Source organism: Pseudomonas sp. GYB4201 (genome assembly GCF_056312595.1).
Window position 1 is genome coordinate 1 of the sequence record NZ_JBWGIG010000027.1, and the last position, 92,449, is coordinate 92,449.

The window sequence follows — 92,449 nt, forward strand, 5'->3', positions numbered from 1 at the left end:
CCCCCCCCCCGCGACCGAAGCCCCCGCTTAACGACCGGGCACCCTGGAAGCCTGGGACGCCGCCTCCGGCAGCTGCTACGGGGCATTGTTGTGGCGAGGTTCGAAATCGCATGCAAATCCGCGTCAGGCAACCTACCCTGTAGCGTAATTTGCCACCCGACCTCAAGGAGCCGCTCGGAACGCCGATGCGCCAGATCTGGAAACCTTTTCGAGCGTTGTATTTCGCCGCGTTGATGATGTTGATCGGCTCGGGCCTGCTAAGCACCTACCTGGCCCTGCGCCTGGCTGCCGAGCAAGTGGATGGCCTATGGGTGGGGGCCTTGATGGCCGCCAACTATTTCGGCCTGGTGCTGGGTGGCAAGATCGGCCACCGGCTGATCGGGAGGGTAGGGCACATCCGTGCCTATGCCACCTGCGCCGGCATTGTCTGTGCGGCGGTGCTGGGCCATGGCCTGGTGGACTACCTGCCGGCCTGGCTGTTCCTGCGGATGATCGTGGGCCTGGGCATGATGTGCCAGTACATGGTCATCGAGAGCTGGCTCAACGAGCAGGCCGACGCCAAGCAGCGTGGCGCGGTGTTCAGCGGCTACATGATCGCCTCGTACCTGGGCCTGGTGCTGGGGCAGCTGATCCTGGTGGTGCACCCGCAGCTGGGCCCTGAGCTGCTGATGCTGGTGGCCCTGTGCTTCGCCCTGTGCCTGGTGCCGGTGGCCATGACCCAGCGCATCCACCCGGCGCCGCTGAAGCCGGCGCCCATGGAGCCACGCTTCTTCCTCAAGCGCGTACCGCAGTCCCTGAGCACCGTACTGGGCTCGGGGCTGATCGTGGGTTCGTTCTACGGCCTGGCACCGCTGTACGCCTCCCAGCAGGGCCTGAGCACCGAGCAGGTCGGCCTGTTCATGGGGTGTTGCATCTTCGCCGGGCTGCTGGTGCAGTGGCCGCTGGGCTGGCTGTCCGACCGCTACGACCGCGCCGTGCTGATCCGCACCTTCGCCTTCTGCCTGGCCATTGCCGCGTTGCCGCTGGCCATAATGCCCAGCGTGCCCCTGGAGGTGCTGTTCGGCGTCGGCTTCCTGGTGTCGCTGCTGCAGTTCTGCCTGTACCCGCTGGCCAACGCCTTCTCCAACGACCACGTCGAGCCTGACCGCCGTGTCTCGCTCACGGCCATGCTGCTGGTGACCTACGGTGTGGGCGCCAGTGTCGGCCCGTTGGCGGCCGGCGTGCTGATGAAGTCGTTCGGCAGCCACATGCTCTATGCGTTCTTCAGCTTCTTCGCCTTCGTGCTGGTGTGGCGTATCCGGCCCAAGGCCGTCACCAACCTGCACCAGGTGGACGACGCGCCGCTGCATCACGTGGCCATGCCGGACAGCATGACCAGTTCGCCGCTGGTGGCCGCCCTGGACCCACGGGTGGACGAGCAGTCGGTGCACGACCAGATGCACGTCAGCAACGAGCACACGCCCGAAGCGCCGGTGGACGTCCAGGTCGAGCCCATGGCCGACGAGCTGGACGAGGCCGCGGAGATGGGCGATGGCAAGAAGGTGGTAGGCCGCAGCCTGAGCGAAGAAGAGCAATAAGGCAGCGCAATAAAAAAGGCCCGGTATTCAATACCGGGCCTTTTTTCATCGGGCGATCAACTCAGTAATCGTCCTTGTCGAACCGCCGCGCCTCGCGCTGCAGGTCGAACACGAAGCGCTCTACCTGGCGCTGCACCAGCCCGGTCATGTTATGGAAGCGCATGCCGGCGAACGTGGTGTTGATGCGCTCCTCGAAGTGCAGGTGGCGCAGTTCGACCGGCGCGGTCATCTTGCCGAACGGCAGGTTGGCCACGAAGCGGTCATACACCTGGCCCAGCTGCAGGCGCTCGGAGATGTCGCCCTCAAAACGCAGCTTGCAGCCGGTGGCGGAGATGTCCAGCAGCTTGCCGGTGAACTCACCCTTGAGCTTCTCGCCGGCAATCTCGACGTCCACCAGGTGGGCCAGCTTGAGCGCGGCACGGAAGGCGTTGCGGCGCTGGTGATAGACCACCTCGGTCGGCAGCGGGCCGTGGTACACGCGGCCGCCTTCGTTCTCGTCGATGGTCAGGACGTCGTTGACGTCCCAGGCAATGCGCACGCCATCATGGAAGCCTTCCACCTTGAAAGGCTCGCCGGCGGCGAGGAATTTCTCGCCGTCGCGCGGGATCATCTCGTCGAACGCCAGGACATTGCTGTCCTTGTCCAGTTCGACCAGGTAGGTCTGGAAGCGCTGGCTGCGCTCATGAAAGGTGATGATCAAAGGATCATGGCTCTGCAGCAGCGCACGCAGGTTGGCGGCGATTTCCAGGGGCGTTGTCAGCACCTTGGGGGGCTGCGGAGCGTCTTCCGCGTTTGTGGCATTGAACACGGTTTATCAATCTCCAGGCAAAAAACGACACACGCAGGTGCTGGCTTTATGGCAGCATGTTCCACGCCTTGGTAAGGAAGGTCAAGCCTGACTAAGCGGACGAGGCTTGGCCAGTTTTGACGTGGAGCCTCGGGCATCATAAAGCGAGGGGGTTTCACCGCCCATGAGAATGCGCATCTGGTTGGCGGTGGTGAGTTGTTGCAGGCGAATCAGCTTGCCGTTCTGCTCATTCACTGCCTGGCAGTCGGCCAGCAGCCCCGTGAGCAGATCGCCCCGAGCCAGGAGGTCGGCTCCAAGGTGCGTGTGTTGGGCCAGGATTTCCAGGCCATTACGGTCAGCGGTCAACTTGAGATTGAGCAGTATCTCGGTGCGTTTACGGCCATGCTGTTCGAGCAGAACGATCAACGACTGTTTTTGCGCCAGGATATTTTCCAGCAGCGGCATGTCGCGGCCGTGCAGGGCCAGCGACTCTTGCTGGAGCAGGGCGAGCAGTTGCTGCGCCGGAGCAATATCTTCTTCAATCAACAGCAGTAGGTTTCTGTCGTGCATGGCTGGCTCTGGTATTCAAGCGTCCAGAAGCCTCGGCGCAGGGCGGGGGCCCTAGCGCTGGGCTTCGAAATTTAGCAGTTTGCTGGCTACGCGGCTGCTATCCACTTTATAGCTGCCATCGGCAACAGCGGCTTTCAACTGCGCCACGCGGGCACTGTCGACAGTCGGCTGGTCGCGCAGCTTGTCAGTGACTTTCTGCAACTGCTGAGCCTCGGAACTCAGGTGTACGGATTCCCCGCCGCTGGCGCTGCCAGTGGACGCAGTGGTGGCCGCGGACGTGTCGGTGCTCACCGATGTATCGGTGGCGGTGTCCTTGGTGCCGCTCGTACGTGTCGAGGTCGACACCTGCGAGGAACTGTTCAAACGACTGAAGTCGATAACCATAATGAAAAACCTCTGGGTATTTGGACGCTTGCCTTGTTTTCGGCCAAACCCCGAATAACTTTAGGCACTTTGATACAAAGCGCCGATGCGCCAGAACTGGGGGCTGCGATGCACCCAGTCTAGGAAAATACGCCGCGAACCGCCAGCGTTTACATAGCCACTTCCACCTGGCCTGGGCCGGTGACGCGGGCCTTGATCACGCGGTTGGAGTTCAGGTTGCGCACCCGGATCTGCTCGCTCATGGCTCCTTTGGACAGGGCCTCGCCGGGCATTTTCACCGCCAGGGTGCCGGTGGTGGCGGTGATCACCACGTTGTCGCCTTTTTTGATGGTGTCGGGCGCTTCCACGTGGGCCGGGCTCAATACCTGGTCGTTTACCGTTGGTCGGAGAAGCTTCTGGCCCACCGCCTGGTCCAGTGCCGTCAGGTAGCCCTGGGGCAGCAGCCCGACGTCGCGTTCGCGCATGGCCACGTCGCCGTCCTCGATGACGCTGTCGCGCTTGAGTGGGCGGGTGGTGATCACCACGTCGCGGAACAGCTTCACCTGGGCGGGCACGAACACCGTCCAGGGCGAGCTGCCGTCACAACGCACGCGCACCGACACGCGGCCGATGGGCGTGGCGGGGCTTTGCAGCGCCGCTGTCAATTCCTTGTCGCATAGCCCCATGCGCAGGCGCGGGTCAAGCGGGTTGACCTGTATCTCGTAGCGACCTTCGGTCTGGCTGGTTGCCAGATAATCTTCTACGGTGAACTCAAGAAAACCCTGGGTGGTACCGATAAGCTGCTCAGGAGTTGTGAACTCTTCGGCCTGGGAGGCACCGCCGAATCCAAAAATGCACAACACGGCGAATCCGCAGAGTAGTTTCTGTGCCATGCGTCGGGAAAATGTCGTTTTTGCGTTCATACATTACAAAAAGCAAGGGTCGTGCCGACTCAATGTTCAGGTACGATCCACGCGAAGGTTTAAGGAGTCACGGGCATGGCTGGTGTAATGGATTCGGTGAACCAGCGCACTCAACTGGTAGGGCAGAACCGCCTGGAACTGTTGTTGTTCCGGCTCAACGGTTCGCAGCTGTATGGCATCAACGTGTTCAAGGTGCGGGAGGTGCTGCAATGCCCGAACCTGACCGTGATGCCCAAGTCCAGCCCGGTAGTGCGCGGTGTGGCGAATATTCGTGGGGCGACCATCCCGATCCTCGATCTGGCAATGGCAACCGGTGCGCCCGGTCTGCAGGACATCAAGAACACCTTCGTGATCATCACGGAGTACAACACCAAGATCCAGGGCTTCCTGGTGCACTCGGTAGAGCGCATCGTCAACATGAACTGGGAAGAGATTCATCCGCCACCCAAGGGCACGGGTCGTGATCATTACCTCACGGCCGTGACTCGGGTGGACAACAAGCTCGTCGAAATCATCGATGTGGAGAAAATCCTCGCGGAAGTGGCGCCCACCTCCGAATCGATTTCCGTCGGCGTGGTGGATGAGGAAACCCAGCACAAGGCGGTGTCGCTGCGGGTGTTGACCGTGGATGACTCGTCGGTGGCGCGCAAGCAGGTGACCCGTTGCCTGCAGACCGTGGGCGTGGAAGTGGTGGCATTGAACGACGGGCGGCAGGCGCTGGATTACCTGCGCAAGCTGGTGGATGAAGGCAAGCATCCCGAGGAAGAATTCCTCATGATGATCTCCGACATCGAAATGCCCGAGATGGACGGCTATACCTTGACTGCGGAGATTCGCAGCGACCCACGCATGAAGAACCTGCACATCACCCTGCATACTTCCCTGTCGGGGGTGTTCAACCAGGCGATGGTGAAGAAGGTGGGGGCAGACGACTTCCTGGCCAAGTTCCGGCCGGATGACCTGGCCCAGCGCGTGGTTGACCGGATCAAGGCAGCAGGCTAACGCCCGGGGCATAATGCCCCAGGCACGAACGACGATTTGAGAGGCGGCACCATTGTCTACGGGTAATTTGGATTTCGAACAGTTCCGGGTCTTCCTGGAAAAAGCCTGTGGCATTCTGTTGGGCGAGAATAAGCAATATCTTGTTTCCAGCCGTCTCAACAAGCTGATGGAACAGCAGGGCATCAAGTCCCTGGGCGAGTTGGTGCAGCGCATCCAGACCCAGCCGCGCAGTGGCCTGCGCGAGCAGGTGGTGGACGCCATGACCACCAACGAGACCCTGTGGTTTCGCGATACCTACCCCTTCGAGGTGATGAAGAACAAGGTCATCCCCGAGTTCGTCAAGAACGCGCCGGGCCAGCGCCTGCGCATCTGGTCGGCGGCCTGCTCGTCGGGCCAGGAGCCCTATTCGCTGTCCATGACCATCGACGAGTTCGAGCGTACCAACCTGGGTCAGCTCAAGGCCGGTGCGCAGATCGTCGCCACCGACCTGTCCGGTTCCATGCTCACCAACTGCAAGAGCGGCGAGTACGACAGCCTGGCCATCGGCCGCGGCCTGTCGGCGGACCGCCTGCAGCGCTACTTCGACACCAAGGGCCCCGGCCGTTGGGCGGTGAAGGCGCCGATTCGCAGCCGCGTGGAGTTCCGCTCGTTCAACCTGCTGGACAGCTACGCGGCGCTGGGCAAGTTCGACGTGGTGTTCTGCCGCAACGTGCTGATCTACTTCTCCGCCCAGGTGAAGAAAGACATCCTGATGCGCATCCATGGCACCCTCAAGCCAGGTGGCTACCTGTTCCTTGGCGCGTCCGAGGCGCTGAACGGCTTGCCGGACCATTACCAGATGGTCCAGTGCAGCCCGGGCATCATCTACCAGGCGAAATAACGCAAAGGCCCTTCGGGGCCTTTGTTGTTTTCTGCGTTTGGGGTGGGGACGCAGCCTGCGGCAGCTTGTGTCTAGAGAAGGGAATAGAATCTGAGGTGAGAGCGGTGAATGGCTGGTTGTTCGGCAGCAGTGTTGATAAGCACGTGTAGCAGCAGAACCGCCATTCACCTCTCCGCTCTGGCTACAAGCCCGAACAACTCAACAGGTTATGCTCTCCTGATCGAAAAGCTGAGCGGTTACGACGTGCAAGGCGCGTTACGAGGGGCTGCGCGATAAAGGCAAGAGTGCAAAAGTGGCGCTGGTAGCGTCTATGCGCGTGCTGCTGGTCCGGCTTAACGCCATGCTGCGCGACGGCACAGCATGGCGGACGTCATTAACTGGGCAAGACAGTTGCTAGGCGAATCTGTAGCCGCTGCCGCAGGCTGCGCAGGCCTTCACTCTCGCTGGAGATCTTCAGTGCACTCAGGGGCCAGCGCAGCCTGGCGGCAGCGGCTACGCGAAGTCCTGCGCACATCGCACCGGTAGCAGCGGCCAAAGGCCGCGTCCTGGAGCAACGCAGGACCGCCGCCGGACGCAGCCTTCGGCAGCTGCTACGCGAATGCGGATACCCCATCGCGGCCAAGGCCGGCTCCTACCACGAATAGTGTAGGAGCCGACTTTAGTCGCGATGCAGACGACGCCATTTCAAGGCAGTTGCTGCTACAGACTGTGGGAGCTGCTACGGGGTGGTGTTCCGGGCCATGCAAAGCGGCAATCGGGTATTGCCGCTTTGTTGGCGCCCAGCGGAACCCGCTTGCCGCTTTTCTGGCATTGCCGCTTGCCACTTTTCCCAAACCCCAGCAAAACCGGGCCTCGCGCAGTTTGGCACGGGGCTTGCTATCTCTCTGTCACCAACATCCGGTCCGCCGTTTAAAGGTTTCCACCATGAGCATCAGTTTCGACAAAGCGCTGGGCATCCACGAGCAGGCACTGGCGTTCCGCGCCCAGCGCGCCGAAGTGCTGGCCAACAACCTGGCCAACGCCGACACGCCCAACTACAAGGCGCGTGACCTGGACTTTGCCGCCGTGCTGCAGGCCGAAGGCGACAAGCGCCAGAACGGCACGTTCGAGCTGGAGCGGACCAACGACAAGCACATCGAGGCCGAAGGCCTGAGCATGGGTGACCAGCAATTGCTGTACCGCACCCCCAGCTCGCCCTCGCTGGACCAGAACACCGTGGACGCGCAGGTGGAACAAGCCAACTACGCGCAGAACTCGGTGAACTTCCAGGCCAGCTTCACCCTGCTCAACGCCAAATTCAAAGGGCTGGTGTCAGCCATCCGTGGGGAGTGATTCATGTCTCTAGCCAGCGTTTTCAACATTGCCGGTACCGGCATGAGTGCCCAGACCACTCGCCTGAACACCGTCGCCAGTAACATCGCCAACGCCGAGACCGTCTCGTCGAGCATCGACCAGACCTACCGCGCGCGCCACCCGGTGTTCGCCACCGTGTTCGACCAGACCCAGTCCACCGGTGACAGCGGCTCGCTGTTCCAGGACCAGGACGCCGCCGGCAGCGGCGTGCAGGTGTCGGGCGTGGTCGAGGACCAGAGCAACCTGGAGGCTCGCTACGAGCCCAAGAACCCGGCGGCCAACAAAGACGGCTACGTGTACTACCCGAACGTCAATGTGGTGGAGGAGATGGCCGACATGATCTCCGCCAGCCGTTCGTTCCAGACCAACGCGGACATCATGAATACCGCGAAAACCATGATGCAGAAAGTCCTGACCCTGGGTCAGTGATAGGGGCGCAAGAACATGACCACAACAACTGACAGCACCTCGGCTTCGTCCGTCCTGACGTCACTGCAGAAAACCACCAGTACCACCGACAGCTCCACCGGTACCGCGGGCAGTGCGCTGGGCAAGGACGCGTTCCTGCAACTGCTGGTTACCCAGATGCAGAACCAGAACCCCCTGGACCCACAGGACAACAGCGAATTCGTTTCGCAGCTGGCCCAGTTCAGCAGCCTGGAAAGCATGCAGAGCCTCAACGACTCGGTGAGCACCATCCTCACCTCGTACCAGTCGTCCCAGGCCCTGCAGGCGTCCTCGCTGGTCGGCCACTCGGTCATCGTCACCGGCACCACCGCCGACGTCGACACCAGCAAGGGCCTGACCGGCTCGGTGAACCTGACCGGTTCTAGCACCAGCAACACCATTGGCGTCTACAACAGTGACGGCACCCTGGTGCGTACCCTCGACGAGGGCACCCAGTCGGCCGGCACCTACAGCTTCACCTGGGATGGCAAGGACGGCGACGGCAACACCGCGGCCTCCGGCAACTACACCTTCAAGGCGGTTGCCACCATCGACGGTACCTCGACAGTCATGACCACCAACCTGCCGACCACGGTCAACAGCGTGACCATGGCCACCACCAGCGGCGGTGAAATGACGCTGAACCTGGCAACGGGCTCCAGTGTTGCCCTGTCTGCTGTCCAAACCATCGGAATTTAATGCCGGCTACGGCGCAGGAGTGAAAACATGTCTTTCAACGTCGGCCTCAGTGGCCTGGCAGCAGCCAACAAAGCCCTGGACGTCACCGGCAACAACATTGCCAACGTCGCCACCACCGGTTTCAAATCGTCGCGCGCCGAATTCGCCGACCAGTACGCCCAGTCCATCCGTGGCACCTCGGGCAAGACCACTGTCGGTAGCGGCGTGACCACTGCTGCCGTGTCGCAGCAGTTCACCCAGGGCAACATCGAGTCCACCGGCAACAGCCTGGACATGGCCATCAACGGCAACGGTTTCTTCGTGCTCAGCGACAACGGCTCGAAGCTGTACACCCGTGCCGGTGCCTTCTACAGCGACAAGTCCGGCAACATCGTCGATGCCAGCGGCAACAACCTGCAGGGCTACACCACCGACTCCACCGGCAAGCTGACCTCGGGCGTGCTGTCGAACCTGGCCATCGACACGTCCAACCTGGCGCCCAAGGCGACCAGCAGCATCTCGGAAACCGTCAACCTGAACTCCAGCTCGACCACCCCGACCGTCACCCCGTTCAGCGCCTCGAACACCAGCAGCTACAACTACACCTTCAACACCGACGTATACGACAGCCAGGGCAACGCCCACCAGCTGAACCAGTATTTCGTGAAGGACTCCACTTCCAATACCTGGACCATGTACACCACCATCGACGGCCGTAACCCGGTATCGCCTGCGACCAACATCGATACCACCACCAACGTCGATGCCGGCGCCACGCCGATGGCCAACACCATCACCTTCAACTCCGATGGTTCCTACAGCTACACCGCGGCCTCCGGTACTTCCACTTCGTTGGGCGTGAATGCCGACGGCACCTTCAGTCTCGCCAACTGGACCCCTGCGGCTGAAGCCAGCGATGGCACTTGGGCCTCCAACGGCTCCACTGCTTCTACCAACATCACCCTGGACATGTCCAACCTGACCCAGTACAACGCCACCTCGGCCACGACTGCCAAGGACCAGGACGGCTACGCCACCGGTGAACTGTCGGCCCTGTCGGTGAGCGACACCGGTCAGCTGACCGCTACCTTCACCAACGGCAAGACCAACATCATCGGCCAGGTGGCCCTGGCCAACTTCGCCAACGTGCAGGGCCTGAGCCCGGCCGGCGGCACCGACTGGCGCGAGACCTACGCGTCGGGCGTGCCGGTGATCGGCACCCCGAGCAGCGGCACCATGGGCTCGCTGACCGCCTCGTCGCTGGAAGACTCCAACGTCGACCTGACCGCTGAGCTGGTGAACCTGATCAAGGCACAGTCCAACTACCAGGCCAACGCCAAGACCATCTCCACCGAAAGCACCATCATGCAGACCACTATCCAGATGACTTGATAGTTGTCGGCAGCACTACAAAGCCCGGGCCCAAAGCCCGGGTTTTTTTGTGCCCGCTCCCCCGTAGCAGCTGCCGAAGGCGGCGTCGCATACGCCTCGGTGTCGCAGGCGAAGTTGCGGGGGCAATGACGCGGCCTGTGGCCGCTGCTACAGGGGGAGCGGCTCCGGTTTTCTGGCGCCCCTTGCCGCCAACCGGCAGCCACGCGCCGTTTTTCCGACTCGGCCAGGGGCAGGGCAGGGCGCCAACCCCGGCAATTACCCTGTAACACCGGGCACACAAAGGCTTTTCCAACCTTGGCCCGCTTGTTGCTATATCCCATTCAGAACAGTGGTCGGCGGCATTCGCCCGTCATGGGAGACATACCTTGGACAAAATGCTTTACGTGGCTACGAGCGGGGCCAATCAGAACTCATTGGCCATGAAGGCTCACGCCAACAACCTGGCCAACGTTTCCACCAACGGCTTCCAGCGCGACCTCGAGCAGGCCCGCTCCATGCCGGTGTTTGGCGACGTATACGCCTCGCGCGCCTACGCCATGACCGAAAACCCCGGCACCGATTTCACCCCCGGTGCCATGGTGGCAACCGGTCGTGACCTGGACGTGGCCGCCGACGGCGACAGCTACATCGCCGTGCAATCGCCTGACGGCAGCGAGGGCTATGTGCGCATGGCCAGCATGAACGTCGACGCCCTGGGTGTGCTGCGCGACGGCAACGGTTTGCCGGTCATGGGCAACGGCGGTCCGATTGCCGTGCCGCCCCAGCAGCAGATCGAGGTGGGCGCCGACGGCACCATCAGCGTTCGCTCCATGGGCCAGGGCCCGGAAGTGATGGCCCAGGTGGACCGCATCAAGCTGGTCAAGCCCGACCCGCGCAACCTGGTCAAGGGCACCGACGGCTTGCTGCACACCAAGGACGGCCAACCGGCTGCGGCCGATGCTACCTCCAGCGTGACCTCCGGCTTCCTGCAGGCCAGCAACGTCAACGCCGTGGAAGAGATGACCTCGGTGCTGGCCCTGTCCAAGCAATTCGAACTGCACATCAAGATGATGACCACCGCCAAGGAGGACGATGAGTCCATGGCGCGGGTCTTGCAGAACACCTGATAAATGACTGGGCGCGGCGAAAAACAGGCGCGCACTTAGGAGAACAGAATGCTTCCGGCACTATACGTCAGCAAGACCGGTCTGGCCGCTCAGGACATGAACCTGACGACCATTTCCAACAACCTGGCCAACGTCTCGACCACCGGCTTCAAGGCCGACCGCGCCGAGTTCCAGGACCTGCTGTACCAGACCAAGCGCCAGCCAGGTGCCAACTCCACCACCGACACCGAGCTGCCGTCGGGCCTGCAGCTGGGTACCGGCGTGCGCATCGTCGGCACCCAGAAGAACTTCACCGCCGGCAGCCTGGCCACCACTGACCAGCCGCTGGACATGGCCATCAACGGCCGTGGTTTCTTCCAGATCACCCAGCCGGACGGCACCACCGCGTACACCCGCGACGGCACCTTCCACCTGGACTCCAACGGCCAGATCGTGACCGCCAGCGGCAACGCCCTGAACCCGGCCATCGTGGTACCGACCAACGCCCAGACCTTCACCGTGGGCACCGACGGCACCGTGTCGATCACCACCGCCACCAGCGCCACCTCGACGGTGATCGGCAACCTGCAGACCGCTGACTTCATCAACCCGGCCGGCCTGCAGGCCATCGGCAGCAACCTGTACCTGGAAACCGCTTCCAGCGGCGCGCCGCAAGTGGGTACCCCGGGCCTCAACGGTTTCGGCACCACCCTGCAGAACACCCTGGAAAACTCCAACGTCAGCACCGTTGAAGAGCTGGTGAACATGATCACCACCCAGCGCGCCTACGAGATGAACTCCAAAGTGATCTCGACCGCCGACCAGATGCTCCAGTACGTAACGCAGAATCTGTAATCCAGCCACACGGCGCCGCCGGCGCCAGCTTCATCGTGAGGTCAGTGTCATGAGTCGTTTGTCCAGTGTTCTTGCCTTGAGTGGGATCGCTTTGTTGTCGGGTTGCATGTCGCCGCCGCCCAAGCCCAATGACCCGTACTACGCGCCGGTGCTGCCACGCACCCCGCTGCCTGCGGCGTCCAACAACGGCTCGATTTACCAGTCCGGCTTCGACCAGAACCTGTACACCGACCGCAAGGCGTTCCGGGTAGGGGACATCATCACCGTGACCCTGGCCGAGAAGACTGCGGCCAGCAAGAGCGCCGACTCCAAGCTGACCAAGGACTCCAGCACCTCCCTGGGCCTGACCTCGCTGTTTGGCGGTGGCGCGTCCACCACCAACCCGCTGACCGGCGGCAAGCTGAGCCTGGACGCCGGCTACACCGGCACCCGCGCCACCGACGGCACCGCCAAGGCCGACCAGGCCAACAGCCTGACCGGTTCGATCACCGTGACCGTGGCCGACGTGCTGCCCAACGGCATCCTGTCCGTGCGCGGCGAGAAATGGCTGACGCTCAACACCGGCGAAGAGCTGGTGCGCATCGCCGGCCTGATCCGTGCCGACGACATCGCCACCGACAACACCGTGTCGTCGACCCGTGTCGCCGACGCGCGCATTACCTATTCGGGCACCGGCGCGTTCGCCGAGTCCAACCAGACCGGTTGGCTTGACCGTTTCTTCATGAGCCCCTACTGGCCTTTCTAGGTGTCCACGACCATGCGTAAATTCAAGCACCTGATGGCCGTGACCCTGCTGGCTGCCGCGGCACTGGGAGCGGCCAGCGCCGCCCAGGCCGAGCGCCTCAAGGACATCGCGAGCATTTCCGGCGTGCGCTCCAACCAGTTGATCGGCTACGGCCTGGTGGTGGGCCTGGACGGCACGGGTGACCAGACCACCCAGACCCCGTTCACCCTGCAGACCTTCAACAACATGCTGGCGCAATTCGGCATCAAGGTGCCCACCGGTACCGGCACCACGCAGCTGAAAAACGTCGCGGCGGTGTCGATCCATGCCGACCTGCCACCGTTCTCCAAGCCTGGCCAGACCATCGACGTCACCGTGTCATCCATCGGTAACTCCAAGAGCCTGCGCGGTGGCAGCCTGCTGATGACCCCGCTGAAGGGTATCGACGGCAACGTCTACGCCATCGCCCAGGGCAACCTGGTGGTGGGCGGCTTCGACGCCGAGGGCAAGGACGGTTCCAAGATCACCGTCAACGTGCCGTCGGCCGGCCGCATTCCCGGCGGTGCCTCGGTGGAACGCTCGGTGCCGAGCGGCTTCAACCAGGGCAACAGCCTGACCCTGAACCTCAACCGTTCGGACTTCACCACCGCCAAGCACATTGTCGACAAGATCAACAACATGCTCGGCCCAGGCGTGGCCCAGGCCATCGACGGCGGCTCGGTGCGCGTCACCGCGCCGATCGACCCGAGCCAGCGCGTGGACTACATCTCGGTGCTGGAAAACCTGGAAGTGGACCCAGGCGCGGCCCCGGCCAAGGTCATCATCAACTCGCGTACCGGCACCATCGTCATCGGTCAGAACGTGAAGGTCTCGCCAGCCGCCGTGACCCACGGCAGCCTCACCGTGACCATCACCGAAGACCCGATCGTCAGCCAGCCGGGCCCGCTGTCCAACGGCCAGACCGCCGTGGTACCGCGCTCCAAGATCAACGCCCAGCAGGAAGCCAAGCCGATGTTCAAGTTCGGCCCCGGCACCACGCTTGACGAGATCGTGCGTGCGGTCAACCAGGTGGGCGCGGCGCCCAGCGACCTGATGGCCATCCTCGAAGCACTGAAACAGGCCGGCGCCCTGCAAGCCGACCTGATCGTGATTTGAGGTAGCAGCCCATGGACATGCCAAAAGGTGGCGTCAGCGCCCCCGCCGATTCCGGGGCCTACACGGACCTCAATCGCCTGAACGCGCTGAAGACCGGTGACAAGGACAGCGACGCCAACCTGAAGAAGGTGGCCCAGGAGTTCGAGTCGCTGTTCGTCGGTGAAATGCTCAAGTCGATGCGTTCGGCCAACGACGTGTTGGGCAAGGACAACCCGATGAACACCGAGACCACCAAGCAGTATCAGTCGATGTACGACCAGCAGCTGGCCGTGACCCTGTCCAAGCAGGGCAACGGCATCGGCCTGCAGGACGTGCTGATGCGGCAGTTGTCCAAGAACAAGGGCGTGGAGCACACCGGCGCCAACCCGTTCGACCACAACGCCCCGGCGCTGTCCACGCTCAACGGCGGGCGCAACACCGCGGCCGACCTCAAGCACGCGCTCAACGGCACGGCCAGCAACGCCCACAGCAACGACGTGGCCATGCTCAACCAGCGCCGCCTGTCGCTGCCCAGCAAGCTGGCCGACCGCATCATGGCTGGCATCGTGCCGTCCACCTCGGCGGCCACCGACGGCACCGCCGCGGCCACCCAGGCGCTGGCGCGCAACGGCATCAAGGTCAACGTCGCCAGCAGCATGGCGCAGACCGCTGCCACCAGCACCAGCACCGATGCCGACGGCAGTAGCGACGCCGGTGAATGGCAATCGGCCCAGGCGGCCATTGCCAGCGGCGACATTCGCATCATCGGCCGCAGCGTGGCCCAGCCACCGCTGGCGCCGGCCAAGAAAGCCTTCAGCACCGCCGACGAATTCGTCGCCACCATGATGCCCCTGGCCAAGGACGCCGCCGCGCGCATTGGCGTCGACCCCAGCGTGCTGGTGGCCCAGGCGGCACTGGAAACCGGTTGGGGCCGCTCGGTCATGCGCGACGAAAGCGGCAAGAGCAGCCACAACCTGTTCGGCATCAAGGCCAGCGGCAATTGGCAGGGCGACCAGGCGCGGGCCATCACCAGCGAGTTTCGCAACGGCAAGATGGTCAAGGAGACGGCGCAGTTCCGTTCCTACGATTCCTACGCCGACAGCTTCCATGACCTGGTGACCCTGCTGCAAAGCAACGATCGCTATCAAGGTGTTGTGAAGTCGGCCGATAACCCAGAACAGTTTGTTAAAGAGTTGCAGAAGGCCGGGTACGCCACCGATCCGGACTACGCCAGCAAGATTTCGCAGATAGCCAGGCAGATGAAGGGCTACCAGAACTACGCGCTGGGCAGTGCCTCCACCCATTTATAAGGTTTTGAACCATGTCACTGATTTCAATCGGGCTTTCCGGGCTTAACGCCAGCCAGACGGCTTTGACGGTCACCAGTAACAACATCACCAACGTGTCCACCGCGGGCTATTCGCGAGAGTCGACCACGTCCGTCGCGGCTGCCATGCAGAACGTGGGCGTGGGCTTTGTTGGCACCGGCACCACCATTTCCGACGTGCGTCGCATCTACAACAGCTACATGGATTCGCAGCTGCAGACCACCACGGCGCTGAGCGCCGACGCGGCCACCTACAGCGACAACGTCAGCACCATGGACAGCCTGCTGTCGGACAGTGCCACGGGTATCAGCGCGACCCTGACCAGCTTCTTCTCGGCCCTGCAGACCTCGTCCGCCAACCCCACCGACACCTCGTCGCGCCAGTTGCTGCTGACCGCTGCCCAGAGCCTGACCAACCGTTTCAACTCGATTTCGTCGCAGATCACCTCGCAGAACGCGGGCATCAACTCGCAGCTCTCGACCCTCAGCGGCCAGGTCAACGACATCACCAAGCAGATCGCCTCGCTGAACCAGCAGATCACCACTGCGTCTGCCTCGGGCAACACCCCCAACAGCCTGCTCGACGCCCGCAACGAAGCGGTGCGCTCGCTCAATGAACTGGTCGGCGTGACCGTTCAGACCAACAGCAGCGGCGCCTACGACGTGTACCTGGGCACCGGCCAGGCGCTGGTTAGCGGCAACACCGCCAACACCCTGACGGCGGCGCCCAGCACCACCGACAAGTCGCAGTACGCGCTGTCGGTCAACTATGGCAACTACAGCACCGACGTCACCTCGGTGGTCAGCGGTGGCTCCATCGGCGGCCTGCTGCGCTACCGCAGCGACGTGCTCAACCCTGCGCAGAACAGCCTGGGCCAGATTGCCCTGACGGTCTCCGACAGCATCAACAGCCAGTTGGGCCAGGGCGTGGACAGCAACGGCAACCTGGGGGCGAACCTGTTCTCCAGCATCAACAGCGCCACCGCCATCAGCCAGCGCAGCCTGGCCTCGTCGAACAACAGCGCAGGTTCGGGCAACCTCAACGTGACCATCGCCGACACCGGCGCGTTGACCACCAACGACTACCAGGTGACCTTCACCAGCGCCACGGCCTACAGCGTCACGCGCTCCGACGGCACCAACATGGGCAGCTACGACCTGAGCACCACGCCGGCGCCGGAGATCGACGGCTTCACCCTGTCGTTGAACGGCAGCGCCGTGGCCGCGGGTGACAGCTTCAAGATCGTGCCGACGCGCAACGCCGCCAGCGAAATCAGCACCACCATGACCGATACCAGCACCCTGGCGCTGGCCGGCCCGCTGACCGGCACGGCTAGCTCCAGCAACTCGGGCACCGCCACTTTCACCCAGCCGTCGCTGACCACCTCGGTGGACGTCTACGACAGCACCGCGAAAGCGGCGCTGCAGAGCGGCCTGGACAACTCCACCCCGGTCAAGCTGGTGTTCGGCACCGCCTCGGGTGGCACCCAGGCCTACACCGTCTACGACGCCAAGGGCAACAACATCGGCACCGGCACCATCGTGCCTGGCTCGGACAACAACCTGAGCATCAGCGTGCCGATCGTCGACAGCAGCGGCAACCCGGTCAACGACGCGTCCGGCAACCCGACCAGCTTCACCTTCGCCACCACCGTCAGCGGCACGCCGGCGGCCAACGACAGCTACAGCGTGGCCCTCAACACCAGCGGCAGCTCCGACAACCGCAACGCCACCGCGCTGCTGGGGCTGCAGACCTCGGCCACCGTCGGCACCGGCGCGGCCACCGGCGGCATCAGCTTCACCGCCGCCTACGCGGCGCTGGTCTCCGGCGTGGGCGCGCAATCGGCCCAGGCCACCACCGATGCCAGCGCCACCTCCACGGTGCTGACCACGGCCAAGGCCAACCGCGACTCGGTCTCGGGCGTGAACCTGGATGACGAAGCCGCCGCCCTGGTGAAATACCAGCAGTACTACACGGCCGCCTCGCAGATCATCAAGACGGCGCAAGACACCTTTTCCACTCTGCTCAACGCACTCTGAGGGCTAGTCGACCATGCGTATTTCCACCTCTCAATACTTCGAGACCAGCGCGGCCAACTACTCCTCGGCCTTCTCGGCAACCGCCAAGACCCAGGAGCAGATCAGCTCCGGCGTGCGCATCAAGACCGCCGGCGATGACCCGGTGGGCGCGGCCAAGCTGCTGCAGCTGCAACAGCAGAGCTCGATGCTGACCCAGTACAGCACCAACATGACCACGGCCACCAACTCGCTGAACAACCAGGAAAGCGTGTTGAACTCCATCAACAACGCCCTGCAGCGCGCCCAGGAGCTGTCGGTACGTGCCGGTGACGGCTCGCTGACCGATGCCGACCGCCAGTCCATCGGCGCCGAGATCAGCCAGGTGCAGCAGACCGTGCTGGGCCTGCTCAACACCAAGGACGCCTCGGGGTACTACATGTTCTCCGGCTCCAAGAGCACCACGCCGCCGTACGTGCAGAACGCCGACGGGACCTACACCTACCAGGGCGACCAGAACGCACTGAGCCTGCAGGTGTCCGACACCCTCAGCCTGCCCACCGGCGTCACCGGCTACGAAGCCTTCGAGCAGGCCACCAACACCAGCCGCACTTCGTCGACCGTCACCTCGCCGGCCGTGAACGACAACAAGGTGTCCATCTCCCCGGGCCAGATGGACTCGGAGGCCACCTACAACAAATCGTTCACCACGGGTGAGCCGTACACCGTCAATTTCACCAGTGACACCACCTTCAGCATCACCGATGGCTCGGGCAACGACATTACCTCCGAAGTGGCGGGCAACGGCACGTTCGACCCCACCGACGACGCCGGCACTACCCTGAGCCTGCGCGGGGTCGATTTCACCCTCAAGGTGGACACCGCCAACACCGGCACTACCGCCGGCCACAGCATCACCCTGCAGAGCACCCCCGACACCCTGAGCCCGTCGCGCAGCGCCGGCAACACTTCGACCGCACAGTTGACCAGTGGCACCATCACTGACCAGGCGGCGTACAACAGCACGTTCCCAAGCTCGGGTGCGGTGGTCAAGTTCACCAGCGCCACCGACTACGCGGTGTATGCCCAGCCCTACACCAGCAGCAGCAAGGCCATCGCCACCGGCACCATGAGCGGCACCACCGTGTCCGCGGCGGGCGCCAGCTTCGACGTCAGCGGCACGCCGGCGGCCGGCGACACCTTCCAGGTCTCGGTGGACTCCCACAAGACCCAGAACGTGCTCAACACCCTGTCCAAGCTGGCCACTGCGCTGAACACCCCGATCAACGGTGACAACACCAAGCTGCTGGCCCTGCAGAACTCGATCAGCTCGGCCATCGCCAACCTGTCGTCGGCCAGCACCCAAGTGGGTACGGCGCGCGGCGTGATTGGCGCCACCGACAACGCCATCACCCTGCAGACCGACGAGAACACCTCGATCAGCCTGGCCAACAAGACCACCCAGTCGAGCATCGGCGACACTGACATGGCCACCGCCTCGATCACCCTGACCCTGCAGCAGACCATGCTGGAAGCATCCCAGGCCGCCTTCGCGAAGATCGCCCAGTTGAGCCTGTTCAACAAGATCTGAGCCCTGTGCCATTTTTTCGCGGCGCCATTCGCGACCCTTCACCGGGTCGAGCCTGGCGCCGTATTTTTATCCGTATCCGGTTGTCGTCCGATGACCGTCGAGTGAGTCCCGCGGCATGAAATCCACTCCGCTTGTCAGCATCGCCATTCCCGCGCTTGATCCCGAGAACTTCCCGCGTGCCCTGCGCAGCGCGGTGAGCCAGAACTACCCCAACCTCGAAGTGCTGGTCTGTGATGACACCCAGGGCCAGGAAGTGCGCGATGCCGTGCAGGCGCTGCGCGCCGAGCTGCCGGCGCACGTGGCCTTGCGCTATGTGCGCAACGCCCGGCGCCTGGGGCGCAACCTCACCATCAACGAGTGCGTGCGCCAGGCCAAGGGCGAGTTCATCAAGGTGCTCTACGACGAAGACTGGCTGATGCCCGAGCACACCCCGCGGGTGGTGGACCTGCTGGTGCGCTTCCCCGGCGTCAGCCTTGCCGCCAGCCAGCGCTACTTCTCCGACGCCGACAACCGCATCATGCCCAACCGCATGGAAAACTTCGGCTACGTGGCCGGTGATGCGCGGTTCAACGGCTTCGACCTGGTGTCGATGTTCGAGGTGTGGCCAACCAACTTCATCGGCGGCCTGAGCAACGTGATCATGCGCCGCGCCGAAGTGGCGCGGCTGATGCCGGCGCTCACCGACAAGAAAGCGCCGTTCGAGGTGCTGCTCGACCTCACCCTTTACACCTGCCTGCTGCGCAAGGGCGACCTGGCGCTGGTGGACCAGTACCTGTCGGTGGAGCGCCTGACGCCGCTGCGCCTCGCCGACATCAGCGACCTGGAAGCCGCCCGCCAGGCCGAACTGCACGCCCTGTTGCAGCTGCTGGCCGGCCGCAAGGAAGAGCGCGCGGAGAAGGTCGGTGGCGTGCGCCACCTGCTGCTCAACAGCACTGAACCGGCGCCGGAATGGAAAGAGGTGGCCCTGGGGCGCATGTTCGGCGTGCAGGCGGAAACCATGCGCGAGTTCGTCGGCGTGGATTGCGACCACTACGACGCCGTGTACGAACAGTGGCTGCAGTGCCGCGATTTCTCCGCCGACCAGCGCCAGCATTTGCCCGCCCGGGTCGACACCTGGCCGCGCCAGGCGAAGATCATCGCGGTGATCATCGACAACCAGGGCGAAGAGGCGCTGCACGCCACCCTGGAAAGCCTGGGCCAGCAGACCTGGTCGGCCGAGGCCATCCTGGTGCTGTCCAGCACGGCGCAAGAGCCGACCATCATCGGCAACACCCTGAACATGCCGCTGCAGGCGGACTGGCCGCTGCAACTGAACAGCATGCTGCAGGAGCTGGACGGCTACGACTGGTTCTGCCTGCTGCGCGCCGGCGACCGCCTGAGCGAACACGCGTTGCTGCTGTTGGCCGAGCGCATTGCCGTGCGCGACGCCATGCAGGCCTGCTACTGGGACGAAGACGCCCTGGAAGACGTCGGCCATCGTGCGCCGGTGTTCCGCCCCGACTTCAACCTGGACCTGCTGCGCAGCTACCCCTACGTGGGCCGCGGCCTGGCGTTCAGCCGGGCCGGGCTGATTGCCCAGGGCGGGTTTGCCGCCGGCCTGGTCGAGCTGAGCCCCCACGACCTGATCTTCCGCCTGGTGGAAAGCCACGGCCCCCATTGCGTGGAGCACATCGGCGAGGTGCTGCTGCACGCCCGGCCGCACTTTGCCGCCTGGCTGGGCGAGGCCAGCGTGCGTGAAGGCAACGCGCAGATGGTCGGCCGGCACCTGCAGCGCCTGGGGCTTGCCCACGACATCCAGTCGTCCGATATCCGCCTGATCAACCGTATTCGCTACCAGCACGCCGGCCAGCCGCTGGTCTCGGTGGTCATCGCCAGCCAGGGCCGGTTGGGCGCCTTGCAGGCGTGCCTGGAAAGCCTGTTGACGCACACCGCCTACGGTCACTTCGAGGTGCTGATCGTCAGCGCCGCCGATGAGCCGGCCGACGCCCGCGACTGGCTGCAGGCGATGGCCGAGGTCGGTGGCGCCAAGCTGCGCGTCGTCGACGCGCCAGCGGCCACGGCGTTGCCGGCCATGCTCAACCTGGGCGCGGCCCAGGCGCGCGGCCAGTACCTGCTGACCCTCAGCCAGGACTGCATGGTGATCGACGGCGCCTGGCTGGACGAGATGCTGCAGCACGCCCGTCGCCATGAGGTTGGCGTGGTGGGCGCGCGCCTGCAGGCGCCGAACGGCACCGTCGAGCACGCCGGCCTGGTGCTGGGCCTGCGCGGCGCCGTGGGTGCGGTGTTTGTCGGTGACCCGGTGAACGCCCCTGGCTACATGCACCGTTTGCAAGTGGTGCAGAACTACAGCGCGGTCAGCCTGCAGTGCCTGCTGATCGACAAGGCCCTGTTCGATGAACTGGGCGGGCTGGCCGAGGGCGACCTGGGCCATGCCTTCGCCGATGTCGACCTGTGCCTGCGCGCCGGCCAGAGCGGCTACCTGGTGGTGTGGACGCCGTTCGCGCGCCTGCAACTGCGCCGTCACGAGCAGGCTGCCGACCCGCAAGCCCTGCAGGACTGGCGCCAGGCCCAGCGCGCGGCGTTCCACGCCTGGCTGCCGAAGCTGGCCCGCGACCCGGCCTACAACAAGAACCTGAGCCTGGTGGGCGCCAGCTTCACCATGCACGTGGGCCTGCGCAGCGGCTGGCAGCCGTTCGCCCGCCAGGCGCTGCCGCACATCCTCGGCCTGCCGATCAACAAGGGCGCCGTGGGCCATTACCGGCTGATCCAGCCGTTGTTCGAGCTGGAACGGGCAGGGCTGGCGACCCGGGTGCTCAACTTCGGTACGCCGTCGATCCTCGAGATCGAGCGCATCGACCCCGACACCATCATCTTCCAGGGCCGCTACAGCGCGGGCCCGGTGGAAGGCATCCGCCAGGTCAAGGAATTCTCCCGGGCGTTCCGGGTGTTCGAGATCGACGACTACCTGCTGGACGTGCCCAAGCTCAACGAGCACCGGCGCTACCTGTCCAGCGACATCCGCCAGACCCTGGCGCGCGGCGTGGGCCTGTGCGACCGCCTGGTGGTGTCCACCCAGTCGCTGGCGGACGCCATGTCCAGCATGCACACCGACATCCGCGTGGTGCCGAACATGCTCGCCCCCGACCGCTGGAGCGGCCTGGCCAGCCAGCGCCGCGTGGGGCGCAAGCCGCGCGTGGGCTGGGGCGGCGGCACCAGCCACACCGGCGACCTGTTGCTGATCAAGGACGTGGTCAAGGCCTTGGCCGACGAAGTGGAGTGGGTGTTCCTGGGCATGTGCCCGCCGGAACTGATGCCGTATGTGCACGAGTACCACCCCTCGGTGCCACTGGACCTGTACCCGCAGAAAATGGCCAGCCTGAACCTGGACCTGGCGCTGGCGCCGTTGGAGCAGCACATCTTCAACGACTGCAAGAGCAACCTGCGGCTGCTGGAGTACGGCGCCTGCGGCTACCCGGTGGTGTGCACCGCCACCCGCAGCTATGCCAGCGACTTCCCCGTGACCCGGGTCATGACCAACAGCACCCACGAGTGGCTGGAGGCGATCCGCATGCACCTGGCGGACCTGGACGCCAGCGCGAAAATGGGCGACGCCTTGCGCCAGACCGTGATGGACAACTTCGTGCTGCACGGCGACGCCCTGCAGCAATGGTTGCGCGCCTGGCAGCCGTGACCCGATAGCCGCTGGACGGCAGGCCGCGCGGGCCTGTCGTCCATTGTGGCCGGCTTCTTGCTTCACCCCTCTGCATTCGCGCCACCGTCATTTTCATGGCGAGCGCACCCGTAAGAAGTGCTCAGAGCGGTGAACACCCCATGTCCAGCCAGACCCCCGTTACCAGCCCGCTGTTGCCGCCCCTGGAAGAGTTCATTCCCTACCTGGAGGCCATCTGGGAAAGCAAGCGCTTGACCAATGCCGGTCCGTTCCACGAGCAGTTGGAGCAGGCCCTGGCGGACTACCTGGGGGTGGAGCACCTGTGCCTGTTTGCCAATGGCACCCTGGCGCTGGTCACGGCGTTGCAGGCGCTGCGCATCACTGGCGAAGTGATCACCACGCCGTACTCGTTCGTGGCCACCGCGCACTCGCTGCTGTGGAACAGCGTCAAGCCGGTGTTCGTCGATATCTGCCCGCACACCTACAACCTTGACCCGGCGCGGCTGGAAGAGGCCATCACGCCGGCGACCACGGCCATCCTGCCGGTGCATTGCTACGGCGTGCCGTGCAACGTCGACGCCATTCAGCGCATCGCCGACACCTATGGCCTGAAGGTCATCTACGACGCCGCCCACGCCTTTGCCGTGCGCCAGGAAGGCACCAGCATTTTGCGCCACGGCGACCTGTCGATCCTCAGCTTCCACGCCACCAAGGTGTTCAACACCTTCGAAGGCGGCGCCATTGTCTGCCCCGACGCCAAGATCAAGCAGCGCATCAACTACCTGAAGAACTTCGGGTTCGCCGATGAAGTGACGGTGATGGCGCCGGGCATCAACGGCAAGATGAGCGAGATCAATGCTGCGTTCGGCCTGCTGCAACTCAAGCACATCGACGGCGCCCTGGCGCGCCGCCAGCGCATCGACGGCCTGTACCGCAAGGGCCTGGCGGGCTTGAAGGGCATCCGTTGCGCCTGGGACGACCGCCCCGGCCACAACTACGCCTATTTCCCGATCCTGGTGGGCGATGACTTCCCCTTGAGCCGCGATGCCCTGTACGAGCGTTTCCGCGAGCACGACATCCTGGTGCGCCGCTACTTCTACCCGCTGATTTCCGATTTCCCCATGTACCGCGGCCTTGAATCAGCGCGTGAAGAACGCCTGCCGGTGGCCCGGGATGTTTCCAGCCGTATCCTCTGCCTGCCCATTTTCGACAGCCTTGGCGATGAGGTGCTGCAACGCATCATCGACCTGCTTCGTGCTGCTGCCGACGAGACCCATTGACCATGCGCTCCTGCCCCCTGTGCCGTGCCCGCTTCGCCAATTTCATGCCCTTGCCGGCGAGTTTCTTCGAGGTGTTCCAGCGCCTGCGGGTGTTCTACTCGCTGGAGGATTTCGAGACCCTCAACGTCGGCCAGTACAGCTGCCCCCACTGCCAGTCCTCGGACCGCGACCGCCTCTACGCGCTGTTTGTCGAGCAGCACCTGAAGCGCACCGGCCAGGGTCCCTTGCGCATCCTCGATATCGCGCCGGCACCGGTGCTGTCGGCGTTCCTCAAGCAGATTCCCGACAGCGTCTACCGCTCTGCGGACCTGTTCTCGCCGCTGGCCGATGACAAGGTCGACCTGCAGGACATGAGCCTGTACCCGGACGCCACGTTCGACTTCATCGTCTGCTCCCACGTGCTCGAACACGTGCCGGACGACCGTCGCGCCATGGCCGAGCTGCACCGGGTGCTGGCGCCGGGTGGCGTGGCGATCCTCATGGTGCCGATCCTGACCACCGCCACCGAGACCGACGAAGACCCCAACGAGGCCAGCGTCGACGAGCGTTGGGCGCGCTTTGGCCAGGACGACCACGTGCGCATGTACTGCCGCGCGGACTTCCTCGCACGCCTGGGCGACGCCGGCTTCCACATGCAGGCGCTGAGCCACGCGGACTTCAGCGCCGCCAGCTTCACCCGCCACGGTATCACCGAGCGTTCGGTGCTCTATGTGGGGCGCAAATGACCAGGGAGTATCGTCGTGTCTAGACTCGAAGAAAAAAATCTCGGCTTCCGCGCCCTCGGTGAAAACGTGCGGATCTTCCCTGGGGCCAAGCTCTATGGGCGCGAGTTCATCAGCATCGGCAGCAACGTGATCATCGATGACTACGTGTTCATCTATGCCACGGCGCCGATCTTCATCGGCAGCTACGTGCACATCGCCTCGTTCACCTCGATCTCGGGTGGCGGCGTGGTGGTGCTGGAAGACTTCAGTGGCCTGTCCTCGGGCGTGCGCATCCTGTGCGGCAGTGAGGACTTCCTCGGCGGTGGCCTGACCAACCCTTGCGTGCCGCCCGAGTACCGCTGCGTGGAACGCGCCTCGGTGCACATTGGCCGCCACGCGATCATCGGCGCCAACGCCGTGGTCATGCCTGGCGTCAGCATCGGCGAAGGCTGCGCCGTGGGCGCGGGGGCCGTGGTGGGCAAGAACCTGGAGCCCTGGGGCGTGTGTGTCGGTGCCCCGGCGCGGCGCATCAAGACCCGCGACTCCAGCCTGATCCTGGCCAAGGAAACCCAGCTGATCATCGAGCGCCCGTTCGCGCCCTTGCTCCCCTCGCAGTTCAACGACTATCTGCTCGACCCAAGCCTGGCCGACAGTGATCCCACGTATTCCAAGGTGTCCCGATGACGTCCTCCCGGCTGGTCAGCATTCTTATCCCTGCCTACAAGGCGACCTACTTCGAAGAGGCGCTCACCAGCGCCATGCGCCAGAACCACGATGAGGTCGAAATCATCGTGTGCGACGATTGCCCGGACGACGCCATTGGCGAGATCGTCCGCCGTCTCGCGCCCCTCAGCCGCTGGCCCGTGCACTACTGGCGCAACCCGCAACCGCTGGGTGAGATCGCCAACGTCACCCAGTGCCTGCACAAGGCGCAGGGCGAGTACATCAAGTTCCTGTTCGACGATGACCTGATCGTGCCCGATTGCGCGCGCATCATGGTCGACGTGTTCGAGACCACCCCCGGCCTCTCGATCGTCTCGTCGCGCCGCCGTCGCATCGACGAGGCGGGCCGCTGGATGAGCGATATCCAGGCGACCTTGCTGCCGTTCAACCGCGACGTGGTGCTGGATGGCCGCGAGGTGGTGGCGTTCCAGGGCTTGTACACGCTGAACTTCATCGGCGAGCCGAGCTCGGTGATGTGCCGGCGCGCGGACCTGATGGCCCTGGTGCCCGAAGGCCTCTACAACGTCAACGGCCACGAGATCCATTGGGTGGGCGACCTGGCCATCTACGTGAAGCTGCTGCAGCACGGCCATGTGGCGATCCTGGAACGCACCTTGTCGTATTTCCGCGTCTCCGAGACCCAGTACAGCCGTGCCGGCCGCGACACCCCGGCCATCGCCGAGCGCTACCACGACCTGTTCCGTGAGCAGATCGCCGCCAGCGGCTGGCTGCGCCCCGCCGCGCAGACGCCGTTCGTGCAGGTGGCCGACCTGAGCCGCCCCACGCAGTTCAAGGAAATGGACCTGCTGGGCAGCTTCATCGGCCGCCACACGCCACGTTCCAACGACCCGGTGGAGCGCTGGTTGCAGGCCCGCGAGCTGTCGGCGCTGCGCCGCCAGCAGATCACCCGGCAGTTGCACGACCACCAGGGCGGCCCACGCCTGCTGGTGGTGGTCAGCGACCTGAAGGACGAGCAGCCGGCGCTGATGCAGACGCTGATGAGCCTGGGGCAGGACAGCCTGGCGCAACTGCGCCTGCAAGTGGTGGTGCTCAGCGCGGCGGCCAGCCTGCCTGCGGATGACGCCGCCCAAGGGCTGTTCTGGTTACCGGCTGACGCGGCCAACCAGGGCCAGGTGCTCAACGGCGTGCTCGAGCGCTTCGAGTTCGACTGGCTGCTGCGCGTGGAGGCCGGCGTCGAAATGACCGCTGACGGCCTGTGGCGCGTGGCCCATGAACTGCTGGGCGCCCAGGGTTGCCGGGCGGTGTTCGCCGATGGCCTGCAGCGCCTGGCCAATGGCGCGCTGCAACTGGCGCCGCGCCCCGACTTTGACCTGGACCTGCTGCTGAGCCTGCCGCAAGTGATGGCGCGGCATTGGCTGTTTGCCCGCGAGGCCGTGCAGGCAGTGGGTGGCTTTGCCCCGGAATGTGCCGACGCGCTGGACCTGGACCTGATCCTGCGGCTGGTGGAACACGGCGGCATGCAGGGCATCGGCCACGTCGACGAGGCGCTGCTGGTCAGTGCGGCCCAGGCGCCGCGCAGCAACGCCCAGGAGCGCGAGGTGCTGACCCGCCACCTGCGCAATCGTGGCTATGCCCAGTGCAACCTCGGCGAGCCGGTGCCGGGCCACTACCACGTCACCTACGGCCATCCGGCGCAGCCCTCGGTGTCGATCCTGATCCCGGCCGGCGGCCCGTTGCCACAACTGCAACGCTGCGTCACCAGCCTGATCAAGCACAGCAGCTATGCCAACCTTGAGCTGCTGCTGCTCGATACCGCGCCGGGTGCCAACGACTGGCTGGCGCAGGTGCAGGCGCTGGCCGACCCCAAGATCCAGGTGCTGCGCCACGCCCAGCAACGGGAGGCGGCGGTGATCAACCAGGTGGCGCGTACCCAGGCGCGCGGCGATTACCTCCTGCTGATGGACCCCCACTGCGCGGTGGTCGGCGACCAGTGGCTGCAAGCCCTGCTCAACCACGGGCAGCGCCCGGAAGTGGGCGTGGTGGCGGCGGCGCAGGTGGACGGCCGCGGCCACTGGCTGGACGAAGGCGACGTGCCGGTGACCGGCGTGTTGCGCGGCATTGCGCTGGACCAGGAGCGCGCGGTGCTGGCGCCGGGCGCCATGCTGCTGCCGCGGGCGTTGTTCGAGGCGTTCGACGGCCTGGCCCAGGACGTCGGCCTGCGTGAGGCCCAGCAGGACCTGTGCGCCCGCATCACGGCCTCGGGCCGCCTGGCGGTGCGGGCGGTGCAAGCGACGCTCATGCGCGACACAGAGTAAGGAAAACACTTATGTTCAACGGCAAATCAATCTTCATCACCGGCGGCACCGGCTCCTTCGGTCGCAATTTCATCCGTCGCCTGCTGGAGCAGTACCAGCCCAAGCGCGTGGTGGTGTTCTCCCGCGACGAGCTCAAGCAGTACGAAATGCAGCAGAGCTTCAACGCCCCCTGCATGCGCTACTTCATCGGTGACGTGCGTGACGCCGAGCGCTTGCGCGTGGCCATGCGCGGCATCGACTACGTGGTCCACGCCGCGGCGCTCAAGCAGGTGCCGGCGGCGGAGTACAACCCCACCGAATGCATCCGCACCAACGTCAACGGCGCCGAGAATGTGATTGCCGCCGCCATCGACAATGGCGTGAAAAAGGTCGTTGCGCTGTCCACCGACAAGGCCGCCAGCCCGATCAACCTGTACGGCGCCACCAAGCTGCTGTCGGACAAACTGTTCGTGGCCGCCAACAACATCGCCGGCGACCAGCAGACCCGTTTTGCCGTGGTGCGCTACGGCAACGTCGCCGGCTCCCGTGGCTCGGTGGTGCCGTTCTTCAGCAAGCTGATCAGTGAAAAGGCGCGCGAGCTGCCCATCACCGACCCGCGCATGACGCGCTTCTGGATCACCCTGGACCACGGCGTGCAGTTCGTGCTGGACAGCTTCGCGCGCATGCACGGTGGCGAAATCTTCGTGCCCAAGATCCCCTCCATCCGCATCGTCGACCTGGCCAGCGCCATGGCCCCCGAACTGCCGCAGACCCTGGTGGGCATCCGCCCGGGCGAGAAGCTGCATGAGCTGATGGTGCCCCTGGACGACGCGCGCGCCACCCTCGAATTCGACGATCACTACACCATCCAGCCGTCGATCCGCTTCACCCACACCGACATCGATTTTGCCGTGGATGGCCTGGGCGAGCAGGGCAGGGCGGTGAGCGAGGACTTCGAGTACCGTTCCGACATCAACCCGCAATTCCTCGACGTGGCGCAGATCGCCCGCCTGCACGCGGAACTGCTGCCGTGATCCCCTACGGCCGCCAGAGCATCGATGACGCCGACGTGGCCGCGGTGGTGCAGGTGCTGCAATCGGACTGGCTCACCCAGGGGCCCACGCTGGAGCGCTTCGAGCAGGCCATGGCCGCCTACTGCCAGGCCGGCCACGGCGTGGCCGTGTGCAACGCCACTGCCGCCCTGCACCTGGCGTGCCTGGCGGCTGGCCTGGGCGAGGGCGACTGGCTGTGGACCTCGCCGAACACCTTCCTGGCGTCGGCCAATTGCGGCCGTTACTGTGGCGCCCAGGTGGACTTCGTCGACATCGACCCGCGCACCCTGAACCTGGATGCCGGCAAATTGGCGGCCAAGCTGGCGCTGGCCGAGCAGCAGGGGCGCCTGCCCAAGGTGGTGGTGGCGGTGGCCTTCGCCGGCCAGAGCTGCGACCTGCGGGCCATCGCCGAGCTGGCCCGGCGCTACGGTTTCTGCCTGATCGAGGACGCCGCCCATGCCGTGGGCGCGCGTTATGCCGGGCGGCCAACCGGCTGCGGCGAGTTCGCGGCCATGACCGTGTTCAGCTTCCACCCGGTGAAAATCATCACCACCGGCGAGGGCGGCATGGTCATGACCAACAGCCCGGAGCTGGCCGCGCGCCTTAAGCGCCTGCGCAGCCATGGCATGACCCGCGACGCGGTGGACATGGATGAGCCCAGCCACGGCCCCTGGTATTACCAGCAGGTGGAGCTGGGCTTCAATTACCGCATGACCGACATCCAGGCGGCGCTGGGGCTGTCGCAGCTGCACAAACTCGACGCCTTCGTGGCGCGCCGCCGGCAATTGGCGGCGCGCTACGACCAGCTGCTGCGCGAGCTGCCGCTGGTGCTGCCCGCTGCCCAGGCCGACGCCGAGTCGGCCTGGCACTTGTACGTGGTGCGCCTGAACCTGCCGCACATTGCCCTGGGCCACCGCGAGGTGTTCGAAGCCCTGCGCGCGGCGGGCATTGGCGTGCAACTGCATTACATCCCCGTGCACCTGCAGCCCTATTACCGCAGCCTGGGCTTTGCCCTCGGTGATTTCCCCGAGGCCGAGCGGTACTACGGCGAGGCGATCAGCCTGCCGCTGTTCGCGGTCATGAGCGACGCCGAGCAAGACCAGGTGGTGGCCACCCTGCAGCGGATCATCCGTCCGTGAGCCGGGTCGCGATCATTCCCGCCCGCGGCGGCAGCCAGCGCATACCGCGCAAGAACCTCAAGCTGTTCGGCGGCCAGCCGATCATGGCCTGGTCGATCCGCGCGGCGCTGGCCAGCGGCCTGTTCGACGAGGTGGTGGTCAGCACCGATGACGACGAGATCGCCGAGGTGGCCCGCGCCCATGGCGCCCAGGTGCCGTTCCGGCGCCCGGCGGCGCTGGCCGACCACCACACCGGCACCACCGCCGTGGTGCAGCACGCGTTGCAGGCACTGGGCAACGCCCATGAGTTGGCCTGTTGTATCTATGCCACCGCGCCCATGCTGTTGCCCGCTGACCTGCAGCAGGGCTTGGCGGCCTTGCAGGCCGCCCCTGAAAAACGCTTTGCCTTCTCGGTGTGCAGCTTCGCCTTCCCGGTGCAGCGTGCCTTGCAGCTGGATGGGCAGGGCGGCGTTGCCGCGCTGTACCCGCAGTTCAACCAGACCCGCTCCCAGGACCTGGTGCCGGCCTGGCACGACGCCGGCCAGTTCTACTGGGGGCACCGCGACGCCTGGTTGCAAGGCCTGCCGATGTTCGCCGGGCACAGCCTGCCGATCATGCTGCCGCGCCACCGGGTGCAGGACATCGACACGCCGGAAGACTGGCGCCGTGCTGAATATCTATTTGCCGCGCTCGAGGCGGCTGGGGAGTTGAAGCTGTGAAGGTGTTGATTCGTGCCGATGCGTCCCGGGTCATCGGCAGCGGCCATGTGGCCCGCTGCCTGACTCTGGCGCGGTACCTGCACAAGCAGGGCGCCCAGGTGACCTTCGCCAGCCTGACCTTGCCGGGCCACCGCCTGGTCGACCTGGCGGCGCAAGGCTGGGGCACCTATGCCATGAAGCCGGGCCCCGGCAGCGACGACATCGAAGTGCTGCTGCCCTGGCAGGCGGACATCGATGCGCTGAAGCACGTCGGCCGCTTCGACTGGGTGATCGTCGATCACTATGGCCTGGACGCGCGCTGGGAAACCGCGGCGCGGGCGTTCGCGCCGCGGGTCATGGCCATTGATGACCTGGCGAACCGCAAGCACAGCGCCGACCTGTTGCTGGACCAGAACCTCACCGCCAGCGCCGAGGCCTACCAGGGCCTGCTGGCGCCCGGTTGCACCACCTATTTCGGCCCGCGCCATGCGTTGCTGGGCCCGGCCTTCGAGGCCCTGCGCGTGTCGATACGCCCGCGGGTGCAGCGCGTGCTGGTCAACTTCGGTGGCTTCGACGCCAGCGGCAACACGCTCAAGGCCATGGCCGCCCTGGACGGCCTGACCGACCTTGAAGTGGACTTCGTCACCGGCCACGGCACCCCCGACTGGGAGCATTTGCAGGCCTACGTGGCCACGCGGCCGAACTGGGTGCTGCACGGTTTCGTCGAGGATTTCGCCGCGCTGATGGCCACCGCCGACCTGTTCATCGGCGCCGGCGGCGGTACCAGCTGGGAGCGCGCGGCCATGGGCCTGCCGACCCTGTGCATGGCCGTGGCCCACAACCAGCAGGCCAACGCCGAACTGATGGCCCACGCCAGGGCGCACGTCTACCTGGGCGATGCCGCCGAGGTCAGCAGCCAGGCCTTGCGCCAGGCCGTGCTGGGCCTGCTCGATGACGCCGGGCGCCGCCGCGCGCTGGCCGAAAATTCCCGCGCGCTGGTGGATGGCCTGGGCGCCCTGCGCCTGGCCTGGGCCCTGTTCGCCGCCGCCCCGTCCCAAGGATAAGACCATGCCACGTTTCTCCATCGGCCACCGCGCCATCGGTACCGACGCGCCACCCTTTGTCATCGCTGAGATGAGCGGCAACCACAACCAGTCCCTGGAGCGCGCCCTGGCCATCGTCGACGCTGCTGCCCAGGCGGGCGCCCATGCGTTGAAGCTGCAGACCTACACCGCCGACACCATGACCCTGGACATCGACCAGGGCGAGTTCCGCATCAGCGACCCGGACAGCCTGTGGGCCGACACCTCGCTGTATGCGCTGTACCAGCAGGCGCACACGCCGTGGGAATGGCATGCGCCGATTTTCGAGCGGGCGAAAAGCCACGGCATGCTGGCATTCTCCTCGCCGTTCGATGAGACCGCCGTCGACTTCCTCGAAAGCCTCGACGTGCCGGCCTACAAGATCGCCAGTTTCGAAAACACCGACCTGCCGCTGATTCGCAAGGCCGCCGCTACCGGCAAGCCGCTGATCATCTCCACCGGCATGGCCACGGTGGCCGAGCTTGACGAAAGCGTGCGCGCGGCCCGTGCCGCCGGCTGCCGCGACCTGATCCTGCTCAAGTGCACCAGCACCTACCCGGCGTCGCCGCTCAACACCCACCTGCGCACTATCGCCCACATGCGCGAGCTGTTTGGCTGCGAAGTCGGCCTCTCGGACCACACCATGGGCGTGGGCGCCGCCGTGGCGGCGGTGGCCCTGGGCGCCAGCGTGGTGGAAAAGCACTTCACCCTGGACCGCAGCGCCGGTGGGGTGGACGCCAGCTTCTCGCTGGAGCCGGCCGAGCTGGCCAGCCTGGTCACCGAGACCGAGCGTGCCTGGCAGGCGCTGGGGCAGGTGCAGTACGGCGCCACCCGCGCCGAACAGAAGTCGCTGGTGTACCGCCGCTCGCTGTACGTGGTGCGTGACGTGGCGGCGGGCGAGGCGCTGACCCGCGACAACGTGCGTGCCATTCGTCCGGGCCTGGGCCTGGCGCCCCGGCACCTGGACGCCGTGCTGGGCCGCGCGGCACGGCGCCCTCTGGCCCGGGGCATGGCGCTGGATTGGTCAATGATCGACTGAACCGCGCCTTAAGCATGGCCAAAAAACTCGAAATCATGTTGAATCAACGTGACCTATGAGTCATAACGCGCATCTCCACTGTAACCTGTTGTTGGGTGACAAGGGCGCAGTGACCCTGGTCGGCCGAGTTTTTCGGCCCCGGCGTCGCCTGTTTTCGCCCCCGCGCGGGTGATGCACATCCCGGTTTTGTTGGCGCCCCTCGATCATGCGAGCGGTGATATTTAGCTCTTTATTATTGGGAAGCCATGATGATTGGCATAAAAAGCATAGCGAGTTACGTGCCTTCCGAAGGCCTTGATAACTACGCCCAGGGTGCCAAGTTTGCCAAGGACGAAGAGTTCATCCTGGGCAAGATCGGCTCCGCTTTCCTGCCGCGCAAAGACGCCGGCCAGGAGACCTCCGACCTGTGTGTCGAAGCGGTCAACGCTCTGTTTGCGAATAACCCCGAGCTGTCGCGCGAGTCCATCGATGCGCTGATCGTCGTCACCCAGAACGGTGACGAGGAAGGCCTGCCGCACACCGCGGCCATCGTCCAGGACAAGCTGGGCCTGCCGACCCACGTGGCCGCGTTCGATATTTCCCTGGGCTGCTCCGGCTACGTCTACGGAATCTACGCGATGAAGGGCTTCATGGAAGCCGCGGGCCTGAAGAACGGCCTGCTGATCACCGCCGACCCGTATTCGAAGATCGTCGACCCCGAAGACCGCAACACCACCATGCTCTTCGGCGACGCGGCCACGGCTACCTGGATGGGCGAAGACGCCGTCTGGCAGCTGGGCAAGGCCAAGTTCGGCACCGACGGTTCGGGTGCACCGCACCTGAAGGTCACCGACGGCGTGTTCTTCATGAACGGCCGCCAGGTGTTCAACTTCGCGCTGCTGAAAGTGCCAGCTCACCTGCACGAGCTGCTGGATGAGTCGGGCCTCAAGTCCGCCGACATCGACGCGTTCTGCATCCACCAGGGCAGCGCGGCCATCGTCGACGCCGTGGCGCGGCGCTTCGAGGAAGAGCCGGAGAAATTCATCAAGGACATGGTCGAGACCGGCAACACCGTCTCCTCCAGCGTGCCGCTGCTGCTGGAAAAGCACGTGATGGACGCCAAGTGGAAACGCGTGGCCATCAGTGGCTTCGGCGTAGGCCTGTCCTGGGGTTCGGCGATTCTCTATCGCTGAGTGCCTGGGGGAGCTGGCAAGCCAGCTCCCCCCGTTGTTTGCGGCTTCTGGTACGCTTTACGGCTGAACGTACCATCAGGGCCGCCCCACCATGACCGATATCCCCCAGCGCAACGCACAGCTGCTGCAAACGCGCTGGCCTTCGCTGTTCACCCGCCTGCAACTGGAAAATCCCGAGACCGTCCCCGCGCAACTGGTGGAAGGGCTGGGGTCGACCCTGAGCGTCAATGGCGTGCAGCTCACCAGCCGCCACGACCGGGTGGCCGAGGCGCAGCTGCAAGCGGCCACCGTGCCGGCCGATGCCGCCCATGTGCACGTCTATGGCACCGGCCTGGGTGACCTGCAGCTGGCCTTGCTGCAGCGCCCCGTGTTGCAGCGCCTGACCGTGCACATCCTCAACAGCGCGATTTTCGCCCTGGTGGTGCAAATCCTCGACCAGGGCGACTGGCTCAAGGACCCCCGGGTCGAGCTGGTGATGGCCGGTGACCACGCCGAGATCTGCCTGCCGTTCTTCGCCTTGCCCGCCGAGCTGGTGCTGGCCGACGACTACAACGCGAAGATCCGCGACCGCCTGATCAGCGAGGTGCACCTGGCGTTCAACAACCGTGATTTCACCGTGCAAGACCCGGAAATCGCCGAGCGCCTGCAACACGCCGTACCCTTGCTGCAGCGCGACCCCGACGTGGCTGAGCTATTCGCCAGCCAGCCGGGCCGCGAGTTCTTCGTGATTGCCACCGGGCCGAGCCTGGAGCAGCACTTCGCCGCGTTGAAGCGCGTGCGTGAACGCGCCCAGCGGCCGTTCTTCATCTGCGTCGACACCGCCTACCGGCCTTTGCTGGCCCAGGGTATCGTCCCAGACCTGGTGGTCAGCATCGACCAGCGCATCAGCAGCCGCCACCTGCCGGCCGAAGGCTCTGCGGCCGTGGGGCTGGTGTACCTGCCGCTGCTGGAACGCGCGCTGCTGGAAAGCTGGCAGGGGCCGCGGCATGTCGGCTATTCCAGCAGCCCGGTGTATGCGCAATTGCGCGAGCAGCTGCCCAAGGCCAGCCTCTACGTGGGCGGCAGCGTCATCCACCCGGCGGTGGACCTGGCGGTGAAGATGGGGGCAGGGCGGGTGGCCCTGTTCGGCGCCGACTTCGCCTTCCCGGGCGACAAGACCCACGCCGGCTGGGGCGACGGCGACCTGGGGCCGCAATTGCAGGCGGCCCGCCACTGGGTGCTCGACGGCCACGGCCAGCGCGTGCGCACCCAGCTCAACTTCCGCAGCTACCTGGTGGAGCTTGAGCGCTTCATCGCCGGCCACCCGCAGGTGCCGTTCTTCAACACCAGCCGTGCCGGGGCGATGATCGCCGGCACGCGTTTCGATCCGGAGTGGTGCCAATGAGTGGTTTCGAGCAACACCGGGCGGCGGCGGTCCACTGCGCGCACCTGTTCCGCCTGGGGCGGGATGTCGAGGCGGCGTTGGTGATGGTGGAGGTGTTTGGTGCGGTGATGCCGTTGTTCGAGGGGGCGTCGGTGCCGTTGCAACAGCAGTGGCAGGCGGTGTTGGGGCAGATTCTGGTGTGTCAGGAAGGGCAGGATTGGTTGGGGTTGGCGGATTATCTGGAGTATGAGTTGGTGCAACTTTTGCGCTAAAAACAGCACTCAAGCGAGGCACCGGCTGCTCTTGATCTTGATCTTGATCTTGATCTTGATCTTGATCTTGATCCCGTGAGGCCTTTGATCTTGATTGTGTGCCCCGTAAAGCGCCAGGGCCGACTGGAGGCGTTGGCCGAGCGGTCCACGGCGTAGCCGGGGAAGACGGAACCGGAGGCGCTTCTATTCCGGGCCGTCGGCCGCTTGGGCGACGCCGGAGGGAGGGGACCCGCAGCGAAGCGGAGGGACCAAGCAGGGGCAAGCCTTTTTTGGTTACTTTTTGAGGCGTCTGTCAAAAAGTGACTCGGCGTAAGGCCGAAAAGGTGATTGTGCATCACCCGTAGTAATGGATATGTTCGCGAATTCTGTATCCCGCTTCGGCGATTTCGAACATATCCATTTTCGTGGTGCGGCCACCGACCGTTTCGGCCTTACGCCGACTCACTTTTTGGCAGTCGCCCGGTGTGCCGGCCCAGCCAAAAAGGAAGCAAAAAGGGCTTGCCCCTGCTTGGGCCCTCCGCTGCGCTACGGGTCCCCTCCTTCCGGCGCCGCTCAACGGGCAGACGGCACCCGCTATAGAAGCCTGCGGGTTACCGTCTCTTCGGCCTGCGGCCTCGGCCCTTCGGGCAGCCCGTTGATCGACGCCTCCAGTCGGCCCGGGCGCTTTACGGGGCATACAATCAAGATCAAGAGCCAGATCAACAGCAGATCAAAAGCCAGATCAAGATCAAAAGCCTGATCAAGATCAAAAGCCTGATCAAGATCAAAAGCCAGATCAAGGTCTACAGCAGATCAAAAGCGCAGCCCAGCCTCCGAATCGTGATCGGCGTCACGAAAGTGGCACTGCAGCCTTGGTGGGCTGGTCTATCGTCAAACCTCTGCCGCCGGGATCACTCGGCGCAAAAAATGTGATCTGTGTCACAGTCGATACCTGGAAAGGTGCAGCCAAATGAATCGTCGGCCGGGCTGGAAGCCCCGGTTTACAGGGGTTTGCCCACTGATGGCATTTTTTTTCAGAAAAGACCCTCAAGCAACTTCCCATCACGACGATAACTATTACGAAGGTTCTCTAGGCCACACCCGGCGGTTGCCAGGGCCGGAAGCCGCTGCACCCACCCATCGAGGAATTCGTCATGGCTTTGACTGTAAACACTAACATCGCTTCGCTGACCGTTCAGAACAACCTGAACAACGCCGCCAGCTCCCTGTCCACCGCTATGACTCGTCTGTCTTCCGGCCTGAAAATCAACAGCGCCAAAGACGACGCTGCCGGTCTGCAAATTGCCAGCCGTCTGACCACTCAGATCAACGGTCTGACCACTGCTACCAAGAACGCCAACGACGGTATCTCGATCGCCCAGACCGCTGAAGGCGCTCTGCAAGAATCGACCAACATCCTGCAACGTATGCGTGAACTGGCCGTTCAGTCCCGAAACGACTCCAACAGCACCGCTGACCGTACTTCGCTGAACGCCGAATACGACCAGATGAGCCAGGAACTGACTCGTATCTCGACTTCGACCACTTTCGGTACCGGCATGAAACTGCTGGACGGTTCGGCTTCGACCCTGGAGTTCCAGGTTGGCGCGATGACTGGTTCCGACCAGCACATCACCCTGTCCCTGACCGGCGACTTCTCGGCCAGCGGCCTGGGCCTGTCGTCCACCTCGATCTCGGGTTCGGACAACACCACCGCTCACACCAACGTCGACGCCTCGATCTCCGCGATCGACGCCGCACTGTCCACCATCAACAGTGCACGTGCTGACCTGGGTGCCAAGCAAAACCGTTTCGCCAGCACCATCTCCAACCTGAACAACATCGTTTCGAACGCTACCGCTTCGCGTTCGACCATTCAGGATGCTGACTTCGCTGCTGAAACCGCTGAACTGACCAAGCAACAAACTCTGCAGTCGGCTTCCACCGCGATCCTGTCGCAAGCCAACCAACTGCCATCCGCTGTACTGAAGCTGCTTCAGTAATAGCAACGGCTAGTTGAACGGAAGGGTGCTCACGAGTGCCCTTTCGTTTTTTCACATTTTCGAGGTGACGGACATGGACATGAGCGTCAAATTGAACGCGTCTTACCCCCAGGTTGTGACCCAGGCGGCGGCAACTCCCGCTGCGCCAGTGGCGACCGCCGCCACCGCGACCGACGGCAAGACCAGCACCGCCACCGGCAAACAGCCAGAGCGGGCAGAATTGGATAAAGCAGTGAAGGACATGCAGGCCTTCGTCGACTCGACGCAGCGCAACCTGCAGTTCTCCATTGATGACACTACCCACCAGGTGGTGGTCAAGGTCATCGCCACCGAGAGTGGCGAGGTTGTCCGGCAGATTCCGTCGGAAACCGCCTTGAAATTGGCGCAGAGCCTGAAAGAAGGCAACAGTGTGCTGTTTGATACGCAAGTCTGAGCGTGTTGGCACGAGACTTGTTTGATTCTGTAGAAATCAGCTTACGATAGGCGTTTTGTCAAAAAGTCGACAGCCGCCGGAACGGGAGTTCAACCATGACCACTACTTCCAGCACCACGAGTTCGACCAGTACCACGGGCACGACATCCGTCAGCAGTTCGGGCGGCATCACCGTCAGTGGCGTGGGTTCGGGTATCGATACCTCGAGTATTGTCGAAGCGTTGGTGAACGCCCAGAAGGCGCCCAAGCAGACGCAGATCACCGCGCAGCTTTCCACTACCTCCGCCCTCAGTGCGGCGGTGGATACCGTGAACACGGCGTTGAAGACGTTCACCACCGCGATGGCGGCGTTGAACGATGTCAACTCGTTCACCGGGCTGGCGGCGACGTCGTCCAATACTTCGGTGGCAACGGCAACCTCCAGCAACTCGGCTGCCGCAGGTACCTATGACCTGACGGTCACGCAGTTGGCGACCGCCTCGAAGGTGACCACCGCGGCGGTCAGCGGTGGTTCGAGCACGGTGATGAACACTGCGGCGACGACGCTGAGCATCACCCAGGCCAACGGCACCTCCTACAGCGTTTCGCTGGCGGCCAACACGTCGTTGTCTGGTGTGCGGGATGCTATCAACACCCAGCTGCAGTCCGACGGCGTCACCGCCAACCTGGTGACCGACTCCACCGGTGCTTCGCGCCTGGTGCTGTCGTCGACCACCACGGGCGCCAACACCGGCCTGTCGATGAGTGGCATCGATGCCCTGGCAATCGATGGTACCCAGGCGGGCTCCAGCACGGGTGCCGGCTACCTGGGCAAGCTGCCTCAGGACGCGATCTATTCGATCGACGGCCTGGACAACATGACCAGCTCCAGCAACACCCTGACGACGGCCATCAGCGGCGTGACCATCAACCTCACCGGTGGCAGTGACTCGTCGGGTAACCCGGGCACCAGCACCATCACGGTGGGTTCCAGCACTGACGACATGAAAACCTCGGTGACCACCTTTGTCAGTGCCTACAACGCGCTGATGCTGGCGGTCTCGGCGCAGACCGCGGTGACCTCGACCGGTGCCACCTCCAGTACCAGCACCTCGGCCACCACCACGGCCGGCGCGCTGACCGGTGACTCGGGTATCCGTTCGCTGCTGGCTTCCATCCAGGGGCAGTTGACCAAGTCGAGCACCACCAGTGGCAACCTCAGCGTGCTGTCGCAACTGGGTATCAGCACCCAGGAAGACGGCACGCTGCTGATGAACTCGACCACCTGGGACACGGCCATGACCACCAACGCTGGCAACGTCGCCAGCCTGTTCGTGGGCACCGACGGGTTGCTGACCCGCCTGACCTCGGTAATTACGCCGTACACCCAGACCGGTGGCATTCTCGAGACCCGGATCAAGGCCTATGCTGCCACCACGACTGATCTGCAAAACCAGCAGACCGACCTCGATTCGCGGATGGACGCCCTGACCACCACGCTGACCGCCAAGTACACCCAGATGGACACCCTGGTGGCCCAGCTCAACGCCACCAGCACCAGCGTCATGACCACCTTGAACGCCCTGAACACCAAGTCGTCGAGCTGATCACGCCGCACCGCCATGGGCCCGGAACCGCTGTCAAAGGCGGCCCGGGCTTTTGTCGTTTGAGGCCGTGGCGCAGGCAGGCTAAAGTTTTTTGCGGGCCAGTCGACACAATAGTCATGCAAGCACACATCACCGTTGACGTGTAACGAGGAAGCAACATGAATCCCATGAAAGCCCTTCGCCAATATCAGAAGGTCAGCTCCGTGGCGCAGACCTCCGAGGCGAGCCCGCACCGCCTGGTGCAGATGCTCATGGAAGGTGGGCTCGACCGCCTGGCGCAAGCCAAGGGCGCACTGAGCCGTGGCCAGATTGCGCAGAAGGGCCTCATGCTGAGCAAGGCCATCGAGATCATCGGTGGCCTGCGCACTGGCCTGGACCCCGAGAAAAGCGGCGGCGACCCGGCCTCGCTGCAAGACCTGGATGCACTGTATGCTTATATGATGCAGCGCCTGGGCGAAGCCAACCGCAAGAACGATCCGGAGATGATCGATGAAGTGGCGCGTTTGCTGATTACCGTGAAGAGTGGCTGGGACGCCATTGCCAACGTCGAGTAAGGCCAATGTCTGAGGAAGTCGACATGAGTGCGCTGCAACGTATTGAACACACCAGCCATGCCCTGACCGATGCATTGGCGGCGCGTGATTGGGAAGCCATTCGCGAGCTGGATCGCCAGTGCCGGGCTTGCGTCGATGCGCTGATGACCGAGGACCAGGCGGACGAGGAGCAGTTGCGCAGCAAACTCGAGGGTTTGCTGGCCGTGTATCGCCAGTTGCTGGAGGCTAGCCAGGGCGAGCGCAAGGCAATAGTCGACGAGATGTCACAACTGAAACATGCGCACAACGCTGCAAAGGTTTACCATCTGTTCCGTTAATTTGCTCGGTTGATCAGAAGTAATGCGCCATAAATTTGACTGTATTCGCTTTTTTGACTTAACTAGTAGCTGTTTACTTTCTTCAGGCGTCTAAAGGCCAAACCAGGCCGATTTTCGTCTAGCTTGCCCATAGCGGGCATCGAGTTGACTAGGGAAGTTGCTATTGCATGTGGCGTGAAACCAAAATTCTGCTAATCGATGACGATAGCGTTCGCCGCCGGGACCTGGCGGTGATACTCAATTTTCTTGGCGAAGAAAATTTGCCCTGCACCAGTGGCGACTGGCAGCAGGTGGTCGATTCGTTGTCGTCGAACCGGGAAGTGCTGTGCGTCCTCGTGGGGACTGTAAACGCGCCCGGTAACCTTCAGGGCTTGCTTAAGACCATCGCTGGGTGGGATGAGTTCCTTCCGGTGCTGCTTTTAGGTGATACGGCCACCGGCGACCTGCCGGAAGACTTGCGCCGGCGCGTGCTTTCCAGCCTGGAAATGCCGCCCAGCTACAGCAAGCTCCTCGACAGCCTGCACCGCGCCCAGGTCTACCGCGAGATGTATGACCAGGCCCGCGAGCGCGGCCGGCAGCGCGAGCCCAACCTGTTCCGCAGCCTGGTCGGTACCAGCCGTGCCATCCAGCACGTGCGCCAGATGATGCAGCAGGTGGCCGACACCGACGCCAGCGTGCTGATCCTCGGCGAGTCGGGTACCGGCAAGGAAGTGGTGGCGCGCAACCTGCACTACCATTCCAAGCGTCGCGACGCGCCGTTCGTGCCGGTCAACTGCGGGGCCATTCCCGCCGAGCTGCTGGAAAGCGAACTGTTCGGCCACGAGAAGGGCGCCTTCACCGGTGCCATCACCAGCCGCGCCGGGCGCTTCGAGCTGGCCAACGGCGGTACGCTGTTCCTCGACGAGATCGGCGACATGCCGCTGCCGATGCAGGTCAAGTTGCTGCGCGTGCTGCAGGAGCGCACCTTCGAGCGCGTGGGCAGCAACAAGACCCAGAGCATCGACGTGCGCATCATCGCTGCCACGCACAAGAACCTGGAAAGCATGATCGAGGTGGGTACTTTCCGCGAGGACCTGTACTACCGCCTGAACGTGTTCCCGATCGAAATGGCGCCGCTGCGCGAGCGTGTCGAAGACATTCCGTTGCTGATGAACGAACTGATCTCGCGCATGGAACATGAAAAGCGCGGCTCCATTCGCTTCAACTCCGCGGCCATCATGTCGCTGTGCCGTCACGGCTGGCCGGGCAACGTGCGCGAACTGGCCAACCTGGTGGAACGCATGGCCATCATGCATCCGTACGGGGTGATCGGCGTCGCCGAGCTGCCGAAGAAATTCCGCTACGTCGACGACGAAGACGAGCAGATGGTCGACAGCCTGCGCAGCGACCTCGAAGAACGCGTGGCCATCAACGGCCATACCCCGGACTTCACCACTGGCGCCATGCTGCCGCCCGAAGGCCTGGACCTCAAGGACTACCTCGGTGGCCTGGAGCAGGGCCTGATCCAGCAGGCGCTGGATGACGCCAACGGTATTGTCGCCCGTGCCGCCGAACGCCTGCGTATCCGCCGTACTACCCTGGTGGAAAAAATGCGCAAGTACGGCATGAGTCGCCGCGAGGGCGATGATCAGACAGATGATTGACGCCTGAGTTCCCGCAAGCGGCGCACGGATGCGCCGCCGGACTGGCTTTGTAGCTTTTTTCTCGCCTTTACCTTCCCCGCAAGCCCCTGTCCTTATTGGCTTTCCTTGATTTGTATCAAGGATGATTCCAATCTTTGCCGCTGTAATGCCCTGTACAAAATGATCCGGCACGACGATTGCTACATGTCAGTCACGATACCCGTTTATGACGGTATGCCACGCGAGAGATCACGATGCCACAGGCCGCCCCCATGACCACCGCCCCTGAACTCGAGGGTCAACCCTCCGTCGAGCAAACCAGCCGGCTTGGCCTTGAGCAGGCGTTTGCGCTGTTCAACCAGATGTCCACGCAGCTCAGCGACTCCTACAGCATGCTCGAGGCCCGCGTGGCCGAGCTCAAGGGCGAGCTGGCGGTGGTAAGCGCCCAGCGCATGGCCGAGCTGGCCGAGAAAGAGCGCCTGGCCAACCGCCTGCAGCACCTGCTGGACCTGCTGCCCGGGGGTGTCATTGTCATCGACGGCCATGGCGTGGTGCGCGAGGCCAACCCGGCCGCCACCCTGCTGCTGGGCGAACCGCTGGAAGGCATGCTGTGGCGGCAGGTAATTGCCCGCTGCTTCTCGCCCCGCGAGGACGACGGCCACGAAGTGTCCTTGAAGGACGGCCGCCGGCTGTCCATCGCCACCCGTTCCCTGGACGCCGAGCCGGGCCAGCTGGTGCTGCTCACCGACCTGACGGAAACCCGGCGGTTGCAGGACCAGCTGGCGCGCCATGAACGCCTGTCGTCCCTGGGCCGCATGGTCGCTTCGCTGGCCCACCAGATCCGCACGCCGCTGTCGGCCGCGCTGCTCTACGCCAGCCATTTGACGGAGCAGGCGTTGCCGGTGGAAACCCAGCAGCGCTTTGCCGGCCGCCTGAAAGAACGGCTGCACGAGCTGGAACACCAGGTGCGCGACATGCTGGTGTTCGCCCGTGGCGAGCTGCCGCTTAGCGACCGCCTGACGCCGCAAGCGTTGTTCGAGGCCCTGCAGGCGGCGGCCCATACTCACGTGCAGGACCTGTCGGTGCGCTGGCAGTTCGACTGCCCCCGCGGCGAGCTGCTGTGCAACCGTGACACCCTGGTGGGCGCGCTGCTGAACCTGGTGGAGAACTCGATCCAGTCCAGCCCCGGCCAGGTCCACCTGAAGATTCATTTGTACGCCCGTGATCATCAATTGCGGCTGGCCATCAGCGACAACGGCAGCGGCATCGAGCCGGCGGTGCTGGCGCGCCTGGGCGAGCCGTTCTTCACCACCAAGACCACCGGCACCGGCCTGGGCCTTGCCGTGGTCAAGGCCGTGTCCCGCGCCCACCAGGGCGAGCTGGCGATTCGTTCGCGGCTGGGCCGCGGCACCTGTGCGCTGGTGACGCTGCCACTGATCCATACCCGTGCGGTGCAGGAGTAACGCTGATGGCTATCAAGGTCCTGCTGGTCGAAGATGATCGGGCCCTGCGCGAGGCGCTGGGCGATACCCTGGAGCTGGGCGGCTACGACTACCGCGCGGTGGGCAGCGCCGAGGACGCCTTGCTGGCGGTGGGCGGCGAGGTGTTCGGCATGGTCATCAGCGACGTCAACATGCCAGGCATGGACGGCCACCAGCTGCTGTGCCAGCTGCGGGCGCGCCAGCCGCAATTGCCGGTGCTGTTGATGACGGCCCATGCGGCGGTGGATCGCGCAGTGGAAGCCATGCGTGCCGGCGCCGCCGATTACCTGGTCAAGCCGTTCCTGCCCAAGGCCCTGCTGGACCTGGTGGCCCGGCATGCCCTGGGTTGCCTGGGCGCTACCGAAAGCGAGGGGCCGGTGGCCGTGGAGCCTGCCAGTGCCAAGCTGCTGGAGCTGGCCGCACGGGTGGCGCGCAGCGACTCCACGGTGCTGATCTCGGGTGAGTCCGGCACCGGCAAGGAGGTGCTGGCGCGCTACATTCACCAGCAGTCCAACCGCGCCAACCGGCCGTTCATTGCCATCAACTGCGCGGCGATCCCCGACAACATGCTGGAAGCCACGCTGTTCGGCCACGAGAAAGGCTCGTTCACCGGCGCCATTGCCGCGCAGGCGGGCAAGTTCGAGCAGGCCGACGGCGGCACGCTGCTGCTCGACGAGATTTCCGAGATGCCCCTGGGCCTGCAGGCCAAGCTGCTGCGGGTGTTGCAGGAGCGCGAAGTGGAGCGGGTAGGGGCGCGCAAGCCGATTGCCCTGGACATTCGCGTGGTGGCTACCACCAACCGCGACCTGGCCGGCGAAGTGGCGGCGGGGCGCTTCCGTGAAGACCTGTTCTATCGCCTGTCGGTGTTCCCGTTGGCCTGGCAACCGCTGCGCGAGCGTACCGCCGACATTCTGCCACTGGCCGAGCGCCTGCTGGCCAAGCACGTCAATAAAATGAAGCACGCTGCCGTGCGCCTGGCGCCGGGCGCCCAGGCCTGCCTGGTGAGCTACCCCTGGCCGGGCAACGTCCGCGAATTGGACAATGCCATCCAGCGCGCGTTGATCCTGCAGCAGGGCGGGCTGATCCAGGCCGAGGACTTCTGCCTGGCCGGGCCGGTGGGCGTGGCGCCGTCGCCGGCGCTGTCCATCGTGCGCAGCGCGCCCGCCGCCGTCGAGTCCTTGACGGCGCTGCCGGCGGAAACCGCCGGAGCCCTGGGTGATGACCTGCGCCGCCGGGAATTCCAGCTGATCATCGACACCCTGCGCACCGAGCGCGGCCGCCGCAAGGAAGCCGCCGAGCGCCTGGGCATCAGCCCCCGCACCCTGCGCTACAAGCTGGCGCAGATGCGTGACGCGGGCATGGACGTGGAAGCCAGCCTGTACGCCAGTTGAATATTTAACCCCTGACACGAACCCTTGTAGCCGCTGCCGCCAGGCTGCGCTGGCCCGCAATTACACCCTGGATTTCTTGGGTGCGCACACGGGCCAGCGCAGCCTTCGGCAGCGGCTACGGCGTATGGGCGACGTGTGGGAGATTGTTTTGTAACGAATTCGTGATGGAGCTCAGGAGCTGGCACCCTTGTTGCTACCTCCTTTGTATCCGTTGTAACAGTGTCAAAAAATTGCGGGCCGTCGGAGAGAGTGATCCATGAGCCAAGGTATTGAATTCAACCGTCTGATTATGGACATGCGCACCATGCAGGCCGATGCCATGGGTGCCAGCAAAACTGCTGCCGCGCCAGAAGTGGCCGGCACCAGCAGTTTTGCTGATTTGCTGGGCAATGCGGTCAACAAGGTCAGCGACACCCAGCAGGCGTCCGACCAGTTGGCCAACGCCTTCGAGATCGGCAAGAGCGGCGTCGACATCACCGACGTGATGGTGGCGTCGCAGAAAGCCAGCGTGTCGTTCCAGGCGCTGACCCAGGTACGCAACAAGCTGGTCCAGGCGTATCAAGACATTATGCAGATGCCGGTATAAGGGCGAGATTGAGACATGGCAGACGCAGTCGTGGATAACGTACCAGCCAAGAACGGCGCAGCCGGCGGCAAGCCGCCGCTGTTTGGCCTGTCCTTCCTGGAAAATATTTCCAAGATGACCATGTTGCGTCAGGTGGGCCTGTTGGTCGGCCTGGCTGCCAGCGTGGCGATTGGTTTTGCCGTGGTGCTGTGGTCGCAGCAGCCCGATTACCGTCCGTTGTACGGCAGCCTGGCCGGCATGGACACCAAGCAGGTGATGGAAACCCTCAACGCGGCGGACATTCCCTACACCGTGGAGCCCAACTCCGGCGCGCTGCTGGTCAAGGCCGACGACGTCGGCCGTGCGCGCATGAAGCTGGCTGCCGCGGGCGTGGCGCCGAGCGACGGCAACGTCGGCTACGAGATCATGGACAAGGAACAGGCGCTGGGCACCAGCCAGTTCATGGAGACCGCCCGTTACCGCCAGGGCCTGGAAGGCGAGCTGGCCCGCACCATCTCGAGCCTGAACAACGTCAAGGGTGCCCGCGTGCACCTGGCCATTCCGAAAAGCTCGGTGTTCGTGCGTGACGACCGCAAGCCTACCGCCTCGGTGCTGGTGGAACTGTACCCGGGCCGCACCCTGGACGCAGGCCAGGTGCTGGCCATCGTCAACCTGGTAGCCACCAGCGTGCCTGAAATGGACAAGTCCGGCGTTGCCGTGGTCGACCAGAAGGGCAACCTGCTGTCCGAACAGCTGCAGGACTCCGAGCTGACCATGGCCGGCAAGCAGTTCGACTACAGCCGCAAAATGGAAAGCATGCTCACCCAGCGTGTGCACAACATCCTGGAACCGGTGCTGGGCAACGACCGCTACAAGGCCGAGGTGTCGGCCAATGTCGACTTCAGCGCCGTCGAGTCCACCAGCGAGCAGTTCAACCCCGACCAGCCGGCCCTGCGCAGCGAGCAGTCGGTGACCGAGCAGCGCTCCAGCGGCAGCGGCCCGTCCGGCGTGCCCGGCGCCCTGAGCAACCAGCCGCCGACCCCGGCCAGCGCCCCGCAGAAAACCGGTGGTGCCGCCGCACCGGCCGCGCCGGCGGCGATCCCGCCAGGCCAGCCGCTGCTGGACGCCAACGGCCAGCAGATCATGGACCCGGCCACCGGCCAGCCGATGCTGGCGCCGTACCCGGCCGACAAGCGCAACCAGTCGACCAAGAACTTCGAGCTGGACCGTTCCATCAGCCACACGAAGCAGCAGCAGGGTCGCCTGACGCGCCTGTCGGTGGCGGTGGTGGTCGACGACCAGGTCAAGACTGACGCCAAGGGCGAAGTCACCCACACCCCGTGGAGTGCCGACGACCTGGGCCGCTTCACCCGCCTGGTGCAGGACGCCGTGGGCTTCGACGCCAGCCGTGGTGACAGCGTGACCGTGATCAACGCACCGTTCTCCGCCGACCGTGGCGAAGTGGTGCCGGAAGTGTCCTTCTACCAGCAGCCCTGGTTCTGGGAAGTGGTCAAGCAGGTACTGGGCGTGCTGTTTATCCTGGTGCTGGTGTTTGGCGTGCTGCGCCCGGTGCTCAACAACATCACCGGTGGTGGCAAGGGCAAAGGTCTGGTCGGCGCCGGCGGCGACGTGGAACTGGGTGGCATGGGCGGTCTGGATGGCGAGCTGGCCAACGACCGCGTCACCCTGGGCGGGCCGCAGAGTATTCTGCTGCCAAGCCCGAGCGAGGGATATGACGCTCAGTTGAACGCAATCAAGAGTCTGGTGGCCGAAGACCCGGGCCGCGTCGCCCAGGTCGTGAAAGAGTGGATTAACGCCGATGAGTAACAATCAAGCGCTTGCCGCCAAACTGACCAAAGTCGACAAGGCGGCCATCCTCCTGCTGTCCCTGGGCGAGACCGATGCTGCCCAGGTGCTGCGGCACATGGGCCCCAAGGAAGTCCAGAAAGTTGGCGTGGCCATGGCGCAGATGCGCAACGTGCACCGCGAGCAGGTCGAGCAGGTGATGAGCGAGTTCGTCGACATCGTCGGCGACCAGACCAGCCTGGGCGTGGGTTCGGACACCTACATCCGCAAGATGCTGACCTCGGCCCTGGGCGAGGACAAGGCCAACGGCCTGATCGACCGCATCCTGCTGGGTGGCAACACCAGCGGCCTGGACAGCCTGAAGTGGATGGAGCCGCGCGCCGTGGCCGACGTGATCCGCTACGAGCACCCGCAGATCCAGGCCATTGTGGTGGCGTACCTGGACGCTGATCAGGCGGGCGAGGTGCTGGGCCATTTCGACCACAAGGTACGCCTGGACATCATCCTGCGCGTCTCGTCGTTGAACACCGTGCAACCGGCGGCGCTGAAAGAGCTGAACCTGATCCTGGAGAAGCAGTTCTCGGGCAACTCCAACGCGGCGCGTACTACCTTGGGTGGTATCAAGCGGGCGGCGGACATCATGAACTTCCTCGACAGTTCGGTGGAAGGCGCGTTGATGGACTCGATCCGCGAAGTCGACGAAGACCTGTCCAGCCAGATCGAAGACCTCATGTTCGTGTTCAACAACCTGGCCGACGTGGACGACCGCGGCATCCAGGCGCTGCTGCGCGAAGTGTCCTCCGACGTGCTGGTGCTGGCCCTCAAGGGCTCGGACGAGAACGTCAAGGAGAAGATCTTCAAGAACATGTCCAAGCGTGCCGCCGAACTGCTGCGCGACGACCTGGAAGCCAAGGGGCCGGTACGGGTCAGCGACGTGGAAACGGCGCAGAAGGAAATCCTCACCATTGCCCGCCGCATGGCCGAAGCCGGCGAGATCGTGCTGGGTGGCAAGGGCGGCGAGGAAATGATCTAACCCCCTGTAGCCGCTGCCGCCAGGCTGCGCTGGCCCTGATTTGCACTGCAGATTTACAGTGTACGTGAGGGCCGGCGCAGCCTGGCGGCAGCGGCTACAAGGCGGCTCTTTTTTGTGCATTGCATTCTGGCGCCATCAGGAATAATTCATGTCCCGCCCCTCTGAACAACACCCCAGTGACCTGATCCGCGCCGAAGACCTGCAAGGCGTCGACCTGTGGGCCATTCCCAGCTTCGACCCCGAAGTGCCCGAGCCTGAACCCGAACCCGAGCCGATCGTCGAGGAAATCGAGGAAGTGCCGCTGGAAGAAGTCCAGCCGCTGACCCTGGAAGAGCTCGAGAGCATCCGCCAGGAGGCCTACAACGAAGGCTTCGCCACGGGCGAGAAAGAAGGTTTCCACAGCACCACCCTCAAGGTGCGCCAGGAGGCCGAAGTGGCCCTGGCCGCCAAGCTGCAAAGCCTGGAACAGCTGATGGGCCACCTGATGGCGCCCATCGCCGAGCAGGACAGCCAGATCGAAAAGTCCCTGGTGGAACTGGTGGCGCACATCACCCGCCAGGTGATCCAGCGCGAACTCAAGACCGACTCCAGCCAGATCGAGCACGTGCTGCGCGAATCGCTGAAGTTGCTGCCCATGGGCGCCGGCAACGTGCGTATCTTCGTCAACCCGCAGGACTTCGAGCAGGTCAAGGCCCTGCGTGAGCGCCATGAGGAAAGCTGGCGCATCCTCGAGGACGAGGCACTGCTGCCCGGCGGTTGCCGGGTAGAGTCCGAGCACAGCCGCATCGACGCCAGCATGGAAACCCGCATTACCCAGGCCATCGCGCAGCTGTTCGACCAGTTGCACGAACAGGCCCTGCACCCCGCCGAAGCCGACGTCAGCGTCGACCTGGAAGGCCCCGATGCGCCTTGACCGCACCAGCTTCGCCAAGCGCCTGGGCGGCTACGCGCCCACCATCAGCCTGCCGGCCCAGCCGGTGCTGGAAGGGCGCCTGCTGCGCATGGTCGGCCTGACGCTGGAAGCCGAAGGCCTGCGCGCTGCCATGGGCAGCCGCTGCGTGGTGATCAACGACGACAGCCACCACCCGGTGCAGGTGGAAGCCGAGGTCATGGGCTTCTCCGGCACCAAGGTGTTCCTGATGCCGGTGGGCAGTGTCGCCGGCATCGCCCCCGGTGCCCGCGTGGTGCCGCTGGCCGACACCGGCCGCCTGCCCATGGGCATGAGCATGCTGGGACGGATTCTTGACGGTGCCGGCCGCGCGCTGGACGGCAAGGGCGGTATGAAGGCCGAGGACTGGGTGCCCATGGACGGCCCGACCATCAACCCGCTCAAGCGTGACCCCATCAGCCAGCCGCTGGACGTGGGCATTCGCAGCATCAACGGTTTGCTGACGGTAGGCCGCGGCCAGCGCCTGGGCCTGTTCGCCGGTACCGGCGTGGGCAAGAGCGTGCTGCTGGGCATGATGACCCGCTTCACCGAGGCCGACATCATCGTGGTAGGGCTGATTGGTGAGCGGGGCCGCGAGGTGAAGGAATTCATCGAGCACATCCTCGGCGAAGAAGGGCTCAAGCGCTCGGTGGTGGTGGCTTCACCCGCCGACGAAGCGCCGCTGATGCGCCTGCGCGCCGCGATGTACTGCACGCGCATCGCCGAATATTTCCGCGACAAGGGCAAGAACGTCCTGTTGCTGATGGACTCCCTGACCCGTTTCGCCCAGGCCCAGCGGGAAATTGCCTTGGCCATCGGCGAGCCGCCGGCCACCAAGGGCTACCCGCCATCGGTGTTCGCCAAGCTGCCCAAGCTGGTGGAGCGCGCCGGCAACGCCGAGGCCGGGGGCGGCTCCATCACCGCCTTCTACACCGTGCTGTCCGAGGGTGACGACCAGCAGGACCCCATCGCCGACTCGGCGCGGGGCGTGCTCGACGGCCACATCGTGCTGTCCCGGCGCCTGGCGGAGGAGGGGCACTACCCGGCCATCGACATCGAGGCGTCCATCAGCCGGGTCATGCCCAGCGTGGTCAGCCCCCAGCACATGGGCCAGGCCCAACACTTCAAGCAGCTGTGGTCGCGCTACCAGCAGAGCCGCGACCTGATCAGCGTGGGCGCCTACGTGCCCGGCGGCGACCGCGAGACTGACCTGGCCATCAACCTGCACCCCACGTTGGTGCGCTACCTGCGCCAGGGCCTGGACGACAACGAGAGCCTGGAAGCCAGCAGCGAGCGCCTGGCGGCCGTGTTCAAGCCCGTCGCGCCGAGCTGATAAGCCATGGCCATCAGTCGCGCAGCACGCCTGGCCCCGGTGGTCGACATGGCCGAGAAGGCCGAGCGCACGGCTGCCCAGCGCCTGGGCCACTTCCAGGGCCAGGTACGCCTGTCGGAAACCAAGCTGGCCGAGCTTGACCGCTACCGCGAGGACTACCAGGCGCAGTGGCATACCTACGGCAGCAAGGGCGTGTCGGGCCAGTGGCTGATGAACTACCAGCGGTTTTTGAACCAATTGGAAACCGCCGTTGCCCAACAGAAGCAGAGCCTGGCCTGGCACCAGAAGAACCTGGAGAACGCCCGGGGCACCTGGCAACAGGCCTACGCCCGGGTCGAGGGCCTGCGCAAGCTGGTACAACGTTATATTGACGAGGCACGCCAGCTGGAAGACCGCCGCGAGCAGAAGCTGCTGGACGAGTTGTCCCAGCGTTTGCCGCGTCAGGGCAGCTTCTAGCCAATTATTTGTCAAGGGGCAGGTTGCCGGGGTCCGTGCGTGGTGCTAAACCTTGTACGGAGCTGGCTAATTTAAAGGAATTTTGTACATGGCCGTAGAAGCTAATCAATCTGGTGATGGCAAAGAGCTGACCATCAGCATCAAGGGACGCTTTGACTTCGGCTCCCACCAGGACTTCCGCAACGCCTACGAGCGGGTCAACACCAAGCCAACCGCCTACCGCATCGATCTCAAGGACACCACGTACCTGGATAGCTCGGCGCTGGGCATGTTGCTGCTGCTGCGCGACCACGCCGGCGGCGACCACGCCAAGGTACGGCTGATCAACAGCCAGCCGGACGTGAAGAAAATCCTCGCGATTTCCAACTTCGACAAACTGTTCGAGATCGAATGAGCATGCTCGCGGCCAGTGAACCACTGACCGTACTGATTGCCGACGACAACATGACTGATCGCATGTTGCTCTCCAGCATCGTACGGCGTCAGGGCCATCGCGTGTTGACCGCCAGCGATGGCCAGGAAGCGGTCGAAGTGTTCGCCCAGCGCCGCCCGCAGCTGGTGCTGCTGGACGCGATGATGCCGGTGGTGGATGGCTTCGAGGCCGCCCGGCAGATCAAGGAGCTGGCCGGCGAGGCGCTGGTGCCGATTATCTTCCTCACCTCCCTGACCGAAGAGGAAGCGCTGGTGCGCTGCCTGGAGGCGGGCGGTGACGATTTTCTGGCGAAGCCCTACAACCAGGTGATCCTGGCCGCCAAGATCAAGGCCATGGACCGCATGCGCCGCCTGCAGGCCACGGTGCTGGAGCAGCGCGACCAGATCACCCGCCACCACGGCTACCTGCTCAACGAGCAGCGCGTGGCCAAGGCGGTGTTCGACCAGGTGGCCCACTCCGGCTGCCTCAGCTCGCCCAATATCCGCTACATGCAGTCCCCTTACGCGCTGTTCAACGGCGACCTGCTGCTGGCCTCGTTCACGCCGTCGGGCGGCATGCACCTGCTGCTGGGCGACTTCACCGGCCACGGCTTGCCGGCGGCGGTGGGCGCCATGCCCCTGGCGGAAGTCTTCTATGGCATGACCGCCAAGGGCTACGGGTTGCCGGAAATCCTCCGGGAGATGAACGCCAAGCTCAAGCGCATCCTGCCGGTGGACATGTTCTGCTGCGCGACCCTGCTCAACCTGAATTTCCAGCGGCGCATTGTCGAGGTGTGGAACGGCGGCATGCCCGACGGTTACCTGCACCGCCTGGACACCGGCGAGCACGTGCCGCTGCGCTCGCGCCACCTGCCGCTGGGGGTGCTGTCGCGGGCGACCTTCCAGGAGAAGACCGAGACCTTCGCCCTGCAGCCCGGTGACCGGCTGTTCCTGATGTCCGACGGTGTCATCGACACCGCCAACAGCGATGACCAGCTGTTCGGCCTGGAGCGCCTGCAGCGGGTGTTCGAGCTGAACAAGGACCCCGACCTGCTGTTCGAGGATATCCAGGCCGCGCTCAAGGCGTTCCGCGGTGAGTCGCGCGATGACGTGAGCATGGTCCAGGTCACCATGGTGGAACCCGACACCCTGGTGCCGCCGGCCACCGTGTACTCCGACAGCGGCGCGTCCAGCCCGCTGAACTGGTCCATGAGCCTGGAACTGCGCGCCGACACCCTCAAGCGCTTCAACCCCTTGCCCTACCTGCTGCAACTGCTGCAGGAAATCCACGGCCTGCGGGCCCAGAGCGGTGCGCTGTACAGCGTGCTCTCGGAGCTCTACTCCAATGCCCTGGAGCATGGCGTGCTGGGGCTCGATTCCAGCCTCAAGCGCGATGCCGAAGGATTTGCGCAATATTACGAGCAGCGCAATACTCGTCTCAGCCAACTCAAGGACGGTTACGTGCGCCTGCACTTCCTGGTCACCCCGGAAGGCAACGGCGGCCGCCTGATCATCGATGTCGAGGACAGCGGCCATGGCTTCGACCCGCGCCAGGTCATGGCGCGCCCCGCCGAGGAAAAAGGCCTTTCCGGACGGGGCCTGAAACTGATCCGGCAACTGAGCCACAGTGCCCAATGGTCGGAAGACGGTCGAAGTGCCTGCGTGGAATTTTCCTGGGGGGCTCTGGCATAATCCCGGCTTGATCAAGGAGCGAACAAGTGTCACATCAACATCTGGACTACGACGTGCTCAGTGCGTTGCAGGAAGTCATGGAGGAGGAGTACCCGCTGCTGCTGGACACCTTCCTCACCGACTCCGAAGTGCGCCTCAGCGAGCTGCACAAGGCCACCGACCCCGCCCAACTGGGGCAGGCCGCCCACAGCTTCAAGGGCAGCAGCAGCAACATGGGCGCCACTGCCCTGGCGGATCTTTGCCGCCAGTTGGAGGAGCGCGTCAAGCATCCGCCACTCAACGGCATCGAAGACCTGGTCAACCGCATCGACCATGAATTTGCCACCGTGCGCCGCCTGTACAGCGACGAGCGCCAGCGTTTCGCCTGCTGAACCACCCCTTGTAGCCGCTGCCGTCAGGCTGCGCTGGCCCTGTGCCACGCTGGAGATTTCCAGTGTTCACGCAGGCCAGCGCAGCCTGGCGGCAGCGGCGTCAAGGGGGGGGTGTCAACGGGTGGCCCGACTCTTGCTAACATCCCTGCACCTGTACCCCCCGATTTCAGTGCAGCGGAGACCTGTAAATGTCAGTCGCGTCAAACCCCCTCTTGCAGATCGGCAGTTCCGCCAGCACCCAGGCCAGCACCCTGGCGAGCCTGAGCAAGGCCGCGGAGCCCGCCAAGGACACCTCCGCCGACTTCGCCAAGGTGTACGCCAAGCAGTCGCAGAACCCGCCTGCGAAGGCGGCGAGCGCCACTGCCACCCAGGCCAGTGCCCAGCAGAACCAGGCGAAGAACAGCGCTGCCCATGACCAGGACGCTGCCGCTGCGAAGCCGGCCGTTGCCGATAGCGGCAAGAATTTGCCTGCCCACAAAACCGCCAAGGCGGACCAGCCGGGCAAGGCCGACAAGTCGGATAAAAGCGCCAGCACCACCAAGGCCGACAAGACCGACAAGAGCGACGCCACGGACAAGAGCAAGGCCAAGGACGACGACCAGGACGACGATGCCACCGTCACCGACGCCGCCAGCACCGACACCGCTACCCCGGTAGCCACCGTCGCCACCCCGGAGCCAGCCGCGCCCGTGGCCCCCGTGGTCGACCCGGCCCTGGCCCAGGCGCAGCAACCCACGCCGGTACCGGACCCGACCCAGGCGGCGGCCGTGGTGCAGGTGGCGCCGCCGGTGGTGGACACGCCCGCCACCACGGACAGCGACACCTTCGATCCGTCCAAGGACGACCCGCTGGCCAACATGCCCACCCTGCGCCTGGCGCTGGAGCAGAACGCCAAGGCCCAGGGCACCACCTCGGCCCACGCGCAGCCGGACACCACGGCCGCACAGGCCACCAACGGTTCCGACACCGACCAGAGCTTCGCCAGTGGCCTGGCGGCCATGGTGGTGCAGCAGAAGGGCAGCGGTGAGAGCGACGTCAGCGACAAGGCGTTCAGCGCGCAGATCGACGATGGCCTGAAAGACGTCAAGGGCGCCACCGCCGACACCCGCATCGACGACTTCGCCAATCGCCTGGCGGCCATGACCGACACCTCCGCCACCAAGACCGCCGCAGCCACCCCGGCTGCCGTGCAGGCGCCCACCACCCAACTGGCCATGAACCAGAACGGCTGGACCGAGGGCGTGGTCAACCGGGTCATGTACCTGTCCAGCCAGAACCTCAAGTCGGCGGACATCCAGCTGACCCCGGCCGAGCTGGGCCGCCTGAGCATTCGCGTGGACATGACCCCCGACCAGCAGACCGCGGTGACCTTCACCAGCGCCCACCTGCACGTGCGCGAGGCGCTGGAAAGCCAGCAGGGCAAGCTCAAGGACATGTTCGCCGAGCAGGGCATGGGCCAGCTTGACGTCAACGTCTCCGACCAGTCGCGCCAGTCCTCCCAGGACCAGGCCCAGCAGAACCAGCGCAGCAGCCGCAGCAGTGCCGGCAGCGACAGCCTGGACGGCGTCGCCGCCGCATCGCCGTTGGCCTCGGAGCCTACGGTGCAGCAGGTGATCGTCGGCACCAGCGCGATCGATTATTACGCCTGACCTGCGTGGCGCCCTGACGCGGCCTTCGGCCGCTGCTACGGACCGTAATTATCTCCGGACGCGGCCTTTGGCCGCTGCTACGGACCGCGTTGATATCCGGACGCGGGGTTCGTGTAGCAGCGGCCGCAGGCCGCGTCCCCACTCTCCCGCGAACGCTTTGTCAGCATCCCGACAAATCTGGCATAACACTTGCTCCACCCTCTCCAGGTGAGTGTTAACCCCCCGATTAGTGACGGATTATTGGCATGGCGAAGAGCGAAGCAGCAGAGAAAGAACCGGCAGGCAAAGGCAAGCTGAAGATGATCATTCTTCTTGTCGTGGTCCTGCTGCTGGTGATCGGTGGCTCCGTGGGCGCTACCTGGTTCTTCCTGCACAAGGGCGCCGAGGCCAAGCCGGCCGAGGCTGCCGCCGCAGCCCCCGCGGGCAAGCAGCCCGCCCTGTACGAACCACTGACCCCGGCGTTCGTGGTCAACTTCAAGCAAGACGGCCGTGACCGCTACATGCAGGTCAGCCTGACCATGCAGGCGCGCGACAAGGCCGACCTGGATGCCCTGCTGGTGCACATGCCGGTGATCCGCAACAACCTGGTGATGATGTTCTCCGGCGAAAACTTCGCCACCCTGGCCACGCCCGTGGGCGAGGAAATGCTGCGCCAGAAAGCCACGGCGGCGGTGCAGGCCGTAGCCCAGAAAGAAGTCGGCAAGCCGGTCATCGACCAGCTGCTTTTCACTAACTTCGTATTGCAGTAGGAACACGACATGGCCGTGCAAGACCTGCTGTCCCAGGATGAGATCGACGCCCTGTTGCACGGCGTCGACGATGGGCTGGTGCAGACCGAGAGCCTGGGTGAGCCAGGCAGCGTCAAAAGTTATGACCTGACCAGCCAGGACCGTATCGTCCGGGGGCGCATGCCGACCCTGGAAATGATCAACGAGCGCTTCGCGCGCTACACCCGCATCAGCATGTTCAACCTGCTGCGCCGCTCGGCGGACGTGGCGGTGGGCGGCGTGCAGGTGATGAAGTTTGGCGAATACGTGCACTCGCTGTACGTGCCCACCAGCCTCAACCTGGTGAAGGTCAAGCCGTTGCGCGGCACCGGCCTGTTCATCCTTGACGCCAAGCTGGTGTTCAAGCTGGTGGACAACTTCTTCGGCGGCGACGGCCGTCACGCCAAGATCGAAGGCCGTGAATTCACGCCGACCGAGCTGCGCGTGGTGCGCATGGTGCTGGACCAGGCCTTCATCGACATGAAGGAAGCCTGGCAGGCCATCATGGAAGTCAACTTCGAGTACATCAACTCCGAAGTGAACCCGGCCATGGCCAACATCGTCGGCCCCAGCGAGGCGGTGGTGGTGTCCACCTTCCACATCGAACTGGACGGCGGTGGCGGCGACCTGCACGTGACCATGCCGTATTCCATGGTGGAGCCGATCCGCGAGATGCTCGACGCCGGCTTCCAGTCCGACCTGGACGACCAGGACGAGCGCTGGAGCAAGGCCCTGCGCGAGGACGTGCTGGACGTCAGCGTGCCGCTGAGTGCCACCGTTGCCCGTCGCCAGCTGCGCCTGCGCGACATCCTGCACATGGCGCCGGGGGACGTGATCCCCGTGGAGCTGCCGGAAGAACTGGTACTGCGCGCCAACGGCGTGCCGTCCTTCAAAGCCAAGCTGGGTTCCCACAAGGGCAACCTGGCGCTGCAAGTGATCGAGCCGATCGAACGTCGCTGACTGGCGCTGTCGATAAGCTGTTATCCCTGAATTTATTGCCCGTCGAGGACCCCTGATGGCTGACGAACACGAAATGACTTCCCCGGAAGACCAGGCCCTGGCCGACGAATGGGCTGCGGCCCTGGGTGAGTCCGGCGACGCCGGGCAAAGCGACATCGACGCACTGCTGGCGGCCGATGCCGGCAACGGCAGCGCCGGCTCGCGCATGGCCATGGAGGAGTTCGGTACTTCGCCCAAGCACAACGGCCCGGTCAGCCTGGACGGTCCGAACCTGGACGTGATCCTGGACATCCCGGTGACCATCTCCATGGAAGTGGGCTCCACCGACATCAACATCCGCAACCTGCTGCAGCTCAACCAGGGCTCGGTGATCGAGCTGGACCGCCTGGCCGGCGAGCCGCTGGACGTGCTGGTCAACGGCACGCTGATCGCCCATGGCGAGGTGGTGGTGGTCAACGAGAAGTTCGGCATCCGCCTGACCGACGTGATCAGCCCCAGCGAACGCATCAAGAAGCTGCGCTGAATGGGCCGCCTGCTGACCCTGCTGCTGGCGCTGCCGCTGCCGGCGTTCGCCGCCACGGTGGGCGCGCCCGCTGCGCCTGCCACCCCGACCGGTGCCCCTGCGGTGCCCGCCGTGGGTTCGGCGCTGGGCAACGGCATGGCCGGCCAGCTGACCCAGCTGATGCTCGGCCTGCTGCTGGTGATCGGCCTGATCTTCGCCCTGGCGTGGGTGCTGCGCCGCGTGCAGCAGGCCACCCCCAACGGCGGCCAGGTGATCGAGCTGCTGGGCTCGCGCGCCCTGGGCCCGCGGGACCGGCTGGTGCTGGTGCAGGTGGGGGGCGAGCAGATCCTGCTGGGCCTGAGCCCGGGCCGCATCGCCCCGCTGCATGTGCTGGAACACCCGATTGCGGTGCCAGCCAAGACCAAGACGGCCTCGCCGGAGTTCGCCCAGCGCCTCATGGAGCTGATGGGCAAGGACCACAAGGATAAGCACTGATGGGCGCGCTGCGCTTTTTGTTGACCCTGGCACTGTTGGTGGCCGCGCCCATGGCGCTGGCCGCCGACCCGTTGTCGATCCCGGCGATTACCCTGGGCACTGGCGCCAACGGCCAGCAGGAATACTCGGTCAGCCTGCAGATTCTGCTGATCATGACGGCGCTGAGCTTCATTCCGGCGTTCGTCATGCTGATGACCAGCTTCACCCGCATCATCATCGTCTTCTCCATCCTGCGCCAGGCCCTGGGCCTGCAGCAGACGCCGTCGAACCAGTTGCTCACGGGCATGGCGCTGTTCCTGACCATGTTCATCATGGCGCCGGTGTTCGACAAGGTGAACCAGCAGGCGCTGCAGCCCTACCTGGCCGAGAAGATGAGCGCCCAGGACGCCGTGCTCAAGGCCGAGGGGCCGGTGCGCGACTTCATGCTGGCGCAAACCCGCCAGAGTGACCTGGACCTGTTCATGCGCCTGTCGCGCCGCACCGACATCGCCAGCCCCGACCAGGCGCCGCTGACCATCGTGGTGCCGGCGTTCGTCACCTCGGAGCTGAAGACCGCGTTCCAGATCGGCTTCATGATTTTCATTCCGTTCCTGATCATCGACCTGGTGGTGGCCAGCGTGCTCATGGCCATGGGTATGATGATGCTGTCGCCGTTGATCATCTCGCTGCCGTTCAAGATCATGCTGTTCGTGCTGGTGGATGGCTGGGCACTGATCATCGGCACCCTGGCCAGCAGTTTTGGCGGCGTCTGAGACCCCGCACGGAGATCCGTCATGACCCCTGAAGTGGCTGTCGACCTGTTTCGCAATGCGCTGTGGCTGACCACCATGATGGTCGGCATCCTGGTGGTGCCCAGTTTGGTGGTGGGCCTGATCGTGGCCATGTTCCAGGCGGCCACGCAGATCAACGAACAGACCCTGAGCTTCCTGCCGCGCCTGCTGGTGATGCTGATCACCCTGATCATCGTCGGGCCGTGGCTGGTGCGTACCTTCATGGAGTACATCACCAACCTGTACACCAGCATCCCGCAAGTGATTGGATGAACCCGCTCCTGCACCTGACCGACGCCCAGATCGGCGCCTGGGTTTCCAGCTTCATGCTGCCGCTGTTTCGCGTCGGCTCGATGCTGATGGCCATGCCGGTGTTCGGTACCACCATGGTGCCCAAGCGCATACGCCTGTACCTGGCCATGGCCATCACCGTGGTCATCGCGCCGTCGCTGCCGGCCATGCCGGTGGTGGATTCCCTGAGCCTGCAGGGGCTGATGCTGGCGGGCGAGCAGATCATCATCGGCTCCTTGCTGGGCTTTTCCCTGCAGATGCTGTTCCAGGCCTTCCTGATTGCCGGGCAGATCCTGGCCATCCAGATGGGCATGGGCTTCGCGTCCATGAACGACCCGGTCAACGGCGTGCAGACGGCGGTGGTGGGGCAGTTCTTCACCATGCTGGTGACGCTGCTGTTCCTGGCCATGAACGGCCACCTGGTGGTGTTCGAGGTGCTGGTGGAAAGCTTCACCACGCTGCCGGTGGGCGGCGGGGTGCTGGTGAGCCAGTTCTGGGAGCTGATCATGCACATGAGCTGGGTGCTGGCTGCGGCGGTGATCCTGGTGCTGCCGGCCATCACCGCGCTGCTGGTGGTCAACGTCGCGTTCGGGGTGATGACCCGCGCGGCGCCGCAGCTGAACATCTTCTCCATCGGCTTCCCGCTGACGCTGGTCATGGGCATGGTGATCCTGTGGCTGAGCCTGGCGGACATTCTCAACCAATACCAGCCCATGGCCACCGAGGCCTTGCAGTGGCTGCGCGAACTGGCACGGGCACGCTGACATGGCAGAGAGCGAGAGCGGTCAGGACAAGACAGAAGACCCCACGGACAAAAAGCTGCGCGAGGCGCGCGAACGTGGGGAAGTGGCACGCTCCAAGGAACTCAACACCCTGGCGGTGATGATCGGCGGCTGCGGCGCCTTGCTGGCCTACGGCGGGCATCTGGCGCAGACGCTGATGGAGCTGATGCGCATGAACTTCACCATCAGCCGCGAGACCCTGCTGGACCAGAGCCAGATGGGCGTGGTGCTGCTGGCCTCGGGCAAGATGGCCATCGACGCGGTGCAGCCGATTTTGCTGGTGCTGCTGATCGTCTCGTTCGTTGCCCCCATTTCCCTGGGCGGCTGGTTGTTCTCGCCGGGCAGCATGGCGCCGAAATTCAGTCGCATGAACCCCCTCAACGGCATCAAGCGCATGTTCTCCATGCATGCGTTGACCGAGCTGCTCAAAGCCCTGGCGAAATTCTTCGTGGTGCTGCTGGTGGCCCTGTTCGTGCTCAACAAAGACCGCAACGACCTGCTCAGCATTGCCCACGAGCCGCTGGAAATGGCCATCATCCACTCGGTGCAGCTGGTGGGGTGGAACGCGCTGTGGATGTCCATGGGGCTGCTGATCATTGCCGCCGTGGACGTGCCGATCCAGATGTACCAGGCGCGCCAGAAACTGCTGATGACCAAGCAGGAAGTCCGCGACGAGCACAAGGACAGCGAGGGCCGCCCCGAGGTCAAGCAGCGCATTCGCCAGCTGCAGCGCGAGATGTCCCAGCGCCGCATGATGTCGGCCATTCCCACCGCCGACGTGATCATCACCAACCCGACCCACTACGCCGTGGCGCTCAAGTACGACCCGGAGAAGGGCAGTGCGCCGATGCTGTTGGCCAAGGGCACCGATTTCATCGCCCTGAAGATCCGCGAGATCGGCAACGAGCACAACATCCAGATCCTCGAATCGCCGGCGCTGGCGCGGTCCATCTACTACTCCACCGAGCTTGAGCAGCAGATTCCCGCCGGCCTGTACCTGGCCGTGGCCCAGGTGCTGGCGTACGTCTACCAGATCCGCCAATACCGCGCCGGCCGCGGCAAGCGCCCGACGCCACTCAAGGACCTGCCGATCCCGCCGGACCTACGCCGCGACAATTGATCTGCATCGTGCCCATCGCGACCAAGGTCGGCTCCTACGCTGTAGGAGCCGACCTTGGTCGCGATGGGGTGTTCACCGATTTTCCCGCTCTGCACAAAAGTTGGAAAGGTTCTTGCAAAGGCATACCCACAACGCCATCAGGCGTCAAAAGTTTGCTTGAGCTCACGGGGACTATCGGTGGATCGCACTCAGTTAATCAACAACGCGCGCAGCAACCTGGTCGGCCTCGGCCGGGGCAGCCTGGGTGTGCCGCTGTTGCTGTTGATCATGCTGGCAATGATGATGTTGCCGGTCCCGCCGTTCCTGCTCGACGTGTTCTTCACCTTCAACATCGCCTTGTCGATCGTGGTCCTGCTGGTGTGCGTGTACGCCCTGCGGCCGCTGGACTTCGCCGTGTTCCCGACCATCCTGCTGGTGGCGACGCTGCTGCGCCTGGCGCTGAACGTGGCGTCCACCCGCGTGGTCATGCTGCACGGCCACGACGGCCACCAGGCCGCGGGCAAGGTGATCCAGGCCTTCGGCGAAGTGGTGATCGGCGGCAACTACGTGGTCGGTGCGGTGGTGTTCGCCATCCTCATGATCATCAACTTCGTGGTGGTGACCAAGGGCGCCGGGCGTATCTCCGAGGTGAGCGCGCGTTTCACCCTGGACGCCATGCCCGGCAAACAGATGGCCATCGACGCCGACCTCAACGCCGGCCTCATCGACCAGGCCCAGGCCAAGCTGCGCCGCCTTGAAGTGGCCCAGGAGGCCGAGTTCTACGGTTCCATGGACGGTGCCAGCAAGTTCGTCCGCGGTGACGCCATCGCCGGCCTGCTGATTCTGTTCATCAACCTGCTGGGCGGCATGGCCATCGGTATCTTCCAGCACGGCCTGAGCTTCGCCGAAGCCGGCAAGGTGTACGCCCTGCTGACCATCGGTGACGGTTTAGTGGCACAGTTGCCATCACTGCTGCTGTCCACGGCTGCCGCCATCATGGTGACCCGTGCCTCGGGCTCCGAGGACATGGGCAAGCAGATCAGCCGCCAGATGTTCGCCTCGCCCAAGGCGCTGGCCGTGTCGGCGGGCCTGATGACCATCATGGGCGCGGTGCCGGGCATGCCCCACGTGTCGTTCCTGTTCCTGGCCATGCTGGCCGGTGGCGCCGCTTACCTTGTGTGGAAGAAACAGAACGAGGCCAAGGTCGCCGCTGCCGCCGAAGTACAGCGCCAGCAGGACCTGCTGCCATCGCCAACCCGCTCCCAGGACACCAAGGAACTGGGCTGGGACGACGTCACCCCCATCGACATGATCGGCCTGGAAGTGGGCTACCGCCTGATTCCACTGGTGGACCGCAACCAGGGCGGCCAGTTGCTGGCGCGGATCAAGGGGGTGCGCAAGAAGCTGTCCCAGGACCTGGGCTTCCTGATGCCCACCGTACACATTCGCGACAACCTCGACCTGGCGCCCAGCGCCTATCGCCTGACGTTGATGGGCGTGATCCTGGCCGAGGCCGAGATCTACCCCGACCGCGAGCTGGCGATCAACCCGGGCCAGGTGTTTGGCACCCTCAACGGCATCACTGCCAAGGATCCGGCTTTCGGCCTGGACGCGGTGTGGATCGAGCTGAGCAACCGGCCCCAGGCGCAGTCGCTGGGTTACACGGTGGTCGACGCCAGCACGGTGGTGGCCACGCACTTGAACCAGATCCTGTCCAAGCACGCCCACGAGCTGATTGGCCACGAGGAAGTGCAGCAATTGCTGTCGGTGCTGGCCAAGGGCTCGCCGAAGCTGGCCGAGGAGCTGGTGCCGGGTGTGCTGTCGCTGTCCAACCTGCTCAAGGTGCTGCAGGCGCTGCTGGCCGAGCAGGTGCCGGTGCGCGACATCCGCAGCATCGCCGAAGCCATCGCCAACAACGCGGTCAAGAGTCAAGATACCGCCGCTTTGGTCCAGGCAGTACGGGTTGGCTTGAGCCGCGCTATCGTCCAAAGCATTGTAGGGCTTGACTCCGAGCTACCTGTTATCACCCTGGAGCCAAGGTTGGAACAGATATTGCTCAATAGTTTGCAGAAGGCCGGTCAGGGTCAGGAAGAAGGCGTTCTGTTGGAGCCAAGCATGGCCGAGAAGCTGCAGCGGTCGTTGATCGATGCGGCGCAACGCCAGGAAATGGCCGGGCAACCGGTGATCCTCCTGGTGGCGGGCCCGATCCGCGCGATGCTCTCGCGCTTCGGCCGCCTGGCAGTACCTAATTTACATGTCTTGGCGTATCAGGAAATTCCTGACAACAAGCAAGTGACCATCGTTGCGACAGTAGGGCCCAACGGCTGAGGTAGTGGGTTATGCAAGTTAAGCGTTTTTTCGCCGCCGATATGCGTCAGGCCATGAAACTGGTCCGTGACGAGCTGGGCGCCGATGCCGCTATCATCGGCAACCGTCGGATTGCCGGCGGCGTCGAGCTCACGGCCGCGCTGGACTACAAGCTGTCCGCGCTGGCACCGCGTGTGCCAAACATGGAGCTTGAAGACGAGCTGCGCAAGACGCAGTCGCGGATCGTCAACGCCCAGGCTGAACTGGACACCCGTGGCGACAGCGACGCGGTCACCAACCGGCAACTGTTTGCCGGCCTGCCGCTGACCGCGCCCGAGCCGCTGGTGGAGCCGACCTTCGTCGAGCCGCCGCGCCCGCAGGCCCCGCCTGCCGCGCCGGTGGACCAGCGCCTGTTCGAGTCCATGCGTTCGGAACTCAACGGCCTGCGCGAGTTGCTGGAAGTGCAGCTCGGCTCCCTGGCCTGGACCCAACTGCAAGGCAGCAAGCCTGCGCAGGCCAACCTGTGGCGCCGCCTGCAGCGCATCGGCCTGTCGGGCCCGCTGTCGCGCGAGCTGCTGGACATGGTTGGCGAGATCAATGAACCGCGCCAGGCGTGGCGCATGCTGCTGGCCCACCTGGCCCGCATGATCGTGACGCCGGACGTGGAGCCGCTGGAAGAGGGTGGTGTCATCGCCATGGTCGGCCCCGCCGGCATGGGCAAGACCACCACCCTGGCCAAGCTGGCGGCCCGTTACGTGCTCAAGTACGGCGCGCAGAACATCGCGCTGGTGAGCATGGACAGCTTCCGCATTGGCGCCCAGGAGCAGCTCAAGACCCTGGGCCGTATTCTCAACGTGCCAGTGACCCACGTCGACCCGGGCCAGTCCTTGGCCCAGGCGCTGGAGCCGCTGCTGCGCAAGCGCGTGGTGCTGATCGATACCGCCGGCCTGCAGGCCAGCGACCCGGCCCTGCGCCTGCAACTGGAAAGCCTGGCAGGGCGCGGCATCAAGGCGCGCAACTACCTGGTGCTGGCAACCACCAGCCAGAAGCAGGTTTTGACTGCTGCCTACCACAGTTACAAGCGTTGTGGGCTCGCAGGTTGTATCCTGACGAAATTGGACGAATCGGCAAGCCTGGGCGAAGTGCTCAGCCTGGCGATTGGTCATGAACTACCAGTGGCTTATCTCACCGACGGGCCACGCATTCCGGACGATTTGCACCTGCCAAGACGGCACCAGTTGGTGAGCCGCGCGGTTAACGTGCAAATGCAGGATGAGCCCAGCGAAGAGGCCATGGCCGATATGTTCGCTGATCTCTACCACAGCCCGAGTAAACGAGTTGGCTGAGGTGAATGTTTTGAAGTCGTTGCAATCTACCTACATTGTTGGTCTGCCGGGCATTTTTCATGTGTTTGAAAGCGCAGCCAGTCATGTGGCCTCGGTCTAAGTAAGACAAGGTAAAGAACGAACATGGGCAGCATGCATCCCGTACAGGTGATCGCCGTGACAGGCGGCAAAGGCGGCGTCGGCAAGACCAACGTGTCAGTGAACTTGTCTTTGGCGCTGGCCGAGCTTGGCCGTCGCGTGATGTTGTTGGACGCCGACCTGGGCCTGGCGAACGTCGACGTCCTGCTGGGGCTGACACCGAAACGAACCCTTGCCGATGTCATCGAGGGGCGCTGTGAGCTGCGCGACGTGCTGCTCCAGGGGCCTGGTGGCATCCGCATCGTGCCGGCCGCGTCCGGCACCCAGAGCATGGTGCACCTGACACCAGCTCAACACGCGGGCCTGATCCAGGCCTTCAGCGACATCGGCGACAACCTCGATGTGCTGGTGATCGACACCGCGGCCGGCATCGGCGACTCGGTGGTCAGCTTCGTGCGCGCCGCGCAGGAAGTGCTGCTGGTGGTGTGCGACGAGCCCACCTCGATCACCGACGCCTACGCGCTGATCAAGCTGTTGAACCGCGACTACGGCATGAACCGCTTCCGCGTGCTGGCCAACATGGCCCAGAGCCCGCAGGAAGGACGCAACCTGTTCGCCAAGCTGACCAAGGTGACCGACCGTTTCCTCGACGTGGCCCTGCAGTACGTGGGCGCCGTGCCGTACGACGAATGCGTGCGCAAGGCCGTGCAGAAACAGCGCGCGGTGTATGAGGCGTTCCCGCGTTCCAAGTGTGCGCTGGCGTTCAAGGCCATCGCCCAGAAGGTCGACACCTGGCCGTTGCCAGCCAACCCACGCGGGCACCTGGAGTTCTTCGTCGAACGCCTGGTGCAGCAGACCAGTGCAGGTCCCGTATCATGAGCGCCAGCGGCTACCGGATGTACAGCAAGGCTTCCCGCGAGTCGCAGCAGTACGAGCTGATCGAGCGCTATGCGCCGCTGGTCAAGCGCATCGCCTATCACCTGCTGGCGCGACTGCCGGCCAGCGTGCAGGTGGAAGACCTGATCCAGGCCGGCATGATCGGCCTGCTCGAGGTGTCCACCAAGTACGACTCCACCAAGGGCGCCAGCTTCGAGACCTACGCCGGCATCCGCATTCGCGGCGCCATGCTCGACGAGGTGCGCAAGGGCGATTGGGCCCCGCGTTCGGTGCATCGCAACACGCGCATGGTCAGTGACGCGATTCGCGCTATCGAAGCGAAAACCGGTCGCGACGCTAAAGATCATGAGGTTGCGGCCGAACTCCAGTTGAGCCTGGACGATTACTACGCGATTTTGAACGATACCCTGGGCAGCCGCCTGTTCAGCTTCGACGACCTGTTGCAGGACGGCGAGCACGAAGGCCTGCACGAGGATGGCGCCAGCGCCGGGCTCGAGCCCTCGCGGGACCTGGAGGACGAGCGTTTCCAGGCGGCCCTGGCCGAGGCCATCAGCAACCTGCCGGAGCGTGAACGCCTGGTGTTGGCCCTCTACTACGACGAGGAGCTGAACCTGAAGGAGATCGGCGAGGTGCTGGGGGTCAGCGAGTCGCGGGTCAGCCAGCTGCACAGCCAATGCGCGGCGCGCCTGCGCAGCCGGTTGGGCGAGTGGCGCGCACGGGCATAAGGGTTTTCAAGGTTCGGGTAACACCGCAATTGCGTAGCCGCTGCCGCCAGGCTGCGCTGGCCCTGAAGTTCGCTGGAAAGCTCCAGCGTGGGACAGGGCCAGCGCAGCCTTCGGCAGCGGCTACGGTGCGATTGCAGTGCTGCCGGGCTGGATTTGGGGATGCAGCATGGGTATTTTCCTTGCCGCACGTCATGTAGTGCACTAGCCAGATTTGATTGAATGCGCGTTCGGGGACCGGACGCGTTTAAGACTGCTTGGAGGTCTAATTGGACAAGAACATGAAAATCCTCATCGTTGACGACTTCTCGACGATGCGGCGGATCATCAAGAACCTGTTGCGCGACCTGGGCTTCACCAATACCCAGGAAGCCGATGATGGCACCACCGCGCTGCCGATGCTGCACAGCGGCAGCTTCGACTTCCTGGTGACCGACTGGAACATGCCTGGCATGTCCGGCATCGACCTGCTGCGCCAGGTGCGTGCGGACGAGCGCCTCAAGCACCTGCCGGTGCTGATGGTGACCGCCGAAGCCAAGCGCGAGCAGATCATCGAAGCGGCCCAGGCTGGCGTCAACGGCTACGTGGTCAAGCCATTCACGGCACAAGTGCTGAAAGAGAAAATCGAAAAGATTTTCGAGCGCGTCAATAGCTGATGTCCGCCACGGGGGTGCTATGGAGCATAAGAACTCATCTTTGGGCGACTTCGAGTCGACCCTGAAGAAACATGCGCAGGAGTTGGTCGAAAGCCTGGAGCGGGGCAAGTTCGGCGACGCTGTGCAATTGATCCATGAGCTGAACCAGACCCGTGATCGTGGCCTGTACCAGGAAGTTGGCAAGCTCACCCGCGAGTTGCACAGTGCGATCGTCAGTTTCCAGATTGACCCGCACATGCCGCAAGCCGAGGAAGTTTCACAGATCACGGATGCCACCGAGCGCCTTTCCTATGTGGTCAGGCTGACCGAGGGTGCGGCCAACCGCACCATGGACCTGGTGGAGCAGAGCACGCCGGTGCTCAACGACCTCAGCGGCGAGGCCAAGGCCTTGAGCGCCGACTGGCAGCGTTTCATGCGCAAGGAAGTCGGCGCCGCCGAGTTCCGCGACCTGGTGAAGCGTGTCGACGGTTTTCTGACGCAAAGCGAGCAGGGCACCCGCAAGGTGTCCGGCGCGCTGAACGACATTCTGCTGGCGCAGGATTACCAGGACCTTACCGGCCAGGTGATCAAGCGCGTGACGCAACTGGTCACGGAAGTTGAAAGCAACCTGCTCAAGCTGGTGCTCATGGCCAGCCAGGTAGACCGCTTCGCGGGCATCGAACACGACCGTGAACAGCTTCGTGCTGAAAAAGATCAAGAAAAACATCCCACTCGGGGTGAAGGTCCGCAGATTCATGCCGATAAACGTGAAGACGTTGTGTCCGGTCAGGACGATGTCGACGATCTGCTATCCAGTCTTGGTTTTTAAGGGGCACGTTAAATGAGCTTCGGCGCCGACGAAGAAATCCTCCAGGATTTCCTGGTAGAAGCCGGTGAAATTCTTGAGTTACTTTCCGAACAACTGGTCGAGCTGGAAAGCCGACCTGATGACGGTGATTTGCTCAATGCAATTTTTCGCGGTTTTCACACTGTAAAAGGGGGCGCCGGCTTCCTCCAGCTCAACGAGCTGGTGGAGTGCTGTCACATCGCCGAGAACGTCTTCGACATCCTGCGCAAGGGTGAGCGTCGCGTTGACTCGGAACTGATGGACGTGGTGCTCGAAGCGCTGGATGCGGTGAACGGCATGTTCAGCGAAGTTCGCGAGCGCACCGACATCACCCCGGCCACGCCTGAACTGCTGGCGGCGCTGTCGCGCCTGGCCGAGCCTGCCAGCGCCGACGAGGCGCCGGTAGCGGTTGCCGAACCTGAGCCTGTGGTCGAAGAGCCTGCCGAGTCGGGTGACATCACCGACAGCGAGTTCGAACAGCTGCTGGACTCGCTGAGCGCGGTCAAGGCCCAGGCCGAGGCCCCGGCCAGCCAGCCACCGGCAGCCCAGGCCCCGGCCGCCGACAGCGACGAAATCACCGACGACGAGTTCGAGTCCCTGCTCGACCAGCTGCATGGCAAGGGCCAGTTCGCGCCTGACGCTGTGGCGCCGGCCAGCACTGCCGGCAGCGCGCCGGCCAGCGACGAAATCACCGACGACGAATTCGAGGCCCTGCTGGACCAGTTGCACGGCAAGGGCACCTTCGCCCCTGACGCGCTGGACAGCGGTGCCCAGCCACCGGCCGCCGAACAACCGGCGGCCGCGGCCAGCGACCTGATCACCGACGACGAATTCGAGTCGTTGCTGGACCAGTTGCATGGCAAGGGCAAGTTCAGCGAGGCGCCCGCCGCCGCCGAAGCGGCCGTGGCCGCCCCGGTGGCTGCCAAGCCTGCGCCCAAGCCCGCTGCCGCCGCCGCGCCGGCCAAGGCTGCCGCCCCGGCGCCAGCCCGTGCCGCCGCGCCTGCGCCAGAGAAACACGCCGCCAGCGAGGCGGAAACCACCGTGCGGGTCGACACCGCGCGTCTGGACGAAATCATGAACATGGTCGGCGAACTGGTGCTGGTGCGTAACCGCCTGGTGCGCCTGGGCGCCAACAGTGGCGACGAGTCCATGCAGAAGGCCGTGTCCAACCTCGACGTGGTCACCGCCGACCTGCAGACCGCGGTCATGAAGACGCGCATGCAGCCGATCAAGAAGGTCTTCGGGCGCTTCCCCCGGCAGGTTCGCGACCTGGCACGCCAGCTCAAGAAAGAGATCAACCTGGAGCTGATCGGCGAAGAGACCGACCTGGACAAGAACCTGGTCGAGGCCCTGGCCGACCCGCTGGTGCACTTGGTGCGCAACGCGGTGGACCATGGCGTCGAGACCCCGGAAGAGCGCGAGGCCGCCGGCAAGTCGCGCAACGGCAAGGTGGTGCTGTCCGCCGAGCAGGAAGGCGACCACATCCTCTTGTCCATCAGCGATGACGGCAAGGGCATGGACCCGCAGGTGCTGCGTGCCAAGGCCGTGGAAAAGGGCCTGATGGACAAGGACGCGGCCGACCGCCTGAGCGAATCGGACTGCTACAACCTGATCTTCGCCCCCGGCTTCTCGACCAAGACCGAGATCTCCGACGTGTCCGGCCGCGGCGTGGGCATGGACGTGGTGAAGACCAAGATCTCCCAGCTCAACGGTTCGATCAACATCTACTCGGCCAAGGGCCAGGGTTCGAAGATCGTCATCAAGGTGCCGTTGACCCTGGCGATCATGCCGACGCTGATGGTGATGCTGGGCAACCAGGCCTTCGCCTTCCCGCTGGTCAACGTCAACGAGATCTTCCACCTGGACCTGTCGCGCACCAACGTGGTCGACGGCCAGGAGGTGGTGATCGTACGCGACAAGGCCCTGCCGCTGTTCTACCTCAAGCGCTGGCTGGTCAGTTCGGCCGCCCACGAGGAGCAGCGTGAAGGCCACGTGGTGATCCTGTCGGTCGGCACCCAGCGCATCGGCTTCGTCGTCGACCAGCTGGTAGGCCAGGAAGAGGTTGTCATCAAGCCACTGGGCAAGATGCTCCAGGGTACGCCGGGCATGTCGGGCGCCACCATTACCGGTGACGGCCGCATTGCCCTGATTCTCGATGTTCCGAGCATGCTCAAGCGCTACGCAGCGCGGCGTATTTGATTCTGTGGGCGGGCGCACCCGGTGCGCCCGGCCGCTAATGGAGTGTTTATGGCAGTCAAGGTCCTGGTGGTGGATGATTCCGGTTTCTTCCGCCGCCGCGTCTCGGAAATTCTCTCGTCGGACCCCGCTATCCAGGTAGTGGGTACCGCGACCAATGGCAAGGAAGCGATCGAGCTGGCCCAGTCGCTCAAGCCCGATGTCATCACCATGGACTACGAGATGCCCATGATGGATGGCATCACCGCCGTGCGGCATATCATGCAGCGCTGCCCCACGCCGGTGTTGATGTTCTCCTCGCTGACCCACGAAGGCGCCCGGGTGACCCTGGATGCGCTGGACGCGGGTGCGGTGGATTACCTGCCGAAGAATTTCGAAGACATCTCGCGCAACCCCGAGAAGGTCAAGCAGATGCTGTGCGAGAAGGTGCATACCATCTCGCGCAGCAACCGTCGTTTCAGCGCCTACAGCGCCCCGGCGGCGGCCCCTGCGCCTACGCCGGCCGCTGCGGTTGCCAGCAGCCCGGCCCCTGCGCCACGGCCAGCGCCCGTGCGCACCCCGGTGGCCAGCCATGCCCCGGCTGCGGCGGCCCACGCGCCATCGTCGCCGGCGCCCAAGCGCAAGAACTACAAGCTGGTGGCCATCGGTACGTCCACCGGCGGCCCCGTGGCCCTGCAGCGCGTGTTGACCCAGCTGCCGGCCAGCTTCCCGGCGCCCATCGTGCTGATCCAGCACATGCCGGCGGCCTTCACCAAGGCTTTCGCCGAGCGCCTGGACAAGCTGTGCCGCATCACCGTCAAGGAAGCCGAGGACGGCGACGTGCTGCGCCCCGGCCTGGCGCTGCTGGCCCCCGGTGGCAAGCAGATGATGGTGGACGGCCGCGGCACGGTGAAAATCCTGCCGGGCGACGAGCGCCTCAACTACAAGCCGTGCGTGGACATCACCTTCGGCTCCGCCGCCAAGTCCTACGGTGACAAGGTGCTGGCCGTGGTGCTGACCGGCATGGGCGCCGACGGCCGCGAGGGCGCACGCCTGCTCAAGCAGGGCGGCAGCCACATCTGGGCCCAGGATGAAGCCAGCTGTGTCATCTACGGCATGCCCATGGCGATCGTCAAAGCCAACCTCGCCGATGCCGTGTACGGCCTCGACGACATCGGTCGCCACCTGGTCGAGGCCTGTGTCTGATGGACGTCCTGAGCTTACTGGGGCTGCTGCTGGCCTTCATTGCCATCATCGGCGGCAATTTCCTCGAAGGTGGTCACCTGTCGGCGCTGCTCAACGGCCCGGCGGCGCTGATCGTCATTGGCGGCACCCTGGCTGCCTGCCTGTTGCAGTCGCCCATGAGCGCGTTCAAGCGCGCCATGCAGAACGTCATCTGGATCCTGTTCCCGCCGCGCATCGATTTGGCCGGTGGCATCGACCGGGTGGTGAACTGGAGCCTCACCGCACGCAAGGAAGGCCTGCTGGGCCTGGAGTCGATCGCCGACAGCGAACCCGACAGTTACTCGCGCAAAGGCTTGCAACTGCTGGTGGACGGCGCTGAGCCGGCGGCCATCCGCAGCATCCTGGAAGTGGATTTCCTCACCCAGGAAGCCCGCGATATCCAGGCCGCCAAGGTGTTCGAGAGCATGGGCGGCTACGCGCCGACCATCGGCATCATCGGCGCGGTGATGGGCCTGATCCACGTGATGGGCAACCTCGCCGATCCGTCGCAGCTGGGCAACGGCATTGCCGTGGCCTTCGTCGCCACCATCTACGGGGTGGCCACCGCCAACCTGATCCTGCTGCCCATCGCCAACAAGCTCAAGGCCATTGCCGTGCGCCAGGCGCTGTACCGCGAGATGATGCTCGAAGGCATCCTGTCGATCGCCGAGGGCGAGAATCCGCGGTCCATCGAGCTCAAGCTGCAAGGCTTCATGGAGTGAGGGAATAGCCATGGCCCGCCGTCGTCATACCGAAGAGCATGAAAACCACGAACGCTGGCTGGTGTCCTACGCGGACTTCATCACCCTGCTGTTCGCCTTTTTCGTGGTGATGTACTCGATCTCGTCGATCAACGAAGGCAAGTACAAGGTACTGTCCCAGGCGCTGGTGGGGGTGTTCAACGACCCCCAGCGCAGCCTCAAGCCCATTCCCATCGGTGACGAGCGGCCGCTGACCATGCGCCCCTCGGAGCCTCTGGTGACCGACAGCGAGCAGCCAGACGCCGGCATTGCCAGCGCCGCCGAGGACCCGCTGAAAAGCATCGCCGACCAGGTGCGCGACGGCTTCGGTGACCTGATCAAGTCCAACCAGCTGACCGTGCGCGGCAACGAACTGTGGATCGAGATCGAACTCAAGTCCGGCCTGCTGTTCGGCAGCGGCGACGCGATCCCCAGCGACAAGGCGTTCACCATCATCGAGAAGGTCGCCGGCATCATCAAGCCGTTCGGCAACCCCATCCACGTGGAAGGGTTCACCGATGACCAGCCGATCCGCACCGCGCAGTACCCCACCAACTGGGAGCTGTCGTCGGCGCGGGCGTCGAGCATCGTGCGCATGCTGGCGATGGAAGGCATCAACCCCGGGCGCATGGCCTCGGTAGGTTATGGCGAGTTCCAGCCCATCGACACCAATGCCACCCCCGAAGGCCGCGCGCACAACCGCCGCGTGGTGCTGGTGATCTCGCGCAACCTCGACGTGCGCCGCAGCATTACCGGCGCCGGCAGCGCCAACGTGACGCCGGACGCGGCATTGCGCCGTGCTGGCACACAAAGTGCACCGCAGCCCGTATCGCAGTCGGTTGGGGGCAATGCTGTCAATTCCCCGTCACCGGCCTTATAACTTGAGTCGCATGTCTCGGTAGGCACACGCTGCCGTGCCGGGAGGAAGCAAATCCCATGAGAGTCTGGGCAGTAGCCAACCAAAAAGGTGGTGTCGGCAAGACCACCACCTCCATCGCCCTGGCCGGCCTGCTGGCCGAGGCGGGCAAGCGCGTGGTCGTGGTCGACCTCGACCCCCACGGTTCCATGACCAGCTACTTCGGGCACAACCCCGACGTGCTGGAACACAGCTGCTACGACCTGTTCCTGCACAAGGGCCAGGTGCCCCAGGGCTTGCCCGGGCAACTGCTGCTGAGCACCAGTGACGAAAACGTGGCGCTGCTGCCGTCCAGCACGGCGCTGGCCACGCTTGAGCGTCAATCCCCTGGCCAGAGTGGCCTGGGCCTGGTGATCGCCAAAACACTGGCGCAGCTGTGGCAGGACTTCGACTACGCAATCATCGACAGCCCGCCGCTGCTGGGCGTGCTGATGGTCAACGCCCTGGCCGCCAGCCAGCAGCTGGTGATCCCGGTGCAGACCGAATACCTGGCCGTGAAGGGCCTGGAGCGCATGGTCAGCACCCTGGCCATGATCAACCGCTCGCGCAAGCAGCCGCTGCCGTTCAGCATCGTGCCGACCCTGTTCGACCGTCGCACCCAGGCCTCCATGGGCACCTTGCGAGTGCTCAAGGACGCCTACCCGGAGCAGATCTGGCAGGGCTACATTCCGGTGGACACGCGCCTGCGTGACGCCAGCCGGGCAGGGCAGACGCCCTCGCAGTTCGACCCCAAGAGCCGCGGCGTGGTGGCCTACCGCGCGCTGCTCAAGCACCTGCTGGCCCAGCAACTTGTCGCGCAGGTGGCCTGATGAACCGGCCGGTCACTACCGTTACCAAGCCGCAGGTCGCGCTGCAGTCCTACCTTGACGGCCTGCTGCAGGACGCCACCGAGGAGCTGGACGCCGAGGTGCTGGAACCCAGCGACCAGGTGCTCGACGAATTCCAGGCCGCGGTGCTCGAGGAGCAGGTGCGTGACGCCCGGGTAGAACCCAAGGCGCCCATTGCACCGCCCGTCGCCCCGGCCCCTGCAGCCGTGGCAAAACCGGTGCCGGTTGCCCCGGCGGTCGTCGCGCCCGCTCCAGTTTCGCCGCCGGTTGCCGAAGTAGTGGCAACACCGGTGGAACCGGTGGTCGAAGTGCACAAGCCCACCCCGCCGGGCGCCGTGCCGCCCGCCACGGTGGACGGCCGGCCCAGTTGGGCGGCCGAGCCCTTCGAATGCCTGTTGTTCGACGTTGCCGGGCTGACCCTGGCGGTGCCGCTGGTGTGCCTGGGCTCGATCTACGCCCTGGCCGGCCACGAGCTGACGCCGCTGTTCGGCCAGCCCAGCTGGTTCCTGGGGATCCTGCCCAGCCAGGCCGGCAACCTCAAGGTGCTGGACACGGCGCGCTGGGTGATGCCCGACCGCTACCGCGACGATTTCCAGCAGGGCCTGCAGTACGTGATCTCCCTGCAGGGCTACGAGTGGGGGCTGGCGGTGCATCAGGTCAGCCGCTCGCTGCGCCTTGACCCGGAGGAGATCAAGTGGCGCAGCCATCGTGGCCAGCGCCCGTGGCTGGCAGGCACGGTGATCGAACACATGTGCGCGTTGCTGGACGTCTCGGCCCTGGCCGAACTGATTGCCAGCGGCGCGGTGAAACAGCTGCAAGAACTCAAATGATTAGCGGCGCCGCGCGGCGCCACTGTACTGCACACACACCGTCATCACGGTTTTCGAGAGGTTAGGGGTATGAAGAAGTCGTCTGCACAAGGTTCCGAAGATCCTATTCTGCAGTGGGTAACCTTTCGCCTGGATAATGAGTCGTACGGCATCAACGTGATGCAGGTGCAGGAAGTACTGCGCTACACCGAGATCGCCCCGGTGCCGGGCGCCCCCAGCTACGTGCTGGGTATCATCAACCTGCGCGGCAACGTGGTCACCGTGATCGACACCCGCCAGCGCTTCGGCCTGATGCCGGCTGACGTCAGCGACAACACCCGCATCGTCATCATCGAGGCCGACAAGCAAGTGGTCGGCATCCTGGTCGACAGCGTCGCCGAAGTGGTATACCTGCGCCAGTCGGAAGTGGAAACCGCGCCGAACGTGGGCAACGAGGAATCGGCCAAGTTCATCCAGGGCGTGTGCAACAAGAACGGCGAGCTGCTGATCCTGGTGGAACTGGACAAGATGATGACCGAGGAAGAGTGGTCCGAGCTGGAGAGCATCTGATTGATTCTAGAGGTAGGCGTCATCGTGCTGGCCGTGTTGTGGGTGGCCACGCTCGCGGTATTGCTGGCCAACATCCGCGGGCAGCGTGAAATCGCTGCCCAGCAGGCGGCCGGCGATGCCATTCGCGACCAGCGCATCAAGGACCTGGCGCGCCGCGTCGAGGATTACCAGAACGGCACCGTGCGCATGGGTGAAGACCTGCACGAGCTGCGCGCCGTGGTGGCGCCGCTGCCGGACAAGCTGAGCATGCTGGAGCAGCGTGACCCTTCCAGCCTGTCCTTCGCCCAGGCCGCGCGCCTGGTGGGCATGGGCGCCAGCGTCGACGAGCTGACCCAGTCCTGCGGCCTGACCCAGGCCGAGGCGGAGTTGATGAGCAAGCTGCACCGCGGTTGAATCGTGGCGCGCCCATCGCGACCAAGGTCGGCTCCTACGGTGTAGGAGCCGACCTTGGTCGCGATGCAGGCGAATCGATTTCAGCTCAATGCGCCGCGCCCGCCGTCGCGCCTTTCGGCAACGCCCTGGTCAACATCACCGCCACCATGGCAATCCCCAATCCCAACCCCACCCAGTGGAACGCATCGTTGTAGGCCATGATCAGCGCCTGCTGGTGCACGATCTCGCTCAGGCGCCCCAGCGCCGCCGTGTCACTGCCCAGCCGCTCGCCCAGCTGCCCCAGGCGTTCGGCCACCTGCGGGTTGCCCGGCACCACTGACTCGCGCAAATAATCGAAGTACACCTTGGTGCGCGCATCCAGCAGCGTCGCCAGCAGGGCGATGCCGATGGCGCCGCCCAGGTTGCGCAGGATGTTGAACAGGCTCGACGCCGAGCCCGCGTCCTGGGGTTGCAGGTAGGCGGTGGCGATCAGCGAGATGGTCACCATGATCAGCGGCTGGCCCAGGGCGCGGATGATCTGGATCTGGTTGAACTGGCTGCCGGCGAAGTCGGGGTTCAGCACCCCCGAGGAAAAGCTCGCCAGGCCGAACAGGCCAAAGCCCAGGGTGCAGAGGATTTTCGGCGAGATGATCTTCATCAGCTGCGGCACCAGCGGGATCAGCACCAGCTGCGGTAGGCCCATCCACATGATCACCTCGCCGATCTGCAGCGCGTTGTAGTTCTGCACCTGCGCCAGGTACAGCGGCAGCAGGTAGATCGAACCATACAGACCCACGCCCATGCCCAGGCTGGCGATGCTCGACAGGCCGAAGTTGCGGTTGCGCAGGATGCCCAGGTTGATCAACGGGTTGGCGCGCGACACCTGCAGGATCACGAAGGTGATCAGGCTGAGCAAGGCGATGACCGCCAGCACCACGATCTCGGTGGACTCCAGCCAGTCCTGGCGGTGGCCTTCCTCCAGGAACACCTGCAGGCAGCCCAGGCCCACGCCCAGGGTGAGGATGCCGGCGTAGTCGGTGCTTTTCAGCAGCGCCCAGTGCGCCGCCTTCTTTTCCAGGCCGTACAGCAGCCCGGCGATCATCAGCAGGCCGGGCGGCACGTTGATGTAGAAGATGTACTGCCAGCCGAAGTTTTCCGTCAGCCAGCCGCCCAGGGTGGGGCCGATGGAGGGCGCGAAGGTGGCGGTCATGGCGAACATGGCCATGCCTTTGGCGCGGTGGTGCTCGGGCAGCTTGATCAGCGTCAGGGTAAAGGCCAGCGGTATCAGCGCGCCGCCGGTGAAGCCCTGCATGGCGCGGAAGACGATCATGCTTTCCAGGTTCCAGGCCATGGAGCACAGCAGCGACGACGCCAGGAAGCCCAGCGACACCCACACCGCCAGGCGCCGCGCCGACAGCAGCTGCACCAGCCAGGCGGTGAGCGGGATCATGATGATCTCGGCCACCAGGTACGAGGTGGAGATCCACGAGCCTTCCTCCAGGGTCGCCGATAGCGCGCCCTGGATGTCCTTGAGCGAGGAATTGGTGATCTGGATGTCGAGCACGGCCATGAAGGCACCGAGCATCACGCTCATCACCGCGATCCAGTCGCGCCGGGTGGGTTCGCCCACCGGGCGCAGCAGTTGATCACCGGCCATCGGCGATGTTGACGCTGACGGTGACTGACATGCCCGGGCGCACCTTGCCGTGCAGCGGGTTGTCCGCGGCGAAGGTCAGCTTCACCGGAATGCGCTGCACCACCTTGGTGAAGTTGCCGGTGGCGTTGTCTGGCGGCAGCAGGCTGAACTGCGCGCCCGAGGCGGCGAACAGGCTGTCGACGCGGGCATCGATGGGCTGGTCGGGGAAGCTGTCGAAGGTCAGGCGTGCGGCCTGGCCGGGCTGCATGTGGCCGATCTGGGTTTCCTTGAAGTTGGCCTGCACCCAGATGTCCTCGTCGGGGACGATGGACAGCAGGTAGGCGCCGGCCTGCACCACCTGGCCGGCGCGCGCGGCGCGCTGGCCGATCATGCCGCTGATGGGCGCGTGCACCTGGGCGCGGGCGAGGTTCAGCTGGGCCTGGGCCAGGTCGGTGCGGGCGGTGGCGATCTGCGCATCGAGGCGCTTGATCTCGGCGTTCAGGGCGTTGACCTGCTGGCGCTGGCCCTGCACGTCGGCCTGGGCCTTGCTGACCTGGGAGTGGGCCACGCGGGTGTCGGCCGACAGGGTGGTGACGCGCTCCTCGGAGACATAGCCGGGCTTGCGCAGGGCTTCGGCGCGGTTCAGGTCGATCTGCGAGCGCCCCAGGGTCGCCTGGCTGGCGGCCACCTGGGCCTCGGCCGAGGCAATCAGGCTGCCCTGCTGGGCCAGCTTGCTCTGGGCCTGCAGGCGTTCGGCCTGGCGGGTGTCGAGGGTGGCCTGGGCGCGTTCCACGGCGAACTGGAAGTCGGCGGCCTCCAGGGTCACCAACAGGTCGCCCTGGCGCACGTGCTGGTTGTCCTGCACCAGCACCTGGTCGATGCGCGCCGTCAGCTGGCTGGACACCCGGGTAATCTCGCCCTGCACGTAGGCGTTGTCGGTGCTTTCGAAGAAGCGGCCCTTGAACCACCAGTGGGCGAGGAAGCCCGCGGCGATCAGCAGGACCAGGGTGGCGAAAATAAGCAGTCGGCGTTTGAGCGGCGCAGGCATGGTCGATCCGTCGAAAAGGTGGGGCAGGGTGCCAGGGGGTGATGATCGGGCGGGGCGAGGGGGCCGGCAAGCGGCAATCATGCCGTTGATAGCCGGTAATGTGGCGCATTGCTGGAGCACCACGTGCCGGGCCTGCTAACATCCGCCCTTTGATTCACTCTGCTCGAGACCTTTCATGACCGTTCGTACGCGTATCGCGCCATCGCCCACCGGCGACCCCCATGTCGGCACGGCCTACATTGCCCTGTTCAACTATTGCTTTGCCAAACAGCATGGCGGCGAGTTCATCCTGCGCATCGAAGACACCGACCAGCTGCGTTCCACCCGCGAGTCGGAACAGCAGATCTTCGACGCCCTGCGCTGGCTGGGCATCGAGTGGAGCGAAGGCCCGGACGTAGGCGGCCCACACGGCCCGTACCGGCAGAGCGAGCGCGGCGACATCTACAAGCAGTACGCCCAGCAGCTGGTGGACATGGGCCACGCCTTCCCGTGCTTCTGCACCGCCGAAGAGCTGGACCAGATGCGTGCCGAGCAGATGGCCCGCGGCGAGACTCCGCGCTACGACGGCCGCGCGCTGCTGCTGTCGAAGGAAGAAGTGGCGGCCCGCCTGGCGGCTGGCGAACCGCACGTGATCCGCATGAAGGTGCCGACCGAAGGCGTGTGCGTGGTGCCGGACATGCTGCGCGGCGACGTCGAGATCCCGTGGGACCGCATGGACATGCAAGTGCTGATGAAGACCGACGGCCTGCCGACGTACTTCCTCGCCAACGTGGTCGACGACCACCTGATGGGCATCACCCACGTGCTGCGTGGTGAAGAGTGGCTGCCGTCGGCGCCCAAGCTGATCAAGCTGTACGAGTACTTCGGCTGGGAACAGCCAGTGCTGTGCTACATGCCGCTGCTGCGCAACCCGGACAAGAGCAAGCTGTCCAAGCGCAAGAACCCGACCTCGGTGACCTTCTACGAGCGCATGGGCTTCATGCCCGAGGCCATGCTCAACTACCTGGGCCGCATGGGCTGGTCCATGCCCGACGAGCGCGAGAAGTTCTCGCTGGCCGAGATGGTCGAGCACTTCGACCTGTCGCGCGTGTCCCTGGGCGGGCCGATCTTCGACATCGAGAAGCTGAGCTGGCTCAACGGCCAGTGGCTGCGCGACCTGCCGGTGGAAGAGTTCGCCGCGCGCGTGCAGAAGTGGGCGTTCAACCCCGACTACATGATGAAGATCGCGCCGCACGTGCAAGGCCGCGTCGAGACCTTCAGCCAGATCGCCCCGCTGGGCGGCTTCTTCTTCGCCGGCGCTCTGCAACTGGACGCCAAGCTGTTCGAGCACAAGAAGCTCTCGGCCGACCAGGTGCGCCAGGTAATGCAACTGATCCTGTGGAAGCTGGAATCCCTGCGCACCTGGGAAAAAGACCGCATCACCGCCACCATCCAGGCCGTGGTCGAGGCCCTGGAGCTGAAGCTGCGCGACGCCATGCCGCTGATGTTCGCCGCCATCACTGGCCAGGCCAGCTCGGTGTCGGTGCTCGACGCCATGGAAATCCTCGGCCCGGACCTGACGCGCTTCCGCCTGCGCCAGGCCCTGGACCTGCTGGGTGGCGTGTCGAAGAAAGAAAACAAGGAATGGGAAAAGCTGTTGGGCAGCATTGCCTAAGGCATGCTGACGTCTAACCGTAGCCGCTGCCGCAGGCTGCGCTGGCCCTGGGCCTCGCTGGAGATCTCCAGCGTATACCCGGCCCAGCGCAGCCTTCGGCAGCGGCTACGTTGTTCTGCGTTTGTGGTCACGCCCCAGCAAAACCGGGGCAGGGCGCCTGTTTCGTCGGTAAGTGGTTGTATTGCTGGAAAAATTTTTTGAATTTTTTCAAAAATAAGTTTGACAGCCCTTCGATCCAGTCTTAATATGCGCCCCGTCCACACAGCAACACGCAGAAATGCGAAGCGCTGAAGATTGTGGGGCTATAGCTCAGCTGGGAGAGCGCTTGCATGGCATGCAAGAGGTCAACGGTTCGATCCCGTTTAGCTCCACCAAATTCCAAGGCCTGAAGTCGTTGTTTGACTTCGGTCAGATCAGATCCAGACTGATCTTGGTAAGAAGGTTTTGTCCCCTTCGTCTAGTGGCCTAGGACACCGCCCTTTCACGGCGGTAACAGGGGTTCGAGTCCCCTAGGGGACGCCATTTAAAACTAGCGATGCTGTACGGTCGCTGCGTCGCAAGACGATAAATTCGGGGCTATAGCTCAGCTGGGAGAGCGCTTGCATGGCATGCAAGAGGTCAACGGTTCGATCCCGTTTAGCTCCACCAATTTGCCAGGGTTCGTGAAAACGGACTTGCTCGAAGGTTTTGCGTCCCCTTCGTCTAGTGGCCTAGGACACCGCCCTTTCACGGCGGTAACAGGGGTTCGAGTCCCCTAGGGGACGCCACGATTTGCCCGCTCTGCGGGAATTTTGAGGCTCATTCGCCTTTTGGATGAGCCTTTTGTTTTTAAGTGACGGCACGTGTAACGGGCTGTTGCGTCGCAAGACGATAAATTTGGGGCTATAGCTCAGCTGGGAGAGCGCTTGCATGGCATGCAAGAGGTCAACGGTTCGATCCCGTTTAGCTCCACCAATTTGCCAGGGTTCGTGAAAACGAACTTGCTCGAAGGTTTTGCGTCCCCTTCGTCTAGTGGCCTAGGACACCGCCCTTTCACGGCGGTAACAGGGGTTCGAGTCCCCTAGGGGACGCCACGATTTACCCGCTCTGCGGGATTTTTAAGGCTCATTCACTGGTTGAATGGGCCTTTTGTTTGTCTGCGATTTGACCTCCCTCCTTTTCGATCCGCCGACCAGTGGCACGGCGAACGCCTTGCGGAAAAATATTACGAGCATAATATTACCTCCATAATATTCGGAGGTGCCCCATGGCTGACAAGAAAGCCCAGAGCCGCGAAAAAATCCTCGAGGCGGCGCGCAGGGCGATGATTTTGCGCGGCGTGGCCGACCCCAGCGTCAGTGAGGTGATGGGCGCCGCCGGCATGACCGTCGGCGGCTTCTATGCCCATTTCGACAGCAAGGACGCGCTGATGCTCGAAGCCTTCAGCCAGCTGCTGGGCCAGCGCCGCGCCCTGCTCGAACAGGTCGACCCCAACCTGCCCGGTGAAGAGCGCCGCGCGCTGATGGCGCGCTATTACCTGTCGCGCAACCATCGTGACGCCGAGGACCGCGCCTGCCCGCTGCCCACCGCGCTGGGCGAGATGGGGCGCCTGCCCGAGGCCTTCCGCGAGGTGCTCACCGAGCATGTGCAACTGTTGGTTGGCCAGTTGGCCGACAACCCCCAGGACACCGACAAGGCCCTGGCCGACCTGGCCCTGATGATTGGTGGCTTGGCCCTGGGGCGTGCCCTGGGCCAGACCGAACTGTCCGACCGTATCCTGCGCGCGGCCAAGGCCGCGGTGCGCTAACGCTGGGAGTGCAACCATGACCACGCTCACCTGGGTTCGCGGCGTCAACCAGACCCTCGGCCACCTGGCCCCACGGCAAATCGCCGCGCGCATGCGCCTGGCCTTCATGCACCCCCGCACGCTGCCGCCACGGGCCTGGGAGCTGCCGCTGCTGGCGCGCGCCGAGCGCGTGACCCTGCGCTTCGGCCTTTCGGTGCTGCGCTGGGGGCAGGGCCCCACGGTGCTGCTGATGCACGGCTGGGAAGGGCGGCCCACGCAATTCGCAGCGTTGATCGAGGCGCTGCTGCAGGCTGGCTATAGCGTGGTGGCCCTGGAAGGGCCGGGGCATGGTCGTTCCCGCGGCAGCCAGGCCCACGTGGTGCTGTTTGCCCACGCCCTGCTGGAGGCGGCCGCCGAACTGCCGCCGCTGCGCGCGGTAATCGGCCACTCCATGGGCGGCGCCGCGGCGCTGCTGGCCAGCCAGTGGGGGCTCAAGGCCGAGGTGCTGGTGAGTGTCTCGGCGCCGGCGCGTATCCTCGGCATGCTGCGCAATTTCGCCGCCCACGTGGGGCTGCCGGCGCGGGCGCGTTCGGCGTTCATCCGCCAGGTGGAGCGCACCGTGGGCATCGCCGCCGCGCAGCTGGACGTCAGCCGCTACCAGCTGGACATGCCTGGCCTGATAGTCCACGCCAACGATGATCCGCTGGTGCCGGCCGCCGAGGCGCAGTCGATTCACCAGGCCTGGTTCGGCAGCCGTCTGCTGCTGTTGCCCGAGGGCGGGCACCAGCGCGTGCTGGCCGACCCGCAACTGATCGACGGCGTGCTGGGCCTGCTGCGTCACCAGCCGGCACGGCAATCGGCGTGAGGGTGCGCTAGACTCGCGTTTTGCCCATTGAGCAGGAGCGAGTGCGCGCATGAATTGGGATTTGGCAACGCCCTTTGTCATCGACCTGAGCGTCGGTGCCGAGGATATCGATGGATTGGGGCACGCCAACAATGCGGTGTACGTGACCTGGCTGGAACGCTGCGCCTGGCGCCATTCCCAGCGGTTGGGGCTGGACCTGGCCGAATACCGGCGGCTGAACCGGGCCATGGCGGTGGTGCGCCATGAAATCGACTACCTGGCCGCTGCTTATGAACATGACGAGCTGCAGATGGCCACCTGGATCGTCGAGTCCGACCAGCGCCTGAAGATGACCCGGCGCTTCCAGCTGATTCGCCCCCGGGACGGGGTGACGCTGCTGCGCGCCCACACCACCTTCTGCTGCATTGACCTGGCCAGCGGCAAGCCCAAGCGCATGCCGCCGGAGTTCATTGAGGGCTATGGCCCGGCGGTGTTGACTACCTGAGCGGACGCTGCACTGTAGCCGCTGCCGCAGGCTGCGCTGGCCCTGGTCCACGCTGGAGATCTGCAGTGGGGTAAAGGGCCAGCGCAGCCTGCGGCAGCGGCTACGGTGTTTGCAGGGCGTTCCGGTGTACAATGCCCGCCAATTTTTCCTCCCCCCGAGATTCCCCATGCACATTGCCCTGGCCCCCATGGAAGGCCTGGTCGACAACATCCTGCGTGACGTGCTGACCCGTGTCGGCGGTATCGACTGGTGTGTCACCGAGTTCATTCGCGTCAACGACATGCTGCTGCCGCCCGCGGTGTTCCACAAGATGGCGCCGGAGCTGGCCAGCGGCTGCGTGACCCCCGCCGGCACGCAGATGCGCGTGCAGCTGCTGGGCTCGGACCCCATCTGCCTGGCCGACAACGCGGCCCTGGCGGTGAGCCTCGGCGCGCCGGTCATTGACCTGAACTTCGGCTGCCCGGCCAAGACCGTCAACAAGTCCCGCGGCGGGGCGGTGCTGCTCAAGGAGCCGGAGCTGCTCAACAACATCCTCTGCGAAGTGCGCCGTGCCGTACCGGCGCATATCCCGGTGACCGCCAAGATGCGCCTGGGCTTCGACAGCCCCGACGGCGCCCTGGTGTGCGCCGAGGCGCTGGCCGAAGGCGGCGCCGAGGTGCTGGTGGTGCACGCCCGCACCAAGGTCGACGGCTACAAGCCGCCGGCGCACTGGGAGTGGGTGGCGCGGGTGCGCGACGTGGTCAAGGTGCCGGTGTACGCCAACGGCGAGGTGTGGACGGTGGACGACTGGCGGCGCTGCCGCGAGATCAGCGGCGTGCCCGACATTATGCTCGGCCGCGGCCTGGTCTCGCGCCCCGACCTGGCCCGGCAGATTGCCGCGGCCCAGGCGGGTATCGAGCTGGCGCCCATGACCTGGGCCGAGTTGATGCCGCTGCTGCAGGAGTTCTGGCGCCAGGCCGTCATCGACCTCACCCCGCGCCAGGCGCCGGGGCGCCTCAAGCAGTGGCTGGCGATGCTGACGCGCACCTTCCCCGAGGCGGTGGAACTGTTCGCGCTGTTGCGCCGCGAGACGGATTGCGAGCGGGTGGGGCAGTTGCTCGGCCTACCGGCCCAGCAAGCGGCCTGACCCTGTAGCCGCTGCCGCCAGGCTGCGCTGGCCTGAATGTGCACTGGAGATCTTCAGTGAGGCATGCGGCCAGCGCAGCCTGGCGGCAGAGGCTACAAGCTTTCACTGTGAATCATCGATTAGCATCTGCCTGAACTCCGCCAGCGGCAGCGGGCGGCTGTGCAGGTAGCCCTGGTACAGGTGGCAGCCCAGCCGTTCGAGGAATTCCAGCTGCTCGGACTGCTCCACGCCCTCGGCAATCACCGTGAGGTCAAGGCTGCGGGCCATGGCGACGATGGCGCGGACGATTTCGGCGTCGTTGGGGTCGTGGGTGGCGTCGCGGACGAATGACTGGTCGATCTTCAAGGCGTCCACCGGCAGGCGCTTGAGGTAGGTCAGCGACGAGTAGCCGGTGCCGAAGTCGTCCATGGCAAAGCTGACGCCCAGCTTTTTCAGGCTGCGCATCTTGCTGATGGTGTCCTCCAGGTTCTGGATGACGATGCCTTCGGTGATCTCCAGTTTCAGCAGCGTGCAGGGCAGGTTGTGCTGGCTGAGGCTGTGGGCCACGCGCTCGACGAAGTCGTTCTGGCGGAACTGCCGCGGGCTGATGTTCACGCACAGGGCAAAGTCGTTGACGTCGATCAGGCCGTCGGCCAGCAGTTGTGCGCAGGCGCCGCAGGCTTCGTCGAGGATCCAGCTGCCAACTTCCAGGATCAGGCCGCTTTCTTCCAGTACCTGGATGAACTGCGCCGGCGATTGCTGGCCCAGCAGCGGGTGGTGCCAGCGCAACAGCACCTCGGCGCCGACGATGCGGTCCTCGCGGGCGTCTACCTGGGGCTGGAAGTGCAGGCTCAGCTCGCCCCGGGCCAGGGCCATGCGCAGGTCGTTTTCCATCTGCAGGCGCTCGCTGGCGGCCTTCTGCATGGTGTTGTGGAACATCTGCGTGGTGTTGCGCCCCGAATCCTTGGCCCGGTACAGGGCAATGTCGGCGCGCTTGAGCAGGTCGGCGGGGGTGGTGCCATGGTCGGGTATCAGCGCCACGCCGATGCTGGGGGTGACCTGCAGGCGCTGGCCGTCCAGCGACATGGGCTCGGCCAGCAGCGCGCGCAGGGTGTCGGCCAGTTCGCGGACCTGGGCGGTGACCTCGGCGCGGTTGCCTTCCAGGCCCGTCAGCAGCACCACGAACTCGTCGCCGCCCAGGCGCGCCACGGTGTCTTCCAGGCGCACGCTGGCCTCCAGGCGCGCGGTGATGATCTTCAGCACCGTGTCGCCCACCGGGTGGCCCAGGGAGTCGTTGATGTGCTTGAAATGGTCCAGGTCCAGGAACAGCAGGGCGCCGCGCAGGTTGTGGCGCTTGAGCAGGGCGATCTGCTGGCTCAGGCGGTCCATCAGCAGCGCGCGGTTGGGCAGGTTGGTCAGCGGGTCGTGGTAGGCCAGGTGGCGGATCTGCGCCTGGGCGTTCTTCAGTTGGCTGACGTCGCGGGCGTTGAGCAGCAGGCACGGGGTTTCGTTGAGGGTGATGGGCTCGATGGACACTTCCAGGGTCAGCGCCTCGCCGCGCTTGTTGCGGCCGATCAGCTCGCGGTGGTGCACGTGGCCGCTGTCTTCCAGCTCGGCCAGCAGCAGGGCCTGCTGGCGCGGGTCGGCCCAGAAGCCGACGTCGTCAATGCTGCGCCCCAGCACTTCGCTGCCGCTGTAGCCGGTGAGCCGGCAGAAACCGTCGTTCACCTCCAGGTAGCGGCCGCTGTCGCGCTCGCTGATGGTGATGGCGTCGGGGCTTGAGTGGAACGCCTTGGCGAACTTCTCCTCGCTGCTTTTCAGCGCCGCTTCGGCCCGCTGCTGCTGGGTGATGTCGCGCAGGGTGGTGACCACGCAGGGCTGGTTGTCGACGGTGATCAGGCGGCTGGAGATCAGGCAGGTGAGCACCTGGCCGTGCTTGTGCATCACCTGCACGGCGACGTTGTTCAGCGCCCGCTCGCGAATTACCTCCTCGATGCGCTGCAGGCGCTGCGCGCTGTCCAGCCAGAAGCCCAGCTCGTCGGCGGTGTGGCGCTTGACCTCGTCGGCGCTCCAGCCGAAGGTCTGGGTGAAGCTGGGGTTGATCTCGATGAACTGGCCGCTGGCCTGCAGGGTCACGCAGATGGGGTCGGTGCTGGCCTGGAACAGGCTGGCGAACTTCTCTTCGGAACTGACCAGGCGCTGCTCGCGCTCCACCTGTTCGGTGATGTCCAGCAGGGTGCCGGCCATGCGCAGCGGCTGGCCGTTGTCGTCGCGGTACAGTCGCGCGCGGCTTTCGATGTAGCGCGAGGCGCCGTTTTCCAGGGCGATGCGGTAGGTGATCTGGTAATTGCCCGCCGGGCCCTCGCGCAGGCTGCGGTAGGCCTGGCGCATGGTGTTGCGCTCGTCGTCGGGCACGCCCTCGAAGAACGCCTCGAAGGATTCGTGGAACGGCACCGGTGCCAGGCCGTGCAGCTGCGCCGCGCGCGCCGAGCCGTAGAGCATGCCGCTGGGGATGTGCCAGTCCCAGGTGCCCAGTTGCGCCGAGTCCAGGGCCAGGTCCAGGCGCTCCTGGCTGTCCTTGAGCGCCTGTTCGGCGCGTTTGTTGTCGCTGGTGTCGGTAAAGGTGCTGAGCAGGTAGCTGTCGCCCTCAAGCTCGATGTTCTGGGTGCTGAGGATGCCGTCGTGCACCTGGCCGCTGCTGGCGCAGAAGCGTACCTCCATGTTCACCGGCTCGCTGGTGTGGCGCGTGGCCTCCAGCAGCTTGTGGCGCTGCTCGGGCTCGGCCCACAGGCCCAGCTCCACGGTGGTCTTGTTGATGATCTGGTGCGCGGCCCAGCCCAGGGTCTTCTCGAAATGGTGGTTGACCTCGTGGATCAGGCCGTCGGCGCGGCGCGTCAGCAGCACCACGTTGGGGCTGAGGTGGAAGAGGGTGGCGAAGCGCTTTTCCGAGTTGATCAGCGCCGTTTCCCGGTCGCGCTGGCGGGTGATTTCGCGGATCACGCCGATCATCTGCGGGCGGCCGTCCTTGTCTGCGATCAGGCTGCCGCTGATTTCCAGCCAGTGCAGGCTGCCGTCCGGCCAGCGGATGCGGTGGCGCAGGGCCTGCTCCACCGGTTCGCCGCGCAGCACCGCCTGGAACGCCTGGGTGGTGCGGCTGCGGTCTTCCTCGGGCAGCAGCTCCAGGTAATCCAGGTCGTTGGGCAGCGGCGCGCTGGGGTCGAAGCCGAACAGCGCCTGGGTGCCCCGCGACCAGCTGATCTTGCCGCTGCCCACGTCCCAGAACCAGGCCCCCAGGTGCGCGCCGTTGAGCGCCGCCAGCAGTTGCGGCGCGCTTTCCCAGGTTTGCTCGGACTCCTGGGGATCAGCCGCATGAATACGCGGCAAGCGCGGAAAGCGTGAAGCTGACTTGGGCATGGACCAGACCTTTGGCGGTTACGGCTTCCTTAAGGTAGACCGTCTGCGCCCGAGCGCTACCCGGCTAACGTGTCGGGCTCGGCGTCGAGCAGGGCCATGAAGGCCCGCGCAGCGTTGGACAGCGTTCTTTCGGTGTGCACGATGTAGCCTAGCTGGCGACTGAGCTGAATGCCCGGCAAAGCAATGCTGCGCACCTGGTCGTCGAGCATGGTGCGCGGCAGCACGCTCCAGGCCAGGCCGATGGAGACCATCATCTTGATGGTTTCCAGGTAGTTGGTGCTCATGGCGATGTTGGCCGTCAGGCCCCGGGCCTCGAACAGGCGCTGGACAATATGGTGGGTAAAGGTGTTGCCGCCAGGGAACACAGCCGGATGATAGGCGATATCCGCCAGGCTCACCGCGCCGTTGAGCGCCAGCGGGTGCTCGGGCGCCACCACGAAGTCCAGCGGGTCGGTCCACACCGGCACCGCGCGCACCAGGGTATGGGGCTCGGGGGCCAGGGTAATCACCGCCAATTCCGCGCGGCCATGGAGGATTTCCTCGTAGGCCACCTCCGAATCGAGGAACTGGATGTCCAGCGCCACGTCCGGGTAGCGCTTGGTGAAGGCGCGCAGCACCGGCGGCAGGCGGTGCAGGCCGATATGGTGGCTGGTGGCCAGGGTCAGGCGGCCGCCGACCTCGCCGGTCAGGTTGGTCAGGGCCCGGCGGGTGTCGTCCAGCACGTTGAGAATCTGGTAGGCGCGGGGCAGCAGGGCGCGCCCGGCTTCCGTCAGGCTGACTTCGCGCCCAAGGCGGTCGAACAGGCGTACATTGAGTTGTTGCTCAAGGCCGGCGATGCGTTTGCTGATCGCCGGCTGGGTGAGGTGCAGGCGTTCGCCGGCCCCGGAAAAGCTGCCGCATTCGGCGATGGCGAGGAAGGCGTTGAGGTTGGCCAGGTCCATCTATTCGGATTCCTGTTGGTTATCCAAAGCATGAAAATTATGAATTTGAGTAATCCAATGTAACCCCTTAGCATTCGCCCTACAAGCCAAGCGGTTATTGGCATAGAAAAGATACTGATGAGGAAAGTCTGATGGCCGGCAAAACGCTCTACGACAAGCTCTGGGACTCGCATTTGGTCAAACAGCGCGACGACGGTTCGGCGCTGATCTACATTGATCGTCACATCATCCATGAAGTGACCTCGCCCCAGGCTTTCGAAGGCCTGCGCCTGGCCGGCCGCAAGCCATGGCGCATCGACGCCAACATCGCTACCCCGGACCACAACGTGCCGACCACCCCTGAGCGCAAGGGCGGCATCGAGGCCATCGCCGACCAGGTGTCGCGCTTGCAGGTGCAGACCCTCGACGACAACTGCGACGAGTACGGCATCACCGAGTTCAAGATGAACGACGTGCGCCAGGGCATCGTCCACGTCATCAGCCCGGAGCAGGGCGCCACGTTGCCCGGCATGACCGTGGTCTGCGGTGACTCGCACACCTCCACCCACGGTGCCTTCGGCGCCCTGGCCCACGGCATCGGCACCTCGGAAGTGGAGCACGTGCTCGCGACCCAGTGCCTGGTGGCGAAGAAAATGAAGAACATGCTGGTGCGCGTGGAAGGCCAATTGCCCTTCGGCGTCACCGCCAAGGACATCGTGCTGGCCGTTATCGGCAAGATCGGCACCGCCGGCGGCAACGGCCACGCCATGGAATTCGCTGGCAGCGCCATTCGCGACCTGTCCATCGAAGGCCGCATGACCATCTGCAACATGTCCATCGAAGCCGGCGCCCGCGTGGGCCTGGTGGCTGCGGACGAGAAGACGGTCGCCTACGTCGAGGGCCGCCCGTTCGCGCCAAAGGGCGAGAACTGGACCAAGGCCGTCGAAGCCTGGAAAGACCTGGTGTCCGACGCAGACGCGGTGTTCGACACCGTGGTAGAGCTGGACGCCGCGCATATCAAGCCGCAGGTCAGCTGGGGCACCTCGCCGGAAATGGTCCTGGCAGTCGACCAGAACGTGCCGGACCCTGCCAAGGAAGCCGACCCGGTCAAGCGTGGTTCCATCGAGCGCGCCTTGAAGTACATGGGCCTGAGCGCCAACCAGGCGATCACCGATATCCAGCTGGACCGCGTGTTCATTGGCTCGTGCACCAACTCGCGGATCGAAGACCTGCGCGCCGCCGCCGAGATCGCCAAGGGCCGCAAGGTGGCCTCCACGGTCAAGCAGGCCATCGTCGTGCCGGGCTCGGGCCTGGTGAAAGCCCAGGCCGAGAAGGAAGGCCTGGACAAGATTTTCCTCGAAGCGGGCTTCGAATGGCGTGAACCAGGCTGCTCCATGTGCCTGGCCATGAACCCGGACCGCCTGGAGTCGGGCGAGCATTGCGCGTCCACCTCCAACCGCAACTTCGAAGGCCGTCAGGGCGCCGGTGGCCGTACCCACCTGGTGAGCCCGGCCATGGCCGCCGCCGCCGCGGTGACCGGTCGTTTCATTGATGTCCGTGAATTGATCCAAGGGAGCGCAGCATGAAAGCCTTTACCCAGCACACCGGCCTCGTCGCGCCTCTGGACCGTGCCAACGTCGACACCGACCAGATCATTCCCAAGCAATTCCTCAAGTCGATCAAGCGCACCGGCTTCGGCCCCAACCTGTTCGACGAATGGCGCTACCTGGACGTGGGCCAGCCTTACCAGGACAACTCCAAGCGCCCGGTAAACCCTGATTTCGTGCTCAACCACGCCCGTTATCAAGGCGCCAGCGTGTTGCTGGCCCGCGAGAACTTCGGCTGCGGCTCGAGCCGCGAGCACGCGCCGTGGGCGCTGGAAGAGTACGGTTTCCGTACCATCATCGCCCCCAGCTACGCCGACATTTTCTTCAACAACAGCTTCAAGAACGGCCTGTTGCCGATCATTCTCGACGACGCCGAGGTCGACGAGCTGTTCCAGCAGGTCGAAGCCAACCCTGGCTACCAGTTGACCATCGACCTGCAGGCGCAGACCGTGACCCGCGCCGACGGCAAGGTGTTGACCTTTGAAATCGACGAGTTCCGCAAGCACTGCCTGCTCAACGGCCTGGACGATATCGGCCTGACCTTGCAGGATGGCGATGCCATCGCGGCGTTCGAAGCCAAGCACCGGGCCAGCCAGCCCTGGTTGTTCCGCGACGCCTGACTGTTTCGCAATTTCGAATTGAACAAAAGATCGAGGAAAGCATGAGCAAGCAGATTCTGATTCTCCCAGGCGACGGTATTGGTCCGGAAATCATGACCGAGGCGGTCAAGGTGCTGAACCTGGCCAACGACAAGTTCAACCTGGGCTTCGAACTGCAGCACGACGTGATCGGTGGCGCTGCCATCGACAAGCACGGCGTGCCCCTGGCCGACGAGACGCTGGAACTGGCGCGCAAGGCCGATGCCGTGCTGCTGGGCGCCGTGGGTGGCCCCAAGTGGGACAAGATCGAGCGTGACATTCGTCCCGAGCGCGGCCTGCTGAAGATCCGCGCGCAACTGGGCCTGTTCGGCAACCTGCGCCCGGCCATCCTGTACCCGCAACTGGCCGACGCTTCCAGCCTGAAGCCGGAAATCGTCGCGGGCCTGGATATCCTCATCGTCCGTGAACTGACCGGCGGCATCTACTTCGGCGCCCCGCGCGGCAACCGCGAACTGGAAAACGGCGAGCGCCAGGCGTACGACACCCTGCCGTACAGCGAAAGCGAGATCCGCCGCATCGCCCGCGTCGGCTTCGACATGGCCCGCGTGCGTGGCAAGAAGCTGTGCTCGGTGGACAAGGCCAACGTGCTGGCTTCCAGCCAACTGTGGCGTGAAGTGGTCGAGGAAGTGGCCAAGGACTACCCGGACGTCGAGCTGAGCCACATGTACGTGGACAACGCCGCCATGCAACTGGTGCGCGCGCCCAAGCAATTCGACGTGATCGTGACTGACAACATGTTCGGTGACATCCTGTCGGACGAGGCGTCCATGCTCACCGGTTCCATCGGCATGCTGCCGTCGGCCTCGCTGGATGCCAACAACAAGGGCATGTACGAGCCGTGCCACGGTTCCGCGCCGGACATCGCCGGCAAGGGCATCGCCAACCCGTTGGCGACCATCCTGTCGGTGTCGATGATGCTGCGCTACAGCTTCAACCAGCAGGTTGCCGCCGACGCCATCGAGAAGGCCGTGAGCCTGGTGCTGGACCAGGGCTTGCGCACCGGCGACATCTGGTCGGACGGTTGTGCGAAAGTTGGTACGCAGGAAATGGGTGATGCAGTAGTCGCGGCGCTGCGGAATCTGTAATCTCTTGGGCCCGCTACAGCAGTAGCGGCCCACTTTTTTGTCAAAGGTGTAGTTGCGATGAAACGTGTAGGTCTGATCGGTTGGCGCGGTATGGTCGGTTCCGTGCTCATGCAGCGGATGCTGGAAGAGCAGGACTTCGATCTTATCGAGCCGGTGTTTTTCACCACTTCCAATGTCGGCGGCCAGGGCCCGGCGGTAGGCAAGGATATTGCCCCGCTCAAGGACGCTTACAGCATTGAAGAGTTGAAAACCCTCGACGTCATTCTGACCTGCCAGGGCGGCGACTACACCAGCGAGGTATTCCCCAAGCTGCGTGAAGCCGGCTGGCAGGGTTACTGGATCGACGCCGCTTCCAGCCTGCGCATGCAGGATGACGCGGTCATCGTCCTGGACCCGGTCAACCGCAAGGTCATCGACCAGCAGTTGGACGCCGGCACCAAGAACTACATCGGCGGCAACTGCACCGTCAGCCTGATGCTGATGGGCCTGGGCGGCCTGTTCGAAGCCGGCCTGGTGGAATGGATGAGCGCCATGACCTACCAGGCGGCCTCGGGCGCCGGTGCGCAGAACATGCGCGAGCTGATCCGCCAGATGGGCGCTACCCACGCGGCCGTGGCCGATGACCTGGCCAACCCGGCCAGCGCCATCCTCGACATTGACCGCAAGGTCGCCGAGGCCATGCGCAGCGACGCCTACCCAACGGAAAACTTCGGTGTGCCGCTGGCAGGCAGCCTGATCCCATGGATCGACAAGGAACTGCCGAACGGCCAGAGCCGCGAAGAGTGGAAGGCCCAGGCCGAGACCAACAAGATCCTGGGCCGCTTCAAGAGCCCGATCCCGGTCGACGGCATCTGCGTGCGCATCGGCGCCATGCGTTGCCACAGCCAGGCGCTGACCATCAAGCTGAACAAGGACGTGCCGCTGGCCGACATCGAAGGCCTGATCAGCCAGCACAACCCCTGGGTCAAGCTGGTGCCGAACCAGCGCGAGATCAGCATGCAGGAGCTGAGCCCGACCAACGTCACCGGTACCCTGAACGTGCCGGTTGGCCGTCTGCGCAAGCTGAACATGGGCTCCCAGTACCTGGGCGCGTTCACCGTCGGCGACCAGCTGCTGTGGGGCGCCGCCGAGCCGCTGCGCCGCATGCTGCGGATCCTGCTGGAACGGTAAGTGCTGCTGTGAGTTGAAAGAAACCCGTGCCTTGCGCACGGGTTTTTTTATTCGCGGCAGATTGCTTTCATGCCCCGGCCACCCCGTAGCCGCTGCCGCAGGCTGCGCTGGCCCTGTGCCTCACCGAGGATCTTCAGCGAGCGCCCGGGCCAGCGCAGCCTGGC

General features: G+C 64.7%; 84 protein-coding genes and 6 tRNA genes. 82 read left to right on the forward strand and 8 right to left on the reverse strand.

Features of this window, described 5'->3' with window-relative positions; genetic code table 11:
• Positions 1-185: 185 nt before the first annotated feature.
• Positions 186-1,577 (forward strand): MFS transporter, encoded by a 1,392-nt coding sequence (locus AC0Z2B_RS22500; RefSeq protein WP_476299558.1) that lies wholly within the window; start codon positions 186-188, stop codon positions 1,575-1,577.
• Positions 1,578-1,638: 61 nt separating this feature from the next.
• Here AC0Z2B_RS22500 and AC0Z2B_RS22505 read toward each other — a convergent pair whose 3' ends face one another.
• The 4 genes from AC0Z2B_RS22505 to flgA form a co-directional block, all read right to left on the reverse strand.
• Positions 1,639-2,385 (reverse strand): flagellar regulator YcgR PilZN domain-containing protein, encoded by a 747-nt coding sequence (locus tag AC0Z2B_RS22505; protein WP_473004020.1) that lies wholly within the window; start codon positions 2,383-2,385, stop codon positions 1,639-1,641.
• A gap of 81 nt (positions 2,386-2,466) precedes the next feature.
• Complete coding sequence (locus tag AC0Z2B_RS22510) at positions 2,467-2,934, reverse strand: flagella synthesis protein FlgN (protein WP_416426129.1); 468 nt, start codon at positions 2,932-2,934, stop codon at positions 2,467-2,469.
• 51 nt (positions 2,935-2,985) lie between these two features.
• Positions 2,986-3,318: a flagellar biosynthesis anti-sigma factor FlgM gene (gene flgM / locus AC0Z2B_RS22515; protein WP_416426128.1), complete on the reverse strand. Its 333-nt coding sequence runs from the start codon at positions 3,316-3,318 to the stop codon at positions 2,986-2,988.
• Between the two features lie 149 nt (positions 3,319-3,467).
• Positions 3,468-4,190, reverse strand: a complete 723-nt coding sequence (flgA, locus tag AC0Z2B_RS22520; RefSeq protein ID WP_476299560.1) for a flagellar basal body P-ring formation chaperone FlgA — start codon at positions 4,188-4,190, stop codon at positions 3,468-3,470.
• Positions 4,191-4,295: 105 nt separating this feature from the next.
• On the opposite strand from flgA, the gene AC0Z2B_RS22525 reads away from it, so the two are divergent.
• The 66 genes from AC0Z2B_RS22525 to AC0Z2B_RS22850 all read left to right on the forward strand — a co-directional run bounded on the left by AC0Z2B_RS22525 (position 4,296) and on the right by AC0Z2B_RS22850 (position 74,894).
• Positions 4,296-5,222, forward strand: coding sequence for a chemotaxis protein CheV (locus tag AC0Z2B_RS22525; protein ID WP_416426126.1), 927 nt, complete (start codon positions 4,296-4,298; stop codon positions 5,220-5,222).
• A gap of 52 nt (positions 5,223-5,274) precedes the next feature.
• Positions 5,275-6,102, forward strand: a complete 828-nt coding sequence (cheR, locus tag AC0Z2B_RS22530) for a protein-glutamate O-methyltransferase CheR (protein WP_416426125.1) — start codon at positions 5,275-5,277, stop codon at positions 6,100-6,102.
• Between the two features lie 924 nt (positions 6,103-7,026).
• Entirely contained in the window at positions 7,027-7,434 is a 408-nt protein-coding gene (gene flgB, locus AC0Z2B_RS22535) for a flagellar basal body rod protein FlgB (RefSeq protein WP_416426124.1), read from the forward strand.
• Between the two features lie 3 nt (positions 7,435-7,437).
• Entirely contained in the window at positions 7,438-7,884 is a 447-nt protein-coding gene (flgC, locus tag AC0Z2B_RS22540; RefSeq protein ID WP_027981704.1) for a flagellar basal body rod protein FlgC, read from the forward strand.
• A 15-nt stretch (positions 7,885-7,899) separates the two neighbouring features.
• Positions 7,900-8,601, forward strand: coding sequence for a flagellar hook assembly protein FlgD (locus tag AC0Z2B_RS22545; RefSeq protein WP_416426123.1), 702 nt, complete (start codon positions 7,900-7,902; stop codon positions 8,599-8,601).
• 27 nt (positions 8,602-8,628) lie between these two features.
• On the forward strand, positions 8,629-9,972 hold the full coding sequence (gene flgE / locus AC0Z2B_RS22550) for a flagellar hook protein FlgE (protein ID WP_476299563.1): 1,344 nt from the start codon (positions 8,629-8,631) through the stop codon (positions 9,970-9,972).
• Positions 9,973-10,337: 365 nt separating this feature from the next.
• Positions 10,338-11,078, forward strand: coding sequence for a flagellar basal body rod protein FlgF (locus AC0Z2B_RS22555; RefSeq protein WP_416426121.1), 741 nt, complete (start codon positions 10,338-10,340; stop codon positions 11,076-11,078).
• 48 nt (positions 11,079-11,126) lie between these two features.
• Entirely contained in the window at positions 11,127-11,912 is a 786-nt protein-coding gene (gene flgG, locus AC0Z2B_RS22560) for a flagellar basal-body rod protein FlgG (RefSeq protein ID WP_416426120.1), read from the forward strand.
• A 49-nt stretch (positions 11,913-11,961) separates the two neighbouring features.
• Positions 11,962-12,657 carry a flagellar basal body L-ring protein FlgH gene (gene flgH / locus AC0Z2B_RS22565; protein ID WP_027981699.1) on the forward strand — a complete coding sequence of 232 codons (696 nt, stop codon included), beginning with the start codon at positions 11,962-11,964 and terminating at the stop codon, positions 12,655-12,657.
• 12 nt (positions 12,658-12,669) lie between these two features.
• Positions 12,670-13,791 (forward strand): flagellar basal body P-ring protein FlgI, encoded by a 1,122-nt coding sequence (locus AC0Z2B_RS22570; RefSeq protein ID WP_416426119.1) that lies wholly within the window; start codon positions 12,670-12,672, stop codon positions 13,789-13,791.
• Between the two features lie 11 nt (positions 13,792-13,802).
• Positions 13,803-15,080, forward strand: coding sequence for a flagellar assembly peptidoglycan hydrolase FlgJ (gene flgJ, locus AC0Z2B_RS22575; protein ID WP_476299565.1), 1,278 nt, complete (start codon positions 13,803-13,805; stop codon positions 15,078-15,080).
• Positions 15,081-15,091: 11 nt separating this feature from the next.
• Positions 15,092-17,137: a flagellar hook-associated protein FlgK gene (flgK, locus tag AC0Z2B_RS22580; RefSeq protein WP_476299567.1), complete on the forward strand. Its 2,046-nt coding sequence runs from the start codon at positions 15,092-15,094 to the stop codon at positions 17,135-17,137.
• Between the two features lie 13 nt (positions 17,138-17,150).
• Positions 17,151-18,704, forward strand: coding sequence for a flagellar hook-associated protein 3 (locus AC0Z2B_RS22585; RefSeq protein WP_476299569.1), 1,554 nt, complete (start codon positions 17,151-17,153; stop codon positions 18,702-18,704).
• 115 nt (positions 18,705-18,819) lie between these two features.
• Entirely contained in the window at positions 18,820-22,395 is a 3,576-nt protein-coding gene (locus AC0Z2B_RS22590) for a glycosyltransferase (protein ID WP_476299571.1), read from the forward strand.
• Positions 22,396-22,535: 140 nt separating this feature from the next.
• On the forward strand, positions 22,536-23,654 hold the full coding sequence (gene vioA / locus AC0Z2B_RS22595) for a dTDP-4-amino-4,6-dideoxy-D-glucose aminotransferase VioA (protein WP_416426114.1): 1,119 nt from the start codon (positions 22,536-22,538) through the stop codon (positions 23,652-23,654).
• A 2-nt stretch (positions 23,655-23,656) separates the two neighbouring features.
• On the forward strand, positions 23,657-24,379 hold the full coding sequence (locus tag AC0Z2B_RS22600; RefSeq protein ID WP_476299573.1) for a methyltransferase domain-containing protein: 723 nt from the start codon (positions 23,657-23,659) through the stop codon (positions 24,377-24,379).
• Between the two features lie 15 nt (positions 24,380-24,394).
• Entirely contained in the window at positions 24,395-25,042 is a 648-nt protein-coding gene (locus AC0Z2B_RS22605) for an acyltransferase (protein WP_416426112.1), read from the forward strand.
• Positions 25,039-27,357 carry a glycosyltransferase gene (locus AC0Z2B_RS22610; protein ID WP_476299575.1) on the forward strand — a complete coding sequence of 773 codons (2,319 nt, stop codon included), beginning with the start codon at positions 25,039-25,041 and terminating at the stop codon, positions 27,355-27,357. The genes AC0Z2B_RS22605 and AC0Z2B_RS22610 overlap by 4 nt, the downstream gene beginning before the upstream one ends.
• 11 nt (positions 27,358-27,368) lie before the next feature.
• Complete coding sequence (pseB, locus tag AC0Z2B_RS22615; RefSeq protein ID WP_416426110.1) at positions 27,369-28,370, forward strand: UDP-N-acetylglucosamine 4,6-dehydratase (inverting); 1,002 nt, start codon at positions 27,369-27,371, stop codon at positions 28,368-28,370.
• The gene (gene pseC / locus AC0Z2B_RS22620) at positions 28,367-29,527 is read left to right on the forward strand and encodes a UDP-4-amino-4,6-dideoxy-N-acetyl-beta-L-altrosamine transaminase (protein ID WP_476299577.1); all 1,161 of its coding nucleotides are present in this window, start codon (positions 28,367-28,369) and stop codon (positions 29,525-29,527) included. The genes pseB and pseC overlap by 4 nt, the downstream gene beginning before the upstream one ends.
• Positions 29,524-30,225 carry a pseudaminic acid cytidylyltransferase gene (gene pseF / locus AC0Z2B_RS22625; protein WP_476299580.1) on the forward strand — a complete coding sequence of 234 codons (702 nt, stop codon included), beginning with the start codon at positions 29,524-29,526 and terminating at the stop codon, positions 30,223-30,225. The genes pseC and pseF overlap by 4 nt, the downstream gene beginning before the upstream one ends.
• Positions 30,222-31,268, forward strand: coding sequence for a UDP-2,4-diacetamido-2,4,6-trideoxy-beta-L-altropyranose hydrolase (gene pseG / locus AC0Z2B_RS22630; protein WP_476299582.1), 1,047 nt, complete (start codon positions 30,222-30,224; stop codon positions 31,266-31,268). The genes pseF and pseG overlap by 4 nt, the downstream gene beginning before the upstream one ends.
• A 4-nt stretch (positions 31,269-31,272) precedes the next feature.
• Positions 31,273-32,325: a pseudaminic acid synthase gene (pseI, locus tag AC0Z2B_RS22635; protein WP_416426105.1), complete on the forward strand. Its 1,053-nt coding sequence runs from the start codon at positions 31,273-31,275 to the stop codon at positions 32,323-32,325.
• 248 nt (positions 32,326-32,573) lie between these two features.
• Complete coding sequence (locus AC0Z2B_RS22640) at positions 32,574-33,497, forward strand: ketoacyl-ACP synthase III (RefSeq protein ID WP_476299584.1); 924 nt, start codon at positions 32,574-32,576, stop codon at positions 33,495-33,497.
• Between the two features lie 91 nt (positions 33,498-33,588).
• Positions 33,589-34,881, forward strand: coding sequence for a motility associated factor glycosyltransferase family protein (locus tag AC0Z2B_RS22645; protein WP_476299587.1), 1,293 nt, complete (start codon positions 33,589-33,591; stop codon positions 34,879-34,881).
• Positions 34,878-35,132, forward strand: a complete 255-nt coding sequence (locus AC0Z2B_RS22650; protein ID WP_476299589.1) for a hypothetical protein — start codon at positions 34,878-34,880, stop codon at positions 35,130-35,132. Before AC0Z2B_RS22645 ends, AC0Z2B_RS22650 begins: the two co-directional genes overlap by 4 nt.
• A 1,133-nt stretch (positions 35,133-36,265) precedes the next feature.
• Positions 36,266-37,114, forward strand: coding sequence for a flagellin domain-containing protein (locus AC0Z2B_RS22655; RefSeq protein WP_416426099.1), 849 nt, complete (start codon positions 36,266-36,268; stop codon positions 37,112-37,114).
• A gap of 73 nt (positions 37,115-37,187) precedes the next feature.
• The gene (locus AC0Z2B_RS22660) at positions 37,188-37,547 is read left to right on the forward strand and encodes a flagellar protein FlaG (protein ID WP_416426098.1); all 360 of its coding nucleotides are present in this window, start codon (positions 37,188-37,190) and stop codon (positions 37,545-37,547) included.
• A gap of 95 nt (positions 37,548-37,642) precedes the next feature.
• Entirely contained in the window at positions 37,643-39,133 is a 1,491-nt protein-coding gene (gene fliD / locus AC0Z2B_RS22665) for a flagellar filament capping protein FliD (protein ID WP_476299592.1), read from the forward strand.
• Between the two features lie 158 nt (positions 39,134-39,291).
• Positions 39,292-39,687, forward strand: coding sequence for a flagellar export chaperone FliS (gene fliS / locus AC0Z2B_RS22670; protein ID WP_277962281.1), 396 nt, complete (start codon positions 39,292-39,294; stop codon positions 39,685-39,687).
• Between the two features lie 23 nt (positions 39,688-39,710).
• Complete coding sequence (fliT, locus tag AC0Z2B_RS22675; protein ID WP_473003991.1) at positions 39,711-40,004, forward strand: flagellar protein FliT; 294 nt, start codon at positions 39,711-39,713, stop codon at positions 40,002-40,004.
• Positions 40,005-40,171: 167 nt separating this feature from the next.
• The gene (locus AC0Z2B_RS22680) at positions 40,172-41,647 is read left to right on the forward strand and encodes a sigma-54 dependent transcriptional regulator (protein WP_416426094.1); all 1,476 of its coding nucleotides are present in this window, start codon (positions 40,172-40,174) and stop codon (positions 41,645-41,647) included.
• Positions 41,648-41,880: 233 nt separating this feature from the next.
• Positions 41,881-43,089, forward strand: coding sequence for a sensor histidine kinase (locus tag AC0Z2B_RS22685; RefSeq protein ID WP_416426093.1), 1,209 nt, complete (start codon positions 41,881-41,883; stop codon positions 43,087-43,089).
• 5 nt (positions 43,090-43,094) lie between these two features.
• Complete coding sequence (locus AC0Z2B_RS22690) at positions 43,095-44,498, forward strand: sigma-54-dependent transcriptional regulator (RefSeq protein ID WP_476299595.1); 1,404 nt, start codon at positions 43,095-43,097, stop codon at positions 44,496-44,498.
• Between the two features lie 256 nt (positions 44,499-44,754).
• Positions 44,755-45,084 carry a flagellar hook-basal body complex protein FliE gene (gene fliE, locus AC0Z2B_RS22695; protein WP_027981673.1) on the forward strand — a complete coding sequence of 110 codons (330 nt, stop codon included), beginning with the start codon at positions 44,755-44,757 and terminating at the stop codon, positions 45,082-45,084.
• A 15-nt stretch (positions 45,085-45,099) separates the two neighbouring features.
• On the forward strand, positions 45,100-46,890 hold the full coding sequence (fliF, locus tag AC0Z2B_RS22700; RefSeq protein ID WP_416426091.1) for a flagellar basal-body MS-ring/collar protein FliF: 1,791 nt from the start codon (positions 45,100-45,102) through the stop codon (positions 46,888-46,890).
• A complete protein-coding gene (gene fliG / locus AC0Z2B_RS22705) occupies positions 46,883-47,902 on the forward strand; it encodes a flagellar motor switch protein FliG (protein ID WP_416426090.1) in 1,020 nt (339 codons plus the stop codon). Before fliF ends, fliG begins: the two co-directional genes overlap by 8 nt.
• Positions 47,903-48,050: 148 nt before the next feature.
• Positions 48,051-48,815: a flagellar assembly protein FliH gene (gene fliH / locus AC0Z2B_RS22710; RefSeq protein WP_416426089.1), complete on the forward strand. Its 765-nt coding sequence runs from the start codon at positions 48,051-48,053 to the stop codon at positions 48,813-48,815.
• Entirely contained in the window at positions 48,805-50,163 is a 1,359-nt protein-coding gene (gene fliI, locus AC0Z2B_RS22715) for a flagellar protein export ATPase FliI (protein ID WP_473003986.1), read from the forward strand. Before fliH ends, fliI begins: the two co-directional genes overlap by 11 nt.
• A gap of 6 nt (positions 50,164-50,169) precedes the next feature.
• Entirely contained in the window at positions 50,170-50,619 is a 450-nt protein-coding gene (fliJ, locus tag AC0Z2B_RS22720) for a flagellar export protein FliJ (RefSeq protein WP_416426087.1), read from the forward strand.
• A gap of 88 nt (positions 50,620-50,707) precedes the next feature.
• Positions 50,708-51,013, forward strand: a complete 306-nt coding sequence (locus tag AC0Z2B_RS22725) for an STAS domain-containing protein (RefSeq protein WP_416426086.1) — start codon at positions 50,708-50,710, stop codon at positions 51,011-51,013.
• A gap of 2 nt (positions 51,014-51,015) precedes the next feature.
• Positions 51,016-52,722 (forward strand): SpoIIE family protein phosphatase, encoded by a 1,707-nt coding sequence (locus AC0Z2B_RS22730; RefSeq protein WP_416427441.1) that lies wholly within the window; start codon positions 51,016-51,018, stop codon positions 52,720-52,722.
• Between the two features lie 26 nt (positions 52,723-52,748).
• Positions 52,749-53,093 carry an Hpt domain-containing protein gene (locus tag AC0Z2B_RS22735; RefSeq protein WP_473003983.1) on the forward strand — a complete coding sequence of 115 codons (345 nt, stop codon included), beginning with the start codon at positions 52,749-52,751 and terminating at the stop codon, positions 53,091-53,093.
• Between the two features lie 188 nt (positions 53,094-53,281).
• On the forward strand, positions 53,282-54,742 hold the full coding sequence (locus tag AC0Z2B_RS22740; protein ID WP_476299598.1) for a flagellar hook-length control protein FliK: 1,461 nt from the start codon (positions 53,282-53,284) through the stop codon (positions 54,740-54,742).
• A 245-nt stretch (positions 54,743-54,987) separates the two neighbouring features.
• On the forward strand, positions 54,988-55,491 hold the full coding sequence (gene fliL, locus AC0Z2B_RS22745; protein WP_416426083.1) for a flagellar basal body-associated protein FliL: 504 nt from the start codon (positions 54,988-54,990) through the stop codon (positions 55,489-55,491).
• 9 nt (positions 55,492-55,500) lie between these two features.
• A complete protein-coding gene (gene fliM / locus AC0Z2B_RS22750) occupies positions 55,501-56,469 on the forward strand; it encodes a flagellar motor switch protein FliM (RefSeq protein ID WP_416426082.1) in 969 nt (322 codons plus the stop codon).
• Between the two features lie 55 nt (positions 56,470-56,524).
• Positions 56,525-56,992 carry a flagellar motor switch protein FliN gene (gene fliN / locus AC0Z2B_RS22755; protein WP_476299600.1) on the forward strand — a complete coding sequence of 156 codons (468 nt, stop codon included), beginning with the start codon at positions 56,525-56,527 and terminating at the stop codon, positions 56,990-56,992.
• Positions 56,993-57,466, forward strand: a complete 474-nt coding sequence (gene fliO / locus AC0Z2B_RS22760; RefSeq protein ID WP_476299602.1) for a flagellar biosynthetic protein FliO — start codon at positions 56,993-56,995, stop codon at positions 57,464-57,466.
• Complete coding sequence (fliP, locus tag AC0Z2B_RS22765; RefSeq protein WP_416426079.1) at positions 57,466-58,218, forward strand: flagellar type III secretion system pore protein FliP; 753 nt, start codon at positions 57,466-57,468, stop codon at positions 58,216-58,218. Before fliO ends, fliP begins: the two co-directional genes overlap by 1 nt.
• Before the next feature lie 21 nt (positions 58,219-58,239).
• Positions 58,240-58,509: a flagellar biosynthesis protein FliQ gene (gene fliQ, locus AC0Z2B_RS22770; RefSeq protein WP_027981659.1), complete on the forward strand. Its 270-nt coding sequence runs from the start codon at positions 58,240-58,242 to the stop codon at positions 58,507-58,509.
• Positions 58,506-59,291: a flagellar biosynthetic protein FliR gene (gene fliR, locus AC0Z2B_RS22775; RefSeq protein WP_416426077.1), complete on the forward strand. Its 786-nt coding sequence runs from the start codon at positions 58,506-58,508 to the stop codon at positions 59,289-59,291. The genes fliQ and fliR overlap by 4 nt, the downstream gene beginning before the upstream one ends.
• Before the next feature lies 1 nt (position 59,292).
• Positions 59,293-60,429: a flagellar biosynthesis protein FlhB gene (flhB, locus tag AC0Z2B_RS22780; RefSeq protein ID WP_416426075.1), complete on the forward strand. Its 1,137-nt coding sequence runs from the start codon at positions 59,293-59,295 to the stop codon at positions 60,427-60,429.
• Positions 60,430-60,606: 177 nt separating this feature from the next.
• A complete protein-coding gene (gene flhA / locus AC0Z2B_RS22785) occupies positions 60,607-62,736 on the forward strand; it encodes a flagellar biosynthesis protein FlhA (protein ID WP_416426073.1) in 2,130 nt (709 codons plus the stop codon).
• Between the two features lie 11 nt (positions 62,737-62,747).
• Complete coding sequence (gene flhF / locus AC0Z2B_RS22790) at positions 62,748-64,061, forward strand: flagellar biosynthesis protein FlhF (protein ID WP_416426072.1); 1,314 nt, start codon at positions 62,748-62,750, stop codon at positions 64,059-64,061.
• Between the two features lie 123 nt (positions 64,062-64,184).
• Complete coding sequence (gene fleN / locus AC0Z2B_RS22795; protein ID WP_008374846.1) at positions 64,185-65,018, forward strand: flagellar synthesis regulator FleN; 834 nt, start codon at positions 64,185-64,187, stop codon at positions 65,016-65,018.
• The gene (fliA, locus tag AC0Z2B_RS22800) at positions 65,012-65,761 is read left to right on the forward strand and encodes an RNA polymerase sigma factor FliA (RefSeq protein WP_416427440.1); all 750 of its coding nucleotides are present in this window, start codon (positions 65,012-65,014) and stop codon (positions 65,759-65,761) included. Before fleN ends, fliA begins: the two co-directional genes overlap by 7 nt.
• Positions 65,762-66,039: 278 nt before the next feature.
• Entirely contained in the window at positions 66,040-66,414 is a 375-nt protein-coding gene (locus tag AC0Z2B_RS22805) for a chemotaxis response regulator CheY (RefSeq protein ID WP_177323407.1), read from the forward strand.
• 19 nt (positions 66,415-66,433) lie between these two features.
• Positions 66,434-67,222, forward strand: a complete 789-nt coding sequence (locus tag AC0Z2B_RS22810) for a protein phosphatase CheZ (RefSeq protein ID WP_416426068.1) — start codon at positions 66,434-66,436, stop codon at positions 67,220-67,222.
• A gap of 12 nt (positions 67,223-67,234) precedes the next feature.
• The gene (locus AC0Z2B_RS22815; protein WP_476299605.1) at positions 67,235-69,439 is read left to right on the forward strand and encodes a chemotaxis protein CheA; all 2,205 of its coding nucleotides are present in this window, start codon (positions 67,235-67,237) and stop codon (positions 69,437-69,439) included.
• A 48-nt stretch (positions 69,440-69,487) separates the two neighbouring features.
• Positions 69,488-70,621: a protein-glutamate methylesterase/protein-glutamine glutaminase gene (locus AC0Z2B_RS22820; RefSeq protein WP_476299608.1), complete on the forward strand. Its 1,134-nt coding sequence runs from the start codon at positions 69,488-69,490 to the stop codon at positions 70,619-70,621.
• Positions 70,621-71,361: a flagellar motor protein gene (locus AC0Z2B_RS22825; protein WP_416426062.1), complete on the forward strand. Its 741-nt coding sequence runs from the start codon at positions 70,621-70,623 to the stop codon at positions 71,359-71,361. Before AC0Z2B_RS22820 ends, AC0Z2B_RS22825 begins: the two co-directional genes overlap by 1 nt.
• Positions 71,362-71,371: 10 nt before the next feature.
• Positions 71,372-72,259 carry a flagellar motor protein MotD gene (gene motD, locus AC0Z2B_RS22830; RefSeq protein WP_416426060.1) on the forward strand — a complete coding sequence of 296 codons (888 nt, stop codon included), beginning with the start codon at positions 71,372-71,374 and terminating at the stop codon, positions 72,257-72,259.
• Between the two features lie 56 nt (positions 72,260-72,315).
• Entirely contained in the window at positions 72,316-73,104 is a 789-nt protein-coding gene (locus AC0Z2B_RS22835) for a ParA family protein (protein ID WP_476299610.1), read from the forward strand.
• Complete coding sequence (locus tag AC0Z2B_RS22840; protein WP_476299612.1) at positions 73,104-73,952, forward strand: CheW domain-containing protein; 849 nt, start codon at positions 73,104-73,106, stop codon at positions 73,950-73,952. The genes AC0Z2B_RS22835 and AC0Z2B_RS22840 overlap by 1 nt, the downstream gene beginning before the upstream one ends.
• A 69-nt stretch (positions 73,953-74,021) precedes the next feature.
• The gene (locus tag AC0Z2B_RS22845) at positions 74,022-74,501 is read left to right on the forward strand and encodes a chemotaxis protein CheW (protein WP_027981645.1); all 480 of its coding nucleotides are present in this window, start codon (positions 74,022-74,024) and stop codon (positions 74,499-74,501) included.
• Positions 74,502-74,894 carry a DUF2802 domain-containing protein gene (locus AC0Z2B_RS22850; RefSeq protein WP_476299614.1) on the forward strand — a complete coding sequence of 131 codons (393 nt, stop codon included), beginning with the start codon at positions 74,502-74,504 and terminating at the stop codon, positions 74,892-74,894.
• 85 nt (positions 74,895-74,979) lie between these two features.
• Here the strand turns inward: AC0Z2B_RS22850 and AC0Z2B_RS22855 are convergent, their stop codons facing one another.
• Positions 74,980-76,530, reverse strand: coding sequence for a DHA2 family efflux MFS transporter permease subunit (locus tag AC0Z2B_RS22855; protein WP_473003963.1), 1,551 nt, complete (start codon positions 76,528-76,530; stop codon positions 74,980-74,982).
• Positions 76,520-77,557 carry an HlyD family secretion protein gene (locus tag AC0Z2B_RS22860; protein ID WP_476299616.1) on the reverse strand — a complete coding sequence of 346 codons (1,038 nt, stop codon included), beginning with the start codon at positions 77,555-77,557 and terminating at the stop codon, positions 76,520-76,522. Before AC0Z2B_RS22860 ends, AC0Z2B_RS22855 begins: the two co-directional genes overlap by 11 nt.
• Positions 77,558-77,732: 175 nt before the next feature.
• Here AC0Z2B_RS22860 and gltX point away from each other — a divergent pair, with 175 nt between their 5' ends.
• The 11 genes from gltX to AC0Z2B_RS22915 all read left to right on the forward strand — a co-directional run bounded on the left by gltX (position 77,733) and on the right by AC0Z2B_RS22915 (position 83,451).
• Positions 77,733-79,211, forward strand: a complete 1,479-nt coding sequence (gene gltX / locus AC0Z2B_RS22865; protein ID WP_416426051.1) for a glutamate--tRNA ligase — start codon at positions 77,733-77,735, stop codon at positions 79,209-79,211.
• 298 nt (positions 79,212-79,509) lie between these two features.
• Positions 79,510-79,585, forward strand: a tRNA-Ala gene (locus AC0Z2B_RS22870).
• A gap of 72 nt (positions 79,586-79,657) precedes the next feature.
• Positions 79,658-79,733, forward strand: a tRNA-Glu gene (locus tag AC0Z2B_RS22875).
• A 50-nt stretch (positions 79,734-79,783) separates the two neighbouring features.
• Positions 79,784-79,859 (forward strand) — tRNA-Ala (locus tag AC0Z2B_RS22880).
• Between the two features lie 43 nt (positions 79,860-79,902).
• Positions 79,903-79,978, forward strand: a tRNA-Glu gene (locus AC0Z2B_RS22885).
• A gap of 111 nt (positions 79,979-80,089) precedes the next feature.
• Positions 80,090-80,165 (forward strand) — tRNA-Ala (locus tag AC0Z2B_RS22890).
• A 43-nt stretch (positions 80,166-80,208) separates the two neighbouring features.
• Positions 80,209-80,284 (forward strand) — tRNA-Glu (locus tag AC0Z2B_RS22895).
• A 173-nt stretch (positions 80,285-80,457) separates the two neighbouring features.
• Complete coding sequence (locus tag AC0Z2B_RS22900) at positions 80,458-80,997, forward strand: TetR/AcrR family transcriptional regulator (RefSeq protein WP_416426049.1); 540 nt, start codon at positions 80,458-80,460, stop codon at positions 80,995-80,997.
• A 16-nt stretch (positions 80,998-81,013) separates the two neighbouring features.
• On the forward strand, positions 81,014-81,841 hold the full coding sequence (locus tag AC0Z2B_RS22905; RefSeq protein ID WP_476299618.1) for an alpha/beta fold hydrolase: 828 nt from the start codon (positions 81,014-81,016) through the stop codon (positions 81,839-81,841).
• A gap of 49 nt (positions 81,842-81,890) precedes the next feature.
• Positions 81,891-82,325 (forward strand): acyl-CoA thioesterase, encoded by a 435-nt coding sequence (locus AC0Z2B_RS22910; RefSeq protein ID WP_476299620.1) that lies wholly within the window; start codon positions 81,891-81,893, stop codon positions 82,323-82,325.
• A gap of 166 nt (positions 82,326-82,491) precedes the next feature.
• Positions 82,492-83,451 (forward strand): tRNA dihydrouridine synthase, encoded by a 960-nt coding sequence (locus AC0Z2B_RS22915; RefSeq protein WP_476299622.1) that lies wholly within the window; start codon positions 82,492-82,494, stop codon positions 83,449-83,451.
• A gap of 102 nt (positions 83,452-83,553) precedes the next feature.
• Here AC0Z2B_RS22915 and AC0Z2B_RS22920 read toward each other — a convergent pair whose 3' ends face one another.
• Positions 83,554-86,844 carry a sensor domain-containing protein gene (locus tag AC0Z2B_RS22920; RefSeq protein ID WP_476299624.1) on the reverse strand — a complete coding sequence of 1,097 codons (3,291 nt, stop codon included), beginning with the start codon at positions 86,842-86,844 and terminating at the stop codon, positions 83,554-83,556.
• 56 nt (positions 86,845-86,900) lie between these two features.
• Positions 86,901-87,785 (reverse strand): LysR family transcriptional regulator, encoded by an 885-nt coding sequence (locus AC0Z2B_RS22925; RefSeq protein ID WP_416426038.1) that lies wholly within the window; start codon positions 87,783-87,785, stop codon positions 86,901-86,903.
• Between the two features lie 131 nt (positions 87,786-87,916).
• On the opposite strand from AC0Z2B_RS22925, the gene leuC reads away from it, so the two are divergent.
• Genes leuC through asd form a run of 4 tightly spaced genes read left to right on the forward strand, consistent with a single transcriptional unit; the run spans position 87,917 to position 92,285 of the window.
• The gene (leuC, locus tag AC0Z2B_RS22930) at positions 87,917-89,350 is read left to right on the forward strand and encodes a 3-isopropylmalate dehydratase large subunit (RefSeq protein WP_476299626.1); all 1,434 of its coding nucleotides are present in this window, start codon (positions 87,917-87,919) and stop codon (positions 89,348-89,350) included.
• The gene (gene leuD / locus AC0Z2B_RS22935) at positions 89,347-89,991 is read left to right on the forward strand and encodes a 3-isopropylmalate dehydratase small subunit (protein WP_476299628.1); all 645 of its coding nucleotides are present in this window, start codon (positions 89,347-89,349) and stop codon (positions 89,989-89,991) included. The genes leuC and leuD overlap by 4 nt, the downstream gene beginning before the upstream one ends.
• A gap of 41 nt (positions 89,992-90,032) precedes the next feature.
• Complete coding sequence (gene leuB / locus AC0Z2B_RS22940; RefSeq protein ID WP_476299630.1) at positions 90,033-91,115, forward strand: 3-isopropylmalate dehydrogenase; 1,083 nt, start codon at positions 90,033-90,035, stop codon at positions 91,113-91,115.
• A 57-nt stretch (positions 91,116-91,172) separates the two neighbouring features.
• On the forward strand, positions 91,173-92,285 hold the full coding sequence (gene asd, locus AC0Z2B_RS22945; protein WP_416426031.1) for an aspartate-semialdehyde dehydrogenase: 1,113 nt from the start codon (positions 91,173-91,175) through the stop codon (positions 92,283-92,285).
• The last annotated feature ends 164 nt before the right edge of the window (positions 92,286-92,449 follow it).

What these genes read in the sequence shown, in the direction of transcription:
- AC0Z2B_RS22500 (WP_476299558.1), top strand. Translation starts at nt 186, where the DNA reads ATGCGCCAGATCTGGAAACCTTTTCGAGCGTTGTATTTCGCCGCGTTG.
- AC0Z2B_RS22510 (WP_416426129.1), bottom strand. Translation starts at nt 2,934, where the DNA reads ATGCACGACAGAAACCTACTGCTGTTGATTGAAGAAGATATTGCTCCG.
- flgM (WP_416426128.1), bottom strand. Translation starts at nt 3,318, where the DNA reads ATGGTTATCGACTTCAGTCGTTTGAACAGTTCCTCGCAGGTGTCGACC.
- flgA (WP_476299560.1), bottom strand. Translation starts at nt 4,190, where the DNA reads ATGGCACAGAAACTACTCTGCGGATTCGCCGTGTTGTGCATTTTTGGA.
- AC0Z2B_RS22525 (WP_416426126.1), top strand. Translation starts at nt 4,296, where the DNA reads ATGGCTGGTGTAATGGATTCGGTGAACCAGCGCACTCAACTGGTAGGG.
- flgB (WP_416426124.1), top strand. Translation starts at nt 7,027, where the DNA reads ATGAGCATCAGTTTCGACAAAGCGCTGGGCATCCACGAGCAGGCACTG.
- flgC (WP_027981704.1), top strand. Translation starts at nt 7,438, where the DNA reads ATGTCTCTAGCCAGCGTTTTCAACATTGCCGGTACCGGCATGAGTGCC.
- AC0Z2B_RS22545 (WP_416426123.1), top strand. Translation starts at nt 7,900, where the DNA reads ATGACCACAACAACTGACAGCACCTCGGCTTCGTCCGTCCTGACGTCA.
- flgE (WP_476299563.1), top strand. Translation starts at nt 8,629, where the DNA reads ATGTCTTTCAACGTCGGCCTCAGTGGCCTGGCAGCAGCCAACAAAGCC.
- flgG (WP_416426120.1), top strand. Translation starts at nt 11,127, where the DNA reads ATGCTTCCGGCACTATACGTCAGCAAGACCGGTCTGGCCGCTCAGGAC.
- flgH (WP_027981699.1), top strand. Translation starts at nt 11,962, where the DNA reads ATGAGTCGTTTGTCCAGTGTTCTTGCCTTGAGTGGGATCGCTTTGTTG.
- AC0Z2B_RS22570 (WP_416426119.1), top strand. Translation starts at nt 12,670, where the DNA reads ATGCGTAAATTCAAGCACCTGATGGCCGTGACCCTGCTGGCTGCCGCG.
- flgJ (WP_476299565.1), top strand. Translation starts at nt 13,803, where the DNA reads ATGGACATGCCAAAAGGTGGCGTCAGCGCCCCCGCCGATTCCGGGGCC.
- flgK (WP_476299567.1), top strand. Translation starts at nt 15,092, where the DNA reads ATGTCACTGATTTCAATCGGGCTTTCCGGGCTTAACGCCAGCCAGACG.
- AC0Z2B_RS22585 (WP_476299569.1), top strand. Translation starts at nt 17,151, where the DNA reads ATGCGTATTTCCACCTCTCAATACTTCGAGACCAGCGCGGCCAACTAC.
- AC0Z2B_RS22590 (WP_476299571.1), top strand. Translation starts at nt 18,820, where the DNA reads ATGAAATCCACTCCGCTTGTCAGCATCGCCATTCCCGCGCTTGATCCC.
- vioA (WP_416426114.1), top strand. Translation starts at nt 22,536, where the DNA reads ATGTCCAGCCAGACCCCCGTTACCAGCCCGCTGTTGCCGCCCCTGGAA.
- AC0Z2B_RS22600 (WP_476299573.1), top strand. Translation starts at nt 23,657, where the DNA reads ATGCGCTCCTGCCCCCTGTGCCGTGCCCGCTTCGCCAATTTCATGCCC.
- AC0Z2B_RS22610 (WP_476299575.1), top strand. Translation starts at nt 25,039, where the DNA reads ATGACGTCCTCCCGGCTGGTCAGCATTCTTATCCCTGCCTACAAGGCG.
- pseB (WP_416426110.1), top strand. Translation starts at nt 27,369, where the DNA reads ATGTTCAACGGCAAATCAATCTTCATCACCGGCGGCACCGGCTCCTTC.
- pseI (WP_416426105.1), top strand. Translation starts at nt 31,273, where the DNA reads ATGCCACGTTTCTCCATCGGCCACCGCGCCATCGGTACCGACGCGCCA.
- AC0Z2B_RS22640 (WP_476299584.1), top strand. Translation starts at nt 32,574, where the DNA reads ATGATTGGCATAAAAAGCATAGCGAGTTACGTGCCTTCCGAAGGCCTT.
- AC0Z2B_RS22645 (WP_476299587.1), top strand. Translation starts at nt 33,589, where the DNA reads ATGACCGATATCCCCCAGCGCAACGCACAGCTGCTGCAAACGCGCTGG.
- AC0Z2B_RS22650 (WP_476299589.1), top strand. Translation starts at nt 34,878, where the DNA reads ATGAGTGGTTTCGAGCAACACCGGGCGGCGGCGGTCCACTGCGCGCAC.
- AC0Z2B_RS22655 (WP_416426099.1), top strand. Translation starts at nt 36,266, where the DNA reads ATGGCTTTGACTGTAAACACTAACATCGCTTCGCTGACCGTTCAGAAC.
- AC0Z2B_RS22660 (WP_416426098.1), top strand. Translation starts at nt 37,188, where the DNA reads ATGGACATGAGCGTCAAATTGAACGCGTCTTACCCCCAGGTTGTGACC.
- fliD (WP_476299592.1), top strand. Translation starts at nt 37,643, where the DNA reads ATGACCACTACTTCCAGCACCACGAGTTCGACCAGTACCACGGGCACG.
- fliS (WP_277962281.1), top strand. Translation starts at nt 39,292, where the DNA reads ATGAATCCCATGAAAGCCCTTCGCCAATATCAGAAGGTCAGCTCCGTG.
- fliT (WP_473003991.1), top strand. Translation starts at nt 39,711, where the DNA reads ATGAGTGCGCTGCAACGTATTGAACACACCAGCCATGCCCTGACCGAT.
- AC0Z2B_RS22680 (WP_416426094.1), top strand. Translation starts at nt 40,172, where the DNA reads ATGTGGCGTGAAACCAAAATTCTGCTAATCGATGACGATAGCGTTCGC.
- AC0Z2B_RS22685 (WP_416426093.1), top strand. Translation starts at nt 41,881, where the DNA reads ATGCCACAGGCCGCCCCCATGACCACCGCCCCTGAACTCGAGGGTCAA.
- AC0Z2B_RS22690 (WP_476299595.1), top strand. Translation starts at nt 43,095, where the DNA reads ATGGCTATCAAGGTCCTGCTGGTCGAAGATGATCGGGCCCTGCGCGAG.
- fliE (WP_027981673.1), top strand. Translation starts at nt 44,755, where the DNA reads ATGAGCCAAGGTATTGAATTCAACCGTCTGATTATGGACATGCGCACC.
- fliF (WP_416426091.1), top strand. Translation starts at nt 45,100, where the DNA reads ATGGCAGACGCAGTCGTGGATAACGTACCAGCCAAGAACGGCGCAGCC.
- fliG (WP_416426090.1), top strand. Translation starts at nt 46,883, where the DNA reads ATGAGTAACAATCAAGCGCTTGCCGCCAAACTGACCAAAGTCGACAAG.
- fliH (WP_416426089.1), top strand. Translation starts at nt 48,051, where the DNA reads ATGTCCCGCCCCTCTGAACAACACCCCAGTGACCTGATCCGCGCCGAA.
- fliI (WP_473003986.1), top strand. Translation starts at nt 48,805, where the DNA reads ATGCGCCTTGACCGCACCAGCTTCGCCAAGCGCCTGGGCGGCTACGCG.
- fliJ (WP_416426087.1), top strand. Translation starts at nt 50,170, where the DNA reads ATGGCCATCAGTCGCGCAGCACGCCTGGCCCCGGTGGTCGACATGGCC.
- AC0Z2B_RS22725 (WP_416426086.1), top strand. Translation starts at nt 50,708, where the DNA reads ATGGCCGTAGAAGCTAATCAATCTGGTGATGGCAAAGAGCTGACCATC.
- AC0Z2B_RS22730 (WP_416427441.1), top strand. Translation starts at nt 51,016, where the DNA reads ATGCTCGCGGCCAGTGAACCACTGACCGTACTGATTGCCGACGACAAC.
- AC0Z2B_RS22740 (WP_476299598.1), top strand. Translation starts at nt 53,282, where the DNA reads ATGTCAGTCGCGTCAAACCCCCTCTTGCAGATCGGCAGTTCCGCCAGC.
- fliL (WP_416426083.1), top strand. Translation starts at nt 54,988, where the DNA reads ATGGCGAAGAGCGAAGCAGCAGAGAAAGAACCGGCAGGCAAAGGCAAG.
- fliM (WP_416426082.1), top strand. Translation starts at nt 55,501, where the DNA reads ATGGCCGTGCAAGACCTGCTGTCCCAGGATGAGATCGACGCCCTGTTG.
- fliN (WP_476299600.1), top strand. Translation starts at nt 56,525, where the DNA reads ATGGCTGACGAACACGAAATGACTTCCCCGGAAGACCAGGCCCTGGCC.
- fliO (WP_476299602.1), top strand. Translation starts at nt 56,993, where the DNA reads ATGGGCCGCCTGCTGACCCTGCTGCTGGCGCTGCCGCTGCCGGCGTTC.
- fliP (WP_416426079.1), top strand. Translation starts at nt 57,466, where the DNA reads ATGGGCGCGCTGCGCTTTTTGTTGACCCTGGCACTGTTGGTGGCCGCG.
- fliQ (WP_027981659.1), top strand. Translation starts at nt 58,240, where the DNA reads ATGACCCCTGAAGTGGCTGTCGACCTGTTTCGCAATGCGCTGTGGCTG.
- fliR (WP_416426077.1), top strand. Translation starts at nt 58,506, where the DNA reads ATGAACCCGCTCCTGCACCTGACCGACGCCCAGATCGGCGCCTGGGTT.
- flhB (WP_416426075.1), top strand. Translation starts at nt 59,293, where the DNA reads ATGGCAGAGAGCGAGAGCGGTCAGGACAAGACAGAAGACCCCACGGAC.
- flhF (WP_416426072.1), top strand. Translation starts at nt 62,748, where the DNA reads ATGCAAGTTAAGCGTTTTTTCGCCGCCGATATGCGTCAGGCCATGAAA.
- fleN (WP_008374846.1), top strand. Translation starts at nt 64,185, where the DNA reads ATGGGCAGCATGCATCCCGTACAGGTGATCGCCGTGACAGGCGGCAAA.
- AC0Z2B_RS22805 (WP_177323407.1), top strand. Translation starts at nt 66,040, where the DNA reads ATGAAAATCCTCATCGTTGACGACTTCTCGACGATGCGGCGGATCATC.
- AC0Z2B_RS22810 (WP_416426068.1), top strand. Translation starts at nt 66,434, where the DNA reads ATGGAGCATAAGAACTCATCTTTGGGCGACTTCGAGTCGACCCTGAAG.
- AC0Z2B_RS22815 (WP_476299605.1), top strand. Translation starts at nt 67,235, where the DNA reads ATGAGCTTCGGCGCCGACGAAGAAATCCTCCAGGATTTCCTGGTAGAA.
- AC0Z2B_RS22820 (WP_476299608.1), top strand. Translation starts at nt 69,488, where the DNA reads ATGGCAGTCAAGGTCCTGGTGGTGGATGATTCCGGTTTCTTCCGCCGC.
- AC0Z2B_RS22825 (WP_416426062.1), top strand. Translation starts at nt 70,621, where the DNA reads ATGGACGTCCTGAGCTTACTGGGGCTGCTGCTGGCCTTCATTGCCATC.
- motD (WP_416426060.1), top strand. Translation starts at nt 71,372, where the DNA reads ATGGCCCGCCGTCGTCATACCGAAGAGCATGAAAACCACGAACGCTGG.
- AC0Z2B_RS22835 (WP_476299610.1), top strand. Translation starts at nt 72,316, where the DNA reads ATGAGAGTCTGGGCAGTAGCCAACCAAAAAGGTGGTGTCGGCAAGACC.
- AC0Z2B_RS22840 (WP_476299612.1), top strand. Translation starts at nt 73,104, where the DNA reads ATGAACCGGCCGGTCACTACCGTTACCAAGCCGCAGGTCGCGCTGCAG.
- AC0Z2B_RS22845 (WP_027981645.1), top strand. Translation starts at nt 74,022, where the DNA reads ATGAAGAAGTCGTCTGCACAAGGTTCCGAAGATCCTATTCTGCAGTGG.
- AC0Z2B_RS22855 (WP_473003963.1), bottom strand. Translation starts at nt 76,530, where the DNA reads ATGGCCGGTGATCAACTGCTGCGCCCGGTGGGCGAACCCACCCGGCGC.
- AC0Z2B_RS22860 (WP_476299616.1), bottom strand. Translation starts at nt 77,557, where the DNA reads ATGCCTGCGCCGCTCAAACGCCGACTGCTTATTTTCGCCACCCTGGTC.
- gltX (WP_416426051.1), top strand. Translation starts at nt 77,733, where the DNA reads ATGACCGTTCGTACGCGTATCGCGCCATCGCCCACCGGCGACCCCCAT.
- AC0Z2B_RS22900 (WP_416426049.1), top strand. Translation starts at nt 80,458, where the DNA reads ATGGCTGACAAGAAAGCCCAGAGCCGCGAAAAAATCCTCGAGGCGGCG.
- AC0Z2B_RS22905 (WP_476299618.1), top strand. Translation starts at nt 81,014, where the DNA reads ATGACCACGCTCACCTGGGTTCGCGGCGTCAACCAGACCCTCGGCCAC.
- AC0Z2B_RS22910 (WP_476299620.1), top strand. Translation starts at nt 81,891, where the DNA reads ATGAATTGGGATTTGGCAACGCCCTTTGTCATCGACCTGAGCGTCGGT.
- AC0Z2B_RS22915 (WP_476299622.1), top strand. Translation starts at nt 82,492, where the DNA reads ATGCACATTGCCCTGGCCCCCATGGAAGGCCTGGTCGACAACATCCTG.
- AC0Z2B_RS22920 (WP_476299624.1), bottom strand. Translation starts at nt 86,844, where the DNA reads ATGCCCAAGTCAGCTTCACGCTTTCCGCGCTTGCCGCGTATTCATGCG.
- AC0Z2B_RS22925 (WP_416426038.1), bottom strand. Translation starts at nt 87,785, where the DNA reads ATGGACCTGGCCAACCTCAACGCCTTCCTCGCCATCGCCGAATGCGGC.
- leuC (WP_476299626.1), top strand. Translation starts at nt 87,917, where the DNA reads ATGGCCGGCAAAACGCTCTACGACAAGCTCTGGGACTCGCATTTGGTC.
- leuD (WP_476299628.1), top strand. Translation starts at nt 89,347, where the DNA reads ATGAAAGCCTTTACCCAGCACACCGGCCTCGTCGCGCCTCTGGACCGT.
- leuB (WP_476299630.1), top strand. Translation starts at nt 90,033, where the DNA reads ATGAGCAAGCAGATTCTGATTCTCCCAGGCGACGGTATTGGTCCGGAA.
- asd (WP_416426031.1), top strand. Translation starts at nt 91,173, where the DNA reads ATGAAACGTGTAGGTCTGATCGGTTGGCGCGGTATGGTCGGTTCCGTG.